The following is a 115,343-nucleotide window of genomic DNA, read 5'->3' as shown; positions in this document are numbered from 1 at the left end:
CGGTTATGTGCCACAGCCTGCCTTTTCCGGAACGGAGGCGCTACTCTATCTGGAGCAACGGGAATGGAGCATGGTACTGCTAGATTTGATGCTGCCGGGAATGACGGGCGAGGAGCTGCTTAAATGGATCCGCTTGCGGGGAGGCGTGCCAGTCATTATCATTTCGGCCAAGGGTGAGCAGCAGACCAAGGTGTCAGCGCTGCGCGGGGGTGCGGACGACTTCATTACGAAACCTTTCGATATCGAGGAAGTCTCGGCGCGAATCGATTCCCATCTGCGCCGGTTTGCGCAGATTGCTCCGCCGGCTGTGCTGAGTGTGCTGCAGCATAAGGGACTTGTGCTCGACCACGATTCCAAAACGGTGACGGCAGAGGGGATAGAGGTTGCGCTGACCGCCCGGGAGTATGAGATTCTCACATTGCTTCTGTCGGCACCGAAAAAGGTATTCACAAAAGCAAATCTATACGAAAGCGTATGGGATGAGCCATATTACGGAGACGACAATACGGTCAACGTTCATATGAGCAATTTGCGGAGCAAGCTTGCGAAGGCTGCGCCCGGCAGCGAATTTATCGAGACGGTATGGGGCATGGGCTATCGGCTAAAGCCTTAAGACATTCTTAAGGATTGGCTTTAGCTCCTCTTAAGTTTTCGTTTCTATACTTGGTCTATCACATAAGGGAGGCCAAGACTACAATGAGTGAATATGTATTGCAGACGAATCAATTGTCTAAGAAGTTCAAAGGCAGCGTAGCGCTGGATAAAGTGAATTTATCTATCCGCAAAGGCTCCATATATGGCTTTATTGGGCAGAACGGAGCCGGAAAATCGACGCTGATGCGCATCGTTACCGGACTAGCTTTTCCGTCTGGCGGAAGTATTGCGCTGTTCGGCGCGAGCGACGAGCGGGCGTTGACCCAGGCCCGTAAGCGGATGGGGCTGATTATCGAGAGCCCCTCGTTGTTCCCCCACATGACCGCCGCCGAGAATCTGGAGGTGAACCGGCTCCTCCGGGGCATCCCCGGCAAAGACTGCGTCCCAAGGATGCTGGAATTGGTCAGACTGCAGGGAACAGGCAGGAAGAAAGTGAAGAATTTCTCGCTTGGCATGAAGCAGCGGCTGGGTCTGGCAATCGCCATGCTAAGCGATCCGGAATTTCTAATTCTGGACGAGCCGACCAATGGGCTCGATCCGATGAGCGTCATCGAAATGCGCGAGCTGCTCAAGCAGCTTAACCACGAACGAGGGATAACGATTCTGATCTCCAGCCACATTCTGAGCGAACTGCATTTGCTGGCAAGCCATTACGGCATCATTCATAACGGCAAGTTGCTGGAGCAGCTCACTGCTCAGGAATTGAATGATAAATGCCAGCAATACGTGTTTATTAAAGCGGATGATCCGGACAAGGCGGCAACGGTTATTCAGAACGAACTCCACACCAACGATTTCGAAGTGATGCCCGATGGCGCGATCAAGCTGTTTGGCCGCATCGAACAGCCAGGTAAAGTATCTTCGACGCTATTCTCCGCAGGTCTGGAAATTGAGCAGTTTATGCCGATGGGCGAAGACCTGGAGAGCTATTTCATGAAGCGGATCGGGGGTGCCGGGCATGTATAATCTGATTAGATCCGAGCTGTTCAAGCTGCGTAAGGATAGGTCGTTCCGCGTGCTGCTGCTAATCTCCGCCATTCTTTCACTGGTCTATCCACTGCTCTACTACTTTGACCATAAGTCGAGTGGAGAGCCGCAGTTCACGGGAGCCGAATTTCTGATTCAATTTATTGCAAGCAATGGCTATGTGATCAAATTCGGCGTAGCAGCGCTGGCCGGATTCTTCATCGCCAATGAATATGCGACGGGTGTCATGAAGACGATCGCATCGTCGGGCAACGATAGAGGGCGGCTGTTCACCGCCAAACTGATCGGATTCTCGGTCGGAGCCATGGCTATCTCTCTCGTATTCCCGATCGTAAGCACGACCGAAGTTTCCCTGCTTTCAGGTTTCGGCCATTTGCCGGAGGGGTTTGACGCGTCCTTCATACCGCGGGCCCTCGGACTAACACTGCTGTATACTGCAGGCTACGCGGCGATCGGGGCGCTGTTGACTGCCGTGTTCACCGAAAGCGGCAAGACGATCGGCTTCTCGATGATTTTCTTCCTAATGATTGATACGATTTTGGGGGGCTTGGGTGAGTACATCCCTTTCTTTACTACAGTGTATGATTATTCTATCTTCAAGCTGATGAACGATATCGGCAAGCCCAGTATTGACAGCGGCGATCTGCCAGCGCTCCTGCTCGTGCCAGTGCTGACGATTGTTGTATCCGCGCTACTCGGTATTCTCGTGTTCCGCAGAAAAGAAATTAAATAATAATGAGAGGGGCGGGAGAGTCTTGCTTATCATAACGCTCATATCGGTTACGGTGGCGGCTCTCCTGCTTGCCCATCTGCTGCTGATGAGGCGGGAGCTGGGGCGGATGACGGAGCAGCTGCGCCACTATAATGAACGGACAACCGGCAAAAAAATAGACGTGACTCTATTCGACCAGAGGCTCGAAACGCTTGCAGGTCAAATTAATCGCCAGTCCGATCTCGTAGTCGACGCGGAGGCCCGCAGAAGACGAACCGAGAATGAGCTGCGGCAGGCGATTGCGAACATTTCCCATGATATCCGTACTCCGCTCACCTCCATATTTGGCTATATTCAACTGCTGGAAGCAGAGCCTATTACGCCTGAGGAGAAGCACGAATACCTCACCATTGTTAAAAATCGCACGAGACGGCTGCAAGCACTATTGAACGACTTCTTCGAGTTATCCCTAATTGAATCTTCCGATTATCAGCTTAAGACTGAGCGGATCGGAATGACTGTCCTCCTGTCAGACATCCTGGTCGGTTTCTACGACCGGTTTAACGAACGGGACATTACGCCGGACATTCGGATGCCGGAGGGAGAGGTAGCCGTATATGCCGACGAATCAGCCGTGCGGAGGGTCGTTGAGAATTTGCTTACCAATACTATCAAGCATGCTATCGGTCATGTGAAAATTTGCTTCCAGCAACAGCCTGAGATTGCCGAGTTTACGATCATTAACGAAGCGAAGGAATTATCCGATATTGATGTGAGGCTGCTATTTGACCGCTTCTACACGGTCGACCGCACCCGATCCGGCCAAGGATCGGGACTTGGTCTTTCTATCGCCAAAAGTCTAATGGACAAGATGAACGGCACGCTGACCGCGGAGCTGCACGGGGGCAACTTAAAGATGACCTGCCGCTGGAAGCTGTGATCACGGGACACCGATTTAGCCAATCAATGGGGAATTCAGTTAGTCGTTTATGCCACTTTACTTACAGTTTCTTGAAATATTCTATTTCTCTTGCATAAAAATCAACTGCCTTACCCTTTGTGATTTCCCAATTACTTTCCAATTGTTCGATAATTTCTTGAAGCTTCTCAATAGCTTTATCATATTCTCCTTGAATCTCATATATATGTGAAATTGCTATCAATGCATCTATATATTTGGGATTGGGTTGTAGTTCGTATCCTTTTGTGTAATATTCGATGGCTTCGTCGTATTTGCACAGTTTCGCCATGCAGTCTCCCCTAAAGGACCACGTACGCCATTCATCAGGATACAGATCCGTCATCTGCTCCCAAAGAACTAATGCCTGAGAAAGGTTGCTTTCTTCCTTGCAGATCAGTCCTCCATATAATTGATATAAATAACCTGGATGGATTTTGTTCAATCCTTCTAGAGTTTCTTTAGCTTCAGCGCATCTGCCATCTGCAAGTAAGTGGTTCATAAGCCATACGTAACCCTGCCAGTAATCTGGATGATTTGGCACGAAATTTTTATAATACTCTATAAGTTTATGATGATTTGAATAGTTCCAGTCAAAAATGACTCCATTCTCCGCATCCCGTAAAGCATTATGATTACTTTTTTTATGTGGATCTAATAACAGGGCCTCCTTGGCATAATGGGAAGCTAATTCACGGTGCTCCTCTGAACGATGAATGTGTAACTGAGCCAGCAATGTGAGACATGGGGCCTTTTTTTCGTCATTAGTTAGCCTTTCTTTGAGAAATTGTTCAGCATAATTAAAATCATCTTTGGAAATAAAATGTTCGGTACTAATCATATTTTCAATACGCTCTAGATGTGTGTCATCAGTTAATGCAAATAGCTCATCAATTGTAACCCCTAAAATCACAGATAACTCAGGGAGAATTTGAATATCTGGCATGGTTACGTTGTTTTCCCACTTGGATATGGCTTGGGATGACATATTCAGTTTTGTTGCTAGTTCTTCCTGAGTCATTCCTTTTTGTAAACGTAGGGTTTTGATTTTTTTTCCGATCTCAATATTCATTTGAATACCCTCCAATTTTTATCAGTTCGACTAGTCCCTTGAATTATAACTTGTGGTTTAAAATCTCCTCAATGACCGCGTGGTTAAACGAATTAACTTATCAGTTACATTAGCAGCCACAAGGCACGAAGCCTCCCTTTTGAACATTCGATTCATCAAGTGTGCATTTTTGCTTTCAATGATATTAACAATGTGTTATTATCAAGTTGAAAGTAAGAGTGAACTAACTTTATGGTGCACAAATCGGATGAAAGCAGAGGGGATGCAAGTGAATAAATCATGGGGCGATTGGAACCTGTTTGAGTTGACCTGGCTGGTTTTGTTTACCTCAATTGCTGTTGGGTTTACGGTGATTTCTAAGGATTCTTTATTCGGATTTACGGTCTTTATCACCGGGGTGCTGTGTGTGGTGCTCGCGGCGAAGGGAAATCTGATGAGTTATGTGTTTGGCATGTACAATACCATTGGTTATGCGTACTTGGCTTACGTCAACGGTTTGTTTGGAGAGGTTATGCTAAATCTGCTGTTCTTTGTTCCTATGAATGTGGTCGGCTTCTATATGTGGAAAAATAACCGGACTGATGGCAAGCTGTCCATGCGTCAGCTGGAGCTCAAGCGTCTGCTCCTTGTGGGGGCGGTCTGCGTATTAGGCAGCCTGCTGCTGGGCCTGGGTCTATCGTTCATACCGGGGCAGAATTCGCCTTATATTGATGCCATTACGACGGTGTTGTCCGTTGTCGCCACTCTATTAATGGTTCGAAGATTCAAGGAACAATGGCTGGTCTATATTGTCCTCAATATGTTCACGGTTCTGCTGTGGGTAATTCGAATGCTAGAGGGGAGCGGTGAAGGCCTGCTGATGATCGTCATGTGGAGCGCGTATCTGGTTAACGCTGTATACGGCTACTACAATTGGAACAAGGGCGCTAGGGAGGTATCAGCATGAAGAGATTAGGCTTAACGCTCGGAAAGTTTGCCCCGCTGCATAAAGGGCATCAGTTCATGTTCGAGACGGCGCTGCAAGAGGTCGACGAACTGATTGTAGTGATCTATGAGACGACGGTGACCCCGATCCCGCTGCAAATCCGGGCCAACTGGATTCGCAAGCTCTACCCGGCGGTGCGGGTGATTGAAGCCTGGGACGGTCCGGACGGGTATTCGAACGACCGGGAGCATGAGATAAGGGAGGAGCAATATATTCTGGGGTTACTGAAAGGCGAGCAAGTGACGCATTTCTACTCCAGCGAGTTTTACGGAGAGCATATGAGCATCGCTTTGGGCGCAGTAGACCGGCGGGTGGATGAAGCTCGCGGGCAGGTACCGGTTTCAGCTACCATGGTCCGTTCGGATCCTTACAAGTACCGGCAATATGTGAGCGATAGCGTGTATCGGGATTTAATAACAAAAGTGGTTTTTGTGGGAGCGATGTCTACCGGCAAATCCACGATCACCGAAGCGTTGGCCCGGCGGTATCGCACAACCTATGCGAGCGAATACGGGCGCGACTATTGGACGGAGCATCAGGTGGACCGCCGAATTGGCTTGGAGGCGTTCGATGAAATTGCTGTCGGCCATATGGAGCGGGAAGAGCGGGCTTTACTGCAAGCGGATAAATATCTTTTTGTCGATACCAATGCGATCACGACTTATATGTTTGCCCTGGATTACCACGGCCGGGCCCCTGAACGCTTAACCCGGATCGCCCTGGAAAATGCACAGCGGTATGACCTTTTTTTCCTGTGCGACGACGACATTCCTTACGAGGATACATGGGACCGCAGCGGGAATCAGAAGCGGCATATTTTCCATAAGCAAATTATTGCGGATTTGAAGGCGCGGCGGATTCCCTACATCACACTTCGGGGAAGCCTGGAGGAACGAATGGGTAAGGTAGACGAAGTGCTGGCAACGTTCAAGCCCTATCATAATTATTTTGGCGAAGCACGGTGGTAATTAATGTTATTGACAAAACTTTTGACTATGATTAGTATTGAAAAATATTTAAATGAAGTTATGATCCTATAATCAAATAATTTCTAAGCTATGAATGCTATGGATCACACTATAGCAGGAGCAGCTTCTGGAGAGACCGTGGGGATTCCCCGGCGCCGAAGGGTTCACAATCTCAGGCAAAAGGACAGAAGAGTACTGGATAATTCATTTGTTATTCTGATAAGCGTCAGAATGATGAATGTATTTTATTTAATATTCTTATGACCGTGAGATTGGAGCGCATCCAGTCTCTTTTTTTATTGTCATTTTTACTTGTTCATCATTTCACAAAGAAATATTTAGATTTAGAGGGGGAGTTTCACATGGCACCACAAGAACTAAAGAGAGATTTAGAGAATCGGCATGTTCAGCTCATTGCAATTGGCGGCACCATCGGGACCGGATTGTTTTTAGGATCAGGTAAAGCTATACAACTCGCAGGACCATCCATCATCTTTGCTTATTTAATCGTCGGTATTGCCGTGTTTTTTGTTATGAGGGCCTTGGGAGAACTTCTGTTGTCAAAAGCGGGTTATCAATCTTTTACAGACATCGCTGAAGATTATCTTGGACCGCGCGCAGCATTTGTAACCGGATGGACCTATTGGTTTTGTTGGATCATGACGGCTATGGCGGATATTATAGCTGTTGGCGTATATGTACAATATTGGTTTGATATCCCGCAATGGATCCCTGCCGTCATTTGTTTGATCATTTTATTAGGACTCAATTTATTAACTGTAAAAAGTTTTGGCGAATTGGAGTTTTGGTTTGCATTAATCAAGGTAGTGACTATTCTGGCGTTGATTGTTATCGGGGCAATCCTGCTGGTGATTGGATTCAAAACGGCTAACGGAACGGTTACTGTCAGTAATATTTGGGCACATGGGGGGATATTCCCGAACGGGGTTTCAGGGTTCCTACTTTCCTTCCAAATGGTTGTGTTTGCCTTTGTCGGTGTGGAATTGGTGGGGGTATCGGCAGCCGAAACATCCAATCCAGAAAAAACCATCCCATCGGCTATTAATAAAATTCCTTTAAGAATTCTATTTTTCTACGTGGGTGCCATTATCGCCTTGTTATGCATCAACGCATGGACGGAACTAAATCCGGCAGAAAGTCCTTTTGTTAAAACGTTTAGTTTGGTGGGGATACCGATTGCTGCTGGAATTATTAACTTTGTCGTATTGACTTCAGCCGCGTCTGCCTGTAACAGCGGAATGTTCTCAACAAGCCGGATTCTATATAATTTGAGCAGGAATGACCAGGCTCCAGCCAATTTTGCAAAGCTGAATAGAAATCATGTCCCAAGCAATGCGCTCTTCATCTCCACGCTTGTGTTATCTGTGGGAGCTCTTTTGAGTAAGCTGATTCCGGAGACTGCTTTTGGAATCGTGACAACCATCAGTGCCATTTGTTTCATCTGGGTTTGGGGTATCGTTCTGATCTGTCATTTGCGGTATAAGAAAACAAAGCCGGAATTGCAGGCGAAGTCAAAATTCAAAGCCCCGTTCACCCCATTTATTAATTATGTAGTCCTAGCGTTGTTTGCAATCATACTCATTATTATGCTGTTTGCTGAAGAAACACGTCCGGCCTTATTATTGACGCCGTTATGGTTTATTTTATTATTTGTTTTGTATTCGACGAATCGGAGAAAGCGGGAAAGAAGCAGCAAAATAATCAGTACAGAATCACATCCCATGGATGCCTGACCCGATCATTCTTTTAATAGAAAAGGGGATTGCCTCAGGCCTTAGTTATTTTTTAGGCAAAAAAATTGAAATTCTTCAATATCACCTTTCAAGAAGCAATTCCGGCAGTTATTCTTATAAATGAAAATGGACATAATTTTGTTTATAAGGAGGAATAACTATGGCGGGGCAAATATGGATCAATCTACCAGTTAAAGATATCAACAAATCAAAAGATTTTTTCACGGAGATTGGATTTTCTTTGAATCAAGGACCTGGAAATGCTGATGATAAAGCTAGTCTAGTCATCGGAGACAAGAATGTTATTGTGATGCTATTTACGGAGTCCACGTTCGAAAGATTTACAGGAAATGATATTGCAGATACAACGAAAGGCACTGAAGTATTGTTTACAATTGGTGCAGATCGCAAGGAAGAAGTGGATGAAATGGTAACGAAGGTGGTAAAGGCTGGCGGTAGCATCTACGGCTAGCCCCATGACCAGGGTTGGATGTATGGTGCAGGTTTTGCTGATTTGGATGGTCATCGCTGGAATGTGCTGTATATGGATATGAGCAAATTCCCTGCTGAGTAAAAATAGAGGCAGTCTAGAACTATGAGATGCATTCAAATGCTATCTTGAATTTACATTGTTAATTTTACAAAGGCTTAGTTGTCCGTTAATACTTCTTTTACACTCATCTTCTATAGTTAAGCAATTACTAACAATAGAGGGGAACATTGAACATCAATGAAAACATGGGAAACTGTACTATCTACGCTGCTCCTTGCAGGCGCTCTACTTCCTGCCGCAACAACTAACGCAGCATCCGCCTCAGACCTAAAAGGATATGAACCTCTGCGCAAGCACATGGATGGGATCGGAGCAACTATCACATGGGATAGCGACGATAAGTCGGCACTGGTCAAGCTGAAGAACGGATTCGCAGGCACGTTCACGGCAGGCGATAAGGAATATCGTCTAGCGGGTAAAGCAGGCGAGCTTCCAGCGGAGGTCAAATTAGTCGATGGCAAGATGTACATTCCTTCCAAGCTGCTTCAAGCTATTCTGGCGGAAAATGCAAAGTTTATCAATTCCGCAGATATCATCACCCCTTATTCGGTAACCGCTCAGGTAGAGACGGCAGCCGTTGAAGATGGCGAGGATGCAGCCGATGACCCGGCCATTTGGCTCGATTCTGCGAACCCGGCGAATTCCAAAATCATTGCCACGAACAAAGGCGGAGGTGTCCTCGTCTATGATTTGCACGGCAAGGAGCTTCAAAATTATAAAGTAGGAAAAATGAATAATATTGATATACGTTATGATTTTCTGCTTGGCGATAAAAAAGTAGATATTGTTGGCGCGACGAACCGTTCTACGAACACGATCGATATTTTTGCTATGGATGGGGCAACCGGGAAGTTGACTGACATTGTAGCAGAGCCCATTAAAGCGAAGATGGAAGAGGTATACGGATTCAGCCTTTACCATAGCCTGAAATCGGATGAGTATTACGCTCTGGTTCTGGGTAAAGAAGGCGAATTTGAGCAATATGAGCTGACTGACAACGGGAAGGGCAAAGTTTCAGGTAAGCTCGTTCGCGAGTTTAAGCTGGCTACGCAATCAGAAGGTATGGTAGCTGATGATGAGTATGGCATGATGTATATAGCGGAAGAGGATTACGCGATATACAAATATAATGCGGAGCCGGACAGCGGCACAAAACCTCTATCCACTGTCGATATTGCGGACGGACGCCGATTGCAGGATGATATTGAAGGGTTGACTCTCTATTACGGTGCCGACGGCAAAGGTTATTTAATCGCCTCCAGCCAAGGCAGTGACAGCTACGCAATATATGACCGTGAAGGCAATAACGCTTACCTTACTAGCTTCAATATCGCCGATGGCGCATTGACCGATGGCACCTCAGTAACTGATGGTATTGATGTACTCGGGTTCGGACTGGGCGAACAGTTCCCTTATGGCATTTTCATCGCACAGGATGATTCCAACATTAACAATGGCAAAGAGCTTAACCAAAACTTTAAAGTGGTAGCCTGGGATCAAATTGCTAAAGGTGCAAAGACTCCGCTTCTGATGGACAACAAAGTGGATCCTCGTAAACTTGTGGACCGCAGCGCGAAGTAATATTAGTTAACAGCTAATGTGCAAGCTTTAAAGTAAAGAACATTTTCTCATAAGCAGCCTCCAACTCCACATTTCAGGGGTCTTAGGGGCTGCTTTGATTTTTTCAGCAAGGAAGGTATTTCCTTATGGGGCTGCAGAAGCTGCACGGCTTGCAAAAAGGCAACGGTTATGCAACCCTAAATAAAGACAACATTTAACGGGGGGCCGTATATGGCTAAAACAATTGTAGAAAAGCTAAATATGCACAAATTCAAAAAGGTTGCTGTATTGTACAGACCAGAGAATGACGACAGTTTAGCGGGATTAGCAGAGCATGATACTGAATTAACAGCCAGCAGTTATGATCTGATTTTTGCTTATGTGCTCAATATGGAATCGCTACAGGATCTCGTCCATAAAGTGATTGATCACAACTATTTAAATAAAGGCGGCTATTTGTTCGCTGCGTATCCCAAAAAAGGGAATAAGGTTTATTCGGCCTACATTCACAGAGACAGTCTTTTTGAAGGGGTAGGAGCCGATGAGGACGGTTATATTGGCACAAGCAACCTGAAGTTTGCACGTATGGTGGGCTTAAATGATGTGTTTACCGTTGTCGGATTCAAAGAGGAGGCGCGGAAGAACAAGGATGCATCTTCAAAGCCAAGTCAACGTGTGGACGATTACACCTCTATGATCCCTGCTGTGGAGCAGGATCTGACGGATAGTGCGGAGCAGCTGGCTTTTTACCAATCCCTTACGCCCGGCTACCGAAAGGATTGGGCCCGTTATGTATACAGCGCTGTACAAGAGGAGACTAGAGAAAAACGGAGGGCGGAAATGAAGAAGATTCTGGGTGAAGGGTATAAAAGCATTGATATTTACCGGAGAGACAAGCCGTAAATGGAATGGCCCTCCGTTGAATAAACAATAAGCCTTCTCAAGCGGGATCTAGGGTTATAAATAATGGTGATAAGGGGCCATCCTGCAATAGATGGCCTTGAAACGAAACGAAATTGCCCTCATTTCAACTGAAACTGAAAGTACTCCGTGCGTAAAGGTTTACTGTCCGCTACACCCTCGCCAGCGTAGAAACTGATTTCCATACTGCAGTCTTTCGTGTTATATAAATTATGCCATAAAGTTCGGTGGGGATAAGATTCTGGAAGACAAACATGAGCACAGGAAAGAATGTGCTTCATAGCTTCCTCTGTATAATGAGATTTCTCGCTTAACTTCTTCTGTAAGGTGAGGAACCGTTGGTACATTCCCTGTGGCTTGGGATCGTCCGGGAGACTGTCTCCGGATAAATAGCGGTACAACAAGAAATTCGTGACCACTTGTGGTTTGTGATCTCCGTTTAGGATGTAATAGCGATTTGCAGTATAGGAATTCTCCCAGACGAAAGATTGCCCATAACGATCCCCGATAATATAATGCAGCGGCAATTGCGCGTAGCTGTGTTTTAGAGACAGCAGCGCTTCTTTGGCTTCGTCAACATTACGGCACCGGTCCAACAAATAACGCATGATTTGCAATTCGTGAAGACCCACATACAACCCGCCGTTTGGCTCTGCAGGATGGGTTATAAAGCTCTCGTCATCTGCCAATACGGCCACGGTCAATCCCTCGGAATTGATTCCATCCAGCACTCCGCTGACCAGTTCGAAGCTGCACAAATATAGCGAAGGGTATCCCTTATCCGGGTAGATTTCAAAAATATAAGGTTCATTTACAGCCATCACCGGAAAATCGAAATTTCTGCTGAGCATTGCCGCCCCAGAAGAGGTCGTATGGTTGGGAAAGTAAATAGAAGAACATCCGATTGATTGTTTCTGATACATAATACCGCTGCAATCATACAAGCCTTCATCTAACTGAACGTCAAAAGCCTTGGCAATTCCCTTCATTCGTTCGTAGTGCTCGGGATAGTTCGTTTTCAAGTACTTATGTTGATTTCGAATCCTTATCGGGTCATCACCGGGGATCTGACGATGCAAGGTGTACCGGTCGAGTGCCATTTGTCCAATATAGTTTCCAATATCATGATTAGTGCCTTGAAGTACAATATGTCTGACTGTAAGGCCGTTATCCGAAGCGTGGACGGTGGTTTCGTTATGAGATAAGCTCACTGCGCGTTCCCTCCTTAAGGTTATTTCTGTAAATAATTATATAACTGACCAGTCAATTAATCAACGAAAAGAAATAAATATGGTAAGATAAACCCGAGGTGAGTAATGCTTATGGCTCGTAAAATTAATGAAGAACTCCGACAGGAGAAAAGAGCTGCAATTTGTGATGCTGCGAAAAGGCTATTTGCCGCGAATGGCTTCAACTTAACTACCATTTCAAACATTGCAAAGGAAGCAGGAGTTAGTCACGCTTCTGTATTTACATACTTTTCGAGCAAGGAAGAGCTAATCCATTCGTTAGTGCTGGAGCCGTTAGAGGAGAGCCTTTTGTTCTACGAGTCCATCATTTGTGAAGATAATCAACCCACCGAGTCGTTAAGAAGGCTGATCGAGGTTCAAATCCGAATGGTTGTCGAGCAAGGCACATATCTGCGTTTGCTCCAGCAGGTGTTAGGGCAGCCGAACCAGTTCCCTGAATTGACCAAAGCTTTGACGGAGTTTGGAGAGAAGTTTGTAAATTTACTTGAGCCGCTCATTCGAAAAGGACAAGAATTGGGAGAGTTAAGTGAAGGGGATGCGAAAGTCATCGGTTGGACCTATTTTGCTTATTTTAATGGGGCAGGATTAATTTATCTTGATTTGCATGAGGGATTGACTCAATTCACAGTTGAATGCGCTATGCGTATTTTTGGATTGCGGACATAATAGAATCGAAGCCACTCCGCATAAAGAGTGGCTTCGATTCTTCATATACTGATATTTCCAGCTCATGCGTGTTACAACAGAGGTTCTTCCTTGTTGACTACGTTTGCTTTCTTTTCAATCATGAGCTTGTTTTTCATGGGCATAAATAATGTGATAACAAGTGCGGCAATGGATAAAATCATCATAAAGTAATAGGCGTCACTTGCTCCTAAAATTGATGTGAGGGATTTAAGGAGCTCAGCAGTAGTAGAAGGATTGTATTGGAGCACTGTAGCTGCATGGCTTGTTGCCTGCACTGTATAAATCGTAATCACGACAGCCGTACCAATCGCCCCGGCAATTTGGCGGACGGTATTATTCACTGCTGTACCATGTGTACCGAGTTGCTTGGGCAGCGCATTTAGTCCCGCCGTATTGAGTGGCATGGTAATGAAGCTTAATCCAATTCGCAGGCAAATCGTACGAATCATTAAATACATATACGTTGTCGATTCAGACAGATCTGTTACCGCCCACATGGATGGAATAATAAACAGTAAACCAATGATGAACAACGGCTTCGCACCGAAACGGTCGTATAATTTACCGGTGACGGGTGACATGAACGCATTTACAAGCGCACCCGGCAATAATAGAAGGCCTGCATCAAATGCTGTAAATCCACGGCCATTCTGTAGATAGATAGGCAATAAAATCATATCTGCGTACATCATCATCGTGATTAGCACGTTAATTAGAGACGTTAACGTAAAGACTTTATTTTTGAAGACAGACAGGTTTAACAGCGGGTCAGCGGACTTGATTTGCCGAGTACAGAATATGGCCGTTACAACGATCCTAATCCCTAAGGACAGGATCACCACTACATCGCCCCAGCCTTTACTGCCTGCACTGCTGAAACCGTACAAGATTAAGCCAAATCCGATTGTTGATAAAAGAACACTTACTACATCGAGCTTCGACTTAGACGTTTCGGATACATTCACTAAATATTTGAAGGCCAACGCTATAACAATGACGACAAGTGGGATGAGGCCAATAAATAACCAGCGCCAAGAATGATATTCGACGATAAATCCCGAGAGAGTCGGTCCAATGGCAGGAGCGAAAATCATCGCCAGTCCAAGCAGCCCCATAGCGCTGCCGCGTTTCTCAATGGGGAAGATAGCGAGCACAACACTCATCATGAGCGGCATAATAATGCCTGCACCGGCGGCTTGGATCATACGTCCTATTAAGAGCACAATAAAGCTTGGTGCCGCTGCACAAATGATCGAACCCATTAATAAAAATAACATGGCGCTTAGAAATAACTGCCGCGTTGTAAAGCGTTTCATTAAGTAGGCTGTAATCGGAATTAATATCCCGTTGACCAGCATAAAGCCCGTTGAAATCCATTGTACGGTCGTTGCCGTCACATGAAATACATTCATTAAATTACTTAAGGCGACATTTAATAGCGTCTGATTGAGTGTGGATAAGAAACAACCCAAAATTAAGATGGTTAATAAGATCCCTTTATTTATTTTCTTAATGTCTTCTTGCACGGTGTAATCCCCTCTTCATTGCTTTTTCGACACAGTGTCAATAAAATGAATCATATCAGTAATTAATAATTATTCCTATTTACAATTTTATTGAAAATGTTGACTAATCGACAGAACGGTTGGATTAGTAGATGAAGTGACAAATAAACGATAATAGAGGGATGAAATGTCTGCACAAAAGAGAGTAGATCCACGAGCCATTCGCTCGAAAAAGATGCTGAAGAATGCCGTTTTTTCATTATTGGAAGAAAATTCGGATATTTCGCAGCTGACCGTCCAAAAAATCGCCAACCGGGCAGAACTGAATCGTGCAACGTTTTATTTGCATTATGAGGATATTAACGATTTGTTGCGCCAGATCGTACATGAAATCTTTGACGACCTGTCCATGAAAGTTGAACCGCTATTACAAGTGAAGAGCAGCAATGAACAGGAGCAGTTGGTTACATTCTTAAATTATTTTTATGAATACCGGAAGGTCTTTGCTGTATTCGTTGAGCATAAAGGCTTCAAAAATCACTTGTCCAACCTGTTGAAAAATACGATAGAAACACGAAGAAACGCGAGAAGACTAGATTCCACAAAGGAGGTTGTTTCAGTCGATATTGTGGTATCATCACTGCTGGGGATTATTATGTGGTGGATTAAGGATGGCGTCCAATATAATTCTGAATACATAGCAGCGCAAATTACCTTGATGCATAGAAGAAGGTTATTGTAACCGGTTAGGTCCGCATATAGCAAGAGGGTTCAGCTCAATAAAAAAACCACTCATAGGAGTGGCTGTGTCTTGCTATAAAGTCTCTTTCACTTTGATTAATAACTTCAAGAAGGCCGCGCTTTCTTCTTCGGTAAGGCCTTGGGTAACACATCGTTCTACTTCCTTGAATATATCGTGGAATTCCTCGACGAGGTCGGCCCCTTTTTGCAATAAATATATTTTTTTCTGCCGTTCATTATCTTCCGGAATCACCCGCTTGATATACCCTTTTTTCTCCAACCCCTGAAGCATGCTTGTGATGGTGGCTCCCTTACGGTTGAAACGCTCGGCCAAATCCTTCTGGATCACACCTTTGTCCTGATGTTCAAAAATATAGCCCATCATCTGCCCTTGCTGCGCATTCAGTCCCAGTTCCGATAATCTGACATTGGCCATACCTCTGATTTTCAATCCAATCTCCCGGATTAAATCGGAGTAGGGGGTAAGCAAAGCTTGCTTCGTCATCCTGTGCCTGACTCCCTTGCTATAGTTTGAATTCTAATTATAAGAACATCTTAATTTTCGCTCCCTAAATTGTCAAATTCAAATGGTTAGACTTCATTTAATTTTACGATTGACAGTTAGAAGTCTAACTGTTATATTCCAATCAATAACAAACACTATCCCATTATAGGAGGTATCACAATGATTACAGCAATCACCAATGCGTGCATATTTGACGGCGAGAACGTGATCAGAGCCACGACGGTCCTGATTGAAGGCGAACAGATCCTATCGGTAGGCGGGGGAATACCGGCACATGCGATCACCATTGATGCGAAAGGAGGGACTTTACTGCCGGGTCTGATCGATGCCCACGTTCACACTTCCGTAGAGGGCCTGCGTGACGCACTGAAATTCGGTGTGACGACTGAACTGGAAATGATGGGCGGGTTTACGAAAAACGGCCGCGAGGCACAGCTCCAGGGGATTGAGGATATTGCCGACGTGCGGTCTGCCGGAATGGGGGTCACACCTCCTGGAGGGCATCCCGATGAACTTATGCCTGGGGATGGGGAAATCCCGGATTTTGTACTGAAGGAATTGGAGAAAATGAGCGAGGAAGATCGCAACGCTATGCTGGCTGCTCATGCCCATGATCACGATCACGGAGAAGCGGCTGCGGTATCGAACAGGGACGAGGCGTTGGCATTTGTAGGCGAACAAGTCAGGGAGGGAGCCGACTATATTAAGATTATGATTGAGGAAGGGACGGTACTGGCCGCCCCCGGATTGCCTGTCTTAAGCCAAGATATTCTAAGTGCAGCCGTAGGGGAAGCGCACCGGTACGGCAAGATCGTGATTGCCCATGTGTTGACTGCGGAATCCTCCCGGCAAGCCATCGAAGTCGGGGTCGATGGTCTGGCCCATTTATTCATCGACCGCCCGGACAATACTTCGGATCTGGTGAGAATGATCGCAGAGTCCGGTGCTTTCGTTACACCGTGTCTGGTTTTGAACTCTTCCATTATCGGTAACTCCGCAGCGGAATTGGCCAAGGATCACCGTGTGAGTTCCAGGCTCAGTCCGGAATGGTTGGATACGCTGAATGCCAGCTTCCATACCTACCCGCAAGGCAGCATGGAAGACAACTACCGGAATGTGATGGATCTTCATCATGCAGGTGTAGACATCCTGGTGGGTACGGATGTCTCCGTGCCGGTTCCATCGCTTGGCGGGCTTGCCCATGGCGCTAGTGTACACCATGAAATGCAGCTATTGGTGGAAGCGGGATTCACGCCCGTAGAAGCTCTTCAGTCCGCTACTTCAAAAACAGCCCGCCGGTTCGGCCTGAACGACCGCGGGCGTATCATTCAGGGGGCAAGAGCAGACTTGGTCTTGGTCGACGGCGACCCGACCACGACTATTTCCGATACGTTATCCATCCGTAGAATATGGCTGCGCGGCATTCAGAAAGTAGAAGAAGTGTGAAACTACGCTGGCGCTTGATTTTTTAATAATGAGGAAGTCCATCCTAAGGGGGATGGGCTTTTTTTAATATACAGACAAATGAACGTTCGGGCGGTGCTATTCGTACTATAGTTATTCTACGGGAAGAGCGTATGGGAAAAAACGCATTGAAAGGGTGAAAGGGCATGCTTACAATCAAACATTTTACCAAAAGCTATAAGGGTGGTAAAAAGGCAGTAAATGACTTGAATTTGGTGGTGGAGCAAGGCGATATCTACGGCTTTATCGGACATAACGGAGCAGGTAAAACAACAACCATTCGGGCAGTAGTGGGCGTGCTTGATTTTGAAGAAGGGGATATTGAAATTGACGGTATCTCCATTAAAAAAGATCCGGTAGCGTGCAAGGCGAGGATTGCGTATATTCCGGATAACCCGGATTTGTATGATCATCTTACCGGCATTCAGTACTTGAATTTTATCGGTGATCTCTTTAGTGTATCCAAAGCGGATCGTGAGCAGCTTATTAAAAAATACAGCGATGCTTTTCAAATTACGGTCCATTTGGGTGATATGATCTCATCGTATTCCCATGGGATGAAGCAGAAGCTTGCGATTATCTCTGCACTTATTCATAAACCAAAGTTGTTAGTGTTAGACGAACCCTTTGTTGGCCTTGATCCAAAAGCCGCTCACATGCTAAAGACAATTATGGTAGAGCTGTGCAGCAACGGCAGTGCCATCTTTTTCTCCACGCATGTGCTGGATGTGGCAGAGAAGCTCTGCAATAAGATAGCGATCATAAAGGGGGGCCAATTAATAGTCCATGGCAAGACAGAAGAAGTAAAGGGCGAAAATAGCCTGGAAGCATTATTCATGGAGCTGATCGACAATGATTAATATCTGGAGATTAACGAAGCTGCAGTTGTTTTCTTCATTTGGGTTGAATAAAGCTTTACATACAAAAGATGTTAAAGAAAAACGCAAATCGCTTCTACTCGCCTTTGGTATTCTTGTGGGAGTGCTTATGATAGCAGTAGTTTCATTTGGATACAGCTTCATGTTGGCTGTGACTTTTGAACAAATGGGGCGAATGGATCTATTACTGGCGATTATGATGGCTGTTACTTCTATTGTAGGGTTCTTCACCACGGTCTATAAGGCAAGCGGTGTATTATTCAGCTATAAGGACTACGATTTGGTGATGTCGCTGCCGATCAAGACGAGTCATGTTGTGGCAAGCCGTGTTCTTCAGCTCTATGTGCTGAATTTGTTCTTTTCTTTGATGGTCATGCTGCCAGCAGGTGTGGTGTATGCTATAAAAGTGAATCCGGGGACGTTATTTTATCTGTTTTTTCTAATGACCCTTTTATTTATCCCATTACTGCCGATTATTGCGGCAACGATTATTGGTTCATGCATCAGCTGGATCTCTTCCCGGTTTAAAGCGAGCCGGATGATCAGTCTTGTATTAACTTTTGCCATTGTGATTGTACTTATGGTCGGTTCATTTACACTCAATGGAAACGAGCAGGCACTTGCTGATATGGGGGCTGAGCTGGCCGATATGATATTTAAGCTGTATCCTCTTGCAGCGATGTATGTCGATGCGGTCTGCTCGTATCAGGTAGGCTCATTGTTATTATTTATTGCGTTATCCGTACTTTCATTTATAATATTTGCCACTGTATTAAGTACAAAATATAAAGCGATTCATACAGGTCTAATGACCAGTCATGCAGGCAGCAAATATACCATGAAGCCGTTAGAAGCCTCCTCTCCATTTCGTGCACTGTATAAGAAGGAGTTGCGCCGATATTTTGGCTCTTCTGTTTATGTGCTGAACACAAGTATAGGCATGATTCTATTACTGGTGATGTCGGTTGCCTTATTGTTTGTCAGTTCGGAGAAGCTGGGGGAAATGATTGAAATTCCACAATTATCCCATTATCTGAGTACGCTGGCTCCTATCCTGCTTTCCTTATTTGTAGTGTTAAGCTGCACAACGTCAAGTTCCATTTCGCTTGAAGGCAACAATTTATGGATACTAAAAAGCTCACCCGTATCGAAACAAGCGATATGGCTTAGCAAAGTTGCCGTGAATCTGACCATCACCTTACCGGTCCTGAGTATTAGTAGTGTAATGCTTATGATATCGTTGCGCACGGGGTGGATGGAAAGCTTATTATTGCTTGTTATCCCTTTGATCTATGCTTGTTATTCCGCGCTGATGGGCATTATTGTTAACCTGAAATTACCTAACCTGGAGTGGAAAAGCGAAGTTACGGTAATCAAACAGAGTGCAGCAGTTCTTGTATCTATGCTCATAGGGATCATCAGTTTATTAGTTCCCTTGGGACTATCCCTTCTTCTGACGCAGGTAAATGCAAATCTCCTCTTGTTAGGGGTTGGCATGATTATGATAGCGGCATGCCTAGCAATGTATAGATATATGCAGACAAAAGGGGAGCAGTTGTTTCAGCGGCTTTAAACAGCCGGCTGTCGGTTCCATCCCGGCAACTGGCTGCTTAGCGTTTCAATAGGTCTCGAGATTTTAATTATGATAATATTCTGCCAATGCATTTGCCGCAATGATGGCCTGGTATACGTCATCAGGAGTTACGGGATGTGGCATATTGCCCATCGTGTCTCCTTCGGCACATGCATCTTCCGCCACTTTCCGCCATTCTTCCTCTCTAAACTGATCCAGACCGAGATCTTTTAATGTTAAGGGTAAGCCCACTTCTTTGATGAAGTTGATGACCGTTTCCACTTCTTCTTTGGGTGCACTTTCTAAAACAAGCTGTGTTAATAAACCAAACACTACTTTTTCGCCATGCTGTGCATGATGCAGTGATGGAACAGCGGTCATTCCGTTATGAATGGCATGAGCAGCGGCTAAACCGCCGGATTCAGCCCCCACACCACTTAAATAGATGGTGGCCTCAATTGTTTTTTCAACGGCAGGAGTGGAAACTTTATGATCAACCGCTATCTTCGCTTGAAGGCCATATTCCAGAACAGTGTCATAGCACATCTTGGCGATACCTAATCCGGCAAGCGAGGGTTTCAAATTGACCAGATTATCACCATTTTTCTGGTAGCAGGCGCGTGCTTCGAAATAGGTGGCGAGCGCATCTCCAATTCCAGCGACAAAAAAACGGGTTGGAGCACTTGCTAAAATATTTGTATCTGCCAAGACCACATCCGGATTGGTTGGCAGGAACAGATAGCGGTCAAACGAGCCGTCTGTTTTGTAGATGACAGAAAGTGCGGTGCAGGGGGCATCAGTTGAAGCGATGGTTGGGAAGATAACCACAGGCAAATGTACATAATAAGCGGTGGCTTTAGCAGTATCTAATGTTTTCCCGCCGCCAATACCCACAATCACATTAGCTCCTGATTTTTTAACCGCTTCACAATGCCTATCGATTTCTTCCTGAGTAATTTGCAGATTAAATTTCACGAACTCACTCTGCTGTCCAGCTTCTTCAAAGGATTGACCCGCCTCTTTCGCTGCACGATCCAGAATGAATTCGTCACAAATTACATAAGCATGGTCACCATAAGTAGTGGTATACGTAGATAGTTCGTTTAATAAGTGGTGACCTACTATAAATTTCTTGGGGGACGTGACTGATTTTACCGATCGTTTCAATTTAACCACTCTCCTTGTTTTTAGAAATTATCTACTGCAGGTGAGCTGATTATGCATTCAATGATTGGGTTTGTTCCCTGAAAAAGAAAACAGCCCCTCAGATTGAGGAGCCTTCATAAGAATCACGTTAGGTTAAGTTGCAGGAATTTCAAGGCCCCTGGCAATTAAAAACCCCGGCAAATCTGCCGGGGCTAAATATGTATAAATGGAGTTGTGCACACAGAGGTATTATGATATGATTGGAGAATTACTAATCATTTATTTTGCGAATCGCCTAATAATCCTATCCTATTTACAACTTAATCTTACCACACAGTAATACGGGTTGTCAAACTTTCATTTTACAAATTCGAATGAAGGAGTGTATGCAGGAAGATGATAAGTGCGGAGGATTGGAAGCAAGAACAGGAACGGCTGAAGCGGGTTATGGAAAAGCTGCAAGCAAGGATCAGCGAACTGGAGCCGGAGGTGGCCGGGCTGCATGACCAAGTGGTGGACATCCGCAAGCTATTCTGGGAAGAAGTAACTGTAAACACAAGCACTAGCGAAGATTTTGAAGAGACCTTCTACAGTATCAGGCAGCAGGAAGCTTTATTGTCCGAACGGGAGCGAAGCCAGCGGTTGCGCGCGCAGCAATGGAAAAACATGAAACGGCTGCTGTCCTCTCCCTACTTCGGACGCATCGATTTTCATGAGGATGGCTTGAACACTGCCGAGCAAGTCTACATCGGTGTGTCATCCTTCATTGACTCAGATGGCATGAGTTTTCTGGTGTATGACTGGCGTACTCCGATCGCTAGTATGTATTACGATTATTCACCGGGCGCGGCCGGATATGACACGCCGGGTGGAGCTATCGCTGGACTGATGCAGCTGAAGCGGCAGTATCAGATTCGCGGAGATCAACTGCAGAATGTGTTCGACACGAGCTTAACGATTGGCGATGAATTGCTGCAGCAGGTGCTTGGCAAGGGTGCGGACAATCAGATGAAGAGCATCGTCGCGACGATCCAGAAGGAACAGAATGCCATTATCCGCGATGACAACAGCCGGATGCTGATCGTGCAGGGGGCGGCTGGCAGCGGGAAAACCTCGGCTGCCCTGCAGCGGGTGGCGTACCTGCTGTATAAACACCGCGAACGGCTGAGGGCTGACCAAATTGTGCTATTCTCACCTAATCCGATGTTTAACAGTTATGTATCTACCGTTCTTCCTGAACTCGGTGAAGAGAACATGCAGCAGACGACCTTCCATGAATATCTCGATTACTGGCTTGGCAGGACGTTTCGTTTAGAGGATCCCTTTGACCAGATTGAATATGTGCTGGAAGAACAATCTGACCGCGGGTATGAAGCCCGGCTGAAAGGAATCCAATACAAGGCATCTGTGGACTTTCTTCAAGCGCTCCAGAAGTATGCGCAGGGGTTGGAGGGGAAGGGCATGCGATTCATAAGCATACGCTTCCGGGATCGCGATTTGATCACAGCTAAGCAAATGGAATCGAAATTTTACAGCTATGATTCTTCCATTCGCTTATCCAACCGCATCACTTTGCTGCAGGAGTGGCTGCTGCGTGAGCTTTCTCTGCTGGAAGACAAGGAACGTGAGGCGTTCTGGGTGCAGGAGGAGCTAGATTATCTTGACAACGATCAGTACGCCGAAGTGTTTAATGAACTGCATAAAGACAGGGGAGTGTTTGACTTTGCCGAACAATATGAAGAAGCCCGCGAAATGCAGCGCGGCAAGCGCAGGCTGGACGAGGGCGATTTCGATTATGCTGAGCGGGAGGAAGCACTGCTGCGCCGGATGGTCGTGAAGGAGCAAATTAAACCGCTGAAGCGAAGTGTGAAGCGGATGTTGTTCATAGACATGATCCGGCTGTACATCCAGTTCTTTGAAGAAGAGAATGCTTTGGCGAAGATGACGAATGAAGCTGGAGTTTCCCTGCTCTGGCCGGAAATCTGTCAGCAAACCAAGGAGAAGCTTAGCCGGTCCGAACTCTTCTATGAAGATGCGACACCGTACCTGTACCTGAAAGAGCTCATCGAGGGCGTTCGGGTGAACACGGAGATCCGGCATGTATTCGTCGATGAGGGTCAGGATTATTCGATGTTTCAGTATGAGTTCCTCAAAAAAATGTTTCCCCGTGCCCGCATGACGGTGCTTGGCGATTTCGGTCAGGCTATCTTTGCTCAGGCCACAGAACTGCACGGCGAAGATTCACCGCTCATCGGATTGTATGGCGAATCTGAAACGAGCTTATTCCGTCTGGTTCGCAGTTACCGGTCAACACGTGAGATTGTGGAATTCACGAAGTCTTTATTGCCTAACGCCAAGGAGATTGTAGCCTTTGAACGCAAGGGCAGGAAACCGCTCCTCTCTCAGATGGGCAGCGGCGGGCAGCGGGCAGCAAGAATAGCTGAGCATCTTGCGGCGCTTCAGGCGGAAGGCTTGGTCTCCATCGGGATCATCACCAAGACAGCGGCCGAAAGCAAAGCTGCTTATGATCTCCTTACAGCTCAGGGCTGCCAGGGGTTGAAGCTTGTGACGAAGAGTACGCCCAACTTTGAGAAGGGAACCCTGATCCTCCCCGTATATCTCGCCAAGGGCGTTGAATTCGATGCCGTTCTAATCTACGACGCATCTTCGCAGACGTATCATCTGGAGAGCGAGCGCAAGTTATTCTATACCGCATGCACGCGTGCTATGCACCGGCTTTTGCTCTACACAACGGGAGAGTGGACCCCATTCCTTCCGGCATCGGATAAGTCCTTGTATGAGGTAGAGCAAATTCAGTGATGAATACTAACCAAGGATCTCTCTTCATAAACATGACAGTCAGATGTCGAGTTTCTCCATGTATACTTTGGAGAAAGGAGAGGATTCAACCATGAACACTTATACGACCCACAAGCCCAAGCTGATCATTACTGGAGTGGCTGTACGTACAACAAACGCTGAAGAAACGGGACCGGACGGACGATTGCCACAACTTTGGGACACCTACTTTCAGAGCAATCTTGTTTCTGCCGCGGGGGTCAGAAATCCTCAATTCCTATACTCGTTGTATACGGATTATGAAAGCGACGTGAACGGAGCCTATACAGTTGTAATTGGACATGAAACAGATAATGAATTCGTCCAGGATGATAATAATCATGCGGTTGTAGAAATACCCGAAAGTAAGTACATCGTATTCACGGCAAAGAAGGGACCTATGTATGAAGTGGTGCCTGAGGCGTGGCGGGAGATATGGACCTATTTCAAGCAATCGCCGGAGGTGAGAACCTATACGGGCGATTTTGAGCTTTATGATTCCAGGAATTCGGATCCAGCAAACACAGAAGTGCAGATTTATATAGCCATTAAATAGCTGGATAGCATGTTAAAACGCTACTGACATAAGGCTGTCAGTAGCGTTTTTGTATACTTAGATCAATAGATGATGTAGACAAGTACCCATTAGTATCTTTGTGATGAAGAATTGACAGTCTGGAAAGCAATGCTATAATCAAATAAATAGAAAATAATGCAATTATTTTTTCTTTTTGGAACCTGCATCCAGACAAACTTCACTAATCACTGTTTGGAAAATGGGGGTAAAGAGATGGGAGAGCTCAAAGCGCCTTTCGTAACCAATGTAGAGGATATGAGTTGGATCAGGCGCACTTCTGACTGCTATTTTATCATTGATGAGACTGGGAAAGTCTTACAATGGAGCGCGGAGCTTGGTACGCTGCTTGGTATTTCGGCCACACAAGCGGTCGGCAAGGCCTGCCGTTCCCTTGATCTCTTCAGTGATTCTACCGGGAACAGCCTCTGTAAAACCTGCCAGGTTCTAAGTGCTGCAGAACATATGAACAATTGCAACGGATCACGCAGGGTATTTGTTCAACGTGGTTCGGTCCGGGTTCCTTTCCTGAAGAATATACGGGCCAGCAGCTACGATAAAAGGTTAATCTGGGTGACCCTCGAACAGGCCGCGATTTTTTCCCTGATGGAAAAGCTGACTTCTCAAGAAAATAAAGTGCTGGGCCTATTATCCAGAGGCCATACAACGCAGCAGATTGCTATAGAGCTACACATTTCTTATACTACGGTACGAACCCATATCCGTAATCTTTTGAGCAAGCTTGGGGTACACAACCAAAAGGAAGCCGTTTCTCTCTTTTTTGCCGAGCTGCTTAAATAATAATTAGTGAGTAATAGAAAAGGATCATCTCCCGGTAGTTGACTGAGGGGGTGATCCTTTTTGCGGCTTAATATCCAAATTATATTATAAAAATACCTCAAATGTACGATCCTTCTTCTTCTAATATATGTTAATTTAGTAGCACATATTGAAAGCCGGGAGTAAACAGTCCCGGTGAGGGAGGGAAATATGAGTAATATTGCAGCAATACAGGATCAGTTCAAAGCTCCGTTCTACCTGGTCTGGGAGATTACACTTTTGTGCAACGCCAGTTGTGTGCATTGCTATTCAGGCGCAGGCCGCCGGCACCCCGACGAACTAGACGCAGAAGAGGCTCTTTCCGTAGTCGATCAATTAGCTGAGGCCGGTGTCCTCCTGCTTGGACTCTCTGGGGGAGAAGCTCTGCTCAGGCCCGATTGGATGGACATAGCCTCCCGTGCTTCGTCGAAGGGGATGATGGTTTCGATCGGCACCAATGGAGCCGTGATTGATGATGAGATGTGCCGCCGGATCATCGAGGCAGGAGTGTCCGGGATTTGTGTCAGTATTGATGGAGCAACGGCGGAAGTGCATGAGCAGGTGCGCGGTGTCAAAGGACTGTATGACAAAGCTGTTAGCGCTATAGAAACATTAGTGAAGCATGGGATTAATGTAACTGTTGGGTATACGCCGACCCGGCTTAATTTCAGGGATGGCCGAAAGGTCGTAGAATTGGCCGCCCGACTCGGTGCAAATGGAGTGAATTTATCTGAGTTCATTCCCACAGGACGGGGAGATCAGGCATTGGCGCTTACGCCAAATGAGCTTCGCGATGTGATTGTGGAGTGGATCTCCATGCAGCAGGAGTACGCCGGAAAGCTGAAGATATACTGGCATGACTGCCGTGTTGCACTGATGCTGCCGCCAGAGCAGGCAGCACAATATATAGGCTGTGGTGCAGGTTATGTTACCGCCCGTATCACGGTTAACGGTGATGTCACCCCTTGCGTGACTTTACCGCTCACAGCAGGCAATTTGCGTGAGCAGAGCTTCCAGGACATCTGGAGCTACTCGCCGGTCCTAGCGAATATACGGGATAGGACGACAAGAAACGAAGGGAATTGTGGCACTTGTGAGCATAAGTTCATCTGCGGAGGATGCCGCTCTGCGGCATTAGCCTATCATAACGATGCTTCAATGGGCGATCCTTATTGCTGGGTGGTTCCTGAAGCAGTTCAAGTGTAGAAGGAGAGGATAAGATGCCAAATTTAACTTCGGATACGGTACTAACACTCGCATCCAATATTGTTACCCGCAAAGAGGAAAATAGCAAATACGTGGTGTACAACCCGGCTACGGACGAGCTCCATGTGTTGTCACGTCTGGCCTATACCATATTGAAGCTGTGTGAGCAGCCCGCCCGGGTTGCCGAGATTACGGGGCTTGTTGAGGAATCCATTCCAGCCTTCCAGTGTGACCAGGGACGCGGGGAAGTGAACGGATTACTTCAGAAGCTATTGAAACGAGGCTTGCTCCAGGCAGCCTGACCAGCCCTATAGAGAGGAGGTGAGGAAATGGAAGCAACCAGAGAACTGCTGTGGGACATCGCCCGTGACAATATGGCGGAAATGGAAGACGCTGATTTGCTGGCAGCCATTCAAGAACTGGATATTGTAGATTTAGGGGAATTATCTGTTATTGCCTGGAGAGTAATTTAGCAAGCAAGGAGCCTCGGGCGCTGCCGGAGGTTCTTTTTACAAGGAGGCAGCCAATGGATCAGAGCAGAACAACCTGCCGGAGGTTAAGCAGTGGATTGGAAATTATTCATCTTCCGTTAGCCGGTATGAACACGGTATCGCTGGGTCTGCTTTCGGGTGCGGGTGCAAGGCTGGAAGCAGAAGATGAAATAGGCAGTTCGCGGATTCTCGAACATTGGATATGGCGAAGAGAACAGAAGGAAGAAGATCTCAATGATATTTTGGCGGATTTCGGAGCTAATTTGAAAACCTCATCCAATATAGAATGGACACGCCACTGGACTACAGTGCTTTGTGATCAATTTGAGCCGGTCTTCAAACTGTTTTTGCATGATATTCTGGAGTTTGATTTGTGCCCTGAGACCTTTGCGGCCAGCAAGGAGTATGCAGCAGTTCTTTCAAGTAAACGCCGGAAGGAACCAAATGCGTACGTAATGGATGTATTGCGTGAAAAAATGTCCGGCGGTAAAACGATCGGACGGTCAGCTGTAGGCCGGGTTGAAGATATAACGAAGCTGGATTTCCCCAAGGTGAAGAGCGTCTATGAACGTCTTTATGTGCCAAATAATTGTGTGGTTGTTGTAGTTGGAGGCATTTCAAAGGAAAGACTGGGGAAGCTGCTGGATGAAATCGGTGAAGCCGGCGCTGAACAGGATTCACTGATCGTTCCCCGGGAAGAACCCCCTTATTGGCAATCCTGTGCGTATTCCATCGAACAGGAAGGCAGACTCGTTCATCTGGCAGCAGCGTTGCCCTGTGTATCCTGCAGACATCCTGATTTTTTCTCATTTGCTGTGTTGTCACAGGTGCTGGGTGGAGGAGACGGTTCCAGACTTTTTGAAAGTATCCGGCAGAGAAAAGGGTTGGCCTATCAAGTGCGGAGCAGCTTGATGTCCTTCAGGGACACGGGACTCATGACCTTTTATCTGGCCACCGGACCGAATTCCGTATCCTGGGCGGCATCTGCTATCGTTCAAGAAATGGAGCAAATCAGGAATAACGGAATGAGCAGGGAGGAGGTCAAGGCCGCCCAAAACCAGCTTTTAAACCAGATGGTCCTAAGGTCAGAGAGTACAGCTTCCAGAATGAACACGCTGTTGACCGCCTCATGGTATCCGGGATACCCCGGGACGTTAACGGCCATGAAAGAAGCCATAAGTGCAGTTACTCCGGAGGCTATTCAGTCCGCATTACAGAACGCCGTCCCGGCTGCAGAAATGGGTCTGGTGACGTTGGGTCCGGTATCCGCTTCAGCGTTAGTATTGAATCATTAGGAGGACGTTATGGCCCACTCGCAGTGGAAGTATCCAAATGGTCTGAACGTAATCACGGAGGATATGCCTTCAATGGCAAGTGTGACGGCCGGATTTTTTGTACTGAGCGGGGCAAGACATGAGTCCCCGAAACAGACAGGTATAGCACATGCGCTGGAGCATCTGCTTTTTCGGGGGTCGCTGCTCTATCCGAAGGGAGCCATGAGTCCCGAGTTCACTCAAATGACAGGGACTATGAATGCTTTTACCACCTGGGAATATACTTGCTTCTACAGCCGTTCCACCCCTGAAGAATTGCCCGGAATCTTTTTTCCATTAATGGATATGATTCGTCAGCCTCTATTGCGGGAAGAAGATTTTGGTCTGGAACAGAATATTATCCGCAAGGAATTATCAAGACAATTAGAGGAACCGCGGAGCAGACTTACTCATGCGCTTCATCAATACGTGTATCCGGGACGTCTCGGCAAACTGCTGATTGGTCTCGATGAAGATATTCTAAAACTGAGCGCTCTGGAGCTTAGAGAATTTCACCTGCGGCATTACATTCCCTCCAATATTCTGCTGGTGATTTCCGGCAGCCTTGAGAAATGCAGCGGACTGGAGTCCTGCCTGCAAGCTTTACAGGATTGGGAGGAGCCTATGCTTCCGGTCGGGCTTGAACAGCCTCTAATGGCACAACCTGTGGTGGTTAACCTTTCGCAAAAGCGTGCAGATCTATGTTACTCAGTGTGGGCCTGGAGTCTCCCGCCGCTTGAAGATAAAGAACATTACGCAGTCCATTTACTATGCACCTTGCTGGGCGACGATAATTATATCGGCTCAAGACTTTATAATGTGATCGTTGCCCCTGGATTCGCCCAGCAGATCACCTGTGTATACTCCGTATTGGGCGGCAAAGGACTGTTCAAAATCTATGGTTTGGCAAGGTCAGCTCAGCTGGAGGGGATCCGAGAAAAGATGCTGGCCGAGCTGCGCCAGATGGAGGCTGGAAGGATCACACCACGCGAATACAACCGTGCCAAGCAAAAAGTAAAAACACAAATGGCCCTGGATGCTTCCGTATCCCACAGCCGTTCGGTCTCAATTGCCCAGGCCTGGATGCGTCATAGACGTATGGTTCCTCTGGACGAACTCCTGACATTCATTGATCAGATCAGTATAGGTGACCTTCAAAATATAATTGCGCAGTACTTTAACAACCAGGAGTGCTTTGAAATATACGGATAATCACAAGAAACGGAGCTGGTCTAAACATGGTGGAGGAATGGTTCCGCTATCCTGTACATATGGTCTGGTCGGTTACTAATTTGTGTAATGCCCACTGCATACATTGCTCGTCAAGCTCTGGAACCTGTCTTCCGGGAGAACTGGATCAGGCGCGGGCTTTGCAGTTAATTGACGAGCTGGCGGATATGGGTTGTATTGATTTGGCCTTATCTGGCGGAGAGCCGCTGCTTCGGGCGGATATCGAACAGATCATCGAGCATGCCGTTCATCATCATATGCAGGTGGGTCTGGGAACCAACGGCTGGGGTCTGAATCTGAAAAGAGCGAAGGAATTAAGAGGATTAGGACTTCAGCGCATCCAGATCAGCCTCGATGGCATAGGCCAGACGCATGATGAAGTGAGAGGGCTGAAGGGGCTGTTTAATCGTGTGGAACGTGCCATTGATGCTTCTCTGGAGTCAGGACTCCAGACACATATCTGCTTTACTCCCCACAAGGAAAATGTGCATCATACCGAGCAGGTCATTGAATTTGCCTTATCCAAAGGAGTCCATCTATTCAATCTGTCCCAGTTCGTGCCTGTAGGCCGGGGAAGTCAAAGCATGGACTTGCTTCCCGAGCAATGGAAATCATTGGCGATGCTGTGGGTGAACAAGAGGGAGCAGCTTAAAGGGCGTATGAAGTTCAGCAGCCACTTGGCGCAAATGGCTTTGGTTGATCCCACTTTAGCCTGCCAGGAGGGCTTCCGAGGCTGCCAAGCCGGTATGGCGCAAGGGTATATTTCTGCAGATGGTTGGGTCACTCCCTGTGTTATGCTTCCGGTACATTTAGGCAATGTCCATGAGCGTCCCTTAAAAGAGATTTGGGACAGCTCTCCTGTTATCCAGCAATTGCGTGACCGGAGCAACCTGGGCGGAAACTGCGGACAATGCGGAATTCGGGAAAAATGCGGGGGCTGCCGCGGGGTTGCTTATGGCCTGTATCACGACTATTTAGCTGATGATACGCACTGCTGGCTGCATTCCGCACCGGAGTCTGCAGATCGGATCACAGTCTAATAAAAAAGGGGAATGTACAAATGAGCTATGTTACCAGAGATGAAGATATTCGTTATGTTATTTTGCTCAGCCATGCAACGAATGAAAAAATGAGTCTTGAACTCATTCGCGCCCATGTGAACCATTTACGGGAGCTTGACCGGGAGGGGAAGCTGGTATTGTGCGGGCCGTTTACGGATTATGCCGGCGGTATGGTCATTATCCGCGCTGCGTCCAGAGAAGAAGCGGTGCAGATAGCAGAGCGTGATCCTTATGTCCTTTCGGGCAAAGAGAATTATGAATTGCGCACCTGGGAGTTGTCGCTTGAGAGTAACGGACATATGGGCATTGTTGAATAGAATGAAGAGAGGTTGATTCTTTCATGCGGCTTACGTTTTCTTATTTTAGACGACATGACCCCATACTATGGATTCGAGTGTTTGGAACCGGATTATGTGCATTAACTACATTTATGATCCGGCCTTTTCTCATTTTTTATATTTCGGATAAGCTTGGTGGAACTGTGCTGATGCCTTTGCTGGTTGTAGGTCTTCAACCGCTGGCGGGAATTATGCTCAGCTTCTGGGGCGGGGGGCTGGCTGACCGTTACGGGCGCAAGCCGGTTATGCTTGTATCATTGGCTATTCAGGCTTTGTCCATGTTTGGTTTTATATTTGCCGATACCCTGTGGATGCTGATTCTGATTTCTGTACTTGGGGGTATGGGGATGCCGATGTTTCTGCCAGCAGCCAATGCCCAGATTTCTGACATTGTTCCCGAGGAGAAACGTGCGGAAGCATTTGCCCTTATTCATGGTGCAGTCAATGTTGGCGGTGCGCTGGGGCCTTTGCTGGGCTTGGCCGTGTATCTATTGAACCAGAGTGTTATCTTTGTGATTTGTTCGGCTTCTTTTGTTTTGTTTGCTTTGCTCATTTGGTGGAAGGTGCCGGAAACACGACCGGAAGAGATCCTGCAGCCCGATAAGCTGGCGGCCCATTCGACCAGACTTCCATACCGGGAACATAGATTGTTGTACCTGTTGACCTTGTTCGCGCTTCCTGTGGGATTACTGTACTCACAGGTGGAAACCACTCTTCCGCTGCATCTGAAAACAAACTTTTCTAACGCATCCTCCATCTTTGCCGGACTTATGACGATTAATTCTATTGTTGTGATTCTGCTCATGGTCTGGCTGCCAAAGAAGACGGAAAACAAATCACCGCAGTCCATGATATTGATAAGTTATGTGCTGTTTGCCATCGTAAGTCTGGGTTATGGATTTGCTGCATCTTTCCTCGTATTAGTGGTCACGGAGCTGATTTTTACCGTAGGCGAAATTATAGGTATCATCCATTTGCAAAAATATGTTTCCATTGCTGCCCCTGCAGGTATGAGAGGAAGATATAACTCTATCTTTGGCTTATATATGCAAATCCCCAAAATCCTCGGCCCCATTTGCTTCGGACTGATCTTTGAGCATTTTGGCGGGGGAATGATGTTTTCGCTTGTCGCTGGTCTGCTGGTTCTCTGTGGAGTGGCCATCTATCAACTAATCCGTAATGCACAGAATCAGAAAGTCGCTCTAATGCAAAAGGAGCTGCAGACGGATACAGCGGTTTAAGGAGAGTGGAATCAGAATGCAAATCTGTTCTGTGAACATTGGAAAAGCCGGATGGATTGAATGTGAAGGGAAACGCGTATTGTCTGCGATCACGAAGATACCAACAAAAGACCAGGTGTTCTTATCCGCTCTAGGTTTGCAAGGAGATGAACAGGCGAATAAAATCAGACATGGTGGACTAGACAAAGCGGTTTGCGCTTATCCTGAAGAATATTACGATGACTGGGAACAGGAGCTATGCATGGAGCTTCCCTTTGGTTCCTTCGGAGAAAATCTAACAGTACAGGGTATGAGGGAATCGGAAGTACATATCGGCGATATTTTTATGTGGGGGGAGGCGTTGCTTGAGGTTACCCAGCCCCGCCCCCCATGTCATAAGCTGGCTAAAAAGTTTGGCAAACCTCAACTGCCGCTCCTTTTTCAAAATCTGGGGAGAACCGGTTTTCTCATGCGTGTTCTGCAGGAAGGGTGGGTTAGCATGGAGAGCCAATTCGTTTGCTCCAAAACTCATCCCTCTCAAATCTCCATTGCAAGGGTCAATGATGTTATGTATAAGGATATCCGGAATAAAGAGCTGCTCACGGCTATTTTACAGGTGGAGGCCTTGTCGCCAAGCGTTAGAACCACTTTCAAGTTAAGGCTGGCAGGGCATTATGAGGATTCTACGAACAGGCTGCAAGGGATGTAAATTGAGAAGCTGCTTCGATCACACAAAAAACGCCTTCACAGTTAGAGCTGCGAAGGCGTTTTTTGTGTGAAATTTTCAACATTAAATCATGTGCGAGGGCGGGAAAGGATTTTTGACGATAATTGTCGAAACTTGTTGTATAGGTTTTTCGAGGCGTATCCGGTTGAAGGGTATGGAAGATTGCCCGGAAATTATTCGGGTAATAGTAGCATAATGCGGCTAGACTGCCCGTTTTTTATAAGCGGGTCTGAATATGGAGAGAGCAGGGAGGGGGAATGGACAAGTGCCCAACTTTGAACGAAGGCCTCAAGAGACGGGAATTCCATTTCATAAGGAAACAAGTGATGTTCGATGCTAAGGATTGTCTTACTGGATGATGAGAAGCCTGCGTTGAACGTGCTGAACAAAGTGATCGGGGGAAGAGACGATGTGCAGGTGGTCGGCGCATATATGGACCCTTCGGAGCTGCTCAAGGATATAAAGGGACTCAGGCCTGATCTGGTTTTTCTGGATATCGAGATGCCGGAGATGAATGGGTTGGAGCTGGCCGCCCGTTTGCTGGAGCTGCAGGAAGACATCGAGGTCGTGTTTGTTACCGCCTATCGTGAATATGCCCTGGAGGCTTTCGGGGTGAATGCGCTGGATTATTTATTAAAGCCGGTGGTGCCGGACTTGCTGCATCGTACCATAGACAGAGTATTGAAAAGAAGGACAGGGACAGCCCCCGCAAAAGCGGCAACAGCTGCTTCCCGGATTGTATGTTTCGGAGGCTTTGAAATATACAAAGCGGATCATGCGGAACCCATTCGCTTCCCTACTGCAAAGGCGGAAGAGCTATTTGCCTATTTGCTGGTACACCGGAATATGTATATTTCCAAATGGACGCTGTGCGACAGTCTGTGGCCGGAAGTTCACTCGCCGGAGAAAAGCGATCATAATCTGCATACGGCAGTGTACCGGATGAAGAAGACGCTGCGGGATACCGGAATTGGAGTACGTATTTCCTCCCAGCGTGGGTCCTACCGGATGGAATGCGAGGATATTTGTGATTACGTCATGTTTGAGCAAGCCGTTACCCATACGCTTAAGATGGACAACGGCAATATTGAAGCCTTAACGAAGGCGGTTCAGCTCTATAAAGGATCGCTCTTCGGAAACAGGGATTATCCTTGGTGCGAGGCGGAGCGGGAGAGGATGTCCCGGTATTTTGCCAGCCTCTCTAAAAAGTTGGCGAAATTGCATTTGGAAAAACGCCAATATCACGAGGCGGTTGAAGTCCTCCAATCCGTGCTCAGCTATGTACCCTTTGATGGTGAGGCGCATGAAATTCTTCTAAGGACTTATATACATTTACATGATAGAACAGCATTCTTTGCACACTATGAGAAAATGGAAAAAAGCTTCAAAGGGGAGTTGGGCGTAGAACTTCCGGAAGTGTTGAGACAATTATATGCGGATTTGCTATGAAATTCAGGATTTCGGACCTCAAAAAGAGGACGAAATCCTTTTTTGTTGTCGAACAATGTCTGTTAGTGTTTTGTGAGAATGGATTGTTACAATTTTTTTACAACTAAGGAGGGGATCACTGGAAGATGAATGAAAAAATAATGAAAAAACTATCCGTTGTTATCGCTGTTATATTTGTTACGGTGACGATGCTGTCTTCACTCGCATGGTTGCCAAGCGCAGTCAAAGCAGCGGGTGCAGGTACGGGGACAGCGGCTGATCCGTATATCATTACGACGGCGGCACAGCTTAACAATGTACGTAACGGCTTGAGTTCTTATTATAAGCTTGGTAGTGATATCAATCTAAGCAGTTATGGAAACTGGATACCGGTCGGGAATAACAACAGCAACTTCAGAGGCGGCTTTGATGGGAACGGCTATACGATTACAGGTTTAACCATTAATAGGCCTGCTGAATCCTATATCGGATTATTCGGTTATGTAAGTACAGTCGGGCAGATTCGCAATGTTCATTTGTCAGGCGTAAATATAATCGGGTATGACTATACCGGAAGTTTAGTGGGATATATCAATTATGGCAAGGTGGAGAATAGCAGCGCTAGCGGTACGATGACGGGCTATCGTCATGTCGGCGGTCTGGTAGGGAAATCTGAAAATTCAGCTGTCGTGAACGGAAGCTCTGCAAATGTAACGGTCCAAGGATATGCCAACCTTGGCGGTCTGATTGGACAGTACGCCAGTTGGGCTCCTATGGCTGACAACGCTGCCAGTGGTAACGTGACAGGAACCGGAGCTAATATTGGCGGTTTGATCGGGTACCTTGACTGGGGAGGCAACGTCACGAACAGCCACGCCAGCGGCGATGTAAGGGGAACAAACAACAATAGTTTTTATCTTGGCGGCTTAATTGGCAGCAGTAACTCAAACCTTATTGAATACAGTTATGCAACAGGCGATGTATTTTCTAAGGACGGTACTCACGTTGGCGGCCTGCTAGGGGCTGGGGGAGGAATTATTGAGAAGAGTTATGCCAGCGGCCATATCACCGTTGAAGGAGGCAGTTTTCCGTATGCCGGCGGTTTGGTAGGCAGATTTGACTCTGGAAAAATTATCAATAGTTATGCAAATGTTCAGATCACAGGGAACGCTACCAGCACGCTTTTTGGCGGCCTGGTAGGGAGTAATTCAGGCGAAATTAAAAACAGCTACGCGGCCGGACAAGTATCAGGGAACGGAAACGGCAGCAATGGCCCTCTGGTGGGTATGGACGGCTGGAAAAAGGTCACCGGCAGTTACTATAACTCGGACATCGCCGGACAAATCGACAATGGAATGGGCGAGCCGAAGACAACGGCTGAACTGATGAGTGCTGCTACTTTTAGCGGATGGGATTTTAATTCTGTCTGGTTAATCAATGAGGGTATGGAATACCCGAAACTCCGTCCGTATGTACGGTCCTATACCGTCACGTATGAGGGTAATGGAAGTACGACAGGGGGAGTACCTACAGACAGCAGCCGTTATCTGGACAACAGTATAGTTACGGTATTGGGCAATGATGGAGGTCTTGTGAGGGACGGGTATACCTTCGCGGGGTGGAGTATGGACGCTGCTGGGAATGGGGCGGTTTATAAAGCCGGTGATACCTTCAATATAGGGACGGCTAATGCCAAGCTCTATGCAAAGTGGACCGCACTGACGTATACAATCGGCACACTGGGGAATCAGACGTTGGCGGGGTTAACGGCAGGCTATGCACCGGGAACCCAGGAAACAGGGACCATAACCGTTACCAGAACAGGTACGGGGGATTTGACGAATTTGGCTGCGAGCTTGAGCGGAGCCGATGCAGGCAACTTCGAGATTGCCGGACCGGCGGCAACTACGTTGAACGACGGAACGCCTGCAACTACGTTTACCGTTAAGGCGATTGATGGTTTGCCTTTGGGAACCTACAACGCAACAGTTACCGTAACGGCGGATCATATGGCGGGTAAGACCTTCACTGTTAAGCAGGTGGTTGCTAAAGTGATCATCAAGGGCGATGCCAATGGGGATGGACTGATTACTCCCGCAGACGCCCTGATGATTACGCAATATCTGACAGGCAAGATCACGCTGACACCCGAGCAATTTAATGCTCTGGATATGAATAACGATGGGGTTCTCAACAACACTGATATACAAAAGATTATGGCGATTTACCTGGGAGGAGCGAAATCATGATAAACCGCATCAATGGGACGGCAAGCTATATCAGACAAACCTTTTCACTAGTCCTGGTCTTATGCTTGCTGCTGGTTCCCTTCGGTTCCATCGTTCAAGCGACTCCTGCTACTCCGGTCTCGGCCAAGGTTGCCAGTGTCTCCGGGGCTCCGGGGGATACGGTGGATGTGGCGGTTACAGTGGATCCGGGAGACTATTCAGTATTGCAGTATATGATGCAATTATCTTATGATCCGAATGTCCTTGAACCGGTATTTGCAAATCCGGTGACAGATAAAGCAGCCTCTATGTTTTTTAATGCTGACGCAAATATTAGCGGGACGATTAATGTATATGCCGGATATTTCGGGGGATCGTTTTTTCTTTCGGTAAAGCAAGAGGTCTTCGTCATGCATTTCAAAATCAAAGAGACGGCAGGCACTATAAACTCAGATGTAAAAATTGTCTCCGGCACTTATACGGAAGATGATGATTTGTGGAGCAATATTACGAGCGTGACACCTGGTACAGTGAGTGTGGCTCCTATTTCAGAAACCATAAAAGTTGGAATTGGAACTGCATCCGGAATTCCAGGAGAAACGGTAGATGTACCGGTGACCGTTCTGGAATCCTCGGGGTCTGCTGGAGCTTACGGGTTACAGCTTGATTATGATTCGGCTGCGCTTGAAGTAGAGAACATTGTTGGAACATCCGGCGATTTTTTCATGTATACCCAAAATGACGAAGAAGGCTGGCTAAAAGCAGCATGGGCAGATATCAGCGGCGGCGATAATGCGGTTAAAGCTGGTGATAGTTTGTTTATTGTTTCTTTCAAAATTAAGGAGAATGCGTCAATAGGCGACAAGACTGTCACCGTGAGCAGTCCAAATGATCTGCAGCATTTCACCTTTGTGGATACACGTATAGTTGAAATGGAGAAAACCTTTGTTCCCGGCAAGGTAACCGTCAATGAGCCAACGAATGCGGAAGCCCCGGCAATCTCCGGGCAGCCGGAAGACCGGACGGCGAGCGTAGGCGGCACAGCTGAGCTAAGCGTTACGGCAACAGCTGGTGGCACGCTGAGCTACCAATGGTACAGCAATACAGAGAACAGCACGGCAGATGGCACGCCGCTGGCGGGCGAAACGCATGCATCGTTCTCTGCGCCGACGAACATGGTCGGCACAGCCTATTACTATGTTGTGGTGAAGAACACGGATAATAGCAAGACAGGTGTGAAGACGGCGTCGACTACAAGTTCCGTAGCCAAGGTGACCGTTAACTCCCTGACGAACGCAGAAGCCCCGGCGATTTCCGGGCAGCCGGAAGACCGGACGGCGAGCGTGGGCGGCACAGCTGACCTAAGCGTTACGGCAACAGCTGGTGGCACGCTGAGCTACCAGTGGTACAGCAATACGGAGAACAGCACGGCAGACGGCACGCCACTGGCGGGCGAAACGCACGCGTCGTTCTCTGCGCCGACGAACATGGTCGGCACAACCCACTACTATGTCGTGGTGAAGAACACGGATAATAGCAAGACAGGTGTGAAGACGGCGTCGACTACAAGTTCCGTAGCCAAGGTGACCGTTAACTCCCTGACGAACGCAGAAGCCCCGGCGATCTCTGGACAGCCGGAAGACCGGACGGTGAGCGTGGGCGGCACAGCCGATTTAAGCGTTACGGCAACGGCAAACGGTACTTTGAGTTACCAATGGTACAGCAATACGGAGAACAGCACAGCAGACGGCACACTGCTGGCGGGCGAAACGCACGCGTCGTTCTCTGCGCCGACGAATATGGTCGGCACAACCTACTACTATGTCGTGGTGAAGAACACAGATAATAGCAAGACAGGTGTGAAGACGGCTTTGACTACGAGTTCCGTAGCCAAGGTGACCGTTAACTCCCTGACGAACGCGGAAGCACCGTCAATCTCTGGACAGCCGGAAGACCGGACGGTGAGCGTGGGCGGCACAGCCGAGCTAAGCGTTACGGCAACAGCTGGTGGGAAGCTGAGCTATCAATGGTACAGCAATACCGAGAACAGCACGGCAGACGGCACGCCGCTGGCGGGCGAAACGTATGCGTCGTTCTCTGCGCCGACGAACATGGTCGGCAATTTGTACTACTACGTTGTAGTGACCAACACAGACAACAGCAAGACAGGTGTGAAGACGGCATCGACTACGAGTTCCGTAGCGAAGGTGACTATCAACTCCCTGACAAACGCAGAAGCCCCGGCGATCTCCGGACAGCCGGAAGACCGGATGGTGAGCGTGGGCGGCACAGCCGATCTAAGCGTTACGGCAACAGCTGGTGGCACGCTGAGCTACCAATGGTACAGCAATACGGAGAACAGCATGACAGGCGGCACGCCGCTGGCGGGCGAAACGCACGCGTCGTTCTCTGCACCGACGAACATGGTAGGCACAACCTATTACTATGTCGTGGTAAAGAACACGGATAACAGTAAGACAGGTGTGAAGACGGCTTTGACTACGAGTTCCGTAGCGAAGGTGACCGTCAACTCCCTGACGAACGCCGAAACCCCGGTGATTTCGGCCCAACTGGATGACCGGACGGTAAGTGTGGGTGAGGCCGTTTATCTGAATGTTACGGCAACAGCCAGCGGCACGCTGAGCTATCAATGGTACAGCAATACGGAGAACAGCACGACAGGCGGCACGTCGCTTACTGACGAGACGCACGCGACATTCTCCGCGCCAACGAATGTTGAAGGCACAACCTATTACTACGTCGTAGTGACTAATACAGACAACAGCAAGACTGGCGAGAGAACGGCGTCGGCAACGAGCAACGTGGCTAAAGTGGCTGTCAACTCTCTGACGAACGCCGAAGCTCCGGCGATTTCGGCCCAACTAGAAGACCGGACAGTGAGCGTAGGCGGCATAGCCGATCTAAGCGTTACGGCGATAGCGGACGGTACGTTGAGCTACCAATGGTACAGCAATGCGGCGAACAGCACGACAGGCGGCACGCCGCTGACGGGCGAAACGAGCGCGGCGTTCACCGCGCCAACGAGTGCTGTAGGCACAACCTACTACTACGTTGTGGTGACCAACACAGATAACAGCAAGACAGGCGAGAAAACGGCATCGGTAACGAGCTCCACCGCTAAAGTGACCGTTGTAGAGCCAGCTCCATCAACGTCTGCACCAACTGAAACAGCACCTTCTGTACCTACTGCCACTTCTGCCCCAAATACGGGTGTTGACGTGTTGGTTAACGGTGTTGCTGAGCGGGCGGGCATCGCAGTGACAAGTCAGATCGGCGATTTGAAAGTGATTACCGTGACGATCGACCAGAAAAAACTGGAGGATAAACTGGCGGCGGAAGGCAGGGGCGCGACCGTAATCGTTCCGGTCAATGCGGAAGCCAACATTGTGATCGGTGAGCTGAATGGCCAAATGATCAAAAACATGGAGAACCAGCAGGCGAAGCTCGTCATCCAGACGAAAAACGCTTCTTACACTCTACCGGCCATTCAAATCAACATCGATGCTGTATCTCAACTGATTGGCAGCGAGGTTTCTCTGCAGGATATTAAGGTGCAGGTCAAAATTGCCACACCTGCCGCAGAGATGGCTAAGCTTGTGCAGTCAGAGTCGGAGAAAGGGGCATTTGAACTGGTTGCTCCTCCAATTGATTTTACCGTCACGGCCACATATGGCGGAGAGACGGTGGATGTCGCCAAGTTCAATGCTTATGTGGAACGGACCATAGCCATTCCTGAAGGGGTGGATCCTAACCGAGTGACTACAGCCGTTGTCATTGACCCGGATGGAACGGTTCGCCATGTGCCTACACAAGTCATTCTCAATGGCGGGACGTATTACGCGAAGATCAACAGCTTAACGAACAGTACGTATTCTGTTATCTGGCACCCTATTTCCTACAAGGACGTTGAGCACCACTGGGCGAAAGAGGCCGTCAATGATATGGGATCCCGGATGATCATTAACGGGATTGGGAATGGAGATTTTGATCCCGACCAAGACATTACTCGCGCAGAATTTGCAGCGATTATCGTTCGCGGACTGGGATTGAAGACGGACAATAGTACGATTCCATTCTCGGATGTGAAGTCGGCCGATTGGTATAGCAGCTTTATTAGTACAGCGCATTCGTATAATCTGATTAACGGCTTTGAGGACGGAACCTTCCGTCCGTTGGAGAAGATAACGCGGGAGCAAGCGATGGTTATTTTGGCCAAAGCGATAAAAATTACAGGACTGAAGTCAAATCTTCAGACTAATAACGGGGAAGAGCTGCTGAGTTCTTTCGTGGATTCAAGCCATGTATCAGCCTGGGCAGCGACAAGCATTACCGACATTTTGCAAGCGGGAATTGTGTTGGGACGAAGCGATCACCAGCTCGTACCTGAAGCGCCTATATCAAGAGCAGAGGTTGCAGTCACGGTGAAGCGGCTGCTGCAAAAATCCGGTCTAATATAAGAGGCGAGAATCTTATCAGAGGTATCCATGAGGCTATGTTACATAGCCTCACGGATACCTTTTTTTATTGGGAGGAACGAGGTAGGGGCCCGGCGGTGAAATGTGGTTCTAAATGTTCCGGATAGACAATTAATATTGCAGGCATTTCAAACCCTCCAGTAAGACACCACCCAATAGATCATTTGTTATAGTTACGTCCTAAGATTTATTTAGGAGGTTAGAACATGGTATTAAAGGTTGGAAATTTGACCGTTACATACGGTCAGAAAAAGGCAGTCGATCACATTAGCTTTCAAGTAAAGTCTGGGCAGGTATTTGGATTACTAGGTGCAAATGGGGCAGGGAAATCTTCAACCCTTGCTGCAGTGCTTGGTATTGAAAAGAGCACTCATGATGAGCTTGTCATCGTTGGTAAATCACCGGTACGCAATCGAAAGGAGATATTTGAACAAGTAGGGGTGCAGTTTCAAGAAACCAATTTTCAAGATAAACTAACCGTTTCCGATGCATGTGAACAGTGGCGATCACTCTATAAAAAAACGGCTAACGTACCTGCTTTACTACAATCCTTTGGGTTGGCAGATAAGGAAAAGCAACTTGTTAAATTACTTTCTGGTGGGGAGCGTCAGCGACTGGCCGTACTTCTTGCCCTAATTCCCGAACCGAAACTTGTGTTTTTAGATGAACTGACAACAGGGCTTGATACAAAGGCACGCCGTATGCTGTGGAAGCAGCTCGTAACAATGAAAGAAAATGGTTTGGCGATTGTTTTAACATCACATTACATGGATGAGGTTGAAGCGTTATGTGATGAGATATTAATTCTGCGCGAGGGTCAAACCGTCTTTTATGGAACAATTCAGGAAGCGTTAGTCGCTAGCGGGAAAACAACGTTTGAAGACGCATATTTACATTTTGCCGGAGAGGAGGAATACTGGGGATGAGTACAATGTTTGCACTCTTAAAAATAGAAGGTAAGCTGGTATGGAGAGGTATTGATATTTTAATTTTCGGTATATGTTTTCCGATCATTTTGGCGACCTTGTTTGGTTACGTGCTTAGTAAAGATGCATCGGCAGGTTCATCTAATTTTGAATTATCCTACGCAGCCGTTATAACTATTGGTGTGCTTGCAACAGGTGTAATGGGTCTACCATTAACCATTGCTGATTATCGACATCGGGGTATTCTGAAACGGTTCCAAGTGACGCCGGTATCACCTTTACAGATTTTATTCGCCCAAGCTATAATTCAGCTTTCCTCTGCTCTTGTTTCATTTATTGGTGTTACTCTCGTATATTATTTATTTTTTGATTATCAAATAGTAGGCTCCTGGCTTATATTTTTGAGCGTATATGCTTTTGTTATTTTTGCCATGTACAGTATTGGCACTTTTATTGGCAGTGTCGTACCTGATCAAAAGGCAGCGAATATGTGGAGTTCTATCGCTTACTTTACGATGTTATTATTCTCAGGTGCGACAATTCCATATGAAGTGATGCCACGCTTCGTTCAATGGATAATGGATATATTACCCTTGTCACATGGAATCCATTTATTAAAGCTGGTAAGTACAGGTAGAGAAACAGAGGGGATGACAGTGCCGTTTTTGATGTTAGGCATTGTTACTGTGATCAGCTTGATTGGAGCATTCAAATTTTTTAAGTGGAAGTAGGGCTGAGGGATGTACCAAACCAAAGAAATCGCAGCCTTTGTTGGGGTACATCCCAACACTGTACGGATTTATGAAGAATGGAGATATATCTCAGCTGTTCCGAGAGGTGACAATGGCTACCGCATTTATTCCGAAGTGCATTTATTTCAACTGAAAATAGCTAGAATCGCTTTTCGTTGTGAAATTGTTCAAGGACTCATTCGGGCAAAGGCTAGAGTCATTGTTGAAGCTAGCGGCAAAGAGGATTTCAATCAAGCACTAGAACATACGCAAGCATATCTGTCCCATCTAGAAAAAGAATATGATCGAGCGCTAGAAGCTATTGAACTTTCGGAGCAGCTGATGTGTGGAAAAACATCCACATCTATTGGAACCTATACACGAAAAGAGGCAGCTCAAGTTCTGGACCTCTCACCTGAAGTTGTCCGAAATTGGGAACGCAATGGATTAATAACAGTCCCTAGACTTTCAAACGGAGCTCGTGCATATACAGAAAATGAAATAAACCAATTGAAAATTATTCGTACTTTAAGGACAGCGCATTATTCGATAAGTGCAATCCTTCGGTTGATGAATCAAGCAGGAGGAATTAGGGGAATTAATCTTAATATCAAGAAAGTGCTCGACACACCTGAAGATCATGAAGACATTATTTCAGTGACAGATCGCTTAACCTATTCATTGGAACAAGCCATGGAGTCTGCAAAGGAGCTTATATTGTTACTAAGGGCAAAGCTGTATTTAGGGATATAACAATTCAGCTTTGAGGCTAGAAGTACATTTACAAAGCCACGCTTCAGCCAAAGCGGAGAATCGTATCATAAACAGCCGGGAAAGGGTGCAGCCGCATGAACAAAACGGATCGTTTGTTAGCCATAGTGCTTGAGCTGCAGCGTAATAAGGTGCTGCGGGCCGAGGATTTGGCCGCTACCTTTGAAACAAGCGTGAGAACCATTTATAGGGATATTCAAGCTTTAAGTGAAGCTGGTGTATCCATGATAGGGGCGCCAGGACAGGGATACTCCTTAATGGAGGGGTATTTCCTGCCGCCAGTCAGCTTTACGGTAGAAGAAGCTGTGACGTTACTCATCGGAACGGATTTTATCGAGCAGTGGTTTGATGTCCACTATGGCCGTAAGTCTCGTACTTCCAGAGGAAAGATTGAGGCCATCCTCCCGGAACCGGTCCGCAGTGAGGCTGCCCGGATACGTAAGAGCATTCGGTTGCGTACGTCCGCTGAAGATGTATCACGAATACAAGAGAAGGCATACCTGGAAGCGATTCGTCAGGCGATCCTGGAGGAACGAAAAATAAGCTTCCACTATTCCAAAAAAATCGCCGAAGCCGATGGAAACCGTCAAAGCGTTCGTACGGTTGCTCCTTATGGGCTTGTGCTCCTTCATGGGGCATGGGTACTCATCGCATGGTGTGAATTGCGTCAAGACATCCGTCATTTCCGGTTGTCCCGGATGACGGAGCTTATTGAACTGGAAGCTGGATTCAAGCTTCCAGCAGATTTTAATTTGGAGGCATACCGGCCTCCAGATGACCGCAACATCCGTGTGCGCATCCGGGTCCAGCCTGACATTGCCGATAAGGTAAGGGAGTCGAACAACTTCTATATAGATACGATAGAGGATCAACCGGAAGGCTTGCTGGTAACCTTTCGTGTTAGGCAGGCGGAGGAATTGCTGCAATCCGTGCTCGGCTGGGGAGCCGGAGTGGTTGTACTGGAGCCGGAATCCTTCCGGAATCGGGTTAGAGACGAACTGGAGAACATGTTGAAACGCTACTGACATAAGGGTGTCAGTAGCGTTTTTGTATACTTAGAACAAAAGATGATTAAAGGAGCTAATACATGATGGTTACAACCAAGGAAGCCTTACAACGTTTTGAGGAAACTGTGGCACATTATATTGATGAACTGGATCCATTCAGTATGGAGCAGCTGAAGCAAAAACCAAGCGACAATGAGTGGTCTATCGGACAGATGGTTCAACATCTTATTAACTCGGCGCTGTATATGCAGCTTCGCAATGTAGATCAATGCCTTGTGCCAAGCGAAGATTCCCTGATATCTCAAGCGGGAAAAACCGAAGCAGGTGAGGCAATATTCGCTCAAGGAAGTTTCCCGCCGATTCGTGTTCAGGTTCCGCCTTCTCCCCAATATACGCCGCAGCAGCCGGAAAGCAAAGAGCAGCTAATTCAAGGGCTGCACACGGTCAACCAGAGAATGAAGGAGATTGAACCGACCCTAGAGCAAGCGTCCAAACAAAATACAGTGCCCCATCCGCGATTCGGTGGACTGTGCGCAGAGGAATGGTTTCTGCTTGTTGAAATGCACTACCGTCATCATCTTCTGCAGCTGGACCGCTTAAAACAAGGTTTGGTTCATGTTCATGAATGAACAAGCCAACAACGCCTCTTCTGAATAGGTAGAAAGGTATGGAGTTGAAGCTCGCACAGCTGCTGCGGGCTTTTATTGTGCGAAAAAGATCGAATTTCCAAATGCATTCTATAGTAACCGCTTTCATTTCATTGTAGAATAGATAAAAATGAAGGTATTCCATTGACACGGTTACAAGGGAGCATGCCCATGGAGAGGTTCTGGTTCAGGAAAAAGTATATTCCGTTCACCTACAAGATGATGATTCCGTATCTCATTCTTGTATTGCTGACAGATATACTGGTCGGCTATATCGCATATACGATGCTCATTCAATCCAGGACAGAGATGGCGGAAACGAATATCAGGACCGCTCTGAAGCAGACAAGGAACAACATCGAATACCAGACGGATGAAATCAAACGAATGAGCAATTCGCTGTTTCTCAATTTCAACTTTCAGAATGCTCTTCAGTTTAGGGGGGAGCCTTTGGATAACATGCTTAAGATGAGAGACGACATCGTTCCTTATATGAAGGCCCCTCTGCAATTGTACGGGAACAAGCTGAGACTTGCGCTCTATACCGTGAATGAGACGATGCTTGAAATTACCGGTGACGATATGTCGATGCCGATTGGTAGAAGCGATTATTATGTTCTTCCTTACCGGACGATCGAAAATACGGAGTGGTTTCAGTCGATCGTCACGGATAGCAAAGACAGCCTGTGGCTTCAGGCAGACACCGATCGCGAGCTGGGCAACATTTCGTATGTCCGCAAGCTCGTTTCTTCAAATGGTCCGGCCATTATCGGTTATATTCGTGTCACGGCGAGAATTGACGAGCTTTTTGGCAATTTCGATACCTTTCCGATTGAACAGGGGCTTGACCTTCGTTTAATGGATAGGACACAAGGATCAACTATATATGAACAGGGTATTGTAGATGAACATGCGAAGCAAGACTCTTATTTGATTATTAGCGAAGATGTTCCGATACCGGGATATGCCATCGAGGCAAGGGTACCGCACACTTATTTGAACAAAGACGCCAGCAGAATGCAGAAGGTGATTGGCACTGTCTGTTCCATCAGCTTTTTGGTTATGGCTGTTATCGGCTTCCTGGTTGCCCGAATCTCCGGCAAAAAAATTAAACGGATCGTATATTTGGTCCAGTCGTTTCAGGAAGGGAATTTTTACAAAAGAATCGGGTTTTCAGGAAATGATGAATTTGTCTACATTGCCAATAGCTTTAATCAAATGGCCACGAGCATCCAGGAACTGATCCGCGACGTCTACGAGCAGGGCATCCAGAAAAAACAAGCTGAGCTGGATGTGCTGCAAGCCCAAATCAGTCCGCATTTTTTGTACAATACACTGTCGACGATTGGCAGTTTGGCCAATTTGGGGGAAGTTGAGAAGGTTACAAGGATGGTACAAGGCCTTTCCAAATTTTATCGGCTCACCTTAAACGAAGGGCATGTGTATATCTCTCTGGAAAAGGAGTTGGAGCAGGTAAGGACCTATCTTGAAATCCAGAGAGTAAAGTATGCGGATGCCTTCAAGGTATATTATGATATCGATCCGGAAATTTTACAGATTCCCATTATTAAGCTGATTTTACAGCCGTTTGTCGAGAATATATTCAAGCACGCCTGGTTCGGTGAGACGATTGCGATCCGTATTACCGGAAAGCGGCTTGGCGACCGGATTGAACTTAAGGTCATTGATAACGGGATCGGTATGCGGCCGGATACCCTTAGAACAATGCGGTCGAACCCGCTTCATTCTGACAGCTATGGTCTGAGAAACGTGGAAGAACGAATTAAACTGAGATACGGCAATGATTTCGGCATTCAGATTGGCAGCCATTTTGGGGCGGGAACGACAGTTCAAATTATTTTACCGGTGGATAATGCGGAAATCCGGGAAGATTTGGGGGAGTAGGGGGATATGGCGATGGAGATTAACGTTCTGCTGGTGGATGACGAAGTGGTTGATTTGGAATGGCTCAGACGGCGTGTGGCGGGCAATGAGCATTTGCCTTTGCATAATGTTAGAACGGCCGCGAGCGGGTTTGCCGCTCTCAAAATGATGGAGCAGTATCCTGTTGACATCATTCTCTCCGATATCCGTATGCCCATCATGTCAGGAATGGAATTTGCGCGGAAAGCGAAGGAGATCAACCCCGAGGTCCATATTGTTTTTATTAGCGGGCATCAGGATTTCAGCTATGCCAAAGAAGCGATTCAATTGAGCGCATCCGGTTATTTGCTTAAGCCCGTCGATGACGACGAGCTAAACCATATGCTGAGCGGACTCTGCGCCAAGATTGAGAAAGAGCGGAAGCAGCATACTTCCTTGTCGGAGACACTGACGCTTGTGAATCAGGAACTGCTGCTGCGCTGGTTTAACGAGGCCACTCCGGGTCAGGTCGAGACGCATATTCAGAGTTTTCTTGTGCCCTATTTACAAGATGCGTCCGCGGTAGCCATCGTTGAGATCGACGACATGGCGTGGAAAATAGAGTCATGGACTGAAGAGAAGCGGAGTGTATGGAGCAGCAGCGCTAATCATTTCATCCGGAAGTTCGCTCACGATCAAAATTTAGGCATGGTCATCACCACCTATGACTATCACTTTGTGATCTTGGCTGCAGTTCAGGAACAATATTTCACCGCTTTGATGGAAGAGCTGATTCGGGCGTTTTATCAGGAATTTTCCTTTTCCATTACTATCGGCCGGGGGATGTACACAACCGAACTCGACAAGCTGCATAAGTCCTACCGGCAGGCTCAGGCCGCTTTAAGCATCAAATGGATTGTCGGGAAAAACAGGCTCATCCAAGACGCCTCCGAGTGGCACCCAAAGGAAAAGATCGCTGCGGATGTAGAGGTTATTGTTGACCGGATGCTTAAGGCTATGCTCGACTACGACCTTACAACCATTGACGATTGCTTGCTGCAGCTGTTTGCCGGAGACAGCCCGATCTCCCAGAAAAACGACATTTACGACATCATCATTCGGATTACCTCCAAGCTTCATGCCGATCTGCGGCAAATGGATGAGCATTTGTACGAGATTTTGAATTGGGATTCCCATCATCCTTTTGTGCTCTTTCAGTTCGAAACGGTGCATGATATCCTTTCGTGGCTGAGAAGAAGGTTCTTTGAACTGTCGGAGCTGCTGTATTTGAAGCGGCAAAGACAAAAGCGGAAGCTAATTGATGAAATTACGGAATATGTGAAAGGAAGATTGGAGCAAAAAGTAACGCTGAACGAAGTTGCCGCTCATTTCGATTTTACGCCCAACTATCTGGGTCATCTGTTTAAAGTCGAAACCAACAGTCTATTCAGCGATTTCCTGGGTGAATTGCGAATGAAGCGGGTATGCGAGCTGCTGGGAGATCCGACTAAGAAAATATATGAAATTGCGGAGCAAGCCGGATATAAAAATATTATTTATTTCAATAGGCAGTTCAAGCAGTACATGGGCATGTCGCCCGGCGAGTACCGGAAGAGAAACAAAATTTGAATCTATTCGTGAGGCTCTTGTTCCGGACGGGACAGGGGCTTATTTTTTGTCGAATCGTTGAATTAGTATTAGGTTTAGTTGTTTCGCTGAATTATGTCACCGCACCCGCCCTATTATAATCAGAGATATAGAGAAGAGAGGGGTGCAAAGATGAAAGGGCATACATTTTGGAGTGATTTGAAAAACTATAGGGTTCTCTTATTGATGCTGGCACCAGCGGTTGCATTTTTTCTCCTGTTTGCCTATATCCCGATGGCAGGCATCATTATTGCCTTCAAGCATTATGATTACGCCGGCGGTATTTTTGGGAGTGCCTGGAACGGACTCGACAACTTCCGCTTTTTCTTTGAATCGGGAGATGCCTGGCGGGTCACACGAAATACAGCATTGTATAACATTGCGTTTATTATCGTGAACAACTCGTTGCAAATATTTGCAGCAATCATGTTGTTTGAGGTCGGCGGCAAATGGTTCCGGAAAATTACACAATCGGCGCTGTTTCTTCCTTACTTTATTTCATGGGTCGTTGTCGGGGCGATTGCCTATAACCTGCTCAACTATGATATCGGCACTGTGAATGCTCTGCTTAGAGGCTTAGGACTGGAGCCTGTCGATATTTACAATACACCTTCCTATTGGCCGTATATCCTGGTTCTCGTTTCCGCCTGGAAAGGTCTTGGATACGGAACGGTGATGTACCTGGCCGCGATTACGGGCATAGATACCGAGATGTACGAAGCGGCTGAAATCGATGGTGCCAACATTTTTCAGCGGATCATGAAAGTGACGATTCCCAATCTTTATCCGACGATTATTATTCTGGTGCTGCTGGCGGTCGGGAATATCTTCCGCGGTGACTTCGGGATGTTCTATAACATGATCGGCAACAACGGTTTGTTGTTCTCTTCGACAGATGTTATCGACACTTTCGTTTTCAGATCGCTGATTACTTCGAATGACATCGGCATGTCGGCTGCGGCTGGCGTTTTCCAATCCGTTCTTGGATTTGTGACGATCATGACCGTGAACTTTGCTGTCCGTAAATACGACAAAGACCGCGCCCTGTTCTAAGCGCATAAGGAGTTTAGTTTTTCAAAATGGAGGTAACGATATGAAGCAGCTTGATCGTAAAATATTCTCAGGTATTGGTTATGTATCCCTGATTTTTCTCGCGATTCTATGTATTCTTCCCTTTGTGCTTGTCGTATCGTCATCCTTTACGGAAGAAAATAAAATCATAACGGAAGGCTATCAATTTATACCGACTGCATTTTCTACGGAAGCCTACAGCATTTTGTTTAAGTATCCCGAGCAAATGATTCAGGCCTACTTGGTAACGATAGGGGTTACGATAATAGGCACGCTGTTGGGCTTGTTTCTGACCTCGATGACCGCTTATGCGCTGTCCAGAAAAGATTTCAAGTGGCGCAACAAATTTTCCTTCTTCTTTTTCTTTACAACTTTGTTTAGTGGCGGGCTGGTCCCATGGTATCTGCTTATGGTCAACTACCTGGATATGAAGGATACTCTGGCGGCCTTAGTGATTCCAATGATGCTCAACGTCTTCTATATCATTGTCATGAAGTCTTTTATGGGCAGCATTCCGGAAGCGATTGTAGAATCGGCCAAAATTGACGGCGCAGGCGACTTCAAGATCTATGCTCGTCTAATCCTGCCGCTCTCAAAACCGGCGCTTGCTACAATCGGATTGTTCCTTGCACTTGCCTATTGGAACGACTGGTACAATGCGCTGCTATTTATATCCAATGAAAACCTGATGCCGCTCCAATATTATTTATATAAAATGCTTGGCAATATGGATGGCATGCGAAAAGCTATGATGGGTGCGGGAGCCGTCGTTACCACTTCGATTCCGACCGAAGGCTTGAAGATGGCGATGACGGTCGTAGCAACCGGTCCAATTCTGCTAGCTTATCCGTTCGTACAGAAGTACTTCGTCCAAGGCTTGACGATTGGTGCTGTGAAAGGGTGAACCCGGGGAAATCCGGTTAATCAATATATTTAAACATGAGGGGGAAGGTTTGAAATGCTGAAGAAAAATAGATTGATCATGTTGGCGCTCGTTTTAACCTTCGTAATGATTTTGAGTGCATGCGGCGGCGGAAAGAACAATGCCAATGCACCTGCTCAGGCTACTAACAATGCATCAGAGTCAGCAGAGCCAGGAAGCGATACGACAGGCAGCTCAGACACCTCAGGCGCCATTGATACCTCCAAAGAAGTGAAGCTGAAAATGATTTTTGTAGGTCCCAAACCTGTAGACTATGATATCGTTTTTGCTGAGATTAATAAAAAGCTGAAAGAAAAAATCAATGCCACGGTCGAAGGTGAATTCCTGGACTGGTCTGACTGGGCGCAAAAGTATCCACTGAAGCTGGCGGCAGATGAAGATTTTGACCTCATCTATTCAGCAAACTGGGCCGGCTACAATGATCAGGCGCTGAAAGGCGGCTTCCTGGAATTGACTGATGAGCTGCTTACCAAATATATGCCGCAAACGATGGCTGCCATGTCTGATGTGAGCTGGGATCAGGCGAAAGTAAACGGAAAACTGTACATGGTTCCGCAAAACAGAGGGGAGTCGGTCGAAAAGCTGATTTTGTATCGTGAAGATTTGCGTAAGAAACATAATCTTCCAGAAATCAACAGCCCGGAAACCTATGCTACTTATTTGAAAGCGATAGCACAAAACGAGAAGGGCGTATCGCCTTTCACTCCGGAAACAGGGGACTGGAAATTTCACAATTTGGACCGCGTCTTGCTGAAACAGCAAAATGAATGGAATATGTTTGATCTCGACCTTCCGTTTGCCTTTAAATTGACGGATGAAAAAGGGCAAATCTTTAACGTATATGAAACGCAAGAGTTCAAAGATCTGCTCGTGTATTACAAGGATCTTGCCGATAACAATGCATGGTCGAAGAACGTTCTGAACAGCAAAAACGATCATCAGGCGGATTTTAAAGCAGGCAAAACGGCATCAATTACACACAACAACGGAACGCTTGGAGCCCTCATGGCTTTAATGCGCCAAGAAAATTCTCCTTATGAAGTGGCACTGGCCGACATCAACCAAGGCAAGAAAAAATCGGTAGCTATTTCTACACAAAACGGTACGTCGGTCCATGCAACTTCCGAGAATCCGGAACGTTCCCTGATGTTAATCGATCTGATGCAAAATGATAAAGAACTGCATGATCTGATGATGTACGGCGTAAGCGGTGTACACTATGAAGCGGTGGGCGACGACAAATATAAAGCAACCGATAAAAATGCGAACTTTACCGGCTTCTCGAACTGGAGCTTCAACTCGCCGCTCAACCGTGACAATGAAGCCTTCCCGCAAGAAATTTCCGATCTGGTGAATGGCTGGGAAGCAAAGGACGTCTATCATTATCCGCTTGAAACGTTTGTATTCGACAACAGCAAAGTGAAAACGCAAATCGCCAACATAGGCAATGTGATGCTCCGCTATGCGGTTCCGCTTGAGTACGGCGTAATTGATGATATCGACAAAGGCCTTGCAGAGCTGAACAAGCAACTGAAATCGGCTGGCATTGATAAAATCCAAGCTGAACTGCAAGCTCAAATTGATGCTTTCTTGGCAAACAAGTAAACAGCTCTAATGAGCAAAACCTCCGCCCCAAAGGGAGGTCACTGAAAAAGTCCATTAAGATCTCAAAAAGACATTCTCCTCATTTTTCTAAGGAGAATGTCTTTTTTTTCGAAAGATAAGAATTTATATGTTTCACGCTATAAATTATCCTTCTATTTCTCGCTGAAACGGATACCGTCCTTTTGAGGACGGCGAAGCCGTTTCCACTTGGTATAATTAAAGTATCAAACCAAAGGCTGGTGGTATCCATGCTCCCTGAGCAGCCTGATCATTAAAATAGCACTTTCCTTAATCCCTTCATTCGCAGCAGCTTTTTACTAGTATTTTATTCCCATATGGTCATATAAATGGTATGCTATTGTAAAGTTGTGCAAACGATTTCCTGAATTGAGTAGGGGGAACTGTATGATGAAGATTTAGATATTATAATCTTTGAAACCGTTGAAGATTTGTGTAACTGTGTTTTTAATTAACAGAAGTGGCTCATTATTCTAATCAGATTGGAGATTATGAGTATGACTTTAATTTTACCTTTTATTCATCCAAACAAAGATAATTATTTACTTGATCAGGTGAATTGTCTAGAAAAAACGTTATTAATTGTTGCAGAGGGGAAAAGGAGTTACTTTTCAAACTATTATCTAATTCTTCAGAAATGTTTTGAGTTATATCATAGTTCGAATTTAAAAATTGATTTTAACCAGTTTTGTAAGAACACTGAAGAAGTTATGAGTCTTTTAGGTCTAAAGTTACATTATTTCCCCCTGTGCAAAGATATACATACGATTATTAGGGAACAAATAACTCTCCAAAGACCAGTTCTAGTCTTCGGCAACTTGAAAACGCTCTATTACAGTCATCATTATAATGTATCTGATTGGATGCATTTATTTTTAATTAAAGGGTACAATGCCACAACAGGGGTTTATTATATTATGGACAGTGCACAAAAGAAAAATGAAGGTTATAAATATGATGAATTTGTTATCACTACGGAAATGTTAGAAAGTTTGGCGACATCCTCTCATGAAACATATAATACAGAATGCTTTTTTTCAATTGAAAGCTTACATATAGAACCCCTGGAATCAGAATTACTTATTACCTGTATAAACGAGATCCTAAATGCACCGATAAATAATGAGATTATAGCAATGGAACAGCACCAAGAGAACAACAGCGGAATAACTACTGAATACATTGGCACCAAGTTATTAGGAATGGTTAAATCAAAGGAAGTCCTTAACGCAGAATTAGTGATACAATTTAAGCGTTTTTCAGTAAATAGTACCTTAATAGAAAAAATAGAGGAGACATCGGCACAACTTATTAGAGAATGGAAAACAGTTATTTCGGTTTATTTAAAAAGCTTAATTACAGAAAACCGATCCTTTAGTGTACAAGTGAACTCAGAAAAAGCAATAATACTAGAGAATTCCTTGAAAACTTATTTAAAAGAAGTTTTAATTATGCTTTATTCATTACGGGGAATACAACAGAATGAAATGCCTGAAATGAAATGGAACGCAGAAAATAATGAAGAAGGTATTATACAGTCTGACGAAGATATTATTAAGTTTTGCATTCAAACTGATAAAGAATATGATTACAATAATTCTCCTAAATTTATGTATCATATAAAGCCTAATCAAAATTTTATATATAATGTACAGATTTCTATTGCACAAGAACCTAAAGTGTCTGCATATCAAGCGGGTATTATCTTTAGAACAAAACTTGGTGAGACATATATTTGGGGTATTTTTAACAATGAAAAAGTTGTTTTATCCAAATCTATTGATCCGATATTTAGTTATAATGTAGCTCGGAATGTTGAGATATTACAAGTGAGACTTGAGAATAATGGAGATTATGTATTTTCTGTTGCTGATCAAGATACATCCATTGTAGAAGTTTACAGAACAAATATGCTTTCCGATTTAAGTGCGATTGGAATTGGATTCAGGAATTGGTATTCTGTAAATTCGTTGCAACTAGACTTGAAATCACATATTGAATTAATAGAGTAACTGACGACATTCATTCGCCAAGCTGCGAATGAATGTCGTCTTTTTCTGATGTTCTTGCTTTCCGCCAATCCGATATAACAACAAGGAAAAGCTACTTGGCTCTGTCTCTCCTTCATAACGCCACCAGTTTGACAAATACCAAGAAGCTCTCGGACTAATTAGAGATATGATTCCAATGACCGTGAAAACAACAATAAAAATCCACATTCTATATCCTCCTTTATAATTATAACGATACTCGCCAGTGATAAGGAGCCCGATTTGATGCTATGATTAATGAAGGTCTATCTCTAGTACGGAAGGATGATTCAATTGCTTTTTAAAAAGTGCCTGATAAACGAGGTACAGCATCTCATTCAAGATTATATCCATACATTGTCATCGCCATTTGATTCCTTCTTGGAGGAACATATTCTAACATCAACTTTTTATGTGATCCTTGATGAATTAAATGAAGTCGGCTATTATGCGATCCATCAGGATCAGTTACTAACTCAATTTTACATCCAGCCATCGTATCTAAGGCATGCCCAAGAGCTTTTTAGACAAGTGATTGAGAATCATGACGTGAAGTCTCTATTTGTACCGACCTGTGATGAGCTATTTGTAAGCTTAGCTTTAGATAAAGACCTTCACATCACCAAGCAAGCTTATTTTTTTCAAGATAGTCATTTAAATATACCGGAGAATAATTCACTAAAAGACGACATAGTTGTTCCCGCAACATTAGATGATCTCTTACCCATACAACAGATGTGCGGGGATTTTCTTGATCATTATGAAAAAAGGATTGCGAATGGAGAACTCTTCTCGTACTATCGGGGTTCTGTCTTGCTTGGAATAGGAGTTCTTGAAAAGAGTAAAATGTTTAATGGATTGGCGAGTATAGGCATGTTTACGAATGAGGCGTATCGCAAGCAGGGAATTGGGAGGACCATTATTCTCAATTTGAAAAAATGGTGTTATAACCACGAATTAACGCCGATTTGTGGATGCTGGTATTATAACGAGGCGTCAAAATGGACGCTAGAAAGTGCGGGGATGATTACAAAAACCCGACTGTTAAACATTAAAGTAAAATGCACTTGATGTAACGTGCTACTATCTAGCAAAGGGCCATTCCGCAAGGGATGGCCCTAAAACTTGTCGCTTAGGCTAGCGCGGTGAAGCGTATCATTTGTAGGCCGAGTTCTTCTTTGCCCCACAGAACTAGTGAACAGGAGCGAGAACTAAAGCCTTCAGATTTAGTTCCTGGTCTTTATCCATACCCAGGAAGTTGGCAGCATAGTAAAGACCGTTCTGCTCCCAGAAGTAATAAGTTTGAGTTTTTATCTTTGTTTTGTCTGAGCCGCTGCCAGCATAGAAAGGGCCAGAGTAAACGTGAGCGTTATCAGCATAAGCTGAAATTTCGATGCCGTTAATCTCCAGTTTCCGAATGAACGAGAGCTTGGACGCATTGAACAGTGGAGCTTTGCTCTGATAAAGCGAAAGTACATCGTTCATATCATAGATTTTGGAATCGTAAGGTGCCCGATAGTCATTCCACAGGGCATCCGAGGTCTGTTTGAACGAGAACCCTGTATTCTGGTCTCCAGCTTTCAGCAATATCGAGTCGGCCAGCGTAAGCTGGGTGTCAGGCAAGCCGAACGGGAACTTCACGTTAAAGCCGAGAATATTCTTCGCTTCGAGCAAATCTTTTTCGTCGTATAGAGGAAAAGAATTTCCCTCCCCATCGTAGCGGACATGCTGGGTCTGCTGCGGGGAAACAAAGGATTGCACGATTTTCGATAGCTCCTCTTGTGTGAACTGGCTATCGAAATTGACCGCATATTCTATATCCTTGTCTTGCCAGATGTAGCTTATGCCCGTCCCCGGCTTACGCCCGTTGACTCGTTTTGCCGTGAATAGAGTGCCTTGGATATTGCCCATCTCAACCACATCCTGCCGGTAAGAAGGAGAGGTTGTAGCCTCTTGGGAATATGGAGCGCCCCACAATAAATTGTGCTCCAGCATATTACCCTTGCCTTTGGAGGCGCGCATCTCGAACTGCTTCTCGTCTTCTTGTCCGAAATGGGATACATAAGTAATGGTTACTGTATCAATTAGGTCAACTTTGTTCGCTTTGGAGAATAGCTTACTCAATTCCACATTCTCAAGCTGGTAACCTTTGGGCAGATAGTCAGGTACTTTAAAGTCGAATTTGGAAAAAACGATCGCCCGGTCTAGACGGTTTGGACCTCCGTCAAGAAAGTGGACACTAAAAAATGAAATTAGGCTGCTTTTCGTTTGAATCTAGCTGCAAACTGAACCGGCGATACGTAGCCCAGAGCACCATGGATTCGCTTGCGGTTATAAAAAAATTCAATGTACTGGTAGATGCCATCATAGGCTTGTTTCTTCGTTTTGAATCGGGTACAGTACACAAACTCTTTTTTCAATAGGCTGTGAAAAGATTCAATGCAAGCATTGTCGTAGCAGTTGCCTTTGCGGCTCATGCTGGCCTTCATGCGGTATTTCACCAAACGTTTACGGTAGTCGGCTGAGGCATACTGTGAGCCTCGATCCGAATGGTGAATGAGACCTTTCTTTGGGCGTTTGGCCTTGTAGGCGTCTTCTAGAGCGCTCATTACCAGATCTGTGGTCATCCGGTCGTCCAGCCGCCAGCCTACGATTTCCCGGGTGCATAGGTCAAGCACGCTGGCGAGGTACATCCGTCCTTCCCGGCAGGGAATGTAAGTGATATCCGCGACCCATGTTTGATTTGGTTTTTCGGTGAAGAATTGTTGGTTTAGCAGATTAGGTGCAACCGGTAAGGTGTGGTTGGAGTCGGTCGTGTTTACGCGGAATTTCTTTGCTACACAGGAGCGCAAGCCCAGCTCTCTCATGTATTTCCCTACGGTACGCTCACTGATCTTGTGGCCTTCGCGCTGGAGAAGAATCGTGATTTTAGGACTGCCGTAGCAGCCTCCTGTATCGTTAAATTGATAGGTGATTCGCTGAAGAAGCAACGCCTTTCGGGTCGCTTGTGGGCTTGGTTTTGCCGTTCTCCATTTGTAATAGCCGCTCCGCGATACCTCAAGGACACTGCACATCTTCTCCACACGAAACCGGGAGCGATGATCTTCGATGAACTGAAATCTCAGTTCTTTGGATTGCTGAAGATGTGCACTGCTTTTTTTACGATGGCCATTTCCTCCGCCATATCGGCTAGTTGCTGTTCTTTTTCCCGCAACTGTCGTTCCAGTTCTCGTACCCTCTCGGCGCTGGCCACGGGCTCGTCTGGGAACTGCCGGAACTTGCCCAGCCATTGATGCAGGGTTTTAGCGGGGATGTCCAGCTCGTGGGCCAGTTCCGCCACCGTCTTGGTCTGCTCCTGGATGTACTTTACCGTCTGTTTTTTAAATTCATCATTGTAGCTTTTTCGTGTTCCACTCATGTGGACACCTCCTCGTTATTCTCATTATTCCTGTTCTCTTAACGAGTGTCCACTTTTAACTCTAACAGCAGTTAAACCATTTGAACGAGTCAATCGGTCTGACGATCCTGAATGAAGAAACAGTTTGCTTCTGGGAGTCTGTTGCATGGGTATTCACATCCGGCCGGGTGCCATTTGCATCTTGTGCTCCATTGGTGAGCAAGACGATGCTCAAGGCAAGAACCAAGAGAATAGCGGCGGCGGATAGCTTGTACGAACCTTTTTTGAACTTGGCGATCATCGTCACTCTCCGTTTCGTTTCATTCTGGTGCTCAAAGAAATGCGAAAGATTGACCCGCGGGGCAGAGGTTCTGGAAAATAAGCGCGATAGCATAAGAAGGGTCATACCGTATGACGAAGCTTCCTTTTCACCCAGCACCTCGAGCACGCCTGCATCGCAGGCGGCCTCCCGATCGGCATTCATTTTTTTCATGGCCAGCCAAACCAGCGGATTGTACCAATGGAGCCAGACTGCTAACGTCCACAGGGAATTGAACCATAAGTCTTTGCGTTGATAGTGGGTCAGCTCATGCAGCAGAATATGTGTGAGCTGCCTTGTATCGGCAATCGCGACGATATCTTCGGGCAAATAAATTCTGGGCTTCATTAAACCATAGAGACACGGGCTGCGAAGACTGCTCGTTTCATAGACGGGAATAGTTTGGCGGATGCCTAATTTCTCTAGGCACGCCGCGAGAACGGAGAGCACCTCCGGGTTGTCCGACTGGCGGGAGGTTCCGACCCTGCTTCTGAATTTGAGCGTGAAGAACAGGGAGTATGAAGCGAAAAAAAGGAGTCCTCCAAGCCAAACCAGCGTGCTTACTGCTAACCCGCTCAGCCCATCGCGAACTTTCTCAGAGATGTTCTCTTGAGGAGACGGCTGTGCAATAGACGAACCTTGTTCTCCCGAACGGATCGGGGCAGTGTCTGGACGCACGGTTTTTTCTCCACTATCCGTTACTGTCACCTTCGTACTGGAGTCGGATTCGGAAGAAAGCATCGGTAGGGTATTCTTTTGATCCAGACTCCATTCCACAGGCAACGCTTGCGGTATTAGATTGAATAGGCTGACAGGGCTTTGCGGAGCGAAGGGAACCAGCAGCTTAATCAAAACGATAAACCACAATGCATGCAGGGTTCTAGGGCTAAGGCGCTTGAGGAACAGCTTCCGGGTCAAGAGCAACAATAGCAGGATGACCGTTGAAGCCAGGGACGCGGCCAGGAAGAGGAGGAAAAGGGTGTCGAATGATTTCATGAGTTCTTCTTTTTCTCCAAAAGTTGTTGAAGCTCCTCAATTTCTTTCTCCGAGAGGTTCTCTTCTTCGAGAAATTTCGCGCATAACATACCGACGGCCCCTTTATAAACCCTGTCCAGGAAAGAACGATTTTCGGTTTTTAAGTATTCATCGTGTGAAACCAGCGGGTAGTAGAGATAGTTCCGGCCGGACTTCTCGAATGCAATAGCCTTTTTCTTGTGCAGCCGGTTCAGAAAGGTTTTAATCGTCTGATCCGACCACTGCATCTGCTGCGTCAGCTTGGAAATAATCTCATTAGCAGACAAAGGCTCTTTTTGCCAGAGGAGCTTCATCACTTCGCTTTCGGCCTCGGTAATGCGTGGGGACTCCTGCATTGTCTTCACCTTTTTTCAATAATTTTTGTTTACGTCTGTAAACGATAGTTATAGTTTACAAGTGTAAACGTAAGGGGTCAAGCCTAAAGCGAATAATCGGGTATTCCCATATCAAACATCTGCATATAAATGTCATACGGATTGTGCAAACTTTTGATTTTTTATTTGCTTCAAATTGTATATAATTATCTGATAACAGCCGATAACGTTTTTAATAGTATTCCTGAGTGGAGCCTTGCCTCTTACAGTCCCTAAGCAGTCGGTCTGGCTCTTTTTTGCAAATATAAAAGAGATAAGGAAGGTTTTTTATGAGCAGCGAACAGAAAAAAACAGACATTATCTTAATTGGTGCCGGAGTCATGAGTGCGACTTTGGGAGCTTTGCTGAAAGAGTTAGCACCGGAATGGGAAATTAAAGTGTTTGAGAAGCTTGCAGGCGCGGGAGAAGAAAGCTCTAACGAATGGAACAATGCGGGTACGGGTCATGCGGCACTGTGTGAGCTCAACTATACTTCCGAGAAGTACGACGGATCCATAGATATCAGCAAAGCTGTAAAAATCAATGAACAGTTCCAGCTTTCCAGACAGTTCTGGTCTTATCTGGTGGAACGCAACTTGATTCGTCATCCGCAGGACTTCATTATGCCGCTTCCGCACATGAGTTGGGTGCAAGGGGAAAAGGATGTCTCTTATTTGAACAGGCGATTTAAAGCGCTATCAAAAAATCCTCTGTTTCAAGGGATGGAGTATTCCGATGATCCTGCGAAGCTGAAGGAATGGATTCCGCTGATGATGGAAGGCCGTACATCGAATGAACCGGTAGCTGCAACCAAGATCGACTCCGGAACAGATGTCAACTTTGGCGCCTTGACGCGCCTGTTGTTTGATCATCTAAAAAGCCAAAACGTCGAAATCAACTATAAGCATGGGATCAAGGATATTAAACGGACCAGCGACGGCATGTGGAAAGTTAAAGTGCATAATCTGGATAACGGTAAAATCGAATACCATACCGCCAAATTCGTCTTTATCGGGGCTGGAGGCGGTAGCCTATCCTTACTGCAAAAAACCGGCATTCCAGAGTCCAAACATATTGGCGGATTTCCGGTAAGCGGATTATTTATGGTCTGTCACAATCCGGAAGTGGTCGCACAGCATCATGCAAAAGTATACGGTAAAGCCAAGCTTGGGGCTCCGCCAATGTCTGTCCCGCATCTCGATACCCGGTATATCGGCAACCAAAAAGCACTGCTGTTCGGACCGTTTGCCGGCTTCTCGCCAAAGTTCCTGAAAACGGGTTCGAATTTGGATTTGATCGGTTCCGTAAAACCGAATAATCTCCTCACCATGCTGGCGGCAGGTGTAAAAGAAATGTCCTTGACCAAATACCTGATCCAGCAGCTGATGTTATCGAATGAACAACGCATGGATGAAATACGCGAGTTTATTCCGAACGCCAAAAGTGCAGACTGGAGTATGGTGGCAGCAGGCCAACGTGTGCAGGTGATCAAAGATACGGAGGGTGGTAAAGGAACGCTCCAATTTGGTACCGAAGTAGTGAGTGCCGCCGATGGGTCGGTAGCTGCGCTGCTGGGCGCTTCTCCAGGTGCTTCTACTGCCGTTCACGTGATGCTGGAAGTACTGGAGAAATGCTTCCCGCAGCATATCAAGCAATGGGAGCCGAAGATAAAAGAAATGATTCCTTCTTACGGCGTTTCACTGGAGGACAACCCGGAATTGCTCCAGGAGATTCTGGCTTCCCTAACGCAGACACTTGGTCTAAGTGAAAAAGAACCGCAAACAACCCCATAAACCATCCTTGAGTTGAACCGTTTCGTACGGTTCAACTTTTTGTATACAGTAGGGTAAAGGCTCTATCCCGGCTATAAGTTCTTATCCTCGAATGGAAACAATCCGGTTGCGGCCTTGATCTTTAGCTTCGTATAAGGCTTCGTCCACCGATTTGAACAAATCACTTAAGTAGGCAGCCGCATCCCTTGGCTGCCGGGCCGTGAAATCATTGATACTTAGAAGACCCATACTAATGGTGACCGACACAGGCTGGTCTACATTTTCGATACTCATCTTATTGAATTCTATGTTCGCTTTGAGCTGTTCGGCCAGGAGCAGTGCCTGTGACTCATCCGTATCCGGTAAATAAATAATGAATTCCTCTCCGCCATATCGGGCTAAGATGTCATCTTGCCGAAGCGTTTGCTGCAGGATCTCTACCGTACCGCAAATCACTGCATCTCCGGCCAAATGACCGTAACGATCATTGACCGCTTTAAAGAAATCAATATCTATCAGGATAAGTGTCGAAGGGGCTCGGTATTCCCGGTTCTTGGTCACTTCACTCTCCAGCTGTTGGGTCAAATAGTGACGATTATAGCATCCTGTCAAGCTGTCGGTGATCGCCATCTTCGTAAGCTTGCGGTTGGTCTGAAACAACTCCTCCTGGACCTTGATTAAAGATTCGTTTCTTTCCTGCAGAATGCTGTTCTGATGATTAGTCTCCTCAATGAGACGGCGAAGTTCGCTCATATCCTGGAACGTGATGATCCGCCCCACCCTGACAGCATTAACCATAATGGGCGCGGCATGAATGTGGATATATAGCTGGACGTCAGGCTGCCAGAGCTCAATCTCAGCTACCTCATCGGGACATTCCCGGTAACGAAGCAGGAAGTTTGCGTTCTCTACGGTGCTGCCGGGCAAGATGCCGGACATGTCGAACAGGTCACCGGCTTCCATTAGCAGGAGGGGGTGCAGAGCCTGATTGATTTCCACCACCTTTTCATGATCATCAAGCACTAGAATCCCATACTCCAACGTATCTATAATATCCTGGTGGGCGATGGTCACAATATCAAACACTTTATCCTGATGGATTGTAATCACAAAGAAAATAGCTGAGATCACAATACCCAAAGAGGTGAACCCCGGGATGACGGGCAAATAATCATCTAGTACAACATTCAGGAAGATATCGAGCATAAGAAATACGGTCACTGCCAGTATCCCTTTCAGCATGTACATGACCTGGTGTTTAATCCGGGGCGCCTGATCGGAGACCAGGGCTACATAAATGATATATAGGGATACGATGGCATGGATAACGAGGATTGAAATATTGATCCAAAAAATAGGACCATAGATTCTTTCGACATATCCGCCGTTTACCGGGAGAACAAACCAGCCATTGGGATTCAGCACCACACCGAGCGATGAGATGATTGCCGGGATGAACAGGAGCATTAATATTTTCCGCTTGAGAAATTGCGATTGGCCCGAGATAAGAATGGTGAAGAAGATCCAGCCGGCAGTCAGCAGAGAAGCATCCACAAAGGCAAGCTTCACATAAAACAATTGGTAAATGGGGTCCTGGGCGGATCTGATGGCGAACTGGCAGTAAGGCCATATCATCATGGAAAAATGAAATGCCAAATATACTTTATGCAGATTTGTAATCGTGACCGAAGCAAATATGTATACGAACAAAAGAAATAAAATGAAGCAAAGTATCAAATCAATCCACGACTCCAAAGCCAATAGGTGCACCCTCTTGCTATTATTAGTAATTTGAATCTATGTGGGTCTAGAGTCTTATATATTGATTTTAATATATAATCAGCATGGAAAGATTACAAGATATTAAGGGGATTAATACAGGAAAGTACCATTCGGCTGTTGAATATATCCGAAACCGTACTATTGAATAGTAGGCGTATCCAGATACGCCCTAGCCGCAGGAGGAGAACAATATGAAGTCGATCACCGTTCAAAGCCTTACGGAAAAGTTTCATTTGGAGGTGCTTGCGGGTTCCAGCCGTATGGACCGTTTAATTACCCGTCCGCGGACGCATAGACCGGGGCTTGAGTTTGTGGGGTATTTTGATTTCTTTCCCATGGAGCGGGTGCAAGTGCTCGGGCGCAAGGAAATTAATTATTTATTGACGCTAAGCGTAGAAGAACGCAGGCTGCATATCGGGAATATCGTCAAATATCATCCGCCGTGTTTCATTGTGACGACAGGCCAGCAGGAGATCCCTTATCTGACCCTGTTCTGCGACCAGGAGGGCATTCCCCTGCTGCGGACAGCAGATACGACAACCGAGTTCATCGCCAAGCTGGACAGCTATCTGGTGAAGACACTGGCGCCCGAGCTGTCGATCCATGGCGTATGTGTCAACGTATCGGGCATAGGTATTCTGCTCAGGGGCAAGTCCGGGATCGGCAAAAGCGAAACCGCACACACGCTTATTAGAAGAGGCCACCGCTTCGTGGCGGACGATATAGTGGTGCTTAAGAAGTTGGGGCCGGCTACGCTGCTCGGGACGCATAATGAGACAACACGCGAGTTCCTGGCGCTGCGGAGCATCGGGCTGATTAATGTCGTACGCCAATACGGGCGCAGGGCTTTTCAGGACGAGACGCGAATCGTACTCGACATTGAGCTGTCCCCATGGCGGGAAAATTCTCTGAATAATGAGCTGGAGCTGGTTCCTCAGTTCACCGAATATCTTGGTGTCCAAATTCCGCATATCGAGGTCCAGCTTCAGCCGGGCCGTGATGTTGCCGGTCTGATCGAGGCAGCCGCTAACAATTGGTACCTGAAGCAGCTCGGCTACAGCGCCGTTGAAGATTTCATGAAGCGGATCGAAGATGGGATGCAGCCGTGAGCCTAGGGAATAGGGTAGAAAGACAGACTGCGAAGGATACCCTTGGCAGTCTGTCTTCTTTTTTATGGAATGTCTGCGCTTTATGTTTCTGACCGAAAGGTTTTACCGAGCTGATGACCCAGGCCGAAATAATGACGGAAATTATAGATTAACGGACTCCATTTTTGCGGATCGATATGATCTCCTTCAAGGATAATTTCTTTATGCGCATGTACATGCACAGCTTGGGTCTCAATAATAGCAAAGTCCGGAGAATGCTCAGGAATTCGAATGTTTTTTACGCGAGCTTCAATTTGTAGCGGGCATTCCATAATTCGTGCAGGTTGTACCGCTATAGACTGGGCAGGAGTCAATCCACTTATAGCATATTTATCTTTTTGATAGGAAAATCCATATTTCTGTTTATGTTCTGGAACGGGATTTTTGCCGGTATAAGGCGCTAATTGTTCTACATTCTCCCAAAGGGAAGGGCTCGGAATATTAATTACACACTCAGGAAGCCGCTCTAAATTTTCAAGCGCTTTCCCCTCCACTCCAACCCCTAGTACAATACAATCTCCCAATGCCCATGATGAAGAAATAGGACTAATATTTACTGTTCCATCTTCATTTAATGTATTTAGCAAAATGACCGGAGTTCCATAATAGAGAATTTTAGGTGTAATCACTTCTGTCTGTGGCATCTGGTTCGTATTGTTCATTAGTTGTTCTCCTCCTATTTGTATACATCCTCCCTAATTGTATAATATAAATAGTTCAATCATCATCGAAGTGTGGAATGCAAAAATGGAGGGCGAAAATGAAAGCAAATTCGAATGTAGCTGTGATTGCTTCTCTGGTGAGCGAAACTTCCCGTGCAGCAATATTAACTGTTTTACTGGATGGAAGGTTTCATGCAGCAAGTGAGTTAGCCTATATGGCAGGCATCCAGCCTCAAACAGCAAGTTTCCATTTAGCAAAAATGGTCAATGCTAACGTAGTTGCCGTTGAGAAACAAGGGAGACACCGGTACTATGGGATTCGAAATCAAGAAGTAGCCCAGGTGATGGAATCCTTGTTATCACTCGCTCCACCCGCTCAAATTAAGTCTTTAAGACAAGCTTCAGAGGATAAAGCACTGCGTTACGCAAGAACTTGTTATGATCATCTCGCCGGGAGTATAGGGGTTCAATTAACCAATGCCCTCCTTAGAGCAGGTATTCTGCGTGAAGATAAGGAAGGGTTTGCTGTAACTGAAGACGGGGAGGATTTTTTTGCAAGCTTTCAAATAGACCTTGAACAGGTTAAGAAAAAACGCCGCTCATTTTCACACAAATGTCTGGATTGGAGTGAAAGACGGCATCACCTTGCCGGAGCATTAGGGAATGCTCTTCTGGAGAAGCTGTTAGAGGTGAATTGGGTGCAGCGTCTGCCGAATACACGAGCCATAAAGATTACTTCTGAGGGCAAAAGGGGCTTCAAGGAAGTCTTTTCATTGGATGTTGAGGATGAACAGGGATAACTCTCAGGCCTTCAGGGTATGTTAGGGTAAAGACATCAAGGGAGTGCATGAGGATGGCCAGAAGAAATAGAAGATATGCCGTGCCAGGGGCTGCGCAGGGGATGCAGACGTTCAAAGCAGATGTGATGAAGAGCGAAGGTTATGCCGTTGATCCCAACCACCCGGACGACGTAAAATACGAAGTGGCCAAAGAGCTGGGTATCCCTTTGCAGCCAGGTAATAATGGCGGTCTGACTACCGAATCAGCCGGGCATATTGGCGGAAAAATCGGCGGCGCGATGGTCCGGGAAATGGTCCGTCTTGCCCAGGAGCAGCTTGCGAACAAAGACCAAACCTAGGGTGGGATGAAGCTGCAGCAGCAGCTATATAGGCTTCCGTGCTTACCGTGAATAGAAGTGAAATCAAGACATCATTCTTAATGTAGCTAACTCCGTCCCTCTGGGGACGGTTTTTTGCGTTCACAAGCAGCAGCCCGAGTGCTGTATTCATCAGGACTCGGGCTGCATGTACGTTACAGTGAGAATAAAGTGCGCAAAAGGCCGCGCTTTCTGGGTGGAGCCTGAAGCTTGGCGGTGGCAATAGCGCGCATCTCTTCAGAGGACGATGTTTTGCTGGTTGGTTTCTGGATCGTTTCTATGGATACAGCCAATTGCTGGATCATCTGGCGCAGGTCCTCGAGTTCTTCACGCTGCCGGAGCAGTTGAACCGAGACCACTTCGTCGGCTTTCTGGTCAAGGGAGTGTTCAATATGAACGATGCGGGATAACAGCTCTTCCATAGGCTTATCCGGTGTGTGCAGGCGGCGCATATCCTGCAGCGGCTCTGCCGGCTCAGGTTGTTTGTTACCCGCCAGATTAATACTATCCAAGGTCTCCCCATGCTCGATTCGCTCTTTAATAGATTTTAGCAGGCCGATTTCCTGCCCGGTGAAGATGTAGTGCCCAAATCGGTCCTTTGGAAAGAAATTAGGGAACATGGCGGCCCAACGTTTGATTGTCGTCTGGCTAACGGACAGCAGTTCTGCGGCTTCCTTTGTTTTTAACATTTCCATTTCGATTCCTCCGCTTCGGGGTGTTTGCTATAACCAATTCGTTGTCCTTAAGCGACTCCCTGCAAGGGTGACAAAGGAGGTGCCTATTCGCTAAACAAAGTGCTATTACGAGCAAACCTACGGTTAGATGAAGGATACTGTTCTACAAAAAAGGCCATTTCGTGCAGTCAAAGTCGATGATAGATTAATAGGTTATTGCTGCTTATTATATACCCAAGCCCCTTCACAGCTTGTGCATAAAATATAAAGAGACTCCATTCACCGAGTTTCAAAGATTGCAGATTTTAAGAGTGAGGAGGATGGTTATGAAAGGATTAATCTTATGTGCCGGCAAGGGAACGAGACTTCGGCCTTCGACTTATACCAAACCCAAATGCTTGTTGCCTGTTAACGGGGAGTATATTCTTGTCTCCATCATTAAGAAGCTTGTTGCGGCCGGTATTACCGATATTGGAATCGTAGTGAACGCTACACAAGGGGAGATCCGGGAAACGATCGGGGATGGGGAGCGGTGGAACGCCTCTTTAACCTTTCTGCTGCAAGATGAAGCTAAGGGTCTGGCGGATGCGGTCAAAAGTGCAAAGTCTTTTATGGCGGATTCTCCTTTTGTATTGATGCTTGGCGATAATTTATATGAGGGGGATATAGAGCCCTTGATCCGCTCACTGGACGCGGATCATTCTGAGGCTTCGATATTGCTTCAGCGGGTCGAGGACCCCAGTCAATTTGGTGTTGCTGTGATTGAGGATCAGCAAATTGTCAGTCTGGAGGAGAAGCCGAAATCTCCGAAATCCAACTTGGCTATTGTCGGCGTCTATGCTTTAACTGCGGCAATCTGGCCGGTCATTGAGAGACTTACACCTTCTCCCCGCGGAGAGTATGAGTTGACCGATGCCATTCAAATGATCATCTCACAAGGCGGGCATGTGGCGTACAGTGTGACGGAAGCGCCATTTTTTGATATCGGTACCCATGAACGCTGGCTTGAGGCGAATCGCTATAAGATGGATCATGATCCAAAGAACTTTGCAGACCGCTCTGATCCGGACAGTAAGGTTCAGTGGATTCCTCCCGTCATTGTTGATCCAACCGCCCTCATAATGAACAGTGTGATTGGACCCCATGTGTATATTGGGCCGAATTGTGTCGTCGAAGATAGCATTCTGACCAATAGTATTTTGACGGATGAGGTGCGGTTGTCCCATGTTCATGCGGCGGGAAGTGTGTTTGGATCACATGTTCATCTGGCCGAACAGGAAATTCAGGAGCAGCCGGCGCGTCATATACTGGGTGATCGTTCAACGGTCACAAGACTCCATTCTGACCCGCAAAACGACGATTCAAAATAAATTAGATACGTACTGGGGAATAGTCCAATCCAGACACAGGGATAAACATACACTTAAAGTAGTCTAATGCATCAGACAAATGTGCAGAAGTATACTTTTAAGGGCAGGTGATCCTTGAGAATGATTGAGCTGGTTTTGACGATCAATGACAAAGACGGGAGCTATACCGAACATGCGGGTGTTGTACTTGCATCAATCTTTTCCAATACCCAGCAACCGATCAATGTGCACATTGTGCACGATGATACCTTAAGCGAAGAAAACAAGTGGAAGCTTACCCAGCTGGTGGAAACATTCTATCACAACATTTATTTTTATCATGTTACTGTTCCTGAGGACTTGAAAGAGGTTGCGTCCGGTGTGCAAAAAATCGACTATTGGACGATAGCCAGTATGTACCGTTTGTTGTTTCCGCTAATTCTTCAGGTTGACAGGGTTATTTATCTGGACTGCGACATTTTGGTCAATATGGATATTAACGAATTGTGGAGCGTCGATCTGGGAGAACGCTATTTGGGCGCAGTACTGGATCAGGGCGAAAATATGCTGGAGTACTTTATTTCACTTGGATTAAATGCGGAGGTGTATTTCAACTCGGGAGTCATTCTGTTCCAACTGGACAATATCCGCAAGCATCCGAACTGGTATGGAGAAATGCTTCATTTCTTGCGCTATTATCCAACGATGACCATGCCTGATCAGGATGTTCTGAATGCCGTGTACAGCTCCAACTTTTTGCAAATGGATCTGCGGTTTAATACGTTTGCCCATGATGAACTGGATTTAAATAATAAAATTGTTCATTTCGCCGGAGACACCAAATGGTGGGAGCCGGAGTCTCCCGCATCACCGCTGTACAATAGGTTCCTTTCCATGACTCCCTGGTCTAAAGAATTCACACCAGAGCCAGTTTATGAACCGGAGCCGGTCTACATCGCCCCTGAGCCACCCGCTCAGGAAATCCATCATGTAGAAGAAATCCATCATGTAGAAGAGGTACAGCATGTGGAAGAGGTGCATCAGCCTGCAGAAATACTGCTTCCACCGCCGCCGCCACCGCCACCGCCACCACCACCGCCGCCACCGCCACCACCACTAGTCCCTGAGGTGGCCCCACCGGCTCCCGTAAAGCGGCACAGACTGAAACGCCGCAGAGTGTTACGGTTAAAGTTAAGACTGAGAAGAAAAAGATTGATCCGTCTCAAATTCCGCTCTCTCAAGCGGGTAAGGCTGATTAAAGGACATCGTGCAAAGAAGAGAAAAGCACGCAAATTGGCAATGAGAAGACAACGTTTGGCCAGAAAAAAGAGAATTCATGTGATAAGAAGAAAACGTTCGTTAAAGCGTACCTCATAAGGACCTGTGCCAAGGATCTGTCCAGTGATCCGGTATCTAAAGAAACCACTCCGCTCAGGAGTGGTTTCTTTAAGGATTGCCAATAGGGAAGGATTATGGGACTATATAGAAAAACAGCAAATGGGGAACAACAATACTATGTCGTATTTACCAAAATGTCCAAAATGTAATTCGGAATACACTTACGAGGATGGCAGCTTGCTCGTATGCCCGGAATGTGCCCATGAATGGAGTCTGGAAGCAGAAGCCGGGGACAGCGAAGATCAAAAGATTGTTAAAGACTCCAATGGAAATGTCCTGAACGATGGCGACACGATAACAGTGATTAAAGACCTGAAAGTTAAAGGGACGTCTTTGGTCGTGAAAATAGGCACAAAAGTAAAAAATATTCGTCTGATTGACGGAGATCATGATATTGACTGCAAAATTGACGGGTTTGGGGCCATGAAATTAAAATCGGAGTTTGTGAAAAAGGTATAAAAAGACAAAAGCGGCTTCAGCGATAACATTCGCTGGCCGCTTTTGTGCATCTTCCAACCCTTAATTATCTTGAATGCGGATCTCTTTAGCAAGAAGTTCACGGAATTCGTCCACATTGCTGAAAATGCCATCCGGCGAAACATCGTAGACCAGGCTCTGGAAAGTGGATAACCAGCGGACACCGTAAGTGCGCAGTCCGGCAGCCTTGCCTGCGAGGATGTCTGCATTGCTGTCACCTACGAATACAGCTTCTGCCGGATCAAGGCCCAGTATGTTCAAAGCTTTATGTATACCTTCGGGGTCTGGCTTGGGTCTATCCACGTCATCCCCTGTAATCGTGATATCAAAAAAGTCCGTCATGTTCAAAGCCCCGGTTGATATCTCAAACGCGCGTCTGCTTTTCCCCGTGATTACAGCAAGCTTCACACCTTGTCCCTTCAATAAATGAAGCAGATCCATAATTCCCTGATCGGGTTGGAAATCTTCTTCAAAATGCCCCTTCTCATATAACGAGTAATAATCGTGAATACCTTGCAGAACGGAGGCTTTATCTTTGAAGTTGCCACCAATGATATCTTCCTCTGTCGGGCCAAACATGGCAACCAGTTCGTCATTCGTAACCTCTCGATTATCGTATTGCTTAAACACGGCTTTAAAGGCACTGAAGGATACCGGCAAAGTATCGGCAAGCGTCCCATCAAAATCAAATAACACGGCTTGAATTGACATATAAAGAGCACCCCATAAATTAGTATAGGAAATAAAATACATTATATCAGAATCAATCGCTCCGTTGGATATACTCCAGAAATTCAATGATGATTTCAGAAACAGCATCTTCTTTGGGCATGTGAATGAATTTGCTTATATTTACTATATCTTCTTTATAGAGCTGAATAAGCTGCAGCATCGCCTCCGGGTCCTTTTGCCTGACAGCCTGCATTAATTCCAGGATCTGGCGGTCAGTGATCATTTCTGCATCATCTTTGTTTTCCATAGTGAATTTCCCCTCTAGTTGAGCTATAAATAGGAACTTGTGTTCGCATATTAACATAATTTAAATCATTATTCAATATTTTGGGTGGTCGCGGATTGCTTTACCCTGTTCCTCGACCCATGTGATTTAGGGTGAATTAAAGTGATATAATAGTGCCAGCTTCTAGCCGAATGACATGAAAGGAGGTTTCTTGTGCACCTATCTGTGTTTTACAATCATATTGTGAGGGCAAGCGAGCAAACCGGGCTGACATTGGAGGAAGTACTGAATAGAGTACATGAGTTTGGCATCAGTGCGGTAGAGCTGGATCTGGAAGAGGCCTTAGGCTGCGGCAAGGAGGTCATGAAGAAACGGCTGGAAAAAGCGGGTATTTCGGTCGCGTCGATGTATGGCTTTTTTGATTTTGGAAATGACCCCGATACCAAGCCAGGGTTTGAATTTATCGACACGGCGGAATATTTGGGAGCGGGGAAAGTGCTCATTATCCCCGGATTCGTGGATGAAACAGCAAGTGCCGAGGAGCGCAATACGGCGTTGCAGAAGATGGCCGGGACCTTGAACATTATTTGCGATTATGCCGAACGTAAGCGCATTCTTGTGACGATGGAGGACTTCGATGACATTCGCGCGCCGTTCTCCGGCTCGGATGAACTGCTCTGGTTCCTGGAGCAGGTGCCCAAGCTGCACATCACTTTTGATACAGGGAATTTCATTTACCGTGGCGAGGATGAACTGGAAGCCTATGAGAAGCTTAAGCACAGAATCGTCCATGTCCACTGCAAAGACCGCTCACTGGATGAACAGAATGGGGGCATGCCGAAGCTGGCCATGAGTGGAGCCCGGCTGTTCCCATCGCCCGCCGGGTACGGCTTCATCCCGATTGAAGAGATTCTGACCCGGCTGAAGGCAGGCGGTTACGATGATACGCTGGCTATTGAGCATTTTGATGCAGTGGACCATTTGGGCTACATGGAACAATCGGCGGAGTGGCTTCGTTCCAGCTGGGCTAAGAAGCCGGTCTAAAAACTCAAACACAACATAAGAATGACCATTTTACTTTGCAATCTTTTCATCTTCTCACCCCTTCAATCAAAGTTGAGCCGCTTATCAAAAGCAGTTATACTCAGTGAAACGCAGGATATTGAGAGTTGGATCACAGGGTGAGAAAACTTTTTGCGAAAAATTGAATGAATGAGTGTAGAGGAACGCTGGGAAAAAGGAGGACTGGGATTGTTTGATACAGCTGACGATGGGCAATTGATTGAGCGCATAATGCAAAAAGACCCGGATGCCCTCGAAAGGCTTTACGACCGATATGAACAGGTGATCTATAGCTTTGCCTACCGGATAGTAAAGGACTCGATGGCGGCCGAGGAAGTGATGCAGGAGCTGTTCCTGCGTATTTGGAAGAATGCAGAGCACTTTGATGCGGCCAAGGGGAAGCTCACCACCTGGATGTTCACGGTGACCCGCAATATTGCCATAGACCATCTTCGCAAGCGGAGCACAAGGGTTCCGCAGCAAGCCGGATCGGAGAGTCTGGAGCTGATCCAGGATCAGGCGACGATGACCGAGGAAACGGCCAGGCTGCTGATGGCCGGGGAGCAGGTAAGGGCAGCACTGAGAGAGCTGAGCAGGGATCAGCAGCAGGTTCTGGATATGATCTATTATCAGGGCTTAACCCAGCAGGAGGCAGCAGACCTTGCATCCATTCCGCCGGGCACGGTCAAGAGCAGGGTAAGATTGGCAATGAAACAGCTCCAGAAGCGATTGAGCCATTGGGGAAGGAGGGAGCATGTTCATGACTGAAGAGACGAACGATAGATGTGAACTGGTTGAATTGTATGTTCTGGAAGCCTTGCCTGAAGATGAAATGCAGAAATTCGAAGCTCATTTAATGGAGTGCGCAGATTGTAGCAAGCGGGTGAAGGAATATCGCAGCGTGATGGACCTGCTTCCTCTTGCCTCCGAGCCTGTTCAGCCGCCCTCGGGAATGAAGTCACGGATAATGTCGCGGGTACTGGTAGCGGATGCTCCGGCACAGGTCAAACGTTCAATAGAAGAGGAGCCGGTCCAGGCACTTCCTGTAGAACGGGAAGTGAAGACAGTGCCCCCGGCAGCGCCCGCCAAAAAAATCCCGTTCTGGCGGTACGTAAGCCTGGGTCTTGCCGCAGCGGTGCTGATTATGATGATCTATGCGGGACAGCTGCGGCAGGATGTGGACCAGCTCCAGCAGCAGCTTTCCGGCGGCACAAAGCCGGCACAGGAGCTTAAGGTTGATGAGTCGGTCGCGCTGAGTCCGGCGGCCAAGGATATTGTGGCCAGCGGTTTGGCAACGATCGTCGTTGACAGCAGCGGCACACATCTTGTCGTTCAAGCGGAGAATCTGCCGGAGCTGACAGGAACGGAAGTGTATCAGGTATGGCTGATCAAGGGAGATACCCCGCAGAATGCAGGAACCTTTGTATCTAGTGAGGGGAGTGGCGCGCTCTATTATTCATTCAAACCGCAGGAATACGATACAGTGGCGATCACCCTTGAGCCAGATGCCGGTGGAGAAACACCACGGGGGCAGATGGTCCTTACCTCACCGATAAAAAAAGGGTAACAGGGAAGGAATAGGAATTAAATCCCTGCATACCGAAGAAGACAATGGGCCATCCAAGCGGATGGCCCTTGTTCAAAATATAAGTTAGTTTACGGATCAAGACGTGGGATTCGCTTGGAACAGACTGTTTTTGTACTGAATCAGCGGTGCCAGCCACACCATACCCGTGCCCCGGTATACATTGACCAGACCCTCGCCGGAGGCCGCAGAGCCCATCCGGGTTTTGCCGGATTTCTCGACGGTGAAGTCCAGGGAATTGGACCACATTAACGCAAAGTTTCCATCCACCTTCAGTACATCATTCTGCAATTCGATGACGACGGCTTCTTCGGAAGGAATTGGTGCTTCCAGTGCCAGGATGCCTTTTCCTTTGGCGCTTAGATTAAACAGTCCTTCTCCTCCGAGTACGGCAGAGGATGCGTTCTTACGCGCAGTGACAGCAATGTCCAGTGTCGACTCGCAAGCCAGGAACATGCCATCGTCAATGACGATATGGTCGTTGTCGACATCAATCAGCCATAAATATTTATAGGTGGTCTCCAGCAGAATCGTTCCCGTACCTTTGTAAAGCGGTTTGATTGCCGTGGTGCCGGTCACCGCACTGGAGACGATGTTTCTCATGAGCCCTCCAACACCCTTAACCCCGGAGGTCATTTCAATATTGCCAATCATATATTGCATCGCCCCTGCGCTCAGCATAACCTCGCTGTTGCTCAGTTCAATCATAAGCTGCTTGTTGCGCATATTGCTTTTGCTCATGAAGAAGTTGGTTTGGGCTTCCAGCAGTGTGGTGCTGCTCAGATCCTCTTTATATTCGATGACCGTAAATCCGCCAAGCTGCTCCTTAATCACCACATTGCTGTTATCTTTCAGATTATTAATCGTGTAAGCCATAATATACACTCCTCCACCCTCGCAGATATTGTGACAATACGCAGTTGCCTTCAAGGCATAGGTATTCGACAAGAAAGGGCAGTATCCTTGCTTTTCACTCTTGAATAATAACAATACGAAATATATAATATGGAGAATCTGACAAATGAGGTGAATGGATGTCTTTCCGTATCGTTCCGAGGAACTAGTAATCGGGCTGGGTAACACGCGTACCAGCTATCAAGGGGGCGGTCTGTCTCTTTGATCGACTATTACTAGCATTCGGAATGGTGTCGGGCAGTCATTTTACGGAGCCGGGACACTAAGCGGTTTAACTTTGGGCCACACATTTTTGAATTGTGGGGGTTCTCTGGAGTTGAACGGCGAGGGAAGTCCCGGCTTTTTTATATACTTCATTTGAAAGATTGGGGATATCTGTGATGTTGAGAAAATGTCTTGTCCATCTGAAAGGGTGGATTGTGCTGTATATCAGTTTAGGTTTTGCCATTCAATTCTTAAGCAGTCTGGGGATTGTGGTCTTTCAGGAGATCCTGGATAGGGCTGTGGAAGGAACATCTTTAGGAGAAATATCGGGTTTTATTGTGAGCTATGGGGTACTGCTGGGCCTGGTGGTCGTCCTTAACTATGTAGATGAATATCCAAGCGCCCATCTGTCGAACAGCATCACGGAGCGATTGAAGATCCTGGCACTGTCCAAAATATCCAAAATCGATTATCTGGCCTATCAGGAGATGGGTACAGGCCAAATGATCAAAGTGATTGAGAACGGCGCAGCGGCCGGCAACAGCATTATATACTCCTTTTTCCTCAAAACCCTGCATGAGCTGCTGCCCACGATAATCTTCAGCCTGATCTTCATCAGCTTCTACGATATGCGGATCATGCTGGTGATTGCTGCCGGCTATGTCGTGATCTTCCTGATCACAAACGTATTGCTCAAAGTTTTGTACCGGATCAAGTCGACCATACTTCAAGAGCAAGAAGCGATGTCCAGATATTCCATTCGTGGATTTATGGAGCTGGTCGTCTTCCGGACGAACAGAAAGTATGAGCAGGAGATCCGCAAAATAAGTGATACCGCAAGAAATATCATTCATAAAAGCGCTCAGCTGCAAATGATTCATGAGTCCTTTTTTGCAATCTTCGAACTGTTTATTACTGTCATCAAAGTGATTGTGCTGATCTACGGGGTGAGGAACGTGGTGTCAGGTCAGGCTTCCCTTGGGGTGATGGTCGCATTGTTTATGTTTATTGATAAAATTTATACGCCGATTGCCATTTTCAATGTGCTGTTCGTGAATTATCGGCTGAATAAGGTAACCTACCAGCGGTTTGAGCAGTTCATCAACGCGCCGGAGGACCGGAATCTGGAGGCCGGAACAGCAATTACGGAGCTGCGGGGTGCTTTTGAATTCAGAGATGTGTCTTTTGGATATGGAGAGGTTCCGGTTCTGCGGCAATTATCCTTTTCGATTGCGCCCGGAACATCGGTTGCTCTGGTGGGACTGAGCGGAAGCGGGAAATCGACGATCATCAAATTAATGGCCGGACTGTTGAAAAAGAGCGGAGGCCAGCTGCTGCTCGACGGCATGGAGTTGGATCAAGTTTGCCTGAACAGCTATTACGAACATATCTCCTATCTCTCCCAGGACAGTCCGATTTTTGACGATTCGATCCGGGGGAATATGGTGTTCGAGCAGAGCCTTCCGGATGAAGAGCTGTATGCTGTACTGGACAAAGTTCATTTGAAGGAGAAGGTGCTGCAGCTGCCGGAGAAGCTGGACACCCTGGTAGGGGAGAAAGGCCTCAAATTGTCGGGAGGCGAAAGACAGCGGTTAGCCTTTGCCCGGGCTATTTTGCAGAAGAGAAATGTTGTCATTCTGGATGAACCGGTATCAGCCCTCGATAATATTACGGAGAAAAGCATCATGGAAACGGTCTTCCGCGAATTTCAGCACAAAACGGTGATCATTATAGCCCATAGGCTGAATTTTATTAAAGAGGTCGACAAGATTCTTGTGATGGAGAACGGCTGTCTTGCGGGCGAAGGAGATTTCGAGTCCTTAATGGAACAGTGCGCTCCCTTCAGGGCCTTGTGGAATAATGGCAGGGGAATTGTGGAGTAAAAGGATCGAAGAAACGGCTACCGTTCTTATTAGAACAGTAGCCGTTTCTCTCTAATAACACTGGATTCTTCCGCCAGCATGATGCTGCCGGGTATCTAACCAAACTCTTCCCTTTGCGAGATCTTGAACAGTGCAGCAAAAATGGCGGTGGCAATGGATAAGGTGATCAGATAGGGCTGTGACATCGTCAACTCCGCAAACCAATACTCCCCGGCCAGCAGGAAGATAACATAAGCCAGACCCAGACCGAAGAGAAAGGAGCTTATTTCCCCGGCATCTCTTTTGATGTTCAATTTCCGGGTAATCAGTGACAAAACTACGGACAGATCATACGCGATCACCATAAGCATACCGGCAGTATAGTAGGTGCGGTCCTCCATCGGAGCAACCCCTTGGTCGATAATACCTGCAAAAAACTTTGCTATAAGCATGGCCACGATCCAGGCGATCAGGTGGGAAGCTGTCTCTATAAGAAGATTTTTCAAATAGCTTCCTGCAGTGAACTGCGCCCGTTTCTCCCAATAGGAATAGATGAGGATATACAGGGCAAGTCCGATGCAGCATGTATATAAATATCCGGGTAATTCCCCTGAAAACAGTTCTGTCAGAAGTTTAATGCCTGTCTTTAATACTTCTCTAATGATGGAAAACAAATTACAGCCTCCCCAAACCTATGCCGTATAAGAAACTATTGGTCAAATTTCAGATTTTGCGGTTCCGGCGGAAAGACTTCTGCATCCACCAGACCATCCGTTACCGGGATATCCTTGCCTACTTCTTCAAATTCACAATCTCCCAGCCATACCTTCCCGGGGCCTGTCAACAGGATTCCGATATTGATACATACGGCTTCGGGAGGTACATCCAGCACACAAGCGTAATGGTTCCATTCCGTGGTCCCCCGAATGCTTCTGTGCTGCATGTTGTCGAAGGCTAACAGGTTCTGCAGCTTATCATCAATCCGCATCCATAAACCGCACCAGTCGGTGACACTCTCCGTACTGACAAAGCCGGAAAACCGCATCCGCTTTCCCGCATACGGCTGGGCTTGGAATTGCTGCATCACCGTACCGAAATCATTGAACTCAAATGTTTCTCCGGCCGTAGACTGCAGACAGACAGAGGGGGTGGTCTTATAGTGGATTCGGGTATCCAGCGTCACCTTATACTTCTCCGGAGTCGTTCCGGTAACTTTCCAGCCTTTAATTTCTGACATTGTGTAGACCTCTCTTTCCTGAATCAGCAGTTTCATCTGCGCTCTATATTGGGCAGGCGGTAAAGCATAGATTTCTTTAAAAGCTCTGGTAAAGGCTTCCTGGCTCTCAAATCCATATTGCAGTGCGATGTCAAGAATGCGTTCCTCCGAATAAAGCAGGAGATTTGCCGCACAGCTTAGCCTGCGGGTGCGGATATGATCATACACACTTTTGCCGACATATTTACGAAAAATCCGGTGGAAGTGATACTTGGAGAACCCCGCTTCTTGTGCAATCCGTTCCAGGCTGAGCTCCTCTTCGAGATGCTGTTCAATATACTCAATGCTCGTATGGATCAAATGGTAGTACAGTGTGTTCACCCCTTCCGGCAAGTAATACTATATAACATACATCTGAACCGATTTTGATAATTCTTGCTATGATTTAAACATCATCTTGTGCGTCTTCCGGTGCAGCATAAAGTTCCACTTCGTCCTTGGTTGGCTGGAATCAGGCTGGAAATGGTATAATTCCTATAGGTAGTAGTTATCGAACTGGGAGGCATAAATAATGAGTGAAAATCTGTTGGAACAACTGGAATTGTGGCATGAAGAAGATGAGATTCAGGAGATCGTCGATGCGATTGAAGAGATTGATCCGGAGGAACGGGATTATGTGCTGAATAGCCACTTGGGCAGAGCGCTGAATAATCTCGGACGTTATGAAGAGGCACTGGAGCTTTTTGAGGAAATCGCCGAAGAGGGTGAAGAGGATCCGCTGTGGCATTTCCGCGTAGGCTTCTGCCATTACTATCTGAAGCAATATGATGAAGCCATCAGAGAGTTTGAAATCGCTGACAAGCTGGACCCTGAAGATGAAGATACCCTGGAGTTTCTGGCACTCAGCCGCCGTAAAGCCGCTAAGAAGAAGTCCACTGTCAAGAAGCCTGTACAGAAATTCGACTTCTCGAACTTTTGGGATGACAGCGAGTATGCACTCGATACCTACGTATCAGAGCCGCCTTCGGATGAGCTGATTGCTTCCGTAGAGGAAGAATTGGTCTTCAAACTGCCGGCGTTCTATACTTCCATGATGAAATTACATAACGGAGGAATTCCACACAACACTCGTGTTCCTTTAGGACAAGAGGATCTCGAAATTTCCGGGTTTCTGGGCATTGGACGGGATAAGAGTCAATCGCTGTGCGGAGCTGCGGGCAGCCGGGTTAGGATTGAAGAGGGCGGATACCCTGAGATTGGCGTAGTCATTTGCGACACCCCTGCCGCAGAGCATGAAGTAGTAATGCTGGATTACCGCTCATCCGGCAATGACGGCGAACCGGAGGTTGTTCATGTGGACAAGGATAATAACTACAAGATCACGAAGCTGGCCAATAACTTTGAGGCCTTTATTCGCGGACTGGTGAGTGCGGAGAACTGAGTTGCCGCGGATAGAATCGTGCAGTTCAGTGTAATGACGTCATGCTGAATAGTTTCAATGCAAAGGCTCTCTATAAGGAGGGCCTTTTTGCAACTGATAAGAAGGGACATATATAGATTGAACTTGGAAAATAAAAAAAGGTGGAAGTGACGGAGGGGAAGTTTGGAACTGTAGGAGCGATAGCGTCCGCCTGAAAGCTTTCCGTAGGAAAGCTCTCTTCGAAAGCATAGGCAGTCTGTGGATTTCAACCGCTTAGAGCGGAATAAAACCAAGAAATCTGCAGACAACAGCGGCCGGAAGTCCAAACATTCACCGCAGTTACGATAATAACCCAAAATAAAAGATCTAAAGTTCAAACTATATAGCCGGTTCTTCTGGACAGTAGACAAAAATTATAGCTGAACTCTGCCTAAACGGGTGGATTAAACTTTGATATGATGACGGGGCAAGGCTTACACAACGGGAGGAAATAAAATGTTGAATGTGTTTGATGTTGCCAAGACGCTTGTACATCAAATTGAAAAAGTCTATTCCGAAGATATCGCGCTGGTTGCTTATTACGGGTCATATGCTCAAGGGACGGCTACTAAACGCTCGGACCTGGACTTCTTTTTCATTCCGGCTACGCCTGAAGGTTACGGGGCAAGCATTCAGTTTATTATTGATGACATCAGTTTCGACTTTTGGCCAATCAGTTGGGAACGTGCGGCAAGCATGGCCTCATTTGAGGAATTCAAAACTTCGATTATCGCTGACTGCAAGCTGCTGTGCGTGCGCTCAGAGGAAGACCGGGAAAGATTCATGAAGCTGCGTGAACCTATTTCCAGCATGCAATCCCCGGAAAATAGACGCAACAGGGTCGGAAAAGCAGAAGCCGAGTTCTGCAATGTATACACACATTTGTATAAACTTTGCCGCGCCGGTGCATCCGAGAATATAGCGTATTACAGAACAGAAGCGTACGGCTTATTAACGATGGGGCTGCAAAGCCTGGCGTTGCTGAATGGAACATATTATAAAAGCGGCTTCGGTAAGAACCGGGAGCAAGTTCTCAGTCTTCCGTTACAACCGCCCGGCCTGGAGCCGCTGATGGAAACCATTATGCGCAGCAGCGTAACAAGCGAGATTGTAGAAGCTTGTGAGGAACTGGTAGCGGGTATATTTGCTATTCTGTCAGCGGAGCAGGAAATGGGTTATGACGCACCTTCTTACCCCGACCGCATGAAGGGTTGTTATGAAGAGGTGAAGGGCGTTCTGGACAAAATCATTACCGCTTGCGAAAGGAATGATTATGATACGGCATTCTTTTCCGCCATACAGGCACAGGAGGAGATCGCCAGTTTTTTATTTCTTGCCGAGACGGGAATCTGGCCCAGCGATTTGATGCTTCATTCGGCTTATGAGAACGTATACCGGCGGTTGGGATTCCCGGAGCTGGCTGGATTGCTGAACCCGGATGACCTATCACCGTTACAAACCGCTGTGGAACGGTTAAACGCTGATTTGGAAGGGCTTTTCCGCTCCAAGGGAGTGGAGATCAACCGCTTCGCGGATATTGAAGAATTTGAAGCATTTCTAAAGGGGAAATACGCAACAGCATAATTTATTCTGCGGGAGCAAAGCACTCATCCTTAAAGGGATGGGTGCTTTTTGTGTCTTTTTAAAGTCATAATCTATTTCGCTGTATAGAAAATATGGTAATTCTGCGATTTAATCCGCATTTCCATCTTCACAGTCTTTTTACATTCATCGGTATGCGTGAAAGGGTCAATGCCGCTACCAGCAGGGCAAGAGCCACGAATACGCCGGACTCGCCCGTCCATAATAGCGCTTGATCCCCTTCAGAGAAGGTATCAAAGACATTTTGGATCACTGCATTCCAAGAAGCATGCAGGAAGATTGCAGGCCAGACGCTGCCGGTAGTGAGGCGCAGACGTCCAATGATATATCCGAATGAGGTTACCGTAACCATAAATAATATGATGGAGAGAGCGAGATAGGGGCCGGAATAATAGAGTCCAGCAATTATTAAGGGAAGATGCCATAGTCCCCAGATGATCCCGCTCGTCAATATCGGGTAAGGAACACGCGCGTCGATCAGCCGTGTCAGCATATAACCCCGCCAGCCCAATTCCTCGCCGATGCTGCCGATCAGCCCCATTGCGGTACCGGCGACCATTTGCACCAGAAGAAGTGCCGTGAAGACTACAGCAGGGGGAGCCTTAATATAGGTTTCAGGCGTAACATATTGCACCAGTCCAGTGATCCAGGCAATACCGTAGGCCACCAGGCCAATGAAGACGGGAAACAGAAGTACAAAAGGTAGTCTCTTTAACGATCGGCGTCCGCCTACTCTTAAGGAGATATCAGCGATCCCTTCGCGCAGGATCAACCGGGCGAAGATTGAGGCAAGGCCCGGTGCCCACATCAGAAGCAGTATAAAAGCGGGGTTTTTCATGCCCAGAATATAACCAATGACAGAGATGGGAATGAGCAGGGTGAAAAAAAGGAGAAGTCCCCGACGGGCAAATCGCATTCGTTCTTCCTGTCCGCCCGAAGCGGAGACAGGTGTGCTGGCCAGTTTGCTTTTCATGAATAACCCCTCTTTTTCCAATGTATGTATATCCATGGAATAGTATAGCAATCCCTCCACCCTGAGCTGAACCAACCTCCGCCCAGTCTTTCGACTGGTCTGAGGCCCAGTAGAAATCGGGGTAAGAGTCTAGGCAGGCATGCTAATGTTGGTGTTGGAGAGCTTCTGCGAGCTATAGAGGGGTTAATTTGTGATGTTGGAATCAGTACAATCGGCGGGTCAATGCCCAGAAGAGCAGGGCCAATGCACTGACAACTGCGCCCAGCAAGCATACTCCGTTCCAGCCCATGTGCTCATAGATCGTGGTCGATGCAATGGACCCGGTGGCGCTGCCGATGGAATAAAAAATCATGTAACCGGCGGTAAGCCGGCTTCGCGCTTCAGGCCGCACAGAGAGAATCATGCTCTGGTTGGTGACATGTACCGCTTGCACTGCCAGATCAAGCAGGAGGATACCAGCGATTAAGGCCCAAAGCGAATGTTCGGTATAACTGATAGGCAGCCATGACACAAGCAGCAGAATCAGTGCCGCGCCGGTGGTCCGCTGTCCTAATCCCCGATCCGCAAGCCGCCCTGCCCGCGCTGCCGCTAACGCACCGGCAGCTCCAGCTAGGCCAAACGCTCCAATTGCAGTGTGTGAAAGAGAAAGCGGCGGAGCACTAAGCGGCAGCACAAGCGAGGTCCATAGGATACTGAAAGCAGTGAAAATCATCAGGGCGAGGGCAGCACGAATGCGCAGGACTCGTTCCTGCAAGAACAAGGTGAGTGTAGAGCGCAGCAGCTGTAGATAGGATAATGACTCTCTTTCGTGCTCATCATGAGGCAGTACCCGGAACAATACGCCAGCCATAAACAGCGATAGTCCGGCAGAGACTATGTAAACAGAGCGCCAGCCGGCTAAATCCGTCAATAGGCCGGCAAACGTCCGTGCAAGCAGAATGCCGATGACGATTCCACTGGTTACGAGACCGACGACACGTCCGCGCTCGGCTGGCGCCGCAAGGGTTGCCGCGAACGCAACGAGCGTCTGCGTCACTACGGCGAGCAGGCCAACCGTGGCCATTCCTATGAACAACACGATGCTGGAAGAGGCAGTCCCCACCAGAATCAAAGCCAGGACGGATAAAAGCATCTGTCCGGCGATCAGCGAGCGCCGGTTCAGAAGATCACCGAGCGGCACCAGCAGCAGCAGTCCCAGGGCGTAACATGCTTGTGTGATTGTAATAACGATTCCGGCGGATGAATGAGGGATGCGGAACTCATCCGCAATAGCGTCAAGCAAAGGCTGTGCGTAATAAATATTGGCGACAGCGAGTCCACAGGCGATGGCAAACAAGAGCGGCACATAATGGGGGATTGCAGAGCGGGGTGCTTCTGCTTGAGTTGGCTCCAATCCGGTGCCTGTATCCTCTACTGCAATGAACTTCGTTTCTGCATCAAGCTTCTTCAAAGCTAATACCTCCATGAATTTAGTATTGAGTAATTTGATAATAACATACTGATTGGTACATAATTAGTCTTAGAAAATATACTACTATAAAATGCTGTCTGTCAAGGAGTTGAGTCAAAATTATGTGGGAATTGAGCTAAAAAATGTGGATATTTGATAAGCGATCTGTGGTATTATAAATGAATAACATACCGTTCGATACGTAAAGGGGTGCATTATGGCTAGGCTTCGCGAATTTAATGAGGAAAAGGCACTGGATGCAGCTATGCAGCTATTTTGGGAAAAGGGGTTCGAAGCGACCTCATTAAGCGATTTAACATCTGCTATGGGCATTCAGCGGCCAAGCATCTATTCGGCCTTTGGAGATAAAAAAGGACTATTTGAGGCAGCTTTGCGGAAATACACAAGTGCCCACGCTTCTGATGTTCGTGCCAGCCTTCAAAAGAATGTAACGGTTAGAGAGGCATTCCGTGATTTTTTTGATGCTCTGGTGGCAAAAGAATATGGAAACGGCGCGAATTGGGGATGTTTTTGCATCAATTCAATGGTGGAGCTTGCACCTCATGATGAGAAGTTTGAAATCCTGACGAGGGAGCACCAGATGTATCTCTCGGTAATATTTCAGGAAACGATTGAACGAGGGGTGCGTTCAGGCGAGCTGGATGTCTCTATTAACGCCAAAAGTTTGGCACAGACACTGGTCGTTTCACTGATAGGACTCACGGTAATGCTGAAATCCCGTCCTGAACGGTCATTCGTCGATAATTTTGTGAAAGAGATCCTTACATTGCTTAAATAATCAACCAGGTCCCACTGCGCATTCTCAAGCCCTGCTGTTTCTTTTGAACCCGTTTGGAAATAATGGGGGGAGGAGGCTTGAAGATGAACTATGTAGAAATTCTAATGCGGACCATTCTCGCAGTGGGACTGCTGCTGCTCATTCCCCGAATCTTAGGCAAGCAGACCCTTTCGAGCATGACATCGAACGATTTCGTGACCAGCATTACGCTGGGCTCCCTGGCGGCCAACCTGGCCTTTAATATTAGCCTAAAATCCTCATATCTTGTCCTGTCTCTGGTTGTGATTACAGCCATCTCGTTCCTGCTCTCCTTCATTGCGCTCAAAAGCCGCAGCCTGCGCAGCTGGATCTCCGGCTCCCCCACCGTACTGATCGAGGACGGCAAAATCATGGAGGCCAACATGCGTAAGATCCACTATACGCTGGATTCGCTGGACCAGGCGCTGAGAGAGAAGGATATTTTTAATATCGAAGAGGTCGAATATGCGGTGCTTGAGGATAACGGACAGGTCTCTGTTCTGAAGAAGGAAGCGTATCAGTTCGTCACGAAGCAGGATCTGGGGCTGCAGCTGCAATCGCAGGTTTTTCCCGTGGAGCTGATTATGGATGGCGTGCTGGTGGAGGACAATCTGAAGCGGAACGGGCTGACCCGGGAGTGGCTGGAGAATGAGCTGAGGCAGAAGCAGAAAGGGAAGTCGCTGGCCGATGTGTTCTATGCGGTAAGAGGCACGCGGCAGCAGGTGGTGTTCGATTTCTATGAGGACGGGATACAGCAGCCGCTGGATCAGGAGTAGGGTCACACAATTAGAAAGTTATAACCTTGAGGTTCTTTGGAAACTGGTAATACTCGGGTGACCGAGACACATATATTTTTTTCATGTAAGACCTCGAGTGCAAAGAGACCCTAACTGCCAAGTAAGGGTCTTTTTACTGTGTATGAGTCCTTTTTATTTGACCTCAAAAGCTCCCTTAACCTCTCTAACTATCCTTTTCATCGTATCAATCTGCCTAACACTCAACTCACTAACAGTAACCGCATATTCATCAATTGCTCTACGCTGTGCGGCCTCTATCTCACTCAAATCATCATGATTTTGAAATAACTCTGTAGGTTGAATTTTTAGTGCTGTAACTATCTTCTCCAATGTATCAATTGAAAAATTCCGTTCGCCACGCTCTACTGCCCCTATGTATGCATCATCCAGGTTGGATAGTTCCGCTAACTGTTGTTGTGTTAATCCCTTTGCTTTTCTTATAGCCCGAATTCTATCTCCGACTGTATTCCGTAAGTCTGTCATGGTAATCACCTCTCCTAAAGGTTAGGAGAGTATGGGCACAAATAGCAGGGTTATAAAGGCGGTAAAATATATTGATAATACTACTTTATAGTAGTATATTTGATTTATTGTACTACTTCTTGGCTAATATATAAAGAAAAAAGGAGGCATACCGTGTACCCTTCCATTATGAAATCACTGAATCCGGATATTATCGTTGAGATGCTGGAATTGGCTTATCGCTTCGAGGATTGGGACAAGATGCTGAATACGACGGGTATTCTGTACAGCTATGCACAGTGTATCTATGAGGAGCGGCAGTATTGCAAGGCTAAGAAGCTTCCGGTACAGATTCTGGATACGGAGCGCCCTCTGGTATATTATTTCGGGTTCAGTCATCTGATGCGGGGCATCGTGTGTCAGAAGCAGGGGAAGTATGAGGAGGCTAGAAATTCCATATTCTGTTATGCCGAGCTTGGCTGGATGGAGGACCTTGGTGAGGACGGAATTGAAATAGCCGAGGAGTTCAGATACCTAGCCCGTGCCAACCTGTATATCGTGGAGATTCTGTCTGGCAAGACAGAATTACTGGAGGGGTATGCCCGTTTCTTGCAGGAGAATCCCGAAGAGCTGCTGCCAGGATTAGATACAATATTACAGGCTGCGATACAGTACGGGCTTGATGTAGATGGTTTGCTGCACACGTTCGCGGAACAGAGTGCCGGATTTGGGGACTATGAGGATGCAGACAATATCTCGCATTATTACAGCTATTGTTATCACTTGGCGTTATATCATAAGCGGGAAGACAGAGTACCGGAGGCGCTTGACTGGACTATGAATTGCCTGGAATTGTTTCACCGTTCAGGCCATGATAGAAACTTCAAAAAATGTCTGGCACTGTTCGAGTTGCTGCGAGTTGCAGCGACGGATGAGCAGATTCAGCGTTATCAGAATATTATGATGCAATTCTTACCTTTTTCTCCTGTTCACTAGCGACTTGGCTGGACATGACCTGCAAAGCATTTCACAGCATCTTAAGTCATGTGCGGTATATGATGTTCTCAACATAGAGACCCACTTTCAAATGAGTAACAGAAAGCCCTTCTTCACCCTGTTGCTGATTCTGAGTTGTCTGATTTCGACGGGGCCGCAATTTATTTTGCCTGATTTGTATAATACGATTACGGGTCAGGTCCCCTCGTGGCATTCCACAGATGGCATCGCCGGACATGGGGCATCGGAAATCGCTTGGGAATTCCGGTATTAGAGGTATTTGTTCTTGGGCAGTCTTTCTTTGCGAACTTTGGACAAGTTCTTCATCTCGTGTCTATGCTTAGTGTCGTCCCGTTTATGCTATTATGGCGCAAAGATATTGAGTCCACCCTGCTGCATCTTCTGGAACGCAAAGAGCTCAATTCTGTGCCTTTCTTCAAAAAAATCCCTACCGTCCTGCTGCTTTTATTGCTGCTAATGAACGTCTGCGGTACCTTCAAAGCGATCATGTTAACCCATACATATGCGGGGCCGATTATCGAGCGAATTGATCCGCCTCTGGGAACAGCGATTACACAAATTCCTGATCATATTCGCATCACCTTCCGAGCGGTTCCGGTACAACACTCAGAACAATTGATAACCACCTCCATAAACTACGAAACCAAAGAACCTCCCGCCATTAGCGCGAACTGGCTGGATGAACGGACGATGGAGATTTCCTTGTCCAGACCGTTTCAGGAAAAAGAAACCTTGAAGCTTGAGTATTTACTTAAATTTGTCATAGAGGATAGACTCTGGTTCAATGAGGTGGCGGGCGTAGAGTATAAATGAATCCATTTCTACTAGGCTCGCTTGGCTGTCCGTCGCCGGTGGTATATAGTAGAGGGACATTTTCCAAGGTAGAGGAGCGAACAGGGAATGATTGCATTAATCTTGGCTGCGGGGTATGCGACCCGCCTCTATCCCTTAACCAGGGATACGCCGAAGCCGCTGCTTCCGGTTCAAGGAAACCGTACGATTCTGGATCTGCTGGTTGACCGACTGGAGGTACTGGAGGAGATTACGGAGATTCTGATTGTGACGAACGACCGCTTTTTTCATGCTTTTGAGCAGTGGCATCAGCAGTACAACGGGCCGAAGCCGATTCGTATTCTGAATGACGGAACCTCTTCCCCAGAGGGGCGGTTAGGAGCGATTGGCGATATCCAGTTTGTCATCGGACGGGAACAGCTGCAGGATGATTTGCTGGTGCTGGCGGGCGACAACGTGCTCGGCTTTGGCCTTGAGGGGTATCTGGATTATTTTCAAAAAGTGGATACAGACTGCATTCTGGTCCGGACAGTGGACGATATCGAGGAACTGCAGAGTGTTGGCGTGGCGGAGCTGGATGCACAGAGGCGTGTCCTTTCTTTAGAAGAAAAGCCGCAGTCACCCAAGACGAACATTGGTGTATTTGCACTCTATATCTACAAGCGATCTACATTGCCGTTATTCTCCCGTTATCTTGCCGAAGGTGGCAACCCGGATGCGCCGAGTTATTTTCCCGAGTGGCTGCATTCCCGCCAAGAGATGCGGGCCTACTATACGGAGGGTACGATTGATGATGTGGGCACCCCGGAAGCTTATGCCCAGATGCGGGCTAGACTGGGGAACGCCCAAGAGAAGCAAGGTTAATCTTCAAGCTGTAAGCAGTTCATCCTGTAGGGGATGGACTGCTTTTTTTCGTACGCCCAGTATGGGCGTCAGCTCTAGGGGGAAGTCCCGAACAGGGGCTTACCGCTTATCGCGGATTTACTTTTACCTGCGAGCCTTTGCCGCTGGTTTGGATGCCGCTTTCCTTCAATCCGGCTTCCTTCAAATCGCCCAGCAGCCGCTCCAGCACTGCCTTGGCTGCTGCTGCCTCCTTCGCTCCGTTCGCCTTCACGACCAGCTGCACCGGCTTGCCGGAGCGCAGATGCTTGTCTGCCTGGCGCAGCTTGGTATCGTAGTCATGCTCTTCGATGTGAGCTGTGAAACGAAGCTCCTTGACCTTCCCGCTGCCGCTTTGGCTTCCGGCATGTCCAGCGCCCGCTTTGCGGGACGCGGCTTCCTTCTGCGCAGCAGATTTTCCCTTGCCCTTAGCGATCAGGCTGCAGGGAGGGGGGCTGCTCATCAGCGAGGTGCAGACGAGGTCTGCACCGGCAGAGCGGGCCATCGCCAGCGCTTCCGCTCGCGATAACGTGCCGAGCTTCTCCCCCTTGAGGCCGGTCAGCACCACCTCGGATGCTTTGATTTGCTCGTTGATGAATACGGCCATGGAAATGGGCCCTCCTTTGTAAACAATGTTAAACCTATTTTATACGAAATGAGGCTGCGGTTCACCTATACGCTAAGGTTGATTTTATTATCTAAACGGTTAGAGTAGAATTAAACACTTCTATGCGGGAGGAACAGCCATGTCTGAACAAACTGTAGCCCAGAGATTAGAGTTATTGGGGATCGTGTTGCCTAATGTCAGTGAGCCGGCCGCTAAATACGCAAACTATGTCAAAGTGAATAATCTGTTGTTTGTGTCAGGGAAGGGCCCTGCCGGGAACCCCAAGGGTAAACTTGGCGATACCTTTACTACCGTGGAAGGCTATCAATTCGCCAGGCAGGCCGGGCTTGAGGTTCTGGCCGTGCTGTCGTCGGCTTTGGAATCCCTGGAGCTTGTGCGAAGAGTGGTCAAGATTCAGGGGTTCGTCAATGCCACACCGGAGTTCGAAGAGCATCCTAAGGTTCTGAATGGCTGCTCTGATTTAATGCTTGAGGTCTTTGGTGACCGGGGAATGCATGCGCGATCAGTATTTGGTGCGGTATCCGTGAGAGAGAATCTACCGATTATCATTGATTCCATTTTTGAAATAGCAGAATAATCCGGGAGGCTAAACTATGGACAATCATTGGATGAACCAACTAACGCTTTGGCACGAGGCGGATGAATATCAACAAATCGTCGACAGCATTATAGAGATTCCTGCACAAGACAGAGATTATGCGGTCATCGGCCAATTGGCGAGAGCGCTGAATAATCTGGAGCGATACGAAGAGGCGCTGGAACAGCTTTCGGCTATTGCCGGGCAGGGAGCCAATGATCCGATATGGCATTTTCGTGCGGGATATTCCTACTACTATTTAAAACAATATGAGGAAGCTGCCAGAGCTTTTAAAAAGGCCGACGAACTGGACCCCGGAGACCAGGATACGCTAATGCTATTCAATTGGAGCGTGCGCGGCGCCGGGAAGCAGAAAAGGGAGCAGAAGCGTTTTGCGGCTGCACAAATGGCCAAGGAACAGAGCGGTGATAGCAGCTCCTTTGAGCCAGCGGATTTCTCGGATTTTTGGGAGAACAGCGATTATGCTATAAAAGAATATGTATCCGAGCCGCCGACGGAGGAGATGATTGCCTCAGTGGAGCAGGAGCTGGGTTACAAGCTGCCGGCCTCCTATATTGAACTGATGAAGCTGCAGAATGGGGGGATCCCGCAAAACACCTGTTTTCCTACCGGGGAAGCGACGTCATGGGCGGAAGACCATATTTCCATTTCAAGTATTATGGGAATCGGGCGGGAGAAAAGCTATTCACTGTGCGGAGATTTGGGCAGCCGCTTTATGATTGAAGAGTGGGGGTATCCGGACATTGGGGTGGTGATTTGCGACTGCCCATCTGCCGGCCATGATGTAGTGATGCTGGATTACCGTTTATGCGGCAGAGAAGGCGAACCTGCGGTTATTCATGTCGATCAGGAAGGCGATTATGAAATTACGTTTCTGGCTGGCAGCTTTGATGCCTTTATCCGCGGATTGGTGAATGATGAGGAATATGATTATGATGTGTCTGAGGATGACAGGGATGATGGGCTTACTCAGGAGGCAATTGAAGGAGGAGAGCAGTTGAAACCCTTTATTCTGGTAGAGCAGGACAACGGCGGCATGTCAGTCATCTTAAACGCAGGCTCTTATAAAGCAGAACTATTTCAGATACGGGAAGACGAGGGCTTCGAAGGGAGCGGCTATGACTGGGCTTCCCTAGCCACTGTCTTTCTGGAAGAGAAGATGCCCGAGCTCGCGGACAGCATCCATTTTGACCCCGAAGCGGATATGTTCTGCGCGTATTCCAGCAATAGAGAAGCTGTGCAGAGCTTTGCGGCGGGCTTCAAAGCAGCTTGTGAGGACGACGCTCTTATCCGTGACTTATTCTCCCGTGCAGAACTCGATTAGCTAAACTACTATTAAGAAGGAATGAGAGCCGCTGCCAAGCGGCTTTTTTATTTATATCAGTTGAACTAGAGCATGTCTTCAAACTGGAAGAACTCTGGGGAAGCAAGGATTTAGTATTGAAAGTAGGGTCCCTAAAAGCCTGCAGCGGGTTCGTTCGCTCGTAAAGGACTCAGGAGGCGCTATGGAGAGTAAAACCCCTGTTTATTCTCTTTTGCGGACCCAGGCGACCTTATCTGCTCTGCATTCTATCTAAAAATGGCCAGCAGGGAGAAATAACTGCGCTGGAGTCCGTTTTCCTCCTGTAACAGGCTAAAATCCCCAAATAAGTGCAACTCGGTCCGTCCATGCTCAGAGCCAGGAATACACTTTCCGGACGCATACACGCCTTCGGAAGAAGAGCGAAGTCTCAAAAACACCGAGACGTAAACCTCCACCGAAAAAACTACCTAGTGGCGAAATGCCTTTCTCCGCATGTGATCAGAAAATGCTACTGTACCTATCATTCCTTAGGGCATACAGCAGCAGGTTTTGGCGGGTGAAGCGGTTTGAAGACACGCCCTAAAGAACTACCTATGTAGATTCAACTTGAAAAATTGAGATAAGGAAAGGGAGGAACGGAGGGGGAACTGGAGGAGCGGTAGAGTCCGCCTGAAAGCTTTCCGTAGGAAAGCTCGCATCGGAAGCATAACCAGTCTACGGATTTCAACCACTAAGAGCGGTATTCATCAAGAAATCTGTAGACAACAGCGGCCGGAAGTCCAAACATTTACCGCAGTTGCATACTATGCCGGATCGGTAAGTCTAAAGTTCGACTTATCTAGTTAAGAATTCTATACCTGCTTGGTTTTGCCAGCTGTTGCGCTTTTTGCTGCTGCATTCCGCAAGATGTTTGTGGGATGACGAAGGGTGCTTTTCGGTGTAAAACCTAAAAATATGAATTATGATTAGTCCATAAGAAAAATAATACGGCCCAAAAGTTACATAAGACGGCGAGGAGAGATGAATGGTGCTTGGACTATCCTTCGGGAACGGGATCACGCTGATACACTTCGAACAGCAGAAACCCAGGTTGTTCACTGCCGGTGATCATCTGGATTGCAGGTATATCAGAGCCTTCTTCAAAAGACAAGGCATGACGGCGACTCAATATATCGAACCTAATCTATCTAACATATATGATACAACTGCAGATATTGCTGCAATGGGGAATGAAATTATTGCACTTCATGTAACACCGTCAAATTACCGGTTATGTAAGCGGTTGACCTCCACCCTTAAGGAGCAGGAGGGGCGGAACCGGGTCATCTGGTTTGGTAATCTGGCAGCGGTTCTCGGTGAGGAAGTGTTCGGGGAAACAGAAGTGGACGGTTTGGTAAGGTGGAGCCCTGAGCGGACGCTCTCCCGGCTGGTGAATACAGAGGTAGAGGGCTGGTCTGCTGTGAATGGATTTACATCCCGGACCATGCTTGGCAGAAAGCCTGGTGGAGATTCGCTGGCCCTTCCCGCGGAGGAGGAAGCCGCGGCTGCAGCAGGCGTCATGGAGCTGGATGAGCTGACCGGGGTATGGGAGGACACGTCAGACCGGAGGCAGGCGGCGATGCTGTCAGTGAAATGTGCGGATCAGCTCGGCAATCCTCAGCATGTTGCCCAAGGGATACGGAGGCATTCTCCGGAGCGGCTGCAGCGTGATCTGGAGCTTGCGGTTCGGACATCCAGACAGATGGCGCCCGTCTTTACTATTGAGGGATTCGACCTGATCCGGGATGAGGCGCAGAGAGAGCAGATTCTGGAGGTTCTGGAAGAAGCGGAGTTCAAGGCTGGCTATAAGCTGACTGTTCCGCTGGAAGCCTGCACATATTCAATGCTGGAGCGATTTAAGCAGTGCGGCGTAGAACAACTTCAGATCAAGGTTCCGCTGGGTATCACGCCGGATGCCTTCCCGAAAGAAGAAGCAATTAATTATATGATATGGCAAAGGCAAACCAGTCAGCCGATGACCTTCTCCGTTACGCTCACCGATGACGGAAACCGGGAAGAAGACCCCAGCCTTACGGCGGAGCTGCTGCACAGATGGATCACTGAAGGAGTGATTGAGGCGGTATCTGTACGCGCAGAACCGATGGACCGGGCCAAAGCCATTCAGCCCGTCATTCTCCCGGAAGCCTTAGCCGCTGTAATGCTTGAGCATCTTACCACAGAGCAGCCTCGGGCCTTATTAAACGAATATACCGCCTATATGACCGGATATTATCCGCAGCAGGCGATCGGTGGTGGGGTCAAGCATATCGGGCTCACAGAACCGCTAGAGGAAGAAGTGCCAAGTAATTATTTTGGGGAGTACACAGTCCTCAATAGCGCACTCATATACGAATATAACCAAGTATACAGGGAAGACAAACCAAGCTATATCTATTATGATTCCGATGGGGTATGGAAGCGCAGCAACCGGAGATTTGAGGAATTGTCGGAGGCTGCTGACAAAGAAGAATACTATTTATCCAATGCTCACCAGGTGGTGCAGACGGAAGGAACTGAATATATTCTGCAGCTGAATGATTTTCTTCAGGTGGAGCCGATCCACATCCGGCAAATGGGCTATTCAGAAGCGGCAACCAGGGAACAGGATAAGAACAACTTGGAGTTCCAGATGCTAAGGATAACAACCATAGAAGATCTGGAGGCCTATCTGGAGGATGTGGACCATTTCAGCCGAACAGGGACCTTCCGGCACGGATATGAAATCCAGTCGTATCTGGTGGATAGCTGCCGCTGGTCGGGAGCCCAAGGTTGCACAGTGAAGCAGCTTCCGAGGCTGTTTGTAGACGGCAATCAGGCGGTATCCGGGTGCAGAGGCTGCGGCGCTATCGGCACTCTGGATGATTCTATGGATAGGTTGCTGCTGCAGACTGCGGTGGTCTCGGATCGGGAGCAGCTAGTAAGAGGCTGCGCGACTTGTGAAATTAACGCTTCCTGCACCAAATGCAGTTTCCTGCCCGCCTACATGAACCGCCAGCAATATTGTAATATCCGCAAAAAACATAACACAATGCACTTATATATGCAGACCATTGAATTGCTCAAAGGGCTTAACAAATACTCGCAGGCTTTAGACGGTCTTAGTGTGGACAATTTTCGGGTGTCGCTGCCAACCTGTACACACAAATACCCCTATGAGCGAAGAGGAAATGTCCACTCGGCAGTCGCAGATACCGTATTTCTGTTCTTCATCGGGGAAACTCCGACGGTCTACCAGACTGCCAGCCAGAAGTTACTGAAGCTGAGCGAGCCTATGGCACTGCTGCTGGAAGGAATGATGGCGGGCGCCAATCGCTTTGAATTGAAGCAGGCCCTTAGGGACCGCTACCAAGTCGAAGAAGAACAAGCCGACCATATCATATCCCAGGCTACAGATTTATTTATGCGGGAGGGATGCCTGAAACATCCTGTCGCAGTTTCGTGAACGTATCTTGCCACCTCACCTGCCTACAGCCCTATGGCTGTAGGCTTTCATAAATCCGAAAATAACAGTTTCTTAGTTATACATATATGGACTAACAAATATAGAGACGGGCCTGCCGGAAATCGGATATGTTCTGCTCTGCCACTTAACCCGAATTAAATTGATGTAATGGAGGAAACAGCATGGGACTACAGATTAATGGATTAATGAAGCAATATGGGAACAACCGGGTCATTCACGATATTACCCTTGAGGCACCTACCGGCAAGGCTTTCGGACTTCTGGGAGGGAACGGGGCAGGTAAAACAACGACCATCCGTTCCATCCTCGGATTAGTGGATTATAATGCGGGAAGCATTCTGTGGGAAGGGAAACCGATCCTGGAGAACCGTCCGAGCATTGGATATTTGCCGGAGGAACGGGGCCTCTATCCTAAGGAAAAGGTTAGTGAACAGCTGGTTTATTTCGCCAGACTGGAGGGCATGTCACGGCTGGCGGCTATAAAGGCCATGAAGCATTGGCTGGAGCGGCTCGGGGTCACAGAACATGAACATAGACGCGTAGAGCAGCTGTCCAAAGGGAACCAGCAGAAGGTGCAGATTATCTCTGCCCTTCTGCATGACCCCGAGCTGATCATTCTCGATGAGCCATTCAGCGGCCTCGATCCCATTAACTCGGATATGCTTGCGACGATCGTGAAGGAGCAGTTGTCGCTGGGAAAGACCATGATTTTCTCCAGCCATCAGATGGGGCATGTAGAACAGTTCTGCGAGGATATATGCATTCTTAAGCGTGGAAGAATGATAGTATCGGGCAGCATAGCAGACATTAAACGCTCCTATGAGCGCTGCAACGTGCTGCTGCGAAGTGATGAAGATCTCAGCCGGCATCTGGTGGCAACACATCTTCAGCCGCTTACCGCAGATGCAAAGGAATGGCAGATGAAGGTGCGGGATGAGGATGAGGCCAATGAGCTATTGCTGCGCTTGACCCAGATGGGCATCCGGCTGCTGAAATTCGAGATTAAAGAGCCAACACTGCATGAGATATTCGTAGAAAAGGTAGGTGAAGTGTCATGAGGAATTTTGGTCTGGTATTTGCTTACTCCTTCAAGGAACGCTTGCGTTCCAAGGCCTTTACCTATTTGACACTGATTATGATTGTGGCCATGGCTGCACTTGTACTGGTTCCAAAATTAACTCAGGATGACGGGAATTCCGCGAAGGGCGAAATTGATGTGCTGGATAGGACAGGTGCCATCCCGAACGCAGATAGTTTCAAGGAGAACGTATCAGCTTCCTATGACTGGCGGATGATCACCGAGAATGAAAGGGCTAGTGAGCTGAAGCGTCTGGAGGAGAAGGAATCACTTCTTGGGATTGTTCAGATTGAGAATCAAGGCAGCCAGCCGGTTCTTTCCTTAACCGTAAACAAGGCGGATGATGCTCCTTATATCCGCGAACTGAACAGCTACGTTCAGAATCAGTATACGATGTTTCAAATTCACCAACTGGGCCTGGGACAGGAGCAGCAGGAGCAGCTGACCTCAGCGGTTCAGATGCAAGTACAGGAGATGGAGGCCGGAAACAAATCCTTAACTACCACGTATTGGCCGGTCTATATGGTGACGTTCATGCTGTATCTTCTAATTTACATGTTCGGAAGCAATGTAGCAGTATCTGTATCCGTAGAGAAGGGCTCCCGGGTCAAGGAGATCCTGATTACGAAGGTTAAGCCGGTACAGCTTCTTTTCGGCAAGGTGTTTGGCGTCGGCCTGGCAGGCATTCTGCAGTTTGCCATTATTGTTGGTGCGGTTTACCTCATCCTGACGGTGTCGGGTACAGGCGGGGTGCTGGAGCTGTTCGGCATGCCAGTGGATTTCTCCATTCTGGGCGGAACCACAATTATGCTGTTAACTCTCTTTTTCATTCTCGGTTATTTCTTCTTTGCTGCCTTGTTCGCGGCAACTGGATCGATGGTTAGCCGCAGCGAGGAAATCAACCAGGTGACGCTGCCCATCTCGATTTTGCTTATGGCAGGACTCATTGTTGCTATGCTAGCTATGCTGAACCCTGACGGTACACTGGCGGTGGTAGGCTCATACATTCCTTTTTTTACCCCGTTCGTTATGTTCGCAAGAATTGGTGCCTCAGATCTGACAGTCTTGGAGATTGTAATTCCGACGCTGATCCTGTTCGTATCTACTCTGGCTGCTTGCTGGCTGTCGGCGAAGATTTATCAGGTGGGTGTCCTCCTGTATGGACAGAAGCTGAATCCTAAACTGCTCTACAAAGCTATAAAGGCCTTATAGAGGGGGGGGATGAGATGATGGGAAATGCAATGAAACCGGAGAAGCTGAAACCCGGCAAGGCACAGTGGAAAGAACGTCCGATCCGTGCCGTTGAAGGCAAGAAGCTGCTTGGACAATGGGCAATGGTGACTGGTGCCGGAAGCGGGATAGGGGCGGAAATCGCTGAGCATTTTGCAGAGTCCGGCGCTTCTATAGTGCTCACGGAGCTGCCCGAATCTCTGGAGAATGCGGAGATTGAGGCTGAACGGCTTCAGCGGTTGTACGGTGTTGAGGTGCTGTGCAAGCCCCTTGACCTGCGCAGCGTGGAGGACATCGAGCGGTGTGTGCGTTCTATCGAAGAACAGGTGGAGAGCATCGATATTCTGATCAACAATGCAGGCGTGAACCTGCTGTCGCCTGCGCTGAGTCTGAGCGAGGAGCAATGGGATTTCGTCGTAGATATTAATCTCAAGGGCACGTTCTTCCTGACCAGAGAGGTCGCGAAGACGATGGTCCGCCATAAGCGGGGCTCCATCATCATGATTGCTTCCCATGACGGCGTAGTAGGCAGTGAGAACCATGCGCCCTACAGCGCCAGCAAGGCAGGCCTGATTCATCTAACACGTTCCCTGGCTGCTGAATGGGCGAAACACGGGATTAGAGTCAATGCGGTATCCCCAACCTTTGTCATTACCGATGCCAATGAGCAGGTGATGGATGATCCTCAGTTCCGGCGAACGAACCTGCCGCGTATTCCGCTTCGCAAGTTTGCGGTACCGGAGGATATTGCGAATTCAGTACTGTTTCTCGCCACAGATTCCGCAAGCATGATCACCGGGCACAATCTGGTGGTCGATGGCGGTTGGACCGTAGTTTAATCTGTGGTTATCCTGGACGCTCGTCAGCGCCTGATCTCTACTCCATCCTTTTCAATCAGACTCCAGGACCAAATCTATTACAAGGATGTGTTAAGAATGCAGGTTAAATCTATGGATTGGCGGTCGGAGCATGAACTTGAGGAAGAGCAGATGGCGCTGAAGTATCATTCCAATTCCAATGTGAATCCGCAGCTTGAGGTGTTGACCCGCTCGCGGATGAAAATGCTGAATCAACTGTTTGCCCAGAGGAATGTTGAGGTGAAGCACGCAAAATGTTATTTCTCTTCCCCTTCCTTCGGACTGCGGAAGAGTGAGCTGGCAGAGCATCCGTTCATGATGAAGTTGCTTGTCCATCTGCAGGAGCTTCAGGTCCAGTCCAGACCGTTTCTGGATTATGAACCCTTAAGGGAGCTGGGCGGGGCCAAGCTGGACGGTCCGGAGCTGTATATCTTTTCGAGAAGCCCGGTATCCGGCAGGCATGAGCTGTTCTACTGCAATCCGGCAAAAATGGTGGTTCAGCGAGTGAAGGAGACAGACCCCGGCATTTGGAACCAGCTGTTCCATTCCGATCTGATCCAGGGAACGGCGGAGGCAGCCGTATTTGTAACGGCCAACATCCAAAGCTCTATGAAGTTGTTCGGAGAACGGGGGTACCGGCTCAGCTTGCTGGAAGGCGGGCGGCTAACAGAGCGTTTATCACAGTGCACCCATAAATTCGGATGGAAGTTCCAGCCGGTTGCCACTTTTTATGACCGGGCCGTTCAGGAGCTGCTGGAAATAGACGGGCATTCTGAAGTGGTGCTTTCCTGTATGATTCTAGAGGAGGTGCAATAGATGTACCAATACAAATTTGTCAAAGTCGATTTAAAGGGAATCCTGCAAAGCAAGCCTGAGGAGGATTATCACGAACTTATTCATGAGCATGCCCGTGAGGGGTGGAGGCTGTTTCAAATTTTTGCTCCGAACACCTATGGCTTTGGAACTGCCGCCTTTTTGGAATTGATTTTTGAACGTTCGATCACTGACTATCACTGAAGCTTTGAGGTATATTCCTGAACCGGTAATCCGGTTTACGGGCTTGCCGATAATGGCTGGGTCTTATTGTTCGACAGCGGAATTAGAGCGATGTTGACAAGAATACCCCATGTTATACCACTCAGAAGAAGGAAATACTAAGAGAATATAGAATACCCTTCTATTAGAGGAATCTGCTTGACGCGCGGCAACTTTGGCGTACCCCGTGATGCGTTTAGGAGACCGAAATTGATTGGGGGCTTCTGAGGATGGATGGCTGTGCAGAAATGATAGAGCTGGAAATCAGAGCGGGATTGCGGTCGTTTTTTACCGTGCCGCATTTATTGGAGCAAGGAACAGCCTGTGTAGAAGAGAAACTGCGGGAATCACTGCTGTTCAGCAGAATGACAGTGCTTCATTACCGGGCGTTTGGCGGAAGCGGTAAGGCGATTTACCGGGCCGCCGCCGCTGTAGAGCTGATGATCCTGAGCCTGGATATCATTGATGATCTGCAGGACAAGGATAACAAAGAAACGGTATGGAGCCGGATGAGTCCGGAAATCGCCCTGAATATTGCCCTTGGGCTGTTGACGCTTTCCCAGCAGATGCTGTTGACCAGCGATTTCCCGGAGGAGCGGGCAAGCGATGCCGCGCGGCTGATGAATGAGCAGGTGCTCTCTGCCATTAATGGCCAAACAACAGATCTGCTGAACGATATTGAGAGCGAAGAGGAATACATAGAGATGGTAAGGCAGAAATCTGCCGGTCTGCTTGTAGCGGCCTGTATGATTGGAACACTGCTGGCAACCGGCGAAATCCATGAAGAGGTAAGGAAGTATGCGGAGGAGCTCGGAATAGCAGCTCAAATGAAAAATGATATCCGTGACCTGCTGAACTGGGACAACAAAAATGATTTCTGGAACCGCAAAAAGACACTGCCGACACTGTATCTGCTTCAGTCCATCCCGGAGGGGGAGGGCTGGATCACCGATTATTTTGAGGCACGCCTGGAATTGGAGGAGGTGGCCCACCGCAAAGAAGAGATTGAGCGTATTATCGAGCAATCGGGAACGTTCCTGTATTCTTCTATCCGAATGAGAACTCACTATTATAATTATCTGGATTTAGTAGGCAAGCTTGGGCTTGCCCCCGTCTGGCAGGAACAGATGCTTGCGATGGCAGACTGAGCCAGAGGGTACCGTAAAGCCCGCTACAAACCGCCACAAACCACCGCAAAAGCCCGCAATCACCCCGCAATTACATTTGCGGAAAGTACTAGTATGGTTGTCGTTTCCAGTTGGGACAACACCTGGTATATTGAATTCAAGAGGAAGATCTCTTATAAACCGATTGGGGGAATGTTAAATGTTGAAGGAAATGGTTCAAAAGTTGATGGCAGATCCAAGTGCTTGGACTCGTGTACAGACTGGACAACTTCAATTGGCGGGAATGAGTGAAAATGAACATAGAGCATTTATTGACGTGCTGGGCAGCAGAGAAGGCAAAGCTGAACCCCGCATGGCATTTTATTGGAGCTAATCTAGCTTTATTTGGAGGAAACCGGATTGTCGAGAAGAATGAACGTTGCCGCTTTCTCAGTCATTGTCATCATCCTTGCCGTCTATCTATCTCAGAGCATACTGCAGCAGAGAATGATTGGGACCGATATCGAAAGGGATGGCCAGGGACGTTACGTGGCAGCAGATACAACTGCTGGTTACTGGGGATATGGAAAGATTCTTCCAGGCGATATTATAGAGGAAATAGATGGAAGCTCCGCCTCTGCATTTCATTCGGTTAAGCGATTTGATGTAATAGAAGGGGCTTCCACCATCACTCTGAGCCGGAATCAGCCTAATGGCGTTCAGGAGAGAATCACGCTTGTTGTAGCGAAAGGAATTGGGTCTGAGAATCTGCTGCTGGAATTTATTTTGCCGTTATGCTCCTTGTTGTTATTCGCCGGATTCTCACTGTTTGTTTATAAGCGCAAGAAAGAAGACAAAGCAGCTATATATCTGATCCTGTTTTTCTTATCGACGGGTTTTGCCTATTTCAGCGCTGCTTCTTCGGGGAGAACTGACAGCTTGGGCAACATAATCTTTACTGCCTCCTTCTCGTTGGTCCCGGTATTTTTCCTGCAATTTCTCAACCGGTATTTGAAACAGTATCAAGAGCCTTTCGTTCCCAAAAGCGTATTTATTGGCTTTTATTGTATTACAGGTGCGATTATCCTTGTGCAGATCATCACAATATTAACGGGATATAACTTGCTTTTCTTCTTAGTAGCAAGGCCTTCGTTACCCTTTTTTATCTTTACAAATCTCTACACTATTTATAAATTGATTCAGAAATTTGTGGTACACCGCCGGGATTCGCTGCGAAATTTATTTAAGCTGACCTTGCTGGGTCATTTGCTTGGGTTTATGCCGTTTATCCTGTTATTTGGCGTGCCGAGATTATTTGGTATAACCCTGATTACTCCGCAGGTGGCCTCGATTTTTCTATTGGCAATTCCCGTAGTGTACTTGTATATGTTCACTACAAGACAGCTGTTTGATATTGATTTTGTTCTGAGCCGTTTTCTTTACCATATTATTATCGCCTTTATCCCAACTTCGCTAATTACCACCTTCGGGGCTCTGATTACCCAGCAGCACAATTATACGTGGGTTCGATGGGTACAGTTATTTCTGATGGTGTATTTTATTGTTACGATTCTGTTATTCAGCAAGGAGTATGCCGATTTTCGGTTCAGACCAAGTTTTAACAAGAACCTGTACAGCTTCCAGGGAAGCCTGGACCGGTTCTCTACCCGTATTTCACGGGTGATGAAGCGGGCCGACCTGGAGCGGTTGCTGGTACAGGAGGTCCTCTCCATATTACTGGTCAAGAAAGTGGCCTTTCTGGAGGTGAACCGAGAATCGGGTCCCCGGGGGAGCTCGAAGTCAGATTCCGGTGAGGTGCCTATCTCCGTAATATCTGCCCTGCGGGATGCTGCTCATAAACTGGCTGTTGGAGAGACTGTGGCCGTTCCTTCAGGATTATGCGTTGTTATGGGACAGAAAGGCTCTACCTTTCACGTCCTCTGGCTGGCGGATAAGGAGAATCGTACCAAATATAATCTGGATGAATTGAGCTGGCTGAAAACCTTGGCTAATTACAGTGCCATCGTGTACGAGAATCTATATTTAATTGAAAATTTGATTGAAGATCTTGAACAGGAATTTCAGAAGCAAAAAGGAGCTTCACCGTGGGTGATGCGTCTGATCTTTAATCTCTCGGAGACGGAACGGCGACGGCTGGCTGCTGACCTGCATGATTCGGCGCTGCAGGACCAGCTGATCTGGTACCGCAAGCTGGAAACGGTCATGCTCGACCATCAGATGCCGGAGGATATCTATCACGAGCTTGAGACTGTACGGGAAGGTCTGCTGGATGTTATCCACCAGATTCGCGAGACCTGCAATGAGATGAGACCGCCGCTGCTTAAGGAAATGGGGATTGTCGAAGCGCTCGGGCAATTGTTCGAGCAGGCTCAGATCCGTTCGAATTATGTGATCAATTTCCAGGTGACGGATCATATAACAGAATTAAGCGATGAACAGACATTGGCGCTGTTCCGCATCGTTCAGGAACTGCTGCGCAACGCCAATAAGCATGCCAAAGCTACAGTGGTTGAGATCGGAATTGAGCAACGGGATTCGATCCGGCTGATGTATAAAGATAACGGGGTTGGCATGGAATTGGGTGAATTGAATGATTCCTACCAGCATATGGGTCTGTCAGGCATTAAGGAGAGAGTGCGCAGTCTGGAGGGCGAAATCTTCTTCCAATCGGTAGTGGGTGAAGGACTTGAGGTCTGCATCACGCTGCCGCTGGAGTCAGCAAGTATGACAAGAGAGGGTGGGGACGATTTAGATGATAAAAATCTTGCTGGTTGATGACCATCCTTCCGTGGGTGAAGGAACCAAAAATATGATTGAGCAGGACCCGGAGATGAAAGTCACGGTGATTCTCTCAGCGATGGAGGCACTGGAGCTGGTCAAGTCGGAGAGCTTCGATGTCATGCTGTTTGATCTGAATATGCCGGTGATCAGCGGTCTTGAGCTGACCAAGCGGATGATGAGCGTCCAGCCCGAGAGCCGGGTGTTAATCTATACAGGGTATGAGATCAGCCCCAACTTCAACTTGCTGATTGACTCCGGCGTATCCGGCTTCGTGAGCAAGACGGTTACCCGCGAGCAGCTCCTTAACGCGATCCGCTGCGTTCTCCGGGATGAAGCAATCATCCCGGTCTCCCTGCTGCGGCAGCTGCGGCGCAGGGATATCCGTCTCAATGAGTCCAAGGAAGAGAAAATGCTGGAGGAAGTATCCATTAACGAACGGGAGCAGGAGATACTGCAGGAAGTGTCCAACGGGAACAGCAACAAGGATATCGCTTCCAAGATGCTGATGAGCCAGCGGACGGTAGAATATAACCTGACGCGTATCTTTGAGAAGCTGGGCGTCCGTTCCCGCGCCGAGGCGGTAGTGGAGGCCCGGCGGCTGAAGCTGATCAATTTCAATGATTTTATGTAAGGAGATCATCCCTCAGCGGAACGAGTCCAATCCACCTCTTCAATGAATTCGATGATCTCCCCGTTTGGGCTGTGAACGAGCGCGTTTCGCACAATGAGCGGCGGTTCACCGAGCGACAATTGGTCGGGCTCTATACAGGCCTTTGCTCCATGAGCAAGGGCTTTTTGATATGTTTCCCGGGCATTGTCGACATAGAAGGCCAGATGCAGCAGCGCACCGTGAGCAACATCCTCTTCACGCTTCGCTTTTTTTCCTTGAGCCGCAATCACTGCTTCATCGTCAAAAAGCTCAATGCAGGTTCTTTGATCCGGTGAGAGCAGCATGCAAGCCTCGTTGATCTTGAAAGCAGGCAGACTCCAATGATGCGCCACCTTGAATTCTAACACTTCTGTATAAAAAGCAAGTGTTGCCTGATAATCCTTGGCTTGGATTGCCACATGGGCAAGGCCTTTAATACTCACGTCTAATCCCCCCCCTAACTAAGATGTAATTAATTATAGGGAAAAGAAACATTGAATTACATACGAATAATAAGGGGTTTATAGTAAAATGATTATTTATTATAAGGTTTTTCAGCTGGAAAGCGTTACTTTGTTTGCAAATTTCCATTCAACTCGGTATATACGTATCCACTGCTTTCATACGGTTATTTAAGACTGGCTAATGGATGTTTAGAAAAGTTGTTTTCAAATGATTTGTGCTACAATATACCAAAAAAAGCGGGTGAAATATTGGATGGGAATTGATGAAATTATAAGTGTGCTTCCATACGATGAAAAGTGGAATGAATTATTTCAAAACGAAAAGGCGAATCTTTTGAAGGCCTTCGGAGATGATGTTATTGATATACAGCACTTCGGCAGCACCTCTGTACAAGGAATGATTGCAAAACCGATTATTGATATCTTAATTGGCGTAAACACGCTTGAGTTGAATAGTTCTGTTACTAACAATTTAATAGAACAGGGTTATGAAGGATTCGGAGAAATTGGTGTGGGGAGATTATACTTTCGGAAACGGCAAGAATATGCCTTTAATCTTGCAGTCGTTATTTGGAACGGTGAGCAATGGGTAAATAATCTTCTCATAAGAAATTATTTAAGGGATAATCCAGATGTAGCCAAACATTACTCAGAAAAAAAGCTCAAATCTATAAATAATGGATACACTACATTACTCTCTTATTCGGATGAAAAAGCCGATTTCGTATACAATTTACTCGAACAAGCAAAGAAAAGCTTTGGATAGGACAGACAGAATCGCTTATACTGCGGCGGTTCTGTATTCGTTATTAATAGCAACAATATTTACGGAAACAGCCTATTTTATTAAAACTTGCTCAGGAGGTGCCTATATGGAGTATCCAATGGATGAAACTGATAAACAGATTATGCAGTTGCTGCAGCGCAACGCGCGAATGCCCGTGTCCCAGATCAGTAAAGAAATTTCCATGTCCCAACCCTCCGTAAAAGAAAGGATCATCAAGCTGGAAGAGCGGAACATCATTTCCGGGTATACTGCGGCATTAAATTTAAATAAGCTGAACCGGGGCACGACTACATTCATCCTGCTCAAAACAGAATATTGCCAGGAACTCGTTGATTTTTGCGAACAAGCCTGGGAGGTGACGGACTTGTTCCGCATCAGCGGAGAATACAACTACCTTATCAAAGTGCAGACGGCATCCATCGGCGAACTGGCGGAATTCCAGGACTCCCTGATGAAGCTTGGACCCTCCAAGTCGCATATCAGCCTGAAAAATATTTTGGAAAACCGGATTCTGCTCTAGATCATGTCTTCAAACTGGAAGTGCTCTGGGGAAGCAGGGATTTATAGTATTGAAAGTAGGGTCCCTAAAAGCCCGCAGCGGGTTTGTTTACTCGTAACGGACTCAGGAGGCGCTATAGAGAGTAAAACACCTGTTTATTCTCTTATGCGGACCCAGGTGACCTTATCTGCTCTGCATTCTATCTAAAAACGGCCAGCAGGGAGAAATAACTGCGCTGGAGTCCGGTGTTGTACTGTAACAGGCTAAAATCCCCAAATAAGTGCAACTCGGTCCGTTCGTGCTCAGAGCCAGGAATACACTTTCCGGACGCACACACGCCTTCGGAAAAAGAGCGAAGTCTTTAAAACACCGAGACGTAAGCCTCCACCGAAAAAACTACCTAGTGGCGAGACGCCCTAGATCAGCCTCTGAGTAAATATTTCTTTGCTATACAGAATGAACTTGGAAAATAAAAAAAAGGGTGGAAGTGACGGAGGGGAAGTTTGGATACTTACGGAGCGATAGCGTCCGCCTTTGTCTGTGGATTTCAACCGCAAACAGCGGAATAAAATCAAGAAATCTGCAGACAACAGCGGCCGGAAGTCCAAACATTCTCCGCAGTTACGACAATAACCCAAACCAGAAAGATATTAAGTTCAAACTATATAGTTGCGATCTGCGACAATCTGTTGTCCGATATCACCCTATATAATCGGTGTATCTTGTATAGGGAGATGACAATTAGATGAGCGAAATCGTTAGACTTGATGTAAATGAAGAGTATGCCTATTCGGGCATTGTTGAGGCGGGGGATTTTATCTTTCTCAGCTTCTGTGTCGGCAATGTGGGCGGTTCGCCAGCGGAGCAGGTTGAAGGGGCACTGAATGATATGAGCCGGAGATTGCAGCAGGTGAATTTGCAGCTGGATGCTGTCGTAAAGGTGGATATCCTGCTTAGGGATGTATGGGATATTCCGGTCATGGAAGAGGTGTTCAAACGCAGGTTCAAAGGTAAATACCCGGCCAGAAAAACCATTTCCACCGAGTTTGCCCATGTGGGGGGTCCGGATGGACTCAAGGTGCAGATAGACGCAGTGGCCTATAACCCCCGCAAGCAGTGAAATATCGACGTACAAACGGCGGTCCAGCCCGGGATAAACCGGGTGGGCCGCCGTTTGCGGTCAACTACTCCTGGGAATGAGCTGCTTCGTCCTTAACTTCCGCGCGGAAGCCCCGGATGCTTTCCTTGCGCCGTTCATTCTTTTCTTCAATCTGGCTCCGTTCTTCACTGCTGATTTCCGAAGCAAACTCGTTTAAATAGCCTTCGGCTTCTTCAAGGTTCTGCTCTGTATTCTGAATGCTCTGCTGTAAATGCTCTACATTGTCTGCACGGTTATCCGGTTTTGCCATAGGTTGATCGCCTCCTGTTATTAACGCGCCCCGTAAGAACGCTAACCAGTAGGTTGACCTTTACCGGATGATTTCATGCATGGGAAGCTAAAAAATCGGACCACTGACATAAAGGGATAATCGTAGTCTATGTTTCTTCTAAGACAGCTGGACATAAAATGTAGTGGATTCTCCCATCACACTTCGGGCGTAAATTTTGCCCTTATGCTGCTGCTCGACAATGGATTTGGCAATGGCCAGGCCAAGCCCGTAGCCGCCTTGCTTGCGCGCCCGGGAAGCATCGGTGCGGTAGAACCGGTCGAAGATCCGCGGGAGATGCTCCGGGGCGATGCCCTCGCCGGTATTGGTAACGGCCAGCACCACATCATTATGCTGTTTGCGCAAGGATAGGCTCACCTCACCTTTCGGGCCGGTATATTTCACAGCGTTGTCCAGCAGAATCATGACCACTTGCTTGATCTGCTCACTGTTGCCCTGAACGGTCAGATGAGGCTCAATATCATACTCCAGAGCAACGTTCTTCTCGAAGATTACAGCTTCCATCGTCAGAATGATATTCTCGACCGCTTCGCTGATATCAAAAGGGGTATGGATCATGCCCGTCCGCGAATCATCTATTTCTGTTAAATAGAGCAAGTCATTCGTCAGCTTGGCCATCCGCTCTGTCTCCGACTTGATATAGTGCAGCCACTTCGACTGCTGGTCAATCGTGTCCTCCCCATTAGAGAGCAGCACATCGGTATTGGTACTAATGATGGCAAGCGGTGTCTTCAGCTCATGGGAGGCATCGGCGATGAACTGTTTCTGCTTATCAAAGGCTTCTTTGACCGGCTGGATTGAGCGGTTGGCAAAATACCGGCTGGTGAAATAGAGAATAATCAGCATGACCACGCCTACGATAGTAAAGGTATAGTTGAGATTGGTCAGAATCTCCTGCCGGGCGGTGATGTCGAGGAAGACCAGCATATGCCCGTTAGTGGTTGGCTGTATCTCAAAAGTCCAGTCGCTGCCGTCGAGGGTGAAGCGCCCGGTATTTTTGCCTGTGGATACCGCTTCCTGCAGCGCCTGCTGATAGAACTCGTCTTCCATGGTGAATTGTGATTTTGGCGTCCCTGTTTGGTTCCACTGATCATCCGTTTCAATCATGAAGGACACGGAACGTTCCGGCGGGGGATTTCCGCCGCCCATGCTGCCCATGTCCCCGCCATCCGGCAGCGGCATTCCGGTGACAGTCCCGTTATCCCGCGGCCCGTCAGAATTGTTGCCCTTCCGTTTCTGGTACAACTCTACACTCCGGTGCAGCTCCATTTCATTCTTAGCCTGCACATCCAGGTAGGAAATGATGTAGATGGCGGCGAAGGCGGCAAGCATCATCACGGAGATAGTGACCAGATTGACGATCAGGAACCGGTTTCTGAGCTTTTTGAACATCAGGTATTCACCTCTAATACATAGCCGACGTTCCGGATTGTGCTGATGCGTATAGCGGAACCCAGGAACGTGAGCTTTTTGCGCAGAAAAGAGATATAGACCTCCACATTGTTATGCTCCGCCTCGGAATCGAATCCCCACAGCTTCTCAATAATCTGCTCCTTGGAGGTTACGGATTGTTTCCGTATGATCAGCAGCTCCAGCAGCTCGCTTTCCTTAAGGTTCAGCTTCATTTCCTTGCCGTTCACCGTAAGCCGCAGATTGGTCGTATTCAGCTCCAAATCTCCGAACTTCAGCGCATCATCCGGCAGAACCTCGCCTTTGCGCCGCAGCACCGCCCGTATCCGGGCCAGCAATTCCTCTGATGAAAAAGGTTTGGCGATATAGTCATCAGCCCCATAATCGAGCCCAGTTACCATATCCGTAATTTCGCCTTTGGCAGTCAGAAAAATGACAGGTGTAGCCACTTCCTTATTCCGGAGCGCCCTCAGCACGCTGATTCCATCCATCTCCGGCATCATGATGTCGAGCAGCAGCAAATCATAGATCCCGCTTAACGCGTAATCAAGTCCCGATCTGCCGTCATGCACGGCGTCTACCGAATAATTATGTTTCTTCAAGATTTGCGTGACGGCCTCCGCCAGATGCACCTCGTCTTCTACTATTAATATTCTCATAGGGTTAAACATCCTCTGCATAAATTGTGTGCTTGCTGCTTACGCCATTATAACAAGATTACCTTTAGCGAACCTTAATGGAATCTCTTTCTTCATATATAGCAAACGCCGCTATGTACCCTTTTGTTAAGCCTGTGTAAAAAAATCAAACCTGTGTAAAACCATTTAAGCTTCACTAAAGGTTCGGGGACTAAGATACATTCATAAGCAAGCGGGACACACGAAATACTCGAATAAGAAAGGATCTGACCCCCATGGCGATCGAAGTTTTCAACCGATATGAGAACAAGTATTTGTTCGACAATGAAGCCTACCTCCACCTTTACAATGAATTGCTTCAATATATGGAGCCTGACGATTACAACAAGCAGCATGAATATTACTCCATCACCAATCTGTATTATGACACGGCGCACCATACGCTGATCCGCAACAGCCTGGCTAAACCGAAATACAAGGAAAAGCTTAGGTTAAGAGCTTACGGGATACCAAGTGGAGAGACGAAGGTGTATCTGGAGATTAAGAAAAAGGTGTTCGGCCTGGTCAACAAAAGAAGAACTTCGCTGACACTGCACGAGGCATATGATTTTGTCCGCACAGGAGTCGAACCGGAATACAAGGATTACATGAACAAGCAGGTTATTGAGGAAATCAAATACTTCCTGACACGATATGATCTGCAGCCCATGGTGTATCTGTCCTATGACCGCAAAGCGATGTTCTGCAAAAATAACCGCGATCTCCGCATCACGTTCGACACGAATATCCGCAGCCGGCGTTACGATCTCAAGATGGAGCATGGCACTCACGGCGAACCGCTGATGGAACCGGGCCAATGGCTGATGGAAGTGAAGGCGGAAAAAACGATCCCGGTCTGGCTCTCCAAAATGCTCTCTGAGCACCAAATGTACCGCACGAGCTTCTCCAAATACGGCAATGAATATAAAAAAATGCTGAGAAACAGTAAAACAGAAAGTGAGAGTGTCCTGTATGCTTGATAACCTCTTTTCGGCGGCTCTGACGAGTACAGAATTAACGTTCACAAACGCCATTTTAACCATCCTGACCGCTATCGCCCTAGGCGCGATTATTAGTCTGACCTATATGAAAACAAGCCCGACGGGATATTCGCAAAGCTTCACGCTCACGATGGTGCTGTTGCCGGTCATTGTGGCTATCATCATCCTGCTGATCGGCAGCAATGTCGCCAGAGCCTTCAGCTTGGCCGGGGCGTTCTCGATCATCCGCTTCCGAAGCGCGCCAGGTGATCCTAAGGATATCACCTTTGTCCTGTTCACCATGGCCTCCGGCCTTGCCTGCGGCGTAGGCGCATTCGGTTACGCTGCACTATTTACCATTATTCTCTGCATTATTATGTCTATCCTGAACCGCACAGGTTTTGGTGTTAGAAAAACAATGCAAAAAACGCTGAAAGTGACCATTCCCGAGAACCTGGGTTACGAGGAAGCTTTCGCAGAGGTTTTTGCCAAATTCAATGTCGCTTATGAACTGAAAAAGATCCGTACCACTGAGCTTGGCAGCTTATATGAACTGGTCTACGCCGTGACGATTGATGAGCACACGAGCCAGAAGGAACTGCTGGATGCAATCCGCTGCCGCAACGGCAACCTGGATCTGTCACTGACGATGAGCCCGACTCTCACAGAATACTAAAAGAATGAAGGGATTGATTGATATGAATAAATTTATCATGGGAAGTAAAGTAGGGCTGGTGCTGTTGCTCGCTGCTGTAATGTCCGCTTGCGGCACAACCAGTTCCGCAACACAATCGGCCTCGACCCCTGCAACATCAGCAGCCGTAACGACGGCATCCGCGCAGAGCACAACGGCTTCCAGTGTACAGCTGGCAAGTGTCAAGGCAGCGGATCAGGTTACCTTTGACGAAGAAGATACCGCTATAGCATGGAGCGCGGACAGCTCCACCGCGATAGCGCTGAATGGAACGGGCGCAACCGTTAGCGGTTCAGGCGCAGCAGCCTCCGGGGGAATAGTGACCATTACAGCGGCAGGTACTTATGTTGTCAGCGGAACGCTGAATGAAGGGCAAATCATTATTGATGTTCAGGATAAAGGAAGTGTTCATCTGGTGCTGAACGGCGTTACGCTTCACAACAGCAGCAGCGCACCGGTCTACATTAAGGAAGCAGGCAAGGTCATTATGACCCTGCAGGACGGTACGGATAACAAGATTACCGACGGCACGACCTATATCTTGGCTGATGACACTACCGACGAGCCAAGTGCGGCTATCTTCAGCAAGGCAGATCTGACGATTAACGGAACAGGCAAGCTGTCGGTTACCGCCAGCTACAAGGACGGAATCACCAGCAAGGATGACCTGAAGATTGTGTCGGGCACGATTGAAGTGCAGGCAGCCGATGACGGAATTGTCGGCAAAGATCTGATCGCCATTCAAGACGGCACGATTACTATTAATGCCGAGGGTGACGGGATCAAATCCACTAACGATGAGGATGCCGACAAAGGATTCATTGCCATTACGGCCGGAACGTTTGATATTGTGGCCGGCAACGACGGAATCCAGGCCGAGACAACGCTGGTTGCTGATGGAGGGACATTTAACCTTCTGACGGGCGGCGGCAATGCTAACGCCGAAGTGAAGACAGGAGACCAAGGAGGAGGCATGGGAATGGGCGGCGGCCGTGGCGGTATGAGAGGTACTCAGGCTCCCGCAGCCGGTACGGGTTCGGGTCAGGCACCGGCAGATCAGGCAACGGAACCTGCTGCAACCGCTAGAACCGCTGCGACTACTGCAACGACTGCAACGAGTGACACGTCAGCGGCATCCGCTGATACGGCAGCTGCAACAGAAACCGAATCCACGAGCGCTAAAGGGCTGAAAGCCGGAGGAGATCTTACGGTGAACGGCGGAAGCTTCACGATTGATTCCGCCGATGATGCGGTGCACAGTAACAGCAATGTCTCCATCACAGATGGAGAACTCCAGATTGCTGCAGGAGATGACGGTATTCATGCGGACAGCCTGACAAGCCTGTCGGGTGGAACCGTTAATATTACAAAGAGCTATGAAGGAATTGAAGGTGCGAATATCACCATTTCAGGCGGTGAGATTGATGTGACTGCGTCCGATGACGGTGTGAATGTTGCCGGAGGCAATGACGATAATTCTGCGGAAGGAACACAGAGACAGGATCAGTTCACCAGCTCCGGCAACAACCTGCTCACGATTAGCGGAGGCACACTAACCGTTGATGCTGCAGGGGACGGATTGGATTCGAACGGATCGGTCGTGATGACAGGAGGTACTGTGATCACCAATGGTCCAACTGCTGATGGCAATGGCTCTTTGGATTATGACGGAACCTTCGAGATCACCGGCGGTTATCTGGTAGTAGCGGGAAGTGCGGGTATGCTTCAGGCTCCAAGTGATGCATCCAGCCAATACTCGATCGCCATGACGTTCACGGATTCGCAGGAGGCTAGCCAACTGGTTCATCTGCAGGACAGCGACGGCAATACGATTGCTACGTTCGCTCCATCGAAGAGCTACAGATCAGTAGTCATCAGCTCGCCGGATCTTAAAGAAGGCGGGTCGTATACCCTCTCCACCGGCGGAAGCTCGACAGGTACGGCAGTCGATGGCCTGTACACTGACGGCACTTATAGCGGAGGTACCGAAGTGGTATCCTTCGACATCTCCAGCAGCGTAACCTGGTTGAATGAATCCGGAGTAACCACTGCCACGAGCGGTATGGGCGGCGGCATGGGTGGCGGCCGAGGCGGCGGAACGAGACCTGAAGGCGGATTTGGCGGAGGAGGTACTCCACCGGCCGGAGCTGAGGGCGAAGTTCAGCAGTAAAAGCAGGTAGTACAATGCAGCAAGCAGCACGTCTCCGGTCAGCGGAGGCGTGCTGCTTGCTGTTCCCCCTACATGAAATCGAAGAAATATCGGATGACATGGAAGAAGACCGGCGAGGTGTAAGTCAGGCTGTCGACCCGGCTTAAATAGCTTTTTTTGAGCGCATCGAACTTGTCATCATCTCCGATCAGCAAATCCCGTTTCAGCACAGAAACCGTTAAGCTGCCGAAGTAACCGCTGAGACTGATCAGCATGCCGGACAAAAGTCCGAAGGTCGGGTTAAGCGGCGTCAGGTAGGGATAGATCAGATAGGATACCCCTGTTGTTACCACAAATGCGCAGATGAACCCTTCCCAGGTCAGGTTGGGGTTGGCGGTCGGAACCACCTTGTGTTTGCCGAAATAGATCGAGGCCAGATAATGTATGACATCATTAAGCTGGGTTAATACGACCAGGAACAGGACGAGTCCGGCTCCGTATTCCGGGGTGGCAAATTGAAAGTAGGCCAGATGGCTAAGTCCGAACACCATCAGCATAAGTCCCCATTGGGTAGAACTGACGCTGCGCAGAAAGCCGAGCGTGCCTTTGTTGATCAGCCGCGGGAGCGGCAGGAGCAGAAATACATACACGGGAATGAAGACGATAAACATCCCGTACCACTCAATATAAATCCAATAGAACTGCAAAGGAATCGCCAGGTATGCCCAGAGGAACAGCCGGCGGTCGGCTTTTCGGGTCCGGATCATCGAGAAATATTCCTTTAGGGCGAAGAAAGTGAGCGCCATCAGCGACAGCAGCGAGACGACCGGATTGAACAAGGTGGCCAGGCAGAAGATAAGGAGCATGCCCCACCAGGTTTTGATGCGGAAGCCGATGCCGGTATAGTCCTTGTTCTTCTGGAGTCTGCTCACTACAACATAAATTAAATGGATGGCCGAAAGGGCAGCGAAAATAAGCACTAATGTTAATAAGGAGCGGTCTATAGCTATCACCAACTTGTCGCAGGGTAGGATTCCATTAAAGGAATCATATGTTATTATGAAGGAAACTTCCAAACTTGATAAGGGGAAATTTTGTAAATGACAGGTAATCAATCGGTCTTTATCCTGCTTACGAATACCGGCACGTTATTTACGAAGCTCATTCAAGGCTACACGAAAGCGCCGTATAATCACGCCTCGATTGCTTTTGACCGCGGGCTTTCGGAAATGTACAGCTTCGGGAGAAAACATCCAAGCAATCCCCTGAACGGCGGATTTGTGAAGGAGGATATTCAGACAGGCACATTCAGCAAATATCCGAATACAACATGCGTCATCTACGAGCTTCAGGTCACGGACCGCGAGGTGGAGAAAATGAAACGCGTGCTGCACATCTTTATCCGCAGCCAGCAGAAGTATCTATATAATATCCTCGGTGTTATCGGTATTGCGCTGAAGGAGCCGGTCGAATTCAGCAACTCCTACTTTTGCTCACAATTTGTTGCGGAAATTCTGGACCGTTCCGGCATCAAGCTATGGAACAAGCTTCCAGCGCTCGTTACGCCCGATGATTTTCGGCAGAGCGACCGGCTGCAGTTGATTTACGAAGGGAAATTAAACCAGTATAAGCCTGGAGTATGAGGAGGGGGAGAGGGTATTTCCCCTGGGAGTGTCCGCTACTCCTCTTCAGGCACGATTACCTGAACATAACGGGGAAGAGTGCTTAACCGGATCGGCAGAGCCGGGCCCTCTTCGCCATCCACATTGGTCCGGACGGGGGCGGGCGAGCTTACGGTGACATGGCTGGCCGTGAAATAAATGACATCCTTATGATCCTTCAGGTTGCCCAGCAGCAAAGAGATGCTGACTGTAAGCGTATTGAAGATATTGAGGTCTTTGATGATAAAGCAGTGAAGCAGGCCATCGTCAACTTGAGCACCCGGCGCCAGCTTTTCGAATCCGCCTACGGAGTTGGTAAGTGCGGCGACGAACAGCGGAGATTCGCCTTCCCATATCCCGCCATCATACTGGATGGTCAAGGAATGAGCCGGGTTGCCGCTTCCGGCAAGCTCTTTGAAGCCTTCCTTGAAATAGGCAAAGGCTCCCAGCCTTGATTTGTCATCTGACGATACGCCTGACAGCGTTTCGGCGAGTGAACCGGCGGCGACGACGTTTCCGAATAACCGGTCATTTAGGCGGCCGGCATCGACTGGTTGAATCCTGGAGGATGTGAGTGCAGCGATGGCCTGTCCGGGATCCAGGGGAACCTGCAAGGCGCGGGCAAAATCATTGACCGTTCCAAGCGGAACTATACCCAGCCGCGGGCGGTGCTCCTGATCAATCATACCGTTAATGACTTCATGGAGCGTGCCGTCGCCGCCGATGGAAACGACCAGCTCATAACCTTCCCGGCATGCAGTAATGCAGAAGCGTGTAGCGTCGCCTTCTTTTGCCGTCTCATTGACCGTAACCATGTATCCGTTATTCTGTAGAATTTCTTCTGCCTGACTAATATATTCGAGCGCGTCCTCCTTGCCGGAGGAGGGATTAATGATAATCATAGCCTGCTGCATGCACAACATCCTTTCTGTCCAGCTGATATAGGATTCGTTGCATACCTTTACCCGAAAATACCGGCTTTGATCCTACGCTCAAATCATTTATTTCCGCATGGCTACAGCAGCTTGGAGTTAAGCCAGGGAAGCAGGATGGACAGGACGTGTGACGCCTGCATGGCCCCGGTATGGTCGAGCTCCGGCAGCACCGATACCTTCCAGCCCAGCGCTTCGAGTTCTTCACGCTCCCGGAGAAAAGGCCCGGCGATGTCGACCCTCACACCTCCCCAGCGTTCATCATAATCAATAGTATCGGCAGCACCCGCAAAGCACATCCGGGGACAGCTGAGCGCGATTTGCGCGGCACGGTCATCGAATGGCTGCAGTGCCTTATACAACGTGACGAATTGCCGCGTCTGGGCTTCGGTCAGGGTGACTTCCACCGTGGACCAGTCGAAGTCATCCCAGGTTTCGCTCTGGCTCTCCGGCGAAGGGGCCGGATGCTGATGTGAGGCTTGAGACAGCTCATGCGTAGCCTTCGTTACCCGTAGCATCTCCTTGTAGGGTCCGCCGATGGGAGGGAACCCTCCCATGACAAGCGCGGTGATGCGGTCTGTACGAAGAGCCAGCTGCAGTCCGCTAAGCGCCAGCCAAGAGTAGCCGTAATAGGCGAAATGCGGCGCTTGCGCAGCATCGGCAATGGACAGAAAGTCCTTGGCAATGTTGGCGGGTGTCAGCGTATCCGGCTTCGGCTTGCTCTGGACATGCCCTTCATAGTCAAAGGCAATAACCCGGTATTTACCGCTGCTGAGCGCGTCGATCAGTGAACGTCCCAATGCCGGATCGGCCCCCCATTTGAGCATTTTCGCTGCCTGGGGACCTACAACAGGATACGGATTAACCGGCAGCAGCAGGTTCGGTCCTTCACCCGTAATTACGACCTCAATTTCACTTCCATCATGCAATTTTGCTGTAAGCATGATCAGCCCTCCATTTCAGCTATTTGTTACTGCATAATCTATTACACCAACCAATATACAACATTGATGCAAGAGAGAAGCTTTAGCAGAAGGCCCCTTGCCCCCATAGGTTAAATTATTCCCGAAGGCTATCAGAGCACTTTAAGGTTATGATTGAAGGTTTGCCATCACAGGAGTGTTTTGCTACTGTTACAATTATCAGGTATGCAGAGAGGT

110 protein-coding genes and 1 riboswitch (1 of these 111 running past the window's edge) are annotated in these 115,343 nt (G+C 47.5%); of the genes, 80 read left to right on the top strand and 30 right to left on the bottom strand.

The genetic code is table 11. From position 1 onward, the window contains the following. From MHI45_RS17855 to MHI45_RS17840, 4 genes are all read left to right on the top strand, one after another. On the top strand, nucleotides 1-613 hold the 3' portion of the coding sequence (locus tag MHI45_RS17855; RefSeq protein ID WP_038598076.1) for a response regulator transcription factor. It extends 80 nt beyond the left edge of the window; only the last 613 of its 693 coding nucleotides appear in the window; its start codon lies beyond the left edge, outside the window; it ends in the stop codon at nucleotides 611-613. Between the two features lie 83 nt (nucleotides 614-696). Beyond that, nucleotides 697-1,620, top strand: coding sequence for an ABC transporter ATP-binding protein (locus MHI45_RS17850; RefSeq protein WP_076113779.1), 924 nt, complete (start codon nucleotides 697-699; stop codon nucleotides 1,618-1,620). Further along, nucleotides 1,613-2,374 carry an ABC transporter permease gene (locus tag MHI45_RS17845; protein ID WP_340895915.1) on the top strand — a complete coding sequence of 254 codons (762 nt, stop codon included), beginning with the start codon at nucleotides 1,613-1,615 and terminating at the stop codon, nucleotides 2,372-2,374. Before MHI45_RS17850 ends, MHI45_RS17845 begins: the two co-directional genes overlap by 8 nt. A 22-nt stretch (nucleotides 2,375-2,396) precedes the next feature. Further along, a complete protein-coding gene (locus tag MHI45_RS17840) occupies nucleotides 2,397-3,293 on the top strand; it encodes a sensor histidine kinase (RefSeq protein ID WP_340895916.1) in 897 nt (298 codons plus the stop codon). A gap of 61 nt (nucleotides 3,294-3,354) precedes the next feature. On the opposite strand, the gene MHI45_RS17835 is transcribed toward MHI45_RS17840, so the two are convergent. Continuing rightward, nucleotides 3,355-4,383, bottom strand: a complete 1,029-nt coding sequence (locus tag MHI45_RS17835) for a helix-turn-helix domain-containing protein (protein WP_340895917.1) — start codon at nucleotides 4,381-4,383, stop codon at nucleotides 3,355-3,357. Between the two features lie 268 nt (nucleotides 4,384-4,651). Here MHI45_RS17835 and pnuC point away from each other — a divergent pair, with 268 nt between their 5' ends. From pnuC to MHI45_RS17805, 6 genes are all read left to right on the top strand, one after another. Next, on the top strand, nucleotides 4,652-5,329 hold the full coding sequence (gene pnuC / locus MHI45_RS17830) for a nicotinamide riboside transporter PnuC (RefSeq protein ID WP_340895918.1): 678 nt from the start codon (nucleotides 4,652-4,654) through the stop codon (nucleotides 5,327-5,329). Next, complete coding sequence (locus tag MHI45_RS17825; RefSeq protein ID WP_340895919.1) at nucleotides 5,326-6,336, top strand: AAA family ATPase; 1,011 nt, start codon at nucleotides 5,326-5,328, stop codon at nucleotides 6,334-6,336. The genes pnuC and MHI45_RS17825 overlap by 4 nt, the downstream gene beginning before the upstream one ends. A gap of 117 nt (nucleotides 6,337-6,453) precedes the next feature. Beyond that, nucleotides 6,454-6,534, top strand: a riboswitch (glycine riboswitch). Between the two features lie 164 nt (nucleotides 6,535-6,698). Next, complete coding sequence (locus MHI45_RS17820) at nucleotides 6,699-8,090, top strand: amino acid permease (RefSeq protein WP_340895920.1); 1,392 nt, start codon at nucleotides 6,699-6,701, stop codon at nucleotides 8,088-8,090. A 160-nt stretch (nucleotides 8,091-8,250) separates the two neighbouring features. Continuing rightward, a complete protein-coding gene (locus MHI45_RS17815; RefSeq protein WP_340895921.1) occupies nucleotides 8,251-8,562 on the top strand; it encodes a VOC family protein in 312 nt (103 codons plus the stop codon). A gap of 258 nt (nucleotides 8,563-8,820) precedes the next feature. Continuing rightward, nucleotides 8,821-10,224 carry a phytase gene (locus MHI45_RS17810; RefSeq protein ID WP_340895922.1) on the top strand — a complete coding sequence of 468 codons (1,404 nt, stop codon included), beginning with the start codon at nucleotides 8,821-8,823 and terminating at the stop codon, nucleotides 10,222-10,224. Between the two features lie 210 nt (nucleotides 10,225-10,434). Next, a complete protein-coding gene (locus tag MHI45_RS17805; RefSeq protein ID WP_340895923.1) occupies nucleotides 10,435-11,106 on the top strand; it encodes a YdeI/OmpD-associated family protein in 672 nt (223 codons plus the stop codon). Between the two features lie 119 nt (nucleotides 11,107-11,225). On the opposite strand, the gene MHI45_RS17800 is transcribed toward MHI45_RS17805, so the two are convergent. Beyond that, the gene (locus tag MHI45_RS17800; protein ID WP_340895924.1) at nucleotides 11,226-12,335 is read right to left on the bottom strand and encodes a C45 family peptidase; all 1,110 of its coding nucleotides are present in this window, start codon (nucleotides 12,333-12,335) and stop codon (nucleotides 11,226-11,228) included. Nucleotides 12,336-12,446: 111 nt separating this feature from the next. Between MHI45_RS17800 and MHI45_RS17795 the strand changes: the two genes are divergently transcribed. After that, complete coding sequence (locus tag MHI45_RS17795; protein WP_340895925.1) at nucleotides 12,447-13,040, top strand: TetR/AcrR family transcriptional regulator; 594 nt, start codon at nucleotides 12,447-12,449, stop codon at nucleotides 13,038-13,040. 71 nt (nucleotides 13,041-13,111) lie between these two features. Here MHI45_RS17795 and MHI45_RS17790 read toward each other — a convergent pair whose 3' ends face one another. Then, nucleotides 13,112-14,587, bottom strand: coding sequence for a DHA2 family efflux MFS transporter permease subunit (locus MHI45_RS17790; protein WP_341119244.1), 1,476 nt, complete (start codon nucleotides 14,585-14,587; stop codon nucleotides 13,112-13,114). Nucleotides 14,588-14,753: 166 nt separating this feature from the next. Between MHI45_RS17790 and MHI45_RS17785 the strand changes: the two genes are divergently transcribed. Further along, nucleotides 14,754-15,308 carry a TetR/AcrR family transcriptional regulator gene (locus MHI45_RS17785; protein ID WP_340895927.1) on the top strand — a complete coding sequence of 185 codons (555 nt, stop codon included), beginning with the start codon at nucleotides 14,754-14,756 and terminating at the stop codon, nucleotides 15,306-15,308. 72 nt (nucleotides 15,309-15,380) lie between these two features. On the opposite strand, the gene MHI45_RS17780 is transcribed toward MHI45_RS17785, so the two are convergent. After that, on the bottom strand, nucleotides 15,381-15,812 hold the full coding sequence (locus tag MHI45_RS17780) for a MarR family winged helix-turn-helix transcriptional regulator (RefSeq protein WP_340895928.1): 432 nt from the start codon (nucleotides 15,810-15,812) through the stop codon (nucleotides 15,381-15,383). Between the two features lie 180 nt (nucleotides 15,813-15,992). Here MHI45_RS17780 and MHI45_RS17775 point away from each other — a divergent pair, with 180 nt between their 5' ends. From MHI45_RS17775 to MHI45_RS17765, 3 genes are all read left to right on the top strand, one after another. Next, the gene (locus tag MHI45_RS17775; protein ID WP_340895929.1) at nucleotides 15,993-17,279 is read left to right on the top strand and encodes an amidohydrolase family protein; all 1,287 of its coding nucleotides are present in this window, start codon (nucleotides 15,993-15,995) and stop codon (nucleotides 17,277-17,279) included. Between the two features lie 164 nt (nucleotides 17,280-17,443). Further along, complete coding sequence (locus MHI45_RS17770) at nucleotides 17,444-18,157, top strand: ABC transporter ATP-binding protein (protein ID WP_340895930.1); 714 nt, start codon at nucleotides 17,444-17,446, stop codon at nucleotides 18,155-18,157. After that, the gene (locus MHI45_RS17765; RefSeq protein ID WP_340895931.1) at nucleotides 18,150-19,748 is read left to right on the top strand and encodes a hypothetical protein; all 1,599 of its coding nucleotides are present in this window, start codon (nucleotides 18,150-18,152) and stop codon (nucleotides 19,746-19,748) included. Before MHI45_RS17770 ends, MHI45_RS17765 begins: the two co-directional genes overlap by 8 nt. Nucleotides 19,749-19,811: 63 nt before the next feature. Here the strand turns inward: MHI45_RS17765 and MHI45_RS17760 are convergent, their stop codons facing one another. Further along, a complete protein-coding gene (locus MHI45_RS17760; RefSeq protein ID WP_076113769.1) occupies nucleotides 19,812-20,915 on the bottom strand; it encodes a glycerol dehydrogenase in 1,104 nt (367 codons plus the stop codon). Between the two features lie 375 nt (nucleotides 20,916-21,290). Here MHI45_RS17760 and helD point away from each other — a divergent pair, with 375 nt between their 5' ends. The 26 genes from helD to MHI45_RS17630 all read left to right on the top strand — a co-directional run bounded on the left by helD (nucleotide 21,291) and on the right by MHI45_RS17630 (nucleotide 54,104). Further along, nucleotides 21,291-23,714, top strand: coding sequence for an RNA polymerase recycling motor HelD (gene helD, locus MHI45_RS17755; protein ID WP_076113768.1), 2,424 nt, complete (start codon nucleotides 21,291-21,293; stop codon nucleotides 23,712-23,714). A 91-nt stretch (nucleotides 23,715-23,805) separates the two neighbouring features. Next, the gene (locus MHI45_RS17750; protein WP_076113767.1) at nucleotides 23,806-24,288 is read left to right on the top strand and encodes a GyrI-like domain-containing protein; all 483 of its coding nucleotides are present in this window, start codon (nucleotides 23,806-23,808) and stop codon (nucleotides 24,286-24,288) included. A gap of 234 nt (nucleotides 24,289-24,522) precedes the next feature. Beyond that, the gene (locus MHI45_RS17745) at nucleotides 24,523-25,107 is read left to right on the top strand and encodes a response regulator transcription factor (protein WP_076113766.1); all 585 of its coding nucleotides are present in this window, start codon (nucleotides 24,523-24,525) and stop codon (nucleotides 25,105-25,107) included. Between the two features lie 189 nt (nucleotides 25,108-25,296). Further along, the gene (locus MHI45_RS17740) at nucleotides 25,297-26,331 is read left to right on the top strand and encodes a radical SAM/SPASM domain-containing protein (RefSeq protein ID WP_076113765.1); all 1,035 of its coding nucleotides are present in this window, start codon (nucleotides 25,297-25,299) and stop codon (nucleotides 26,329-26,331) included. A gap of 14 nt (nucleotides 26,332-26,345) precedes the next feature. Beyond that, nucleotides 26,346-26,633, top strand: coding sequence for a PqqD family protein (locus MHI45_RS17735; protein ID WP_038598046.1), 288 nt, complete (start codon nucleotides 26,346-26,348; stop codon nucleotides 26,631-26,633). Nucleotides 26,634-26,660: 27 nt separating this feature from the next. Then, entirely contained in the window at nucleotides 26,661-26,804 is a 144-nt protein-coding gene (locus MHI45_RS17730) for a hypothetical protein (protein WP_156130981.1), read from the top strand. 53 nt (nucleotides 26,805-26,857) lie between these two features. After that, nucleotides 26,858-28,117, top strand: a complete 1,260-nt coding sequence (locus tag MHI45_RS17725; RefSeq protein WP_340895932.1) for a M16 family metallopeptidase — start codon at nucleotides 26,858-26,860, stop codon at nucleotides 28,115-28,117. A gap of 9 nt (nucleotides 28,118-28,126) precedes the next feature. Next, nucleotides 28,127-29,347, top strand: coding sequence for a M16 family metallopeptidase (locus tag MHI45_RS17720; RefSeq protein ID WP_340895933.1), 1,221 nt, complete (start codon nucleotides 28,127-28,129; stop codon nucleotides 29,345-29,347). A gap of 26 nt (nucleotides 29,348-29,373) precedes the next feature. After that, nucleotides 29,374-30,405, top strand: a complete 1,032-nt coding sequence (locus MHI45_RS17715; protein WP_341119242.1) for a radical SAM/SPASM domain-containing protein — start codon at nucleotides 29,374-29,376, stop codon at nucleotides 30,403-30,405. A gap of 20 nt (nucleotides 30,406-30,425) precedes the next feature. Then, complete coding sequence (locus tag MHI45_RS17710) at nucleotides 30,426-30,743, top strand: YciI family protein (RefSeq protein WP_052092395.1); 318 nt, start codon at nucleotides 30,426-30,428, stop codon at nucleotides 30,741-30,743. 23 nt (nucleotides 30,744-30,766) lie between these two features. Continuing rightward, nucleotides 30,767-32,005 carry an MDR family MFS transporter gene (locus tag MHI45_RS17705; RefSeq protein WP_340895937.1) on the top strand — a complete coding sequence of 413 codons (1,239 nt, stop codon included), beginning with the start codon at nucleotides 30,767-30,769 and terminating at the stop codon, nucleotides 32,003-32,005. 16 nt (nucleotides 32,006-32,021) lie between these two features. Next, complete coding sequence (locus MHI45_RS17700; protein ID WP_076113760.1) at nucleotides 32,022-32,693, top strand: MOSC domain-containing protein; 672 nt, start codon at nucleotides 32,022-32,024, stop codon at nucleotides 32,691-32,693. A gap of 351 nt (nucleotides 32,694-33,044) precedes the next feature. Beyond that, complete coding sequence (locus tag MHI45_RS17695) at nucleotides 33,045-34,160, top strand: response regulator (protein WP_076113759.1); 1,116 nt, start codon at nucleotides 33,045-33,047, stop codon at nucleotides 34,158-34,160. 125 nt (nucleotides 34,161-34,285) lie between these two features. Continuing rightward, nucleotides 34,286-36,388, top strand: a complete 2,103-nt coding sequence (locus tag MHI45_RS17690; protein ID WP_076113758.1) for a GLUG motif-containing protein — start codon at nucleotides 34,286-34,288, stop codon at nucleotides 36,386-36,388. Further along, on the top strand, nucleotides 36,385-40,845 hold the full coding sequence (locus MHI45_RS17685) for an S-layer homology domain-containing protein (RefSeq protein WP_341119241.1): 4,461 nt from the start codon (nucleotides 36,385-36,387) through the stop codon (nucleotides 40,843-40,845). Before MHI45_RS17690 ends, MHI45_RS17685 begins: the two co-directional genes overlap by 4 nt. Nucleotides 40,846-41,069: 224 nt before the next feature. Beyond that, nucleotides 41,070-41,789 (top strand): ABC transporter ATP-binding protein, encoded by a 720-nt coding sequence (locus MHI45_RS17680; protein WP_076113757.1) that lies wholly within the window; start codon nucleotides 41,070-41,072, stop codon nucleotides 41,787-41,789. Further along, nucleotides 41,786-42,520, top strand: coding sequence for an ABC transporter permease (locus MHI45_RS17675; RefSeq protein WP_076113756.1), 735 nt, complete (start codon nucleotides 41,786-41,788; stop codon nucleotides 42,518-42,520). The genes MHI45_RS17680 and MHI45_RS17675 overlap by 4 nt, the downstream gene beginning before the upstream one ends. A 9-nt stretch (nucleotides 42,521-42,529) precedes the next feature. Further along, nucleotides 42,530-43,273 carry a MerR family transcriptional regulator gene (locus MHI45_RS17670; protein ID WP_076113755.1) on the top strand — a complete coding sequence of 248 codons (744 nt, stop codon included), beginning with the start codon at nucleotides 42,530-42,532 and terminating at the stop codon, nucleotides 43,271-43,273. Between the two features lie 95 nt (nucleotides 43,274-43,368). Continuing rightward, the gene (locus MHI45_RS17665) at nucleotides 43,369-44,316 is read left to right on the top strand and encodes a helix-turn-helix transcriptional regulator (protein WP_076113754.1); all 948 of its coding nucleotides are present in this window, start codon (nucleotides 43,369-43,371) and stop codon (nucleotides 44,314-44,316) included. A 65-nt stretch (nucleotides 44,317-44,381) separates the two neighbouring features. After that, on the top strand, nucleotides 44,382-44,927 hold the full coding sequence (locus tag MHI45_RS17660; protein WP_076113782.1) for a DinB family protein: 546 nt from the start codon (nucleotides 44,382-44,384) through the stop codon (nucleotides 44,925-44,927). Nucleotides 44,928-45,116: 189 nt separating this feature from the next. Then, nucleotides 45,117-46,850, top strand: a complete 1,734-nt coding sequence (locus tag MHI45_RS17655; RefSeq protein WP_076113753.1) for a cache domain-containing sensor histidine kinase — start codon at nucleotides 45,117-45,119, stop codon at nucleotides 46,848-46,850. A gap of 12 nt (nucleotides 46,851-46,862) precedes the next feature. After that, nucleotides 46,863-48,437 carry a response regulator gene (locus MHI45_RS17650; protein WP_076113752.1) on the top strand — a complete coding sequence of 525 codons (1,575 nt, stop codon included), beginning with the start codon at nucleotides 46,863-46,865 and terminating at the stop codon, nucleotides 48,435-48,437. Nucleotides 48,438-48,587: 150 nt separating this feature from the next. Further along, nucleotides 48,588-49,508, top strand: coding sequence for an ABC transporter permease (locus tag MHI45_RS17645; protein WP_038598029.1), 921 nt, complete (start codon nucleotides 48,588-48,590; stop codon nucleotides 49,506-49,508). 40 nt (nucleotides 49,509-49,548) lie between these two features. Next, nucleotides 49,549-50,430: a carbohydrate ABC transporter permease gene (locus tag MHI45_RS17640; RefSeq protein ID WP_076113751.1), complete on the top strand. Its 882-nt coding sequence runs from the start codon at nucleotides 49,549-49,551 to the stop codon at nucleotides 50,428-50,430. Nucleotides 50,431-50,484: 54 nt separating this feature from the next. Further along, complete coding sequence (locus MHI45_RS17635; protein WP_076113750.1) at nucleotides 50,485-52,074, top strand: ABC transporter substrate-binding protein; 1,590 nt, start codon at nucleotides 50,485-50,487, stop codon at nucleotides 52,072-52,074. 515 nt (nucleotides 52,075-52,589) lie between these two features. Then, the gene (locus MHI45_RS17630; protein WP_076113749.1) at nucleotides 52,590-54,104 is read left to right on the top strand and encodes a hypothetical protein; all 1,515 of its coding nucleotides are present in this window, start codon (nucleotides 52,590-52,592) and stop codon (nucleotides 54,102-54,104) included. On the opposite strand, the gene MHI45_RS17625 is transcribed toward MHI45_RS17630, so the two are convergent. Beyond that, on the bottom strand, nucleotides 54,093-54,311 hold the full coding sequence (locus MHI45_RS17625; protein ID WP_076113748.1) for a DUF6199 family natural product biosynthesis protein: 219 nt from the start codon (nucleotides 54,309-54,311) through the stop codon (nucleotides 54,093-54,095). The two genes, MHI45_RS17630 and MHI45_RS17625, sit on opposite strands and share 12 nt — an antisense overlap. 96 nt (nucleotides 54,312-54,407) lie before the next feature. Between MHI45_RS17625 and MHI45_RS17620 the strand changes: the two genes are divergently transcribed. Continuing rightward, on the top strand, nucleotides 54,408-55,193 hold the full coding sequence (locus tag MHI45_RS17620) for an N-acetyltransferase (RefSeq protein WP_076113747.1): 786 nt from the start codon (nucleotides 54,408-54,410) through the stop codon (nucleotides 55,191-55,193). A gap of 120 nt (nucleotides 55,194-55,313) precedes the next feature. Here the strand turns inward: MHI45_RS17620 and MHI45_RS17615 are convergent, their stop codons facing one another. The 5 genes from MHI45_RS17615 to MHI45_RS17595 form a co-directional block, all read right to left on the bottom strand. Beyond that, nucleotides 55,314-56,246 carry a hypothetical protein gene (locus tag MHI45_RS17615; RefSeq protein ID WP_076113746.1) on the bottom strand — a complete coding sequence of 311 codons (933 nt, stop codon included), beginning with the start codon at nucleotides 56,244-56,246 and terminating at the stop codon, nucleotides 55,314-55,316. A gap of 128 nt (nucleotides 56,247-56,374) precedes the next feature. Next, the gene (locus tag MHI45_RS17610; RefSeq protein WP_256718146.1) at nucleotides 56,375-57,232 is read right to left on the bottom strand and encodes an IS3 family transposase; all 858 of its coding nucleotides are present in this window, start codon (nucleotides 57,230-57,232) and stop codon (nucleotides 56,375-56,377) included. An 11-nt stretch (nucleotides 57,233-57,243) separates the two neighbouring features. Then, nucleotides 57,244-57,540 carry a transposase gene (locus MHI45_RS17605; RefSeq protein ID WP_076111493.1) on the bottom strand — a complete coding sequence of 99 codons (297 nt, stop codon included), beginning with the start codon at nucleotides 57,538-57,540 and terminating at the stop codon, nucleotides 57,244-57,246. Between the two features lie 61 nt (nucleotides 57,541-57,601). Continuing rightward, the gene (locus MHI45_RS17600; protein WP_076114517.1) at nucleotides 57,602-58,834 is read right to left on the bottom strand and encodes a M56 family metallopeptidase; all 1,233 of its coding nucleotides are present in this window, start codon (nucleotides 58,832-58,834) and stop codon (nucleotides 57,602-57,604) included. Next, on the bottom strand, nucleotides 58,831-59,208 hold the full coding sequence (locus tag MHI45_RS17595) for a BlaI/MecI/CopY family transcriptional regulator (protein WP_038598023.1): 378 nt from the start codon (nucleotides 59,206-59,208) through the stop codon (nucleotides 58,831-58,833). Before MHI45_RS17595 ends, MHI45_RS17600 begins: the two co-directional genes overlap by 4 nt. Before the next feature lie 308 nt (nucleotides 59,209-59,516). On the opposite strand from MHI45_RS17595, the gene MHI45_RS17590 reads away from it, so the two are divergent. After that, on the top strand, nucleotides 59,517-61,019 hold the full coding sequence (locus tag MHI45_RS17590) for a malate:quinone oxidoreductase (protein ID WP_076114518.1): 1,503 nt from the start codon (nucleotides 59,517-59,519) through the stop codon (nucleotides 61,017-61,019). A gap of 81 nt (nucleotides 61,020-61,100) precedes the next feature. On the opposite strand, the gene MHI45_RS17585 is transcribed toward MHI45_RS17590, so the two are convergent. Then, nucleotides 61,101-62,759, bottom strand: coding sequence for a histidine kinase N-terminal 7TM domain-containing diguanylate cyclase (locus MHI45_RS17585; protein WP_076114519.1), 1,659 nt, complete (start codon nucleotides 62,757-62,759; stop codon nucleotides 61,101-61,103). A 212-nt stretch (nucleotides 62,760-62,971) separates the two neighbouring features. Here MHI45_RS17585 and hprK point away from each other — a divergent pair, with 212 nt between their 5' ends. Further along, on the top strand, nucleotides 62,972-63,889 hold the full coding sequence (gene hprK / locus MHI45_RS17580; RefSeq protein ID WP_038598019.1) for an HPr(Ser) kinase/phosphatase: 918 nt from the start codon (nucleotides 62,972-62,974) through the stop codon (nucleotides 63,887-63,889). A gap of 80 nt (nucleotides 63,890-63,969) precedes the next feature. Here the strand turns inward: hprK and MHI45_RS17575 are convergent, their stop codons facing one another. Continuing rightward, nucleotides 63,970-64,590, bottom strand: coding sequence for a flavin reductase family protein (locus MHI45_RS17575; protein WP_076114520.1), 621 nt, complete (start codon nucleotides 64,588-64,590; stop codon nucleotides 63,970-63,972). 98 nt (nucleotides 64,591-64,688) lie between these two features. On the opposite strand from MHI45_RS17575, the gene MHI45_RS17570 reads away from it, so the two are divergent. Together MHI45_RS17570 and MHI45_RS17565 are read left to right on the top strand one after the other, a co-directional pair. Beyond that, complete coding sequence (locus tag MHI45_RS17570; RefSeq protein WP_076114521.1) at nucleotides 64,689-65,390, top strand: ArsR/SmtB family transcription factor; 702 nt, start codon at nucleotides 64,689-64,691, stop codon at nucleotides 65,388-65,390. A gap of 53 nt (nucleotides 65,391-65,443) precedes the next feature. Beyond that, complete coding sequence (locus tag MHI45_RS17565; RefSeq protein WP_076114522.1) at nucleotides 65,444-65,728, top strand: alpha/beta-type small acid-soluble spore protein; 285 nt, start codon at nucleotides 65,444-65,446, stop codon at nucleotides 65,726-65,728. Nucleotides 65,729-65,901: 173 nt separating this feature from the next. Here MHI45_RS17565 and MHI45_RS17560 read toward each other — a convergent pair whose 3' ends face one another. Continuing rightward, the gene (locus MHI45_RS17560) at nucleotides 65,902-66,441 is read right to left on the bottom strand and encodes a MerR family transcriptional regulator (RefSeq protein WP_076114523.1); all 540 of its coding nucleotides are present in this window, start codon (nucleotides 66,439-66,441) and stop codon (nucleotides 65,902-65,904) included. Nucleotides 66,442-66,746: 305 nt separating this feature from the next. On the opposite strand from MHI45_RS17560, the gene MHI45_RS17555 reads away from it, so the two are divergent. The 3 genes from MHI45_RS17555 to MHI45_RS17545 all read left to right on the top strand — a co-directional run bounded on the left by MHI45_RS17555 (nucleotide 66,747) and on the right by MHI45_RS17545 (nucleotide 69,626). Then, nucleotides 66,747-67,790 carry a sugar phosphate nucleotidyltransferase gene (locus tag MHI45_RS17555; RefSeq protein ID WP_076114524.1) on the top strand — a complete coding sequence of 348 codons (1,044 nt, stop codon included), beginning with the start codon at nucleotides 66,747-66,749 and terminating at the stop codon, nucleotides 67,788-67,790. Nucleotides 67,791-67,910: 120 nt separating this feature from the next. Next, complete coding sequence (locus MHI45_RS17550; protein ID WP_341119240.1) at nucleotides 67,911-69,146, top strand: glycosyltransferase family 8 protein; 1,236 nt, start codon at nucleotides 67,911-67,913, stop codon at nucleotides 69,144-69,146. 138 nt (nucleotides 69,147-69,284) lie between these two features. Beyond that, entirely contained in the window at nucleotides 69,285-69,626 is a 342-nt protein-coding gene (locus MHI45_RS17545; protein WP_076113576.1) for a zinc ribbon domain-containing protein YjdM, read from the top strand. Nucleotides 69,627-69,686: 60 nt separating this feature from the next. Here MHI45_RS17545 and MHI45_RS17540 read toward each other — a convergent pair whose 3' ends face one another. Next, entirely contained in the window at nucleotides 69,687-70,355 is a 669-nt protein-coding gene (locus tag MHI45_RS17540) for an HAD family hydrolase (RefSeq protein ID WP_038601151.1), read from the bottom strand. Between the two features lie 52 nt (nucleotides 70,356-70,407). Then, nucleotides 70,408-70,623, bottom strand: coding sequence for a hypothetical protein (locus MHI45_RS17535; protein WP_076113571.1), 216 nt, complete (start codon nucleotides 70,621-70,623; stop codon nucleotides 70,408-70,410). Between the two features lie 192 nt (nucleotides 70,624-70,815). Between MHI45_RS17535 and MHI45_RS17530 the strand changes: the two genes are divergently transcribed. From MHI45_RS17530 to MHI45_RS17520, 3 genes are all read left to right on the top strand, one after another. Continuing rightward, nucleotides 70,816-71,646, top strand: a complete 831-nt coding sequence (locus MHI45_RS17530) for a sugar phosphate isomerase/epimerase family protein (protein ID WP_076113570.1) — start codon at nucleotides 70,816-70,818, stop codon at nucleotides 71,644-71,646. A 207-nt stretch (nucleotides 71,647-71,853) separates the two neighbouring features. Further along, nucleotides 71,854-72,432 carry an RNA polymerase sigma factor gene (locus MHI45_RS17525; protein ID WP_076113569.1) on the top strand — a complete coding sequence of 193 codons (579 nt, stop codon included), beginning with the start codon at nucleotides 71,854-71,856 and terminating at the stop codon, nucleotides 72,430-72,432. Next, nucleotides 72,425-73,231 carry an anti-sigma factor gene (locus tag MHI45_RS17520; protein WP_076113568.1) on the top strand — a complete coding sequence of 269 codons (807 nt, stop codon included), beginning with the start codon at nucleotides 72,425-72,427 and terminating at the stop codon, nucleotides 73,229-73,231. The genes MHI45_RS17525 and MHI45_RS17520 overlap by 8 nt, the downstream gene beginning before the upstream one ends. 96 nt (nucleotides 73,232-73,327) lie before the next feature. Here the strand turns inward: MHI45_RS17520 and MHI45_RS17515 are convergent, their stop codons facing one another. Beyond that, nucleotides 73,328-74,125: an AIM24 family protein gene (locus MHI45_RS17515; protein ID WP_076113567.1), complete on the bottom strand. Its 798-nt coding sequence runs from the start codon at nucleotides 74,123-74,125 to the stop codon at nucleotides 73,328-73,330. Between the two features lie 419 nt (nucleotides 74,126-74,544). On the opposite strand from MHI45_RS17515, the gene MHI45_RS17510 reads away from it, so the two are divergent. Further along, nucleotides 74,545-76,251, top strand: a complete 1,707-nt coding sequence (locus MHI45_RS17510) for an ABC transporter ATP-binding protein (protein ID WP_076113566.1) — start codon at nucleotides 74,545-74,547, stop codon at nucleotides 76,249-76,251. Between the two features lie 95 nt (nucleotides 76,252-76,346). Here the strand turns inward: MHI45_RS17510 and MHI45_RS17505 are convergent, their stop codons facing one another. After that, complete coding sequence (locus tag MHI45_RS17505; protein ID WP_076113565.1) at nucleotides 76,347-76,904, bottom strand: DUF5823 family protein; 558 nt, start codon at nucleotides 76,902-76,904, stop codon at nucleotides 76,347-76,349. 35 nt (nucleotides 76,905-76,939) lie between these two features. Further along, a complete protein-coding gene (locus MHI45_RS17500) occupies nucleotides 76,940-77,827 on the bottom strand; it encodes a helix-turn-helix transcriptional regulator (protein WP_256718234.1) in 888 nt (295 codons plus the stop codon). A gap of 190 nt (nucleotides 77,828-78,017) precedes the next feature. Between MHI45_RS17500 and MHI45_RS17495 the strand changes: the two genes are divergently transcribed. Both MHI45_RS17495 and MHI45_RS17490 read left to right on the top strand, forming a co-directional pair. Then, a complete protein-coding gene (locus MHI45_RS17495) occupies nucleotides 78,018-78,887 on the top strand; it encodes an SMI1/KNR4 family protein (RefSeq protein WP_076113563.1) in 870 nt (289 codons plus the stop codon). A 474-nt stretch (nucleotides 78,888-79,361) separates the two neighbouring features. After that, nucleotides 79,362-80,489: a kanamycin nucleotidyltransferase C-terminal domain-containing protein gene (locus MHI45_RS17490; RefSeq protein WP_341119239.1), complete on the top strand. Its 1,128-nt coding sequence runs from the start codon at nucleotides 79,362-79,364 to the stop codon at nucleotides 80,487-80,489. Nucleotides 80,490-80,616: 127 nt separating this feature from the next. Here MHI45_RS17490 and MHI45_RS17485 read toward each other — a convergent pair whose 3' ends face one another. Next, nucleotides 80,617-81,480: a type II CAAX endopeptidase family protein gene (locus MHI45_RS17485; protein ID WP_076113561.1), complete on the bottom strand. Its 864-nt coding sequence runs from the start codon at nucleotides 81,478-81,480 to the stop codon at nucleotides 80,617-80,619. Between the two features lie 202 nt (nucleotides 81,481-81,682). Further along, nucleotides 81,683-82,873, bottom strand: coding sequence for an MFS transporter (locus tag MHI45_RS17480; protein ID WP_076113575.1), 1,191 nt, complete (start codon nucleotides 82,871-82,873; stop codon nucleotides 81,683-81,685). A 274-nt stretch (nucleotides 82,874-83,147) separates the two neighbouring features. Between MHI45_RS17480 and MHI45_RS17475 the strand changes: the two genes are divergently transcribed. Continuing rightward, nucleotides 83,148-83,729, top strand: coding sequence for a TetR/AcrR family transcriptional regulator (locus MHI45_RS17475; RefSeq protein WP_076113560.1), 582 nt, complete (start codon nucleotides 83,148-83,150; stop codon nucleotides 83,727-83,729). 83 nt (nucleotides 83,730-83,812) lie between these two features. Further along, nucleotides 83,813-84,523, top strand: coding sequence for a DUF421 domain-containing protein (locus MHI45_RS17470; protein ID WP_076113559.1), 711 nt, complete (start codon nucleotides 83,813-83,815; stop codon nucleotides 84,521-84,523). Between the two features lie 153 nt (nucleotides 84,524-84,676). Here MHI45_RS17470 and MHI45_RS17465 read toward each other — a convergent pair whose 3' ends face one another. Continuing rightward, nucleotides 84,677-85,027: a helix-turn-helix domain-containing protein gene (locus tag MHI45_RS17465; protein WP_076113558.1), complete on the bottom strand. Its 351-nt coding sequence runs from the start codon at nucleotides 85,025-85,027 to the stop codon at nucleotides 84,677-84,679. Between the two features lie 153 nt (nucleotides 85,028-85,180). Between MHI45_RS17465 and MHI45_RS17460 the strand changes: the two genes are divergently transcribed. From MHI45_RS17460 to MHI45_RS17445, 4 genes are all read left to right on the top strand, one after another. Next, nucleotides 85,181-86,002 (top strand): DNA-binding protein, encoded by an 822-nt coding sequence (locus MHI45_RS17460; protein WP_144024458.1) that lies wholly within the window; start codon nucleotides 85,181-85,183, stop codon nucleotides 86,000-86,002. A gap of 91 nt (nucleotides 86,003-86,093) precedes the next feature. Further along, nucleotides 86,094-86,276, top strand: coding sequence for a hypothetical protein (locus tag MHI45_RS17455; protein ID WP_076113557.1), 183 nt, complete (start codon nucleotides 86,094-86,096; stop codon nucleotides 86,274-86,276). Continuing rightward, complete coding sequence (locus MHI45_RS17450) at nucleotides 86,258-86,836, top strand: hypothetical protein (RefSeq protein ID WP_076113556.1); 579 nt, start codon at nucleotides 86,258-86,260, stop codon at nucleotides 86,834-86,836. Before MHI45_RS17455 ends, MHI45_RS17450 begins: the two co-directional genes overlap by 19 nt. Nucleotides 86,837-86,923: 87 nt before the next feature. Continuing rightward, nucleotides 86,924-87,679, top strand: coding sequence for a sugar phosphate nucleotidyltransferase (locus MHI45_RS17445; RefSeq protein WP_076113555.1), 756 nt, complete (start codon nucleotides 86,924-86,926; stop codon nucleotides 87,677-87,679). A 106-nt stretch (nucleotides 87,680-87,785) separates the two neighbouring features. On the opposite strand, the gene infC is transcribed toward MHI45_RS17445, so the two are convergent. Beyond that, entirely contained in the window at nucleotides 87,786-88,301 is a 516-nt protein-coding gene (gene infC, locus MHI45_RS17440) for a translation initiation factor IF-3 (protein ID WP_076113554.1), read from the bottom strand. Between the two features lie 139 nt (nucleotides 88,302-88,440). On the opposite strand from infC, the gene MHI45_RS17435 reads away from it, so the two are divergent. The 12 genes from MHI45_RS17435 (at nucleotide 88,441) to MHI45_RS17380 (ending at nucleotide 102,464) form a co-directional block, all read left to right on the top strand. Continuing rightward, a complete protein-coding gene (locus MHI45_RS17435; protein WP_076113553.1) occupies nucleotides 88,441-88,899 on the top strand; it encodes a RidA family protein in 459 nt (152 codons plus the stop codon). Between the two features lie 16 nt (nucleotides 88,900-88,915). After that, a complete protein-coding gene (locus MHI45_RS17430) occupies nucleotides 88,916-90,244 on the top strand; it encodes an Imm51 family immunity protein (RefSeq protein ID WP_076113552.1) in 1,329 nt (442 codons plus the stop codon). Between the two features lie 1,003 nt (nucleotides 90,245-91,247). After that, nucleotides 91,248-93,704: a hypothetical protein gene (locus tag MHI45_RS17425; RefSeq protein ID WP_076113551.1), complete on the top strand. Its 2,457-nt coding sequence runs from the start codon at nucleotides 91,248-91,250 to the stop codon at nucleotides 93,702-93,704. Between the two features lie 182 nt (nucleotides 93,705-93,886). After that, a complete protein-coding gene (locus MHI45_RS17420) occupies nucleotides 93,887-94,783 on the top strand; it encodes an ABC transporter ATP-binding protein (protein ID WP_076113550.1) in 897 nt (298 codons plus the stop codon). Then, a complete protein-coding gene (locus MHI45_RS17415) occupies nucleotides 94,780-96,015 on the top strand; it encodes an ABC transporter permease (RefSeq protein ID WP_076113549.1) in 1,236 nt (411 codons plus the stop codon). The genes MHI45_RS17420 and MHI45_RS17415 overlap by 4 nt, the downstream gene beginning before the upstream one ends. A gap of 14 nt (nucleotides 96,016-96,029) precedes the next feature. Continuing rightward, nucleotides 96,030-96,872: an SDR family NAD(P)-dependent oxidoreductase gene (locus tag MHI45_RS17410; protein ID WP_083675879.1), complete on the top strand. Its 843-nt coding sequence runs from the start codon at nucleotides 96,030-96,032 to the stop codon at nucleotides 96,870-96,872. Between the two features lie 96 nt (nucleotides 96,873-96,968). Then, entirely contained in the window at nucleotides 96,969-97,706 is a 738-nt protein-coding gene (locus MHI45_RS17405; RefSeq protein ID WP_076113548.1) for a hypothetical protein, read from the top strand. Beyond that, nucleotides 97,707-97,907: a DUF4177 domain-containing protein gene (locus tag MHI45_RS17400; RefSeq protein ID WP_038597970.1), complete on the top strand. Its 201-nt coding sequence runs from the start codon at nucleotides 97,707-97,709 to the stop codon at nucleotides 97,905-97,907. A gap of 248 nt (nucleotides 97,908-98,155) precedes the next feature. Beyond that, the gene (locus MHI45_RS17395) at nucleotides 98,156-99,073 is read left to right on the top strand and encodes a polyprenyl synthetase family protein (RefSeq protein WP_076113547.1); all 918 of its coding nucleotides are present in this window, start codon (nucleotides 98,156-98,158) and stop codon (nucleotides 99,071-99,073) included. Between the two features lie 178 nt (nucleotides 99,074-99,251). Next, nucleotides 99,252-99,425, top strand: coding sequence for a competence pheromone ComX (comX, locus tag MHI45_RS17390; protein ID WP_179091846.1), 174 nt, complete (start codon nucleotides 99,252-99,254; stop codon nucleotides 99,423-99,425). A gap of 26 nt (nucleotides 99,426-99,451) precedes the next feature. Continuing rightward, nucleotides 99,452-101,827: a sensor histidine kinase gene (locus MHI45_RS17385; protein ID WP_144024457.1), complete on the top strand. Its 2,376-nt coding sequence runs from the start codon at nucleotides 99,452-99,454 to the stop codon at nucleotides 101,825-101,827. Further along, nucleotides 101,805-102,464, top strand: a complete 660-nt coding sequence (locus MHI45_RS17380) for a response regulator transcription factor (RefSeq protein ID WP_076113545.1) — start codon at nucleotides 101,805-101,807, stop codon at nucleotides 102,462-102,464. Before MHI45_RS17385 ends, MHI45_RS17380 begins: the two co-directional genes overlap by 23 nt. Nucleotides 102,465-102,469: 5 nt before the next feature. Here MHI45_RS17380 and MHI45_RS17375 read toward each other — a convergent pair whose 3' ends face one another. Beyond that, nucleotides 102,470-102,925: a VOC family protein gene (locus MHI45_RS17375; RefSeq protein WP_076113544.1), complete on the bottom strand. Its 456-nt coding sequence runs from the start codon at nucleotides 102,923-102,925 to the stop codon at nucleotides 102,470-102,472. A gap of 274 nt (nucleotides 102,926-103,199) precedes the next feature. On the opposite strand from MHI45_RS17375, the gene MHI45_RS17370 reads away from it, so the two are divergent. From MHI45_RS17370 to MHI45_RS17360, 3 genes are all read left to right on the top strand, one after another. Continuing rightward, nucleotides 103,200-103,712 (top strand): GrpB family protein, encoded by a 513-nt coding sequence (locus tag MHI45_RS17370; protein WP_341119237.1) that lies wholly within the window; start codon nucleotides 103,200-103,202, stop codon nucleotides 103,710-103,712. Between the two features lie 106 nt (nucleotides 103,713-103,818). Further along, nucleotides 103,819-104,253, top strand: coding sequence for an Lrp/AsnC family transcriptional regulator (locus MHI45_RS17365; RefSeq protein ID WP_076113542.1), 435 nt, complete (start codon nucleotides 103,819-103,821; stop codon nucleotides 104,251-104,253). A gap of 724 nt (nucleotides 104,254-104,977) precedes the next feature. Then, nucleotides 104,978-105,352 (top strand): RidA family protein, encoded by a 375-nt coding sequence (locus MHI45_RS17360; protein ID WP_076113541.1) that lies wholly within the window; start codon nucleotides 104,978-104,980, stop codon nucleotides 105,350-105,352. Nucleotides 105,353-105,416: 64 nt separating this feature from the next. On the opposite strand, the gene tlp is transcribed toward MHI45_RS17360, so the two are convergent. The 3 genes from tlp to MHI45_RS17345 form a co-directional block, all read right to left on the bottom strand. Then, a complete protein-coding gene (gene tlp, locus MHI45_RS17355) occupies nucleotides 105,417-105,641 on the bottom strand; it encodes a small acid-soluble spore protein Tlp (RefSeq protein WP_076113540.1) in 225 nt (74 codons plus the stop codon). A gap of 138 nt (nucleotides 105,642-105,779) precedes the next feature. Beyond that, nucleotides 105,780-107,072, bottom strand: coding sequence for a sensor histidine kinase (locus MHI45_RS17350; protein WP_076113539.1), 1,293 nt, complete (start codon nucleotides 107,070-107,072; stop codon nucleotides 105,780-105,782). Further along, the gene (locus tag MHI45_RS17345) at nucleotides 107,072-107,749 is read right to left on the bottom strand and encodes a response regulator transcription factor (RefSeq protein ID WP_076113538.1); all 678 of its coding nucleotides are present in this window, start codon (nucleotides 107,747-107,749) and stop codon (nucleotides 107,072-107,074) included. The genes MHI45_RS17350 and MHI45_RS17345 overlap by 1 nt, the downstream gene beginning before the upstream one ends. Nucleotides 107,750-108,003: 254 nt before the next feature. Between MHI45_RS17345 and MHI45_RS17340 the strand changes: the two genes are divergently transcribed. From MHI45_RS17340 to MHI45_RS17330, 3 genes are read left to right on the top strand one after another with little or no spacing between them, the layout of a single operon-like run. After that, entirely contained in the window at nucleotides 108,004-108,747 is a 744-nt protein-coding gene (locus MHI45_RS17340) for a polyphosphate polymerase domain-containing protein (RefSeq protein WP_076113537.1), read from the top strand. Beyond that, complete coding sequence (locus MHI45_RS17335; RefSeq protein ID WP_076113536.1) at nucleotides 108,740-109,423, top strand: DUF4956 domain-containing protein; 684 nt, start codon at nucleotides 108,740-108,742, stop codon at nucleotides 109,421-109,423. The genes MHI45_RS17340 and MHI45_RS17335 overlap by 8 nt, the downstream gene beginning before the upstream one ends. A gap of 22 nt (nucleotides 109,424-109,445) precedes the next feature. Beyond that, nucleotides 109,446-111,611: a carbohydrate-binding domain-containing protein gene (locus tag MHI45_RS17330; protein ID WP_076113535.1), complete on the top strand. Its 2,166-nt coding sequence runs from the start codon at nucleotides 109,446-109,448 to the stop codon at nucleotides 111,609-111,611. Nucleotides 111,612-111,679: 68 nt separating this feature from the next. On the opposite strand, the gene MHI45_RS17325 is transcribed toward MHI45_RS17330, so the two are convergent. Next, nucleotides 111,680-112,594, bottom strand: a complete 915-nt coding sequence (locus tag MHI45_RS17325) for a phosphatidate cytidylyltransferase (protein WP_038601130.1) — start codon at nucleotides 112,592-112,594, stop codon at nucleotides 111,680-111,682. A gap of 96 nt (nucleotides 112,595-112,690) precedes the next feature. Here MHI45_RS17325 and MHI45_RS17320 point away from each other — a divergent pair, with 96 nt between their 5' ends. Continuing rightward, nucleotides 112,691-113,233 (top strand): hypothetical protein, encoded by a 543-nt coding sequence (locus tag MHI45_RS17320; RefSeq protein ID WP_076113534.1) that lies wholly within the window; start codon nucleotides 112,691-112,693, stop codon nucleotides 113,231-113,233. A 35-nt stretch (nucleotides 113,234-113,268) separates the two neighbouring features. Here MHI45_RS17320 and MHI45_RS17315 read toward each other — a convergent pair whose 3' ends face one another. Further along, entirely contained in the window at nucleotides 113,269-114,165 is an 897-nt protein-coding gene (locus tag MHI45_RS17315; protein WP_076113533.1) for a diacylglycerol/lipid kinase family protein, read from the bottom strand. Between the two features lie 101 nt (nucleotides 114,166-114,266). After that, nucleotides 114,267-115,127 carry an alpha/beta fold hydrolase gene (locus MHI45_RS17310; RefSeq protein WP_076113532.1) on the bottom strand — a complete coding sequence of 287 codons (861 nt, stop codon included), beginning with the start codon at nucleotides 115,125-115,127 and terminating at the stop codon, nucleotides 114,267-114,269. Nucleotides 115,128-115,343: the final 216 nt, after the last annotated feature.

The organism is Paenibacillus sp. FSL H3-0321 (assembly GCF_038002865.1).
Taxonomy (GTDB): Bacteria; Bacillota; Bacilli; order Paenibacillales; family Paenibacillaceae; genus Paenibacillus_AQ.
The sequence above is the reverse complement of the archived record's forward strand: the minus strand, read 5'-3'. Positions and strand labels throughout refer to the sequence as shown.

Coding starts and splice junctions, on each gene's coding strand:
- MHI45_RS17400 (WP_038597970.1), top strand. CDS start 97,707: ATGTACCAATACAAATTTGTCAAAGTCGATTTAAAGGGAATCCTGCAA.
- MHI45_RS17775 (WP_340895929.1), top strand. CDS start 15,993: ATGATTACAGCAATCACCAATGCGTGCATATTTGACGGCGAGAACGTG.
- MHI45_RS17715 (WP_341119242.1), top strand. CDS start 29,374: ATGGTGGAGGAATGGTTCCGCTATCCTGTACATATGGTCTGGTCGGTT.
- MHI45_RS17700 (WP_076113760.1), top strand. CDS start 32,022: ATGCAAATCTGTTCTGTGAACATTGGAAAAGCCGGATGGATTGAATGT.
- MHI45_RS17540 (WP_038601151.1), bottom strand. CDS start 70,355: ATGTCAATTCAAGCCGTGTTATTTGATTTTGATGGGACGCTTGCCGAT.
- MHI45_RS17785 (WP_340895927.1), top strand. CDS start 14,754: ATGTCTGCACAAAAGAGAGTAGATCCACGAGCCATTCGCTCGAAAAAG.
- MHI45_RS17410 (WP_083675879.1), top strand. CDS start 96,030: ATGATGGGAAATGCAATGAAACCGGAGAAGCTGAAACCCGGCAAGGCA.
- MHI45_RS17420 (WP_076113550.1), top strand. CDS start 93,887: ATGGGACTACAGATTAATGGATTAATGAAGCAATATGGGAACAACCGG.
- MHI45_RS17695 (WP_076113759.1), top strand. CDS start 33,045: ATGCTAAGGATTGTCTTACTGGATGATGAGAAGCCTGCGTTGAACGTG.
- MHI45_RS17805 (WP_340895923.1), top strand. CDS start 10,435: ATGGCTAAAACAATTGTAGAAAAGCTAAATATGCACAAATTCAAAAAG.
- MHI45_RS17730 (WP_156130981.1), top strand. CDS start 26,661: ATGGAAGCAACCAGAGAACTGCTGTGGGACATCGCCCGTGACAATATG.
- MHI45_RS17350 (WP_076113539.1), bottom strand. CDS start 107,072: ATGTTCAAAAAGCTCAGAAACCGGTTCCTGATCGTCAATCTGGTCACT.
- MHI45_RS17820 (WP_340895920.1), top strand. CDS start 6,699: ATGGCACCACAAGAACTAAAGAGAGATTTAGAGAATCGGCATGTTCAG.
- MHI45_RS17550 (WP_341119240.1), top strand. CDS start 67,911: ATGATTGAGCTGGTTTTGACGATCAATGACAAAGACGGGAGCTATACC.
- MHI45_RS17485 (WP_076113561.1), bottom strand. CDS start 81,480: ATGAAAAGCAAACTGGCCAGCACACCTGTCTCCGCTTCGGGCGGACAG.
- MHI45_RS17795 (WP_340895925.1), top strand. CDS start 12,447: ATGGCTCGTAAAATTAATGAAGAACTCCGACAGGAGAAAAGAGCTGCA.
- MHI45_RS17705 (WP_340895937.1), top strand. CDS start 30,767: ATGCGGCTTACGTTTTCTTATTTTAGACGACATGACCCCATACTATGG.
- MHI45_RS17430 (WP_076113552.1), top strand. CDS start 88,916: ATGGACAATCATTGGATGAACCAACTAACGCTTTGGCACGAGGCGGAT.
- MHI45_RS17520 (WP_076113568.1), top strand. CDS start 72,425: ATGACTGAAGAGACGAACGATAGATGTGAACTGGTTGAATTGTATGTT.
- MHI45_RS17675 (WP_076113756.1), top strand. CDS start 41,786: ATGAGTACAATGTTTGCACTCTTAAAAATAGAAGGTAAGCTGGTATGG.
- tlp (WP_076113540.1), bottom strand. CDS start 105,641: ATGGCAAAACCGGATAACCGTGCAGACAATGTAGAGCATTTACAGCAG.
- MHI45_RS17565 (WP_076114522.1), top strand. CDS start 65,444: ATGGCCAGAAGAAATAGAAGATATGCCGTGCCAGGGGCTGCGCAGGGG.
- MHI45_RS17490 (WP_341119239.1), top strand. CDS start 79,362: ATGTTGAATGTGTTTGATGTTGCCAAGACGCTTGTACATCAAATTGAA.
- MHI45_RS17850 (WP_076113779.1), top strand. CDS start 697: ATGAGTGAATATGTATTGCAGACGAATCAATTGTCTAAGAAGTTCAAA.
- MHI45_RS17665 (WP_076113754.1), top strand. CDS start 43,369: ATGAACAAAACGGATCGTTTGTTAGCCATAGTGCTTGAGCTGCAGCGT.
- MHI45_RS17570 (WP_076114521.1), top strand. CDS start 64,689: ATGAAAGCAAATTCGAATGTAGCTGTGATTGCTTCTCTGGTGAGCGAA.
- MHI45_RS17590 (WP_076114518.1), top strand. CDS start 59,517: ATGAGCAGCGAACAGAAAAAAACAGACATTATCTTAATTGGTGCCGGA.
- MHI45_RS17315 (WP_076113533.1), bottom strand. CDS start 114,165: ATGCAGCAGGCTATGATTATCATTAATCCCTCCTCCGGCAAGGAGGAC.
- MHI45_RS17360 (WP_076113541.1), top strand. CDS start 104,978: ATGAGCGAAATCGTTAGACTTGATGTAAATGAAGAGTATGCCTATTCG.
- MHI45_RS17330 (WP_076113535.1), top strand. CDS start 109,446: ATGAATAAATTTATCATGGGAAGTAAAGTAGGGCTGGTGCTGTTGCTC.
- hprK (WP_038598019.1), top strand. CDS start 62,972: ATGAAGTCGATCACCGTTCAAAGCCTTACGGAAAAGTTTCATTTGGAG.
- MHI45_RS17815 (WP_340895921.1), top strand. CDS start 8,251: ATGGCGGGGCAAATATGGATCAATCTACCAGTTAAAGATATCAACAAA.
- MHI45_RS17395 (WP_076113547.1), top strand. CDS start 98,156: ATGGATGGCTGTGCAGAAATGATAGAGCTGGAAATCAGAGCGGGATTG.
- MHI45_RS17740 (WP_076113765.1), top strand. CDS start 25,297: ATGAGTAATATTGCAGCAATACAGGATCAGTTCAAAGCTCCGTTCTAC.
- MHI45_RS17650 (WP_076113752.1), top strand. CDS start 46,863: ATGGAGATTAACGTTCTGCTGGTGGATGACGAAGTGGTTGATTTGGAA.
- MHI45_RS17720 (WP_340895933.1), top strand. CDS start 28,127: ATGGCCCACTCGCAGTGGAAGTATCCAAATGGTCTGAACGTAATCACG.
- MHI45_RS17645 (WP_038598029.1), top strand. CDS start 48,588: ATGAAAGGGCATACATTTTGGAGTGATTTGAAAAACTATAGGGTTCTC.
- MHI45_RS17595 (WP_038598023.1), bottom strand. CDS start 59,208: ATGCAGGAGTCCCCACGCATTACCGAGGCCGAAAGCGAAGTGATGAAG.
- MHI45_RS17425 (WP_076113551.1), top strand. CDS start 91,248: ATGGTGCTTGGACTATCCTTCGGGAACGGGATCACGCTGATACACTTC.
- MHI45_RS17635 (WP_076113750.1), top strand. CDS start 50,485: ATGCTGAAGAAAAATAGATTGATCATGTTGGCGCTCGTTTTAACCTTC.
- MHI45_RS17310 (WP_076113532.1), bottom strand. CDS start 115,127: ATGCTTACAGCAAAATTGCATGATGGAAGTGAAATTGAGGTCGTAATT.
- MHI45_RS17640 (WP_076113751.1), top strand. CDS start 49,549: ATGAAGCAGCTTGATCGTAAAATATTCTCAGGTATTGGTTATGTATCC.
- MHI45_RS17365 (WP_076113542.1), top strand. CDS start 103,819: ATGGAGTATCCAATGGATGAAACTGATAAACAGATTATGCAGTTGCTG.
- MHI45_RS17345 (WP_076113538.1), bottom strand. CDS start 107,749: ATGAGAATATTAATAGTAGAAGACGAGGTGCATCTGGCGGAGGCCGTC.
- MHI45_RS17725 (WP_340895932.1), top strand. CDS start 26,858: ATGGATCAGAGCAGAACAACCTGCCGGAGGTTAAGCAGTGGATTGGAA.
- MHI45_RS17655 (WP_076113753.1), top strand. CDS start 45,117: ATGGAGAGGTTCTGGTTCAGGAAAAAGTATATTCCGTTCACCTACAAG.
- MHI45_RS17370 (WP_341119237.1), top strand. CDS start 103,200: ATGGGAATTGATGAAATTATAAGTGTGCTTCCATACGATGAAAAGTGG.
- MHI45_RS17335 (WP_076113536.1), top strand. CDS start 108,740: ATGCTTGATAACCTCTTTTCGGCGGCTCTGACGAGTACAGAATTAACG.
- MHI45_RS17470 (WP_076113559.1), top strand. CDS start 83,813: ATGAACTATGTAGAAATTCTAATGCGGACCATTCTCGCAGTGGGACTG.
- MHI45_RS17320 (WP_076113534.1), top strand. CDS start 112,691: ATGACAGGTAATCAATCGGTCTTTATCCTGCTTACGAATACCGGCACG.
- MHI45_RS17845 (WP_340895915.1), top strand. CDS start 1,613: ATGTATAATCTGATTAGATCCGAGCTGTTCAAGCTGCGTAAGGATAGG.
- MHI45_RS17625 (WP_076113748.1), bottom strand. CDS start 54,311: ATGTGGATTTTTATTGTTGTTTTCACGGTCATTGGAATCATATCTCTA.
- MHI45_RS17685 (WP_341119241.1), top strand. CDS start 36,385: ATGATAAACCGCATCAATGGGACGGCAAGCTATATCAGACAAACCTTT.
- MHI45_RS17510 (WP_076113566.1), top strand. CDS start 74,545: ATGTTGAGAAAATGTCTTGTCCATCTGAAAGGGTGGATTGTGCTGTAT.
- MHI45_RS17690 (WP_076113758.1), top strand. CDS start 34,286: ATGAATGAAAAAATAATGAAAAAACTATCCGTTGTTATCGCTGTTATA.
- MHI45_RS17660 (WP_076113782.1), top strand. CDS start 44,382: ATGGTTACAACCAAGGAAGCCTTACAACGTTTTGAGGAAACTGTGGCA.
- MHI45_RS17495 (WP_076113563.1), top strand. CDS start 78,018: ATGAGTGAAAATCTGTTGGAACAACTGGAATTGTGGCATGAAGAAGAT.
- MHI45_RS17835 (WP_340895917.1), bottom strand. CDS start 4,383: ATGAATATTGAGATCGGAAAAAAAATCAAAACCCTACGTTTACAAAAA.
- MHI45_RS17465 (WP_076113558.1), bottom strand. CDS start 85,027: ATGACAGACTTACGGAATACAGTCGGAGATAGAATTCGGGCTATAAGA.
- MHI45_RS17670 (WP_076113755.1), top strand. CDS start 42,530: ATGTACCAAACCAAAGAAATCGCAGCCTTTGTTGGGGTACATCCCAAC.
- MHI45_RS17535 (WP_076113571.1), bottom strand. CDS start 70,623: ATGGAAAACAAAGATGATGCAGAAATGATCACTGACCGCCAGATCCTG.
- helD (WP_076113768.1), top strand. CDS start 21,291: ATGATAAGTGCGGAGGATTGGAAGCAAGAACAGGAACGGCTGAAGCGG.
- MHI45_RS17575 (WP_076114520.1), bottom strand. CDS start 64,590: ATGAACAATACGAACCAGATGCCACAGACAGAAGTGATTACACCTAAA.
- comX (WP_179091846.1), top strand. CDS start 99,252: ATGTTGAAGGAAATGGTTCAAAAGTTGATGGCAGATCCAAGTGCTTGG.
- MHI45_RS17405 (WP_076113548.1), top strand. CDS start 96,969: ATGCAGGTTAAATCTATGGATTGGCGGTCGGAGCATGAACTTGAGGAA.
- MHI45_RS17780 (WP_340895928.1), bottom strand. CDS start 15,812: ATGACGAAGCAAGCTTTGCTTACCCCCTACTCCGATTTAATCCGGGAG.
- MHI45_RS17415 (WP_076113549.1), top strand. CDS start 94,780: ATGAGGAATTTTGGTCTGGTATTTGCTTACTCCTTCAAGGAACGCTTG.
- MHI45_RS17515 (WP_076113567.1), bottom strand. CDS start 74,125: ATGGCTTACACGATTAATAATCTGAAAGATAACAGCAATGTGGTGATT.
- MHI45_RS17680 (WP_076113757.1), top strand. CDS start 41,070: ATGGTATTAAAGGTTGGAAATTTGACCGTTACATACGGTCAGAAAAAG.
- MHI45_RS17750 (WP_076113767.1), top strand. CDS start 23,806: ATGAACACTTATACGACCCACAAGCCCAAGCTGATCATTACTGGAGTG.
- MHI45_RS17445 (WP_076113555.1), top strand. CDS start 86,924: ATGATTGCATTAATCTTGGCTGCGGGGTATGCGACCCGCCTCTATCCC.
- MHI45_RS17735 (WP_038598046.1), top strand. CDS start 26,346: ATGCCAAATTTAACTTCGGATACGGTACTAACACTCGCATCCAATATT.
- MHI45_RS17380 (WP_076113545.1), top strand. CDS start 101,805: ATGATAAAAATCTTGCTGGTTGATGACCATCCTTCCGTGGGTGAAGGA.
- MHI45_RS17630 (WP_076113749.1), top strand. CDS start 52,590: ATGACTTTAATTTTACCTTTTATTCATCCAAACAAAGATAATTATTTA.
- MHI45_RS17560 (WP_076114523.1), bottom strand. CDS start 66,441: ATGGAAATGTTAAAAACAAAGGAAGCCGCAGAACTGCTGTCCGTTAGC.
- MHI45_RS17600 (WP_076114517.1), bottom strand. CDS start 58,834: ATGAAATCATTCGACACCCTTTTCCTCCTCTTCCTGGCCGCGTCCCTG.
- MHI45_RS17455 (WP_076113557.1), top strand. CDS start 86,094: ATGAGTAACAGAAAGCCCTTCTTCACCCTGTTGCTGATTCTGAGTTGT.
- MHI45_RS17765 (WP_340895931.1), top strand. CDS start 18,150: ATGATTAATATCTGGAGATTAACGAAGCTGCAGTTGTTTTCTTCATTT.
- MHI45_RS17710 (WP_052092395.1), top strand. CDS start 30,426: ATGAGCTATGTTACCAGAGATGAAGATATTCGTTATGTTATTTTGCTC.
- MHI45_RS17825 (WP_340895919.1), top strand. CDS start 5,326: ATGAAGAGATTAGGCTTAACGCTCGGAAAGTTTGCCCCGCTGCATAAA.
- MHI45_RS17545 (WP_076113576.1), top strand. CDS start 69,285: ATGTCGTATTTACCAAAATGTCCAAAATGTAATTCGGAATACACTTAC.
- MHI45_RS17555 (WP_076114524.1), top strand. CDS start 66,747: ATGAAAGGATTAATCTTATGTGCCGGCAAGGGAACGAGACTTCGGCCT.
- MHI45_RS17810 (WP_340895922.1), top strand. CDS start 8,821: ATGAAAACATGGGAAACTGTACTATCTACGCTGCTCCTTGCAGGCGCT.
- infC (WP_076113554.1), bottom strand. CDS start 88,301: ATGGCCGTATTCATCAACGAGCAAATCAAAGCATCCGAGGTGGTGCTG.
- MHI45_RS17340 (WP_076113537.1), top strand. CDS start 108,004: ATGGCGATCGAAGTTTTCAACCGATATGAGAACAAGTATTTGTTCGAC.
- MHI45_RS17770 (WP_340895930.1), top strand. CDS start 17,444: ATGCTTACAATCAAACATTTTACCAAAAGCTATAAGGGTGGTAAAAAG.
- MHI45_RS17475 (WP_076113560.1), top strand. CDS start 83,148: ATGGCTAGGCTTCGCGAATTTAATGAGGAAAAGGCACTGGATGCAGCT.
- MHI45_RS17605 (WP_076111493.1), bottom strand. CDS start 57,540: ATGAGTGGAACACGAAAAAGCTACAATGATGAATTTAAAAAACAGACG.
- MHI45_RS17435 (WP_076113553.1), top strand. CDS start 88,441: ATGTCTGAACAAACTGTAGCCCAGAGATTAGAGTTATTGGGGATCGTG.
- MHI45_RS17745 (WP_076113766.1), top strand. CDS start 24,523: ATGGGAGAGCTCAAAGCGCCTTTCGTAACCAATGTAGAGGATATGAGT.
- MHI45_RS17620 (WP_076113747.1), top strand. CDS start 54,408: ATGATTCAATTGCTTTTTAAAAAGTGCCTGATAAACGAGGTACAGCAT.